The sequence below is a fragment of the Ensifer sp. Root127 genome (assembly GCF_001425225.1).
Lineage (GTDB): Bacteria > Pseudomonadota > Alphaproteobacteria > Rhizobiales > Rhizobiaceae > Ensifer > Ensifer canadensis.
Genome location: NZ_LMDX01000005.1, coordinates 1 through 115,343 on the forward strand (window position 1 = coordinate 1; position 115,343 = coordinate 115,343).

General features: G+C 62.4%; 89 protein-coding genes and 1 pseudogene (1 of these 90 running past the window's edge). 40 read left to right on the forward strand and 50 right to left on the reverse strand.

Translation table 11 applies throughout. The annotated features are described in order from the left end of the window. Positions 1-502 (forward strand): electron transfer flavoprotein subunit alpha/FixB family protein (locus ASD03_RS09255; protein WP_162250497.1); only part of this gene is annotated, 502 nt, incomplete at its 5' end. A gap of 34 nt (positions 503-536) precedes the next feature. Here the strand turns inward: ASD03_RS09255 and ASD03_RS09260 are convergent. The 3 genes from ASD03_RS09260 to ASD03_RS09270 all read right to left on the reverse strand — a co-directional run bounded on the left by ASD03_RS09260 (position 537) and on the right by ASD03_RS09270 (position 3,380). Beyond that, entirely contained in the window at positions 537-1,847 is a 1,311-nt protein-coding gene (locus tag ASD03_RS09260; RefSeq protein WP_025428321.1) for an MFS transporter, read from the reverse strand. Then, the gene (locus tag ASD03_RS09265) at positions 1,844-2,521 is read right to left on the reverse strand and encodes an FCD domain-containing protein (protein ID WP_025428322.1); all 678 of its coding nucleotides are present in this window, start codon (positions 2,519-2,521) and stop codon (positions 1,844-1,846) included. The genes ASD03_RS09260 and ASD03_RS09265 overlap by 4 nt, the downstream gene beginning before the upstream one ends. A 235-nt stretch (positions 2,522-2,756) precedes the next feature. Then, on the reverse strand, positions 2,757-3,380 hold the full coding sequence (locus tag ASD03_RS09270) for an XRE family transcriptional regulator (protein WP_025428323.1): 624 nt from the start codon (positions 3,378-3,380) through the stop codon (positions 2,757-2,759). A gap of 116 nt (positions 3,381-3,496) precedes the next feature. Between ASD03_RS09270 and ASD03_RS09275 the strand changes: the two genes are divergently transcribed. The 3 genes from ASD03_RS09275 (at position 3,497) to ASD03_RS09285 (ending at position 7,488) form a co-directional block, all read left to right on the forward strand. Next, entirely contained in the window at positions 3,497-4,660 is a 1,164-nt protein-coding gene (locus ASD03_RS09275) for an FAD-binding oxidoreductase (protein ID WP_244494615.1), read from the forward strand. Between the two features lie 90 nt (positions 4,661-4,750). After that, positions 4,751-6,349 (forward strand): ABC transporter substrate-binding protein, encoded by a 1,599-nt coding sequence (locus tag ASD03_RS09280; RefSeq protein ID WP_057212988.1) that lies wholly within the window; start codon positions 4,751-4,753, stop codon positions 6,347-6,349. 5 nt (positions 6,350-6,354) lie between these two features. Continuing rightward, positions 6,355-7,488, forward strand: coding sequence for a serine hydrolase domain-containing protein (locus tag ASD03_RS09285; protein WP_244494616.1), 1,134 nt, complete (start codon positions 6,355-6,357; stop codon positions 7,486-7,488). Positions 7,489-7,559: 71 nt separating this feature from the next. On the opposite strand, the gene ade is transcribed toward ASD03_RS09285, so the two are convergent. From ade to ASD03_RS09300, 3 genes are all read right to left on the reverse strand, one after another. Then, a complete protein-coding gene (gene ade, locus ASD03_RS09290) occupies positions 7,560-9,350 on the reverse strand; it encodes an adenine deaminase (protein ID WP_057212989.1) in 1,791 nt (596 codons plus the stop codon). A 72-nt stretch (positions 9,351-9,422) separates the two neighbouring features. Then, the gene (locus tag ASD03_RS09295) at positions 9,423-10,826 is read right to left on the reverse strand and encodes an NCS2 family permease (protein WP_082523592.1); all 1,404 of its coding nucleotides are present in this window, start codon (positions 10,824-10,826) and stop codon (positions 9,423-9,425) included. Positions 10,827-10,885: 59 nt separating this feature from the next. Continuing rightward, the gene (locus ASD03_RS09300) at positions 10,886-12,688 is read right to left on the reverse strand and encodes an adenine deaminase (RefSeq protein WP_057212992.1); all 1,803 of its coding nucleotides are present in this window, start codon (positions 12,686-12,688) and stop codon (positions 10,886-10,888) included. A 108-nt stretch (positions 12,689-12,796) separates the two neighbouring features. Between ASD03_RS09300 and ASD03_RS09305 the strand changes: the two genes are divergently transcribed. Further along, the gene (locus ASD03_RS09305) at positions 12,797-13,759 is read left to right on the forward strand and encodes a LysR family transcriptional regulator (protein ID WP_057212994.1); all 963 of its coding nucleotides are present in this window, start codon (positions 12,797-12,799) and stop codon (positions 13,757-13,759) included. 18 nt (positions 13,760-13,777) lie between these two features. Here ASD03_RS09305 and ASD03_RS09310 read toward each other — a convergent pair whose 3' ends face one another. The 3 genes from ASD03_RS09310 to ASD03_RS09320 form a co-directional block, all read right to left on the reverse strand. Next, complete coding sequence (locus ASD03_RS09310) at positions 13,778-14,128, reverse strand: DUF1801 domain-containing protein (RefSeq protein WP_025428331.1); 351 nt, start codon at positions 14,126-14,128, stop codon at positions 13,778-13,780. Between the two features lie 69 nt (positions 14,129-14,197). Further along, on the reverse strand, positions 14,198-15,553 hold the full coding sequence (locus ASD03_RS09315; RefSeq protein WP_025428332.1) for an ATP-binding protein: 1,356 nt from the start codon (positions 15,551-15,553) through the stop codon (positions 14,198-14,200). Then, a complete protein-coding gene (locus tag ASD03_RS09320) occupies positions 15,553-16,215 on the reverse strand; it encodes a response regulator transcription factor (protein ID WP_057207531.1) in 663 nt (220 codons plus the stop codon). The genes ASD03_RS09315 and ASD03_RS09320 overlap by 1 nt, the downstream gene beginning before the upstream one ends. Before the next feature lie 108 nt (positions 16,216-16,323). On the opposite strand from ASD03_RS09320, the gene ASD03_RS09325 reads away from it, so the two are divergent. Beyond that, positions 16,324-17,085, forward strand: a complete 762-nt coding sequence (locus ASD03_RS09325) for a L,D-transpeptidase (protein ID WP_038577748.1) — start codon at positions 16,324-16,326, stop codon at positions 17,083-17,085. Between the two features lie 114 nt (positions 17,086-17,199). Here the strand turns inward: ASD03_RS09325 and ASD03_RS09330 are convergent, their stop codons facing one another. Next, positions 17,200-18,150, reverse strand: a complete 951-nt coding sequence (locus tag ASD03_RS09330) for a DUF808 domain-containing protein (protein WP_057212996.1) — start codon at positions 18,148-18,150, stop codon at positions 17,200-17,202. A 219-nt stretch (positions 18,151-18,369) separates the two neighbouring features. On the opposite strand from ASD03_RS09330, the gene ASD03_RS09335 reads away from it, so the two are divergent. From ASD03_RS09335 to ASD03_RS09350, 4 genes are all read left to right on the forward strand, one after another. Next, complete coding sequence (locus tag ASD03_RS09335) at positions 18,370-18,978, forward strand: TetR family transcriptional regulator (RefSeq protein WP_057212998.1); 609 nt, start codon at positions 18,370-18,372, stop codon at positions 18,976-18,978. 109 nt (positions 18,979-19,087) lie between these two features. Further along, positions 19,088-20,197 (forward strand): efflux RND transporter periplasmic adaptor subunit, encoded by a 1,110-nt coding sequence (locus ASD03_RS09340; protein WP_057213000.1) that lies wholly within the window; start codon positions 19,088-19,090, stop codon positions 20,195-20,197. A gap of 26 nt (positions 20,198-20,223) precedes the next feature. After that, a complete protein-coding gene (locus ASD03_RS09345) occupies positions 20,224-23,376 on the forward strand; it encodes an efflux RND transporter permease subunit (RefSeq protein ID WP_057213064.1) in 3,153 nt (1,050 codons plus the stop codon). Between the two features lie 222 nt (positions 23,377-23,598). Beyond that, on the forward strand, positions 23,599-24,150 hold the full coding sequence (locus ASD03_RS09350; RefSeq protein ID WP_244494349.1) for a DUF922 domain-containing protein: 552 nt from the start codon (positions 23,599-23,601) through the stop codon (positions 24,148-24,150). 229 nt (positions 24,151-24,379) lie between these two features. Here ASD03_RS09350 and ASD03_RS09355 read toward each other — a convergent pair whose 3' ends face one another. From ASD03_RS09355 to ASD03_RS09370, 4 genes are all read right to left on the reverse strand, one after another. Beyond that, complete coding sequence (locus ASD03_RS09355; protein WP_025428340.1) at positions 24,380-25,042, reverse strand: response regulator transcription factor; 663 nt, start codon at positions 25,040-25,042, stop codon at positions 24,380-24,382. A 273-nt stretch (positions 25,043-25,315) separates the two neighbouring features. Continuing rightward, a complete protein-coding gene (locus tag ASD03_RS09360) occupies positions 25,316-25,984 on the reverse strand; it encodes a Crp/Fnr family transcriptional regulator (protein WP_025428341.1) in 669 nt (222 codons plus the stop codon). A gap of 270 nt (positions 25,985-26,254) precedes the next feature. Beyond that, positions 26,255-27,538, reverse strand: a complete 1,284-nt coding sequence (locus ASD03_RS09365) for a polysaccharide pyruvyl transferase family protein (RefSeq protein ID WP_057213003.1) — start codon at positions 27,536-27,538, stop codon at positions 26,255-26,257. Then, the gene (locus tag ASD03_RS09370) at positions 27,535-28,983 is read right to left on the reverse strand and encodes a hypothetical protein (RefSeq protein WP_244494617.1); all 1,449 of its coding nucleotides are present in this window, start codon (positions 28,981-28,983) and stop codon (positions 27,535-27,537) included. Before ASD03_RS09370 ends, ASD03_RS09365 begins: the two co-directional genes overlap by 4 nt. Before the next feature lie 138 nt (positions 28,984-29,121). Between ASD03_RS09370 and ASD03_RS09375 the strand changes: the two genes are divergently transcribed. The 5 genes from ASD03_RS09375 to ASD03_RS09395 all read left to right on the forward strand — a co-directional run bounded on the left by ASD03_RS09375 (position 29,122) and on the right by ASD03_RS09395 (position 44,768). Further along, positions 29,122-29,979, forward strand: coding sequence for a glycoside hydrolase family 16 protein (locus ASD03_RS09375; RefSeq protein WP_234907998.1), 858 nt, complete (start codon positions 29,122-29,124; stop codon positions 29,977-29,979). Positions 29,980-30,328: 349 nt separating this feature from the next. Beyond that, complete coding sequence (locus ASD03_RS09380) at positions 30,329-32,275, forward strand: non-ribosomal peptide synthetase (protein ID WP_057213005.1); 1,947 nt, start codon at positions 30,329-30,331, stop codon at positions 32,273-32,275. Then, the gene (locus ASD03_RS09385) at positions 32,272-40,350 is read left to right on the forward strand and encodes a hybrid non-ribosomal peptide synthetase/type I polyketide synthase (protein ID WP_057213008.1); all 8,079 of its coding nucleotides are present in this window, start codon (positions 32,272-32,274) and stop codon (positions 40,348-40,350) included. The genes ASD03_RS09380 and ASD03_RS09385 overlap by 4 nt, the downstream gene beginning before the upstream one ends. After that, on the forward strand, positions 40,347-43,157 hold the full coding sequence (locus ASD03_RS09390; RefSeq protein ID WP_057213010.1) for a condensation domain-containing protein: 2,811 nt from the start codon (positions 40,347-40,349) through the stop codon (positions 43,155-43,157). Before ASD03_RS09385 ends, ASD03_RS09390 begins: the two co-directional genes overlap by 4 nt. A gap of 24 nt (positions 43,158-43,181) precedes the next feature. Next, entirely contained in the window at positions 43,182-44,768 is a 1,587-nt protein-coding gene (locus tag ASD03_RS09395; RefSeq protein ID WP_057213012.1) for a hypothetical protein, read from the forward strand. Here ASD03_RS09395 and ASD03_RS09400 read toward each other — a convergent pair. Further along, positions 44,689-45,489: a 4'-phosphopantetheinyl transferase superfamily protein gene (locus tag ASD03_RS09400; protein ID WP_063978329.1), complete on the reverse strand. Its 801-nt coding sequence runs from the start codon at positions 45,487-45,489 to the stop codon at positions 44,689-44,691. The two genes, ASD03_RS09395 and ASD03_RS09400, sit on opposite strands and share 80 nt — an antisense overlap. Next, positions 45,479-46,660, reverse strand: coding sequence for a DegT/DnrJ/EryC1/StrS family aminotransferase (locus ASD03_RS09405; protein ID WP_057213014.1), 1,182 nt, complete (start codon positions 46,658-46,660; stop codon positions 45,479-45,481). Before ASD03_RS09405 ends, ASD03_RS09400 begins: the two co-directional genes overlap by 11 nt. Positions 46,661-46,935: 275 nt before the next feature. On the opposite strand from ASD03_RS09405, the gene ASD03_RS09410 reads away from it, so the two are divergent. Beyond that, positions 46,936-48,660, forward strand: coding sequence for a GMC family oxidoreductase (locus ASD03_RS09410; protein WP_057213016.1), 1,725 nt, complete (start codon positions 46,936-46,938; stop codon positions 48,658-48,660). Between the two features lie 32 nt (positions 48,661-48,692). On the opposite strand, the gene ASD03_RS09415 is transcribed toward ASD03_RS09410, so the two are convergent. The 7 genes from ASD03_RS09415 to ASD03_RS09445 form a co-directional block, all read right to left on the reverse strand. Next, entirely contained in the window at positions 48,693-49,514 is an 822-nt protein-coding gene (locus ASD03_RS09415) for a methyltransferase, TIGR04325 family (protein ID WP_244494347.1), read from the reverse strand. Between the two features lie 46 nt (positions 49,515-49,560). Continuing rightward, a complete protein-coding gene (locus ASD03_RS09420) occupies positions 49,561-51,081 on the reverse strand; it encodes an oligosaccharide flippase family protein (RefSeq protein ID WP_244494346.1) in 1,521 nt (506 codons plus the stop codon). 441 nt (positions 51,082-51,522) lie between these two features. Further along, positions 51,523-52,200 carry a sugar transferase gene (locus ASD03_RS09425; protein ID WP_057213020.1) on the reverse strand — a complete coding sequence of 226 codons (678 nt, stop codon included), beginning with the start codon at positions 52,198-52,200 and terminating at the stop codon, positions 51,523-51,525. 229 nt (positions 52,201-52,429) lie between these two features. Beyond that, positions 52,430-53,719 carry a glycosyltransferase family 4 protein gene (locus ASD03_RS09430; RefSeq protein WP_082555730.1) on the reverse strand — a complete coding sequence of 430 codons (1,290 nt, stop codon included), beginning with the start codon at positions 53,717-53,719 and terminating at the stop codon, positions 52,430-52,432. Between the two features lie 4 nt (positions 53,720-53,723). Beyond that, the gene (locus tag ASD03_RS09435) at positions 53,724-54,593 is read right to left on the reverse strand and encodes a glycosyltransferase (RefSeq protein WP_348523268.1); all 870 of its coding nucleotides are present in this window, start codon (positions 54,591-54,593) and stop codon (positions 53,724-53,726) included. Positions 54,594-54,640: 47 nt separating this feature from the next. Then, positions 54,641-56,914 carry an exopolysaccharide transport family protein gene (locus ASD03_RS09440; RefSeq protein WP_057213022.1) on the reverse strand — a complete coding sequence of 758 codons (2,274 nt, stop codon included), beginning with the start codon at positions 56,912-56,914 and terminating at the stop codon, positions 54,641-54,643. A 46-nt stretch (positions 56,915-56,960) separates the two neighbouring features. Then, positions 56,961-58,286, reverse strand: coding sequence for a polysaccharide biosynthesis/export family protein (locus tag ASD03_RS09445; protein ID WP_082555729.1), 1,326 nt, complete (start codon positions 58,284-58,286; stop codon positions 56,961-56,963). 330 nt (positions 58,287-58,616) lie between these two features. Between ASD03_RS09445 and ASD03_RS09450 the strand changes: the two genes are divergently transcribed. The 12 genes from ASD03_RS09450 (at position 58,617) to ASD03_RS09510 (ending at position 71,032) form a co-directional block, all read left to right on the forward strand. Next, positions 58,617-59,795: a glycosyltransferase gene (locus tag ASD03_RS09450; protein ID WP_082555728.1), complete on the forward strand. Its 1,179-nt coding sequence runs from the start codon at positions 58,617-58,619 to the stop codon at positions 59,793-59,795. Between the two features lie 70 nt (positions 59,796-59,865). Further along, entirely contained in the window at positions 59,866-60,078 is a 213-nt protein-coding gene (locus tag ASD03_RS09455) for a hypothetical protein (protein WP_057213024.1), read from the forward strand. A gap of 322 nt (positions 60,079-60,400) precedes the next feature. Continuing rightward, the gene (locus ASD03_RS09460; protein WP_057213026.1) at positions 60,401-60,928 is read left to right on the forward strand and encodes a DUF992 domain-containing protein; all 528 of its coding nucleotides are present in this window, start codon (positions 60,401-60,403) and stop codon (positions 60,926-60,928) included. Between the two features lie 377 nt (positions 60,929-61,305). Further along, positions 61,306-62,301, forward strand: coding sequence for an LLM class flavin-dependent oxidoreductase (locus tag ASD03_RS09465; RefSeq protein WP_057213029.1), 996 nt, complete (start codon positions 61,306-61,308; stop codon positions 62,299-62,301). Positions 62,302-62,324: 23 nt separating this feature from the next. Then, a complete protein-coding gene (locus ASD03_RS09470; RefSeq protein WP_057213032.1) occupies positions 62,325-63,674 on the forward strand; it encodes an LLM class flavin-dependent oxidoreductase in 1,350 nt (449 codons plus the stop codon). 19 nt (positions 63,675-63,693) lie between these two features. Then, on the forward strand, positions 63,694-64,881 hold the full coding sequence (locus tag ASD03_RS09475) for a M20 aminoacylase family protein (RefSeq protein ID WP_057213073.1): 1,188 nt from the start codon (positions 63,694-63,696) through the stop codon (positions 64,879-64,881). A 25-nt stretch (positions 64,882-64,906) separates the two neighbouring features. Beyond that, positions 64,907-65,458, forward strand: coding sequence for a GNAT family N-acetyltransferase (locus tag ASD03_RS09480; protein WP_057207543.1), 552 nt, complete (start codon positions 64,907-64,909; stop codon positions 65,456-65,458). A gap of 43 nt (positions 65,459-65,501) precedes the next feature. Then, positions 65,502-67,277: an amino acid ABC transporter permease/ATP-binding protein gene (locus ASD03_RS41080; protein ID WP_082555727.1), complete on the forward strand. Its 1,776-nt coding sequence runs from the start codon at positions 65,502-65,504 to the stop codon at positions 67,275-67,277. Positions 67,278-67,354: 77 nt separating this feature from the next. Continuing rightward, a complete protein-coding gene (locus ASD03_RS09495; protein WP_057213034.1) occupies positions 67,355-68,299 on the forward strand; it encodes an ABC transporter substrate-binding protein in 945 nt (314 codons plus the stop codon). A gap of 76 nt (positions 68,300-68,375) precedes the next feature. Beyond that, positions 68,376-69,314: an ABC transporter substrate-binding protein gene (locus tag ASD03_RS09500; RefSeq protein WP_057213038.1), complete on the forward strand. Its 939-nt coding sequence runs from the start codon at positions 68,376-68,378 to the stop codon at positions 69,312-69,314. Between the two features lie 11 nt (positions 69,315-69,325). Continuing rightward, on the forward strand, positions 69,326-70,387 hold the full coding sequence (locus ASD03_RS09505; RefSeq protein WP_057213042.1) for an LLM class flavin-dependent oxidoreductase: 1,062 nt from the start codon (positions 69,326-69,328) through the stop codon (positions 70,385-70,387). Between the two features lie 48 nt (positions 70,388-70,435). Continuing rightward, positions 70,436-71,032, forward strand: a complete 597-nt coding sequence (locus ASD03_RS09510) for a DsbA family protein (protein WP_057213045.1) — start codon at positions 70,436-70,438, stop codon at positions 71,030-71,032. On the opposite strand, the gene ASD03_RS41240 is transcribed toward ASD03_RS09510, so the two are convergent. After that, on the reverse strand, positions 71,029-71,496 hold the full coding sequence (locus ASD03_RS41240; RefSeq protein WP_156407918.1) for a hypothetical protein: 468 nt from the start codon (positions 71,494-71,496) through the stop codon (positions 71,029-71,031). The two genes, ASD03_RS09510 and ASD03_RS41240, sit on opposite strands and share 4 nt — an antisense overlap. On the opposite strand from ASD03_RS41240, the gene ASD03_RS09520 reads away from it, so the two are divergent. Continuing rightward, positions 71,489-72,091 (forward strand): nitroreductase family protein, encoded by a 603-nt coding sequence (locus tag ASD03_RS09520; protein WP_025428369.1) that lies wholly within the window; start codon positions 71,489-71,491, stop codon positions 72,089-72,091. The two genes, ASD03_RS41240 and ASD03_RS09520, sit on opposite strands and share 8 nt — an antisense overlap. An 83-nt stretch (positions 72,092-72,174) precedes the next feature. On the opposite strand, the gene ASD03_RS09525 is transcribed toward ASD03_RS09520, so the two are convergent. Both ASD03_RS09525 and ASD03_RS09530 read right to left on the reverse strand, forming a co-directional pair. Then, positions 72,175-73,914: a penicillin-binding protein 2 gene (locus ASD03_RS09525; protein WP_057213047.1), complete on the reverse strand. Its 1,740-nt coding sequence runs from the start codon at positions 73,912-73,914 to the stop codon at positions 72,175-72,177. A 1-nt stretch (position 73,915) separates the two neighbouring features. Then, positions 73,916-76,369, reverse strand: coding sequence for a penicillin-binding protein 1A (locus ASD03_RS09530; protein WP_057213049.1), 2,454 nt, complete (start codon positions 76,367-76,369; stop codon positions 73,916-73,918). 449 nt (positions 76,370-76,818) lie between these two features. On the opposite strand from ASD03_RS09530, the gene ASD03_RS09535 reads away from it, so the two are divergent. After that, complete coding sequence (locus ASD03_RS09535; RefSeq protein WP_057213051.1) at positions 76,819-77,736, forward strand: LysR family transcriptional regulator; 918 nt, start codon at positions 76,819-76,821, stop codon at positions 77,734-77,736. Positions 77,737-77,830: 94 nt separating this feature from the next. Here the strand turns inward: ASD03_RS09535 and ASD03_RS09540 are convergent, their stop codons facing one another. Then, positions 77,831-78,787 carry a polysaccharide deacetylase family protein gene (locus tag ASD03_RS09540; protein ID WP_057213053.1) on the reverse strand — a complete coding sequence of 319 codons (957 nt, stop codon included), beginning with the start codon at positions 78,785-78,787 and terminating at the stop codon, positions 77,831-77,833. Between the two features lie 329 nt (positions 78,788-79,116). On the opposite strand from ASD03_RS09540, the gene bla reads away from it, so the two are divergent. Next, positions 79,117-79,977 (forward strand): subclass B3 metallo-beta-lactamase, encoded by an 861-nt coding sequence (bla, locus tag ASD03_RS09545; protein WP_057213055.1) that lies wholly within the window; start codon positions 79,117-79,119, stop codon positions 79,975-79,977. Positions 79,978-80,030: 53 nt separating this feature from the next. Here bla and ASD03_RS09550 read toward each other — a convergent pair whose 3' ends face one another. Further along, positions 80,031-80,237, reverse strand: coding sequence for a hypothetical protein (locus ASD03_RS09550; protein WP_057207551.1), 207 nt, complete (start codon positions 80,235-80,237; stop codon positions 80,031-80,033). A 250-nt stretch (positions 80,238-80,487) separates the two neighbouring features. On the opposite strand from ASD03_RS09550, the gene ASD03_RS09555 reads away from it, so the two are divergent. From ASD03_RS09555 to ASD03_RS09565, 3 genes are all read left to right on the forward strand, one after another. Next, positions 80,488-81,372, forward strand: coding sequence for an AraC family transcriptional regulator (locus ASD03_RS09555; RefSeq protein ID WP_057213056.1), 885 nt, complete (start codon positions 80,488-80,490; stop codon positions 81,370-81,372). A gap of 179 nt (positions 81,373-81,551) precedes the next feature. After that, on the forward strand, positions 81,552-83,762 hold the full coding sequence (locus ASD03_RS09560; RefSeq protein ID WP_057213075.1) for a TonB-dependent siderophore receptor: 2,211 nt from the start codon (positions 81,552-81,554) through the stop codon (positions 83,760-83,762). Between the two features lie 134 nt (positions 83,763-83,896). After that, positions 83,897-85,681 carry a diguanylate cyclase gene (locus tag ASD03_RS09565; RefSeq protein ID WP_057213057.1) on the forward strand — a complete coding sequence of 595 codons (1,785 nt, stop codon included), beginning with the start codon at positions 83,897-83,899 and terminating at the stop codon, positions 85,679-85,681. Between the two features lie 183 nt (positions 85,682-85,864). On the opposite strand, the pseudogene ASD03_RS09570 reads toward ASD03_RS09565, so the two are convergent. Next, a pseudogene (locus tag ASD03_RS09570) lies at positions 85,865-86,134 on the reverse strand (glycerol-3-phosphate transcriptional regulator protein); the annotation flags it as partial. A 443-nt stretch (positions 86,135-86,577) separates the two neighbouring features. On the opposite strand from ASD03_RS09570, the gene ASD03_RS09575 reads away from it, so the two are divergent. Further along, on the forward strand, positions 86,578-88,392 hold the full coding sequence (locus ASD03_RS09575) for an ABC transporter ATP-binding protein (protein ID WP_025428386.1): 1,815 nt from the start codon (positions 86,578-86,580) through the stop codon (positions 88,390-88,392). Between the two features lie 126 nt (positions 88,393-88,518). Here ASD03_RS09575 and ASD03_RS09580 read toward each other — a convergent pair whose 3' ends face one another. The 4 genes from ASD03_RS09580 to ASD03_RS09595 all read right to left on the reverse strand — a co-directional run bounded on the left by ASD03_RS09580 (position 88,519) and on the right by ASD03_RS09595 (position 93,133). Continuing rightward, on the reverse strand, positions 88,519-89,727 hold the full coding sequence (locus ASD03_RS09580) for a TIGR03862 family flavoprotein (protein ID WP_057213058.1): 1,209 nt from the start codon (positions 89,725-89,727) through the stop codon (positions 88,519-88,521). Between the two features lie 82 nt (positions 89,728-89,809). Beyond that, a complete protein-coding gene (locus ASD03_RS09585; protein ID WP_057207556.1) occupies positions 89,810-90,883 on the reverse strand; it encodes an amino acid ABC transporter permease in 1,074 nt (357 codons plus the stop codon). Continuing rightward, on the reverse strand, positions 90,880-92,070 hold the full coding sequence (locus tag ASD03_RS09590) for an ABC transporter permease subunit (protein ID WP_057213059.1): 1,191 nt from the start codon (positions 92,068-92,070) through the stop codon (positions 90,880-90,882). The genes ASD03_RS09585 and ASD03_RS09590 overlap by 4 nt, the downstream gene beginning before the upstream one ends. A gap of 19 nt (positions 92,071-92,089) precedes the next feature. Further along, positions 92,090-93,133: an amino acid ABC transporter substrate-binding protein gene (locus ASD03_RS09595; protein ID WP_038577778.1), complete on the reverse strand. Its 1,044-nt coding sequence runs from the start codon at positions 93,131-93,133 to the stop codon at positions 92,090-92,092. Between the two features lie 413 nt (positions 93,134-93,546). Here ASD03_RS09595 and ASD03_RS09600 point away from each other — a divergent pair, with 413 nt between their 5' ends. The 3 genes from ASD03_RS09600 to ASD03_RS09610 all read left to right on the forward strand — a co-directional run bounded on the left by ASD03_RS09600 (position 93,547) and on the right by ASD03_RS09610 (position 96,693). Then, positions 93,547-94,566: a DUF930 domain-containing protein gene (locus ASD03_RS09600; protein ID WP_063963278.1), complete on the forward strand. Its 1,020-nt coding sequence runs from the start codon at positions 93,547-93,549 to the stop codon at positions 94,564-94,566. A gap of 179 nt (positions 94,567-94,745) precedes the next feature. Next, the gene (locus tag ASD03_RS09605; RefSeq protein ID WP_025428392.1) at positions 94,746-95,801 is read left to right on the forward strand and encodes a P1 family peptidase; all 1,056 of its coding nucleotides are present in this window, start codon (positions 94,746-94,748) and stop codon (positions 95,799-95,801) included. Between the two features lie 25 nt (positions 95,802-95,826). After that, entirely contained in the window at positions 95,827-96,693 is an 867-nt protein-coding gene (locus ASD03_RS09610; protein WP_025428393.1) for a D-amino-acid transaminase, read from the forward strand. A 77-nt stretch (positions 96,694-96,770) separates the two neighbouring features. Here ASD03_RS09610 and ASD03_RS09615 read toward each other — a convergent pair whose 3' ends face one another. The 7 genes from ASD03_RS09615 to ASD03_RS09645 all read right to left on the reverse strand — a co-directional run bounded on the left by ASD03_RS09615 (position 96,771) and on the right by ASD03_RS09645 (position 104,394). Further along, complete coding sequence (locus ASD03_RS09615; protein ID WP_025428394.1) at positions 96,771-97,673, reverse strand: LysR substrate-binding domain-containing protein; 903 nt, start codon at positions 97,671-97,673, stop codon at positions 96,771-96,773. A gap of 87 nt (positions 97,674-97,760) precedes the next feature. After that, positions 97,761-99,275 (reverse strand): serine hydrolase domain-containing protein, encoded by a 1,515-nt coding sequence (locus ASD03_RS09620; protein WP_025428395.1) that lies wholly within the window; start codon positions 99,273-99,275, stop codon positions 97,761-97,763. Positions 99,276-99,314: 39 nt separating this feature from the next. Then, on the reverse strand, positions 99,315-100,055 hold the full coding sequence (locus ASD03_RS09625; RefSeq protein WP_025428396.1) for an ABC transporter ATP-binding protein: 741 nt from the start codon (positions 100,053-100,055) through the stop codon (positions 99,315-99,317). Further along, positions 100,052-100,882: an ABC transporter ATP-binding protein gene (locus ASD03_RS09630; protein WP_025428397.1), complete on the reverse strand. Its 831-nt coding sequence runs from the start codon at positions 100,880-100,882 to the stop codon at positions 100,052-100,054. Before ASD03_RS09630 ends, ASD03_RS09625 begins: the two co-directional genes overlap by 4 nt. Before the next feature lie 4 nt (positions 100,883-100,886). After that, positions 100,887-101,789, reverse strand: a complete 903-nt coding sequence (nikC, locus tag ASD03_RS09635) for a nickel transporter permease (RefSeq protein ID WP_025428398.1) — start codon at positions 101,787-101,789, stop codon at positions 100,887-100,889. Next, positions 101,786-102,799 carry an ABC transporter permease gene (locus tag ASD03_RS09640; RefSeq protein WP_025428399.1) on the reverse strand — a complete coding sequence of 338 codons (1,014 nt, stop codon included), beginning with the start codon at positions 102,797-102,799 and terminating at the stop codon, positions 101,786-101,788. Before ASD03_RS09640 ends, nikC begins: the two co-directional genes overlap by 4 nt. Next, positions 102,796-104,394, reverse strand: a complete 1,599-nt coding sequence (locus ASD03_RS09645; protein WP_057207566.1) for an ABC transporter substrate-binding protein — start codon at positions 104,392-104,394, stop codon at positions 102,796-102,798. Before ASD03_RS09645 ends, ASD03_RS09640 begins: the two co-directional genes overlap by 4 nt. 287 nt (positions 104,395-104,681) lie before the next feature. Here ASD03_RS09645 and ASD03_RS09650 point away from each other — a divergent pair, with 287 nt between their 5' ends. Beyond that, positions 104,682-105,722: a dipeptidase gene (locus tag ASD03_RS09650; protein WP_025428401.1), complete on the forward strand. Its 1,041-nt coding sequence runs from the start codon at positions 104,682-104,684 to the stop codon at positions 105,720-105,722. A gap of 23 nt (positions 105,723-105,745) precedes the next feature. Here ASD03_RS09650 and ASD03_RS09655 read toward each other — a convergent pair whose 3' ends face one another. From ASD03_RS09655 to ASD03_RS09695, 9 genes are all read right to left on the reverse strand, one after another. Then, positions 105,746-106,807 (reverse strand): ABC transporter ATP-binding protein, encoded by a 1,062-nt coding sequence (locus ASD03_RS09655; protein WP_057213060.1) that lies wholly within the window; start codon positions 106,805-106,807, stop codon positions 105,746-105,748. Positions 106,808-106,827: 20 nt separating this feature from the next. Continuing rightward, entirely contained in the window at positions 106,828-107,649 is an 822-nt protein-coding gene (locus ASD03_RS09660) for a carbohydrate ABC transporter permease (protein ID WP_025428403.1), read from the reverse strand. Further along, positions 107,646-108,533: a sugar ABC transporter permease gene (locus ASD03_RS09665; protein ID WP_025428404.1), complete on the reverse strand. Its 888-nt coding sequence runs from the start codon at positions 108,531-108,533 to the stop codon at positions 107,646-107,648. Before ASD03_RS09665 ends, ASD03_RS09660 begins: the two co-directional genes overlap by 4 nt. Positions 108,534-108,670: 137 nt before the next feature. After that, on the reverse strand, positions 108,671-109,984 hold the full coding sequence (locus ASD03_RS09670) for an extracellular solute-binding protein (RefSeq protein WP_025428405.1): 1,314 nt from the start codon (positions 109,982-109,984) through the stop codon (positions 108,671-108,673). Between the two features lie 28 nt (positions 109,985-110,012). Then, positions 110,013-110,879: an ROK family protein gene (locus ASD03_RS40350; protein WP_244494618.1), complete on the reverse strand. Its 867-nt coding sequence runs from the start codon at positions 110,877-110,879 to the stop codon at positions 110,013-110,015. Then, positions 110,876-111,562: a putative N-acetylmannosamine-6-phosphate 2-epimerase gene (locus ASD03_RS40355; RefSeq protein ID WP_038577785.1), complete on the reverse strand. Its 687-nt coding sequence runs from the start codon at positions 111,560-111,562 to the stop codon at positions 110,876-110,878. Before ASD03_RS40355 ends, ASD03_RS40350 begins: the two co-directional genes overlap by 4 nt. Positions 111,563-111,735: 173 nt before the next feature. Continuing rightward, positions 111,736-112,482 carry a GntR family transcriptional regulator gene (locus ASD03_RS09685; RefSeq protein ID WP_025428406.1) on the reverse strand — a complete coding sequence of 249 codons (747 nt, stop codon included), beginning with the start codon at positions 112,480-112,482 and terminating at the stop codon, positions 111,736-111,738. Between the two features lie 129 nt (positions 112,483-112,611). Further along, a complete protein-coding gene (locus ASD03_RS09690) occupies positions 112,612-112,860 on the reverse strand; it encodes a DUF2798 domain-containing protein (protein WP_198956878.1) in 249 nt (82 codons plus the stop codon). Positions 112,861-112,885: 25 nt separating this feature from the next. Next, the gene (locus tag ASD03_RS09695) at positions 112,886-113,797 is read right to left on the reverse strand and encodes an NmrA/HSCARG family protein (RefSeq protein WP_057213061.1); all 912 of its coding nucleotides are present in this window, start codon (positions 113,795-113,797) and stop codon (positions 112,886-112,888) included. Between the two features lie 115 nt (positions 113,798-113,912). Between ASD03_RS09695 and ASD03_RS09700 the strand changes: the two genes are divergently transcribed. Then, positions 113,913-114,806, forward strand: a complete 894-nt coding sequence (locus tag ASD03_RS09700) for a LysR family transcriptional regulator (protein WP_025428408.1) — start codon at positions 113,913-113,915, stop codon at positions 114,804-114,806. A gap of 21 nt (positions 114,807-114,827) precedes the next feature. Here the strand turns inward: ASD03_RS09700 and ASD03_RS09705 are convergent, their stop codons facing one another. Continuing rightward, positions 114,828-115,343, reverse strand: partial view of a DMT family transporter gene (locus tag ASD03_RS09705; protein WP_025428409.1) — the 3' portion only. Its footprint extends 348 nt past the window's final position; only the last 516 of its 864 coding nucleotides appear in the window; its start codon lies off the right edge, out of view — the gene reads right to left on this strand; it ends in the stop codon at positions 114,828-114,830.

Sequence of the window (115,343 nt, forward strand, 5' to 3'; positions counted from 1 at the left end):
GGTCATCACCGTGCGCACCGCCTCGTTCGCCTCCGCTGCCGAAGGTGGCTCGGCTTCGCTCGAGACGATCGCGGCTGCGGCCAATCCGGGTCTGTCGAGCTTCGTTGCCGACGCGCTGTCGTCGTCGGATCGTCCGGAGCTGACCTCGGCCAAGATCATCATCTCGGGCGGCCGTGCACTCGGCTCGTCGGAAAAATTCAAGGAAGTGATCCTGCCGGTTGCCGACAAGCTCGGCGCTGCCGTCGGTGCATCGCGCGCGGCAGTCGACGCCGGTTATGCCCCGAACGACTGGCAGGTCGGCCAGACCGGCAAGGTGGTTGCCCCAGATCTCTACATTGCCTGCGGCATCTCCGGTGCGATCCAGCATCTGGCCGGCATGAAGGACTCGAAGGTCATCGTCGCCATCAACAAGGACGAGGAGGCGCCGATCTTCCAGGTTGCCGACTACGGCCTCGTCGCCGACCTGTTCGAAGCCCTGCCGGAGATGGAACGGGCATCCTGATGAGACTTCAGAGACGACGGCTGAACGTTGACGTTCAGCCGTCGATCCTGATCGTGCGTGCGCCGACATGCAGCGCCCGACCGGCGCCAAAACCCATGATCGCCGCGCCGAGGCCGAGCGTCACGAACAGGATCGCGGCTGCGTCGAAGCTGCCGGTCCAGTCGCGGATCAGGCCGACGAGCAACGGGCCGATGGCGGCGAGCACATAGCCGACGCCTTGTGCCATGCCCGAGAGATGGGCGGCGACATGGGAATCGGGCGAGCGCAAGACGATGAGCGTCATCGCTACAGCGATCAGCCCGCCCTGGCCGAAGCCCTGGAGAATGGCCCAGAAGATCACCGTCGACGGCGGCGCGAACAGAATGCCGAGGAGCGCGATCACTGCGGCTGCGATCAGCGCGACATTGATGCCACGCTGGTCCTTGCGCCTGATGGCAAAGGAGGGAACCAGCAGGCAGGTGACGACCTGGGTCATGATCGAGACCGAAACGATGACGCCTGCCGTTGCCGGGTCGAAGCCGCGCTCCCTGAGAATGGGGGCGAGCCAGCCGAAGATGCAGTAGGCCAGAGCCGACTGCAGCCCCATGAACAGCGTTACCTGCCAGGCCAGCCGGTCGCGCCAAAGGCCGACGACACGAAAGCCGGTGTGTCTGACCTGCGCCTTGCTGCCAAGCGCCTGCGGCATCCAGATCAACAGCACGATGAAGGCGGGAAGCGCCCAGATGGCGAGTGCACCGGACCACGAGCCGGTAACACCGTGTTCGAGCGGCAGGGTCAGGCCGGCGGCACCGGCCGCGCCGGCGCAGAGCGCCATTGTATAAAGCCCGGTCATGATCGCCGCCTTGTCGGCAAAGTCGCGCTTGACGAGGCCCGGGAGCAGCACGTTGCCGATGGCGATCGCCGCCCCGGCGGCGAATGTCGACAGGAAGAGCACCGGTACGGGGCCGAAACCGCGCAGCACTGTCCCGAGCGCGAGCAGAGCCAAGGCGCCAAGCAGGGTGCGTTCGGCACCGAAGCGCTGTGCCAGCTTTGGTGCCAGCGGCGCAAACAGGCCGAGGCAGAGCACCGGCAGCGTCGTCAGCAGGCTGGCGCCGGCAGTCGTTAAGCCGGTATCGCGCATCACCTCCGGCAGCAACACCGAGAGGCTGGAAAACAGCGGTCGCAGGTTGAAGGCGATCAGCACGAGGCTGGCGCCGAGGACGAAACGCGCCGCTCCCCGCGGCAACACCGGCGGCTGAGGCTCGGGTACGCTGTCGGCTTCGGCGTCGATGAGCTGGTCTTCGAGACCGTTGATGGCTGCGACCTGATGGGCCGAGGAATTGGGATCACGGAAAGTCTGGTTCATTGCGAAAGAAGCCTGTCGAGTTCGCGAAGCACCGGCGCCATGAAGGCGCGAACGGCGGACGCGGCGCGGTCCGGATCGCCGGTGGCGATCGCCGCGACGATCGCCGCATGGGCCTGTTCGTCGGGTTCCGGCACGTCGCCCTTCAGCGTCGAGTGAATGGTTTCGAGGATCGATGAGGTGAAGAAATCGTAGAGCCCGACGATGGCGCGGTTGCCGGAGGCTTCGACGATGGATTTGTGAAAGGCGATGTCGCGATGGCCGAAGGCCTCGTAGCCGCCATCGGCAACTGTGCCGCGAGCCTTCAGCAGCCGGGTCATGCGTTCGAGGTCGGCGGGTGTATGGCGGATCGCCGCAAGCCTTGCCGCCTCGACATCGAGGGCGGCGCGCGCCTCCCATTGGTCGCGCAGACCGGCGCGTTTGACACGGTCGAGCGCGCCTGCCGGATCGACCGTCGAGCGCACATAGGTGCCGGAGCCCTGGCGGGTGTCGAGCAGACCCTGCGAGACCAGCACACGCACGGCCTCGCGCACCGTGCCCCGGCTGACGGACAACAGCTCGGTCAATAGAGTTTCGTTCGGGATGCGGTCGCCGACGCCCCAGCGGCCGCTGACGATCTCGGCGCGCAGGCTTTCGGCCGCACTGTCGGCCAGATTGGTTCGATTGACGGGCTGCATGATAAACTCATCAAGTCATCAGATGACCTAACGAATACGTCTGAGTTTAGTCGCTGTCAATTGGTTGTGGTGGAATCGGGGCGACATCGGCCGAATGCGCGGCGACGCTGGTCGGTGGAGGGCTGTTGTCGGGCGACCGCGCATCTCCGCGAGGTGGGGCTGTCGCGTTCCATCGGGAGTCGACAGAACAAGCCGATAAAATACTTCCTTCGACTAAATCCTCGACGGAAGCCGATCAATGATCGGTGGTCTGGCCGTCGGTGATGCTGAGCAACGTCTTTTCCATATCCGGCTCGTCGCCGGAGCAGACGCACAGCATTTCCGCGTCGCCTTCGCCGACCGAGAGATAAGCGTGGCCCATCGTCGAGTCGATATAGACGCTTTCGCCGGCTTTCAGTCGCACCGGCGCATATTGATCCGTATGCAGCTCGATCTCGCCCTTGAGCACGATCAGGAATTCTTCGCCGGCATGAGGGGTCAGCGGACCGAACTCTGCAAGCGTGCGCGCGCGGGCATGGGCGAGGATCGGCACCATGCGTTTCCTCACCAGATCGGTTGCAAGGTAGTGGTAGTCGTAATTGCGGGTCAGCTGCCGCAGCGTCGTCGTGGCCGAGGTTACCGAGCGGCGCGTGCGGGCGGCGGGCTGCTTGCTGTCGCCACTGAGCAATTCGGTGACATGCACGCCGAGGCCGGCGCAGATCTGCAGCAGCTTGTCATAGGTCAGCGACATCTGGTCGTTCTCCACCTTGGACAAGGTCGAAACGGCAACGCCGGTCAGGTGGCTGACGTCCTGAAGGGTCCAGCCGTGATGTTTCCTCAGGTTCCGCAGGCAATCGCCGAGGTTTGGCTGTTCCGACATGGTTCTCTCCGGCAAACGAGATCTACCTAGCTAGTTCAACTCTGGCCGCCTCGCAACAAGCGCCAAGAATTTTCCGATACGCTAAATATTGACCGTATCGGAAAATGAATTTACCAATGGCTATGCGCTCAGGATCCTCTTCTCCCAAAGTGATTGTCATTGGCGGCGGTATCGCCGGCCTGTCGGTTGCGGCTGCCGTCCAAGAATGGGCATCGGTCGTCCTCATCGAGCGGGAGGCGCATCTCGGCTATCACGCAAGCGGCCGCTCGGCGGCGCTTTTTGCCGAGACCTACGGCAACACGGTGGTCAGAGCGCTCTCCATTGCCAGCCGGCCGGCCATCGTCGATGGCGGCTTTGCCGAGCATGTGCGCGGCGCCTTGCATTTCGGTGGGTGCGACGACGATGCGATGGTCGATGAACTGGCGCAGAAGTACCAGGCGCTCGTGCCCAGCGTCCGGCGGCTTTCGGCAGACGAAGTCAGCGTGCTTATTCCCGTCATTCGTGCCGATACCACGTGTGGCGGCGTCTACGAGCCCGGCGCTCTCGATATCGACACCGGCAAGATGGTCCATGCCGCGGCCGCCGCTCTGAAGGCGCTTGGCGGGACTGTCATTTCGGGCGAGGAAGTGCTGCAGATCTCCCGTATTTCCGGCCGCTTTCAAGTGGTGACTTCGGCCGGCTCCTACGAAGGCGATATGGTCGTCAACGCGGCGGGAGCCTGGGTCGATGTGATCGCCGAGCGGGCAGGGCTGGCGGGGCTCGGGTTCTCGCCCAAACGGCGCACCGCCTTCATGTTCGACCCGCCCGCGGGGCTCGACGCGCGAACATGGCCGCTCGCCGTCGATCTGCATGAGCGTTTCTACTTCAAGCCGGATGCCGGAAAGCTGATCGGCTCGCTGGCGGACGAAACGGATTCACCGCCCTGCGACGCCTACCCTGAAGATATCGACGTCGCCATCGCCGTCGACCGGATCGAGCAGGCAACCGAGCTTCGTATTGGCCGGCCGCAAAGGCCATGGGCCGGATTGCGCACCTTCTCGCCGGACCGCACGCCCGTCGTCGGCTTCGATCCGCGCCTGCCGGGCTTTTTCTGGCTCGGTGGCCAAGGCGGTTATGGCTTCCAGGTCTCGCTGACCCTGGCGCGGATCGCCTCGGCGCTGCTGCGCGATGCCGCGATGCCTGAGGATGTCGTCAAACTCGGCGTCGAGTTCGACGCGCTGGCACCCGTCCGATTTATGGCGGCGGCGCACACCCCGTCGCTTTCCCCGACCGGCCCATGACCGGACAGACCATCAAGATCGAAACGTCGTCGATGCGGTAAGGAGAACCCCGCGACGACGTCAACACAAAGGCAACCAGGAGCGTTTGCTATGAAATCCACACGTCTGATTCTGCGCACCGCGCTCGTCGCATCGACAATCCTGCTGGCTGGGCAGGCCTATGCGAAGACCCTCGTCTACTGCTCGGAAGCGAGCCCTGAGACCTTCAACCCGATGATCGGAACGGCGGATTCGACTATGGATGCCGCGGCCAAGCCGATTTTCAACCGGCTGGTGGAATTCAAGCCCGGGACGACGGAGGTCGGGCCGGCGCTTGCAGAGAGCTGGGACGTGTCCGAAGACGGCAAGGTCTACACCTTCCATCTGCGCCATGGCGTCAAGTTCCACAGCAACGCGCAATTCACCCCGACCCGCGAATTCAACGCCGACGACGTGCTCTACACCTTCGACCGTCAGCGCAACGCCGACAACCCGTACCACAAGCTGTCGAACGCCTCTTACGAATATTTCAGTGCGCTTGGGCTTGGGCCGTTGATCGAGAAGATCGAAAAGCTGGACGATCATACCGTGCGCTTCACACTGACGTCGGCAAACGTCACCTTCCTGCCCAGCATTGCGCTCGACTACCTCTCCATTCTCTCGCTGGAGCAGACCGAGAAGATGGTCGCAGCCGGCACCCCGGAGCTGATCGACCAGGCGCCCGTCGGCACCGGGCCGTTCATCCTTGAGGCCTATGCGCAGGACAGCCAGATTCGCTATGCGGCCAACAAGGACTATTGGAACGGTGCGCCGAAGATCGATACCCTCGTCTTTGCGATCACACCGGAGCCCACCGTGCGGGTCGCCCGGCTGAAGGCGAACGAGTGCCAGGTGGCGGCGCCACCACCGCCCGGAGCCGTCGCCGATCTCAAGAACGACCCCGAGGTGACGGTCTATAACCTCGAAGGCCAGAATATCGGCGTTCTCGGCTTCAACGTCGAACACAAGCCGCTCGGTGATGCGCGTATCCGCCTGGCGCTCGCCAAGGCCGTCAACCGGCAGGCGATCGTGGAAGCCGTGTATCAGGGTGCAGGCAGCGTTGCCGGCAGCGTGGTGCCGCCTGCACAGCTCGGTGCGGCCAAGGACGCGGGCATCGACTACGATCCGGAAGGCGCCAAGGCGCTTTTGAGGGAAGCAGGCCACGAGAGCGACATTTCGATCGCGCTCTGGGCGATGCCGGTTTCGCGCCCCTATAACCCGAACGCCCGCCGCATGGCGGAGATGATCCAGGCGGACTGGAACGCCATCGGCGTGAAAACCGAGATCGTCAGCTTCGAGTGGGCCGAGTATCTGACCCGCACCGCCAAGGGCGAGCATGACGCCTTCCTGCTCGGCGGCAGCAGCGACAACGGTGATCCGGATAATATGCTGAGCTATCTGCTTAGCTGCGACGGCGTGAAGGGCGGCTCCAACCGGGCGCGCTGGTGCAACGCCGACTTTGAAAAGTTGCTTCAGGATGCGCGCGTCGCCGCCGATCCCAAGGAACGGGCAGCGCTTTACGGCAAGGCGCAGGCCATCCTCAAGGCGGAAGTGCCTGTTGCGCCGATCGCCCATTCCGTCGTGTCGATCCCTGTGCGCAAGAGCGTGAAAAATTACGTTCTCGACGCCTTCGGCCGCCAGAACTTCGCCAACGTCGATATCGCGGAGTAAGCCGGATGGACGAGATGACAATGAGCGGCGGCGTCACGCTTGCCGATCTAAGCCGACTGCTTCAAGGCTACATCAACGATGGTGCCGTCGGCGCCTCCCTGGGCTTTTCACAGGGCGATGGCGAGACCGTCACCTTGACCTCGGGACTTTCCGACCGGGCGCGGGGGATACCGGTTTCGCCAACGCAACTGTTCAAGATCGGTAGCTGCACCAAGACGTTTACCGTTGCCGCCCTGATGAAGCTGGCGGAAAGCGGTGTGGTGGAGCTTGGCGCGCCGATCTCGCACTGGTTCCCGGACCTTCCCGGTGCCGCTGCCATTTCGGTGCGCCAACTCGTCAACCATCGCGGCGGGTTGCCGGAATTCGAGTACGACATACCGATGACCCCGGACCGCATCTGGACGCCGGCCGAACTCGTCGATCTCGCGTTTCGGGTCGGCACTCAGTCGGCGCCCGGCGGTCCGGCCGTCTACAACAACACCGGCTATGTGCTTGCCGGCATGTTGATCGAAGAGGTCACCGGAAAGTCGCTCGGCGATTATGTCCGCCATCAGGTGCTCGAACCGCTCGGGCTCGAAAACACCTGGTCGCCTTCGACCGAGAGCTTCCCGGAAGAGCGCATGGTGCGCGGCTACTACCACCGACCGCCACCGGCTGCGGATGCAGGGGCGGGCATCGCTGCCGGAGCCGAGATGTGGCGCATGGACGGCGTCCTGCCCTATTCCGACGCGCTGCAGGATTCATCGGATTCGTTTCCGTTCACGGCGGCCTATGGCTGCGGCGACATGGTCTCGACGCCCGGCGACATGATCGCCTTCATGCGGGCGCTGTTTGGCGGCAAGTTGCTGGCGGACGGAATGTTCCGGGAGATGAGCGAAAGCCGTGTCGCCGTTAGCTTTCCCGGTACGCGGATGCGCGAGACCGGGGCGGGGCTGTTCCAGAGCAGCTACGCGGATCGGCTCGTCTATGGCCACCAGGGCAGCATCCCCGGCTATGTTACCGTGATGCAGCACGAGCCGAAATCGGGTCTGACAATCGCCATGACCAGCAATGTGGGCTCGGGCTACCGGATGTCCTTTTACGCCAGCGGTCTGCATCAAGTGCTCGATCAGGCAATCGGCATCATCATGGACAGCTAAGCCCGCTGGCGATCACGTCTCGAAATCAGATCGACCGCCCGTTCGGGCGGTCGAGCGTTTTGACAGCATTGTTATGAAATGAGGACGTCGACCTTTTCGAAGGTCCGGACGTCGATCAGCCCCTTGTCGGAGATGCGCAGTTCGGGAATGACGACGAGCGCCAGCAGCGAATGCTGCATGTAGGCGTTGTTCAGCCGGCAGCCGCAGACGCGCATCGCTTCGACTAGTGCCGCGGCCTTGTCCGCCACGATCTCGGCACGCTGATCCGACATCAGCCCCGCGACCGGCAGTTCAACCAGTGCAAGCTCCTTGCCCTCCTTGATCACCACGATGCCGCCGCCGACCTCGTGCAGCCGGTTCGCGGCTTTCGCCATGTCGTCCTTGTTGGTGCCGACGACGATCATGTGGTGGCTGTCGTGGGCCACGGTGCTTGCAACCGCGCAATCGCTGTCATAGCCGAAGCCGGAGACGAAGGCATTGACGACGTCGCCGGTGCCGCGATGACGCTCCACCAGCGCGATCTGGCAGACGTCCTGGGCGCGATCCATCTCGATGATGCCGCCCGCCGCCGAAAGCTCGGCTTCAAGCGCACGCGTCGGCGCCTGGTTCTCGACGACGCCGATCACCCGGACCCGCGCGTGGGTCGCGGTGCTGTTAAGCCCGATGTCGAAATCTCCAGCCTTCAGTGTCTTGCCGAGATGCACGGTGTCGCGGGCGCTTGCCGGGTAGACGAAGGGCGGGATATCGCGCACCAAGGCGCCGGAATCTGCCAGCAGTTCGCCGCGGGCAAACACCATCTCGATCGGCAGGGCAGCAAGGTCCGACGTGATGATCAGGTCGGCCCGTCGTCCTGGTGCGATCGAGCCGAGTTCCCGCTCGACGCCGAAATGCTGGGCGGTGTTGAGCGTGGCCATCTGGATGGCGGTGATCGGCTTCAGCCCTTGGGCGATGGCGTGGCGAACCACCCGGTTCATGTGGCCGTCGTGGACCAGCGTGCCGGAGTGGCTGTCGTCGGTGCAGAGCAGGAAGTTGCGCGGATCGACGCCGGCTTCAGTGATCGCCTTGACCTGGGCGGCAACGTCGAACCAGGCTGAGCCGAGCCGCAACATCGCACGCATGCCCTGTCTGACGCGGGCAATCGCGTCCTCGACGGTCGTTCCTTCATGATCGTCGGCCGGGCCGCCAGCGGCGTAGGCGTGAAACTCCCGGCCGAGATGCGGCGAAGCATAGTGTCCGCCGACGGTCAGCCGCGCATCCTGGGTTGCCGCGATTTCTGCGACCATCTTGGGATCGTTAAAGGCGACACCAGGAAAGTTCATCATCTCGCCAAGCCCGATGATGTTCGGCCAGCTCAACGCTTCGGCCACGTCCGTGGCCGAGAGTTCAGCACCCGCCGTCTCGAGCCCGGGCGCGCTCGGCACGCAGCTCGGCACCTGCACGTAGACATTGATCGGCAGGCTTTGCGCCTCGTCGTTCATCAGCCGCACGCCGGCCAGGCCGAGCACGTTGGCGATCTCGTGCGGGTCGATGAACATCGTCGTCGTGCCGTGCGGGATGACGGCGCGCGCAAATTCGGTGACGGTGACGAGACCGCTTTCGACATGCATATGCGCGTCGCAGAGCCCCGGCACGAGATAACGCCCGGCAGCGTCGACGACCTTGGTGCCTTCACCGATCGTATGGCTGGCGTCTGCCCCGACATAGGCGAAGCGGCCGGCTTTGACCGCGATGTCGGTGTGCGGAATGATCTCGCCGGAATAGACGTTGACCCATTTGCCGTTGCGGATGACGAGGTCCGCCGGCGCACGGCCCATGGCGACGTCGACGAGCTCGGGTGCGGTCCTCGACCAGGATTGGAGCATGACAGTTTCCTTCAATGGAGACGATGTCGGCGCCCCCTTTGACGTCTGAGTAAAAAGGAGGCGCCGACAGGTTTACTGGGTCTGGGCGATGAGCGCTGCCGCCAAGAGGGCGACGAACCACATGACCGGTTTTACATCGCCCGCCCGCCCGCAGACCAGCTTGATCAGCACATAGGCAATGATTGCGAGCGACAGCCCGAGCGTGATCGAGAATGTCAGCGGGATCAGCACGATGGCAAGGAACGCCGGGATCGCTTCGTCGATGTCGGTCCAGCGGATCTTGCTCATCGGCTCGGACATGAAGAGGCCGGTGAGGATCAGAACGGGCGCGGTTGCCACGGCCGGAACGAGCGACAACAGCGGCGACAGGAACAGGAACGGCACGAACAGCAGGCCGGCGACAAGGGCGACAAGCCCGGTACGGCCGCCCTGCGCAATGCCAGCGCCCGATTCCAGATAGACGGTGGCGGGGCTGGTGCCGAGCGGTGCGGAGATCAGCGCAGCGACGGCGTCGACATGCATGGATTGCTTGATGTTGCGCGGCAATCCCTGCTCGTCCTTGAGGTCAGCCGCTTCGGCAAGGCCGAGGAAGGTCGAGAGTGCCTCGATGAAATTGGTGAACAGGAAGACGAAGATGAACGGCAGGTAGATCAGGCTCAAGGCGCCGACGAGGTCGATCTGGCCGATGAAGCTGAAATCCGGTGCCGCGGAAAAGCCGCTCCAATTGACCAGTGTATGCACATCAGGCGTATCCGGCGAAAACGCGCTGCCGTCGCCCCACCAGCGGCCGATCGGGATGGAGAGGATGGTGGTGAGGATCATGCCGGCCATCATCGCGCCGGGAACTTTGCGGACCACCAGCGCGACCGTCAGGATGAAGCCGGCAATGAAGGTGAGGGTTACGGGGTTGAACGTCGTCAGCCCGACGATCGTATCCGGATTGGCGATGATGAACTTGGCATTCTCGAAGCCGATCAGTGCGATGAACAGACCGATGCCGCAGGCGATGCCATAACGCAGGTCGACCGGGATCGCCTCGATGATCGTCTGGCGCAGGTTGAAGAAGGCCATGACGGTGAAGAGCACGCCGGCCCAGAAGACGCAGCCCAGCGCGATTTCCAGCGGTACCTTGGCGCCGACAACCATCGTATAGGCAAACAGCGCATTGATGCCCATGCCCGGCGCCACCAGGATCGGGCTTCGCGCATAGAGCCCCATGGCGCAGCTGCCGATGAAGCTGACGAGTACGGTCGCCGTTACGCCGGCCGAAAACGGAATGCCGGCGTGGGACAGGATCGAAGGGTTGACGACGATCACGTAGGAGGCGGCGAGAAAGGTGGTCAGCCCGGCGAGGATTTCGGTTCGAATGGTCGAGCCGAATTTGGAAATCTGGAAGTAGCGGTCAAGCAGGCTGGCGAGCCAGGAGGCTTGTGCCTGGCCTGACGCCGGCTCAACGCCCTTGGGTTGGTAGTTCATTTTGTTCCCCTTTTTTTGAAATGAGGAAGGGGCCGGCGATGCCGACCCCTTCCAAGGCTTTACTCTGCTGCTGCGGCGCGCGCTTCCTCGCCGCCGTTCCCGGCGAGCGGCGAGATCACCTTGAGCCGGACGCAATCGACGACCCCGAGATCGGTGATGGCATATTCCGGGATCGCGGTGATTTGAAGCACGAACATGTACATGAACGGCCATGGCAGGGTGCAGCCGAGCCCGCGCGCCGCATCGTCCAGTTCCTCCTCCAGCGCCGCCATTTCCGATGGTTCGATATCGGAGACGATGCCGCCGATCGGCAGATGCAGGAAGGAGACGACCTTGCCGTCCTTGACCACCACCTGGCCGCCATGGTTGGCGATCAGGTGGTTGATGGCGACCCGCATGTCTTCCGGGTCGGCGCCGATGCAGATGATGTTGTTGTCGTCGGGCGCGGTCGAACTGGCGATTGCGCCTTCGCGCAATCCGAAGCCGGAGGTGAAGGCGACGGGTCGGTTTTTCGTCTTGCCGTAGCGCTCGACCACGGTGACATATTGGATGTCCTTTGCCGGGTCGGCGAGCACGCATCCGTCCTTGACTGGCAGGGTGACATCGCGGCGGGTGCGCACGAAGATCTTTTCCGGCGTGACGGCGATCGCCATGGCAGCGGCGCTGCCGCCGGGGCCGTCATAACGCAGCTTCAGATCGTCGAGTTCGAGCGGCGCGACCTTCATCGAAGTCAATAGCGCGGCGCTGCGCGGCGGCGGCACCAGTTCGATGGCCATGCGGCCCTCACGCGCGACTTCCTCACCCTTGGCGATGACGGCATCGATCCTGAACTCGCGCAGGTCGTTGACGAGCAGGATGTCGGCGGCGCGACCCGGCGAGATTGAGCCGACCTTGTCGTCGATGCGAAGGGCATCGGCGCCGTTGATCGTTGCCATCTGGATCGCCGCCATCGGCGAGATTCCCATGGCGATCGCCATGCGCACCATATTGTCGAGATGGCCGCGCTTGAGAATGTCGCTGGCAACGACGTCATCGGTGCAGAAGCTGATGCGGCGCAAGGCCTTGACGCCCATTTCGGTGACGATGCGCAGATTGTCGGAGAGGAAGTGGGAGATCGAGGATTCGCGCACGACGACATGCATGCCGGCCCTGAGCTTTTCGAGCATTTCCTCCGGCGAATAGCTTTCGTGGTCGGCGCGCACGCCGGACTGCTGGTAGCCGTTGAGGCGCGCTCCGCGCGTCATCGGGCAGCAGCCGAGCACCGGGAGCCGGCTCTTTTCGGCAAGCTCGAGCGCCGCCAGCACGTCGGGGTCTTCCTCCTGGATGAACTCGCGCACGGTTTCCCAAATGCCGACGCATTCCGGCCAGTGATGGGTGGCCTGGTGATCGGCAGGACTGAAATAGTGCCCGACGGTCGAACGCGGCATGGTGTACGGCGTCTTGCAGGGCGCGCCCCAGAAGACCTTGAGTGGTGTCTGCTTGGCCTCGTCGAGGAATTCACGCGCCGCCGCCGGCCCGCCGACGACGATGATCTGGTCAAGCCCGGTGACGATCGACGTGGTGCCTAGCGGAACGACCGCCTTGGCGAAGCTCGTTAGCGACATCTTCGAGCATTCGACATGCAGATGGCCGTCGATCATGCCTGGCGCCAGGTATTTGCCGGTGGCGTCGACGATCTTCGTTTCCGGCCCGACATAGTCTGAGATGTCGCCGACGGCGATGATCCGCTCGCCGTAGATCGCGACATCGGCCTGGTAGATTTCTTCCGATACGACGTTGACGAGCCTGCCGCCGCGGATCGCCAAAGTGGCCTTGTTGCCGGTGCCCGAGGCTGCCCGGATGAATTCTCTGATATTGCTCACTGAAACCTCTCCCTTAGCGTCGCCGAATATTCCCAGTTTGGTTTCGTTTGTACAATGGGCCGAAATGGCGTATTTATCGGACATATCGTACAGGATTTTGGACGAAAAATGGATCTCTCGCTTCTCGACTGCTTCGTGAAAGTTGCCGATTCCCGTTCGATTTCAGCGGCTTCCCGCCTGCATCGGCTGCCGAAATCGACCCTCAGCCACAAGATCCGGCAGCTGGAGGACGAGTTCGGCATCGAACTCTTCGTGCGCGAGGGGCATCAGCTGCATGTGACCGACGCCGGAGCGGAGTTCCTGCGTTATGCCCGGCTCATCCAGTCGAATTGCGAGGATGCGGCAACGGCGATGGCCGAGATGCGGCAGGAGGTAGCGGGCACGCTGCGCGTCGGCTCGACCGGCGAATTCGGCACGACGATCACATCCGAACTGCTCTACGCATTTCGCCAGCAATATCCGCAGGTCAATCTCGACGTCGTTTTTCTGAGCTCGCGGCAACCGTTCTCCGAGGTCACCGAGCAGGCGCTCGACGGCATCTTTCACTGGGGCGAACCATCAGATGTCGACTACATCAGTCGCCGGCTCTCGGTCTCATCTTACGGTCTCTTTGCGAGCCCCGAATACATCGCCCGGCACGGCGCACCGCTTAAGCCCGACGACCTCGCCGGCCATCGCGGGCTCGTCTTTCGCCAGCAGACACGCCTGCAATCCTGGTATCTGACGCGCGACGGCGATGCCGAGATCGATCTGCTGCCGGCGGCAACCTGCACCACCAACGACTATTGGACGATCAAGTATTTCGCGGTTGCCGGCGAGGGCATCGCCTATCTGCCGGAATTCTTCGTGGAGACGGAGCGGCAAGCGGGATTGCTTCAGCCTGTTCTGGCCGAATGGAGTTCGCCGAAAACGGCGATCAACCTGATCTATTCGCGCCGGCGGCACGTGTCGAAGCGCTTCAGGGCCTTTGTCGAATTCTGCATCGACTTTTATCGCGACCGGGAGCGCACAGGCATTCCGCGCTACTACGTGGAGAAAGTCAGCATGCCGTCGAATCGTGCGATCCGCTGACGCGGCGTCCGCAATCGATCAGCCGGCGGCTCTCAAAGCCAAGTCAACATAGGCGGCCACATGCTTTGCCGCGATATCGGACACGCAATGCATCTTGATGTGGCGGCGCGCCTTGCCTTGACCCATCAGCACGCCATGCGCGTCCGGTAGCGCGGCGCCCTCGCTGAATTCCAGGGTGACATGGGCCGAATACGGAAATATGCCGCAGAACGGTCGCGCGGCGGAAAACAGCAGGCCGCCATATTTGATCTCTTCCGAAATGCCCGCCCCGGACGCCAATGCGATCTCGCGCAGCCGCGAAACAATCGCGAACTGTGTGTCGCCGCGGTCGCGAATATCGGCGAGGAAGGCTTCAATGCGCTTGTCCATAATGGCTCGCTTACGACTCGTTGCAGAATTCTGAACGCACCAATATCGCGCGACGTGCGCCGACTATGCTCACGCGATGAGGTGTTTGGGCAGGACGATCCTGGCGGACAATCCACCCCCGACCTTGTTTCGCAAAACCAACGCGGCGCCCGCGTGATCGAGCGCGAGTTCGGCGATGCTCAGGCCGAGGCCGCTGCCGATCGCGGCCTTGAAGCGTCCGCGGAAGAAACGCTCGGTGACGTGGGGCATTTCCTCCGGCGGAATGCCCGGGCCATCGTCATCGATCGCAATCGTGGTCGTTCCGTCGTCGCTTTCAAGCCAGCAGAGGATCGTTCCGCCGGCCGGCGAGTGATGGAGCGCATTTTCCATCAGATTGCGGGCGGCAAGTCGCAGCAGATCCGGATTGGTCCTGACCTGCAGCTTGCAAAGACTGGGGTCGACGACAACCGTCGCGGCACTGCCGGCATGGCCAAGCAGTTCGCTCCTGAGCGAAACCAGCATCTCGCCGGGATTGACCTCGGCCACAGTGCGCGCCGTTTCCGACGCTTCGACCGACGCGATGTCGAGCAACTGCCGGACGAGCCGTCCGGTGCGGTCAACACCAGCAACAATCTGGCCGAGAGCCTTTTCGCGGATTTCGGCATCGTTGCTCGCCAGCGCCACCTGGGCCTGGGTTTTCAGCCCGGCAAGCGGCGTTCTAAGTTCATGGGCGGCAAAGGCGATAAAATTCTGCTCGCGCTGACGTGCGCCGGCGACGCGGCCGAAGAGACCGTTCAATGCGCGAAGCACGGGACTGATCTCGCTCGGTGTTGCGGTCTCCTTGATCGGGTGCAGGTCCGAGGCGTCGCGGGCGGCAAGATCGCCCGCCAGTTTTCTGAGCGGTGCCAGACCACGCCCGACGCTCAGCCAGATCAGGGTCGCCAGCAGCGGTATGATCAGGAGGGCCGGAAAGAGCAGGCCTTTGACGACGTCGTTGACCAGCCTGTCGCGGATGCGCAGGTTGTCGCCGACGAGCACGCGCACGCCAAGCTCGGCATTCTCGACCGCGTAGACCCGCCAGGTTTCGCCATTGATCACCGTCTCGGAAAGGCCGGTCGCATGCGCCGACAGCGTCGTCTCCGGCGCGCTTTCCGACTTGCCGATCAGGGTGCCGTCCAGCGACCAGATCTGGCAAGAAAGCTGCCGGTCGTAATGCGGGTGCTCGAGCACCGGGATCTTTGCCTTCGTCTGCGCCGGCTTATCCGGGTCGATCTCCTGGTTGACCACAAGCGAGCTGACCATCTTCGCCGCCTCCATCAGTCGGGCGTCGAGCACCTGCTCGACCTCGGCGCGGGTGCTGAAGAAGATCCACAGGGTGGCCGAAAGCCACATGAGCCCGGTGGTGACGAGCAATATGAAAAAGAGGCGTGCGCGGATCGATCGCATCAGATGTTGCTGCCGAGCCGGTAGCCGATGCCCCTGACGGTTTCGATCAGGCCAGGGCCGAGCTTGTTGCGGAGGTGATGGATATGCACCTCGACCGCGTTGCTTTCGACCTCTTCCTGCCAGCCGTAAAGCTTGTCCTCCAGCGTCGCCTTCGAAAAGATCGCGCCCGGCTGCGACATCAGCGCATGCAGGATGGAATATTCCCGACGCGAGAGCCGGACCGGCGCGCCTGCCTTTTCCACCGATTGCCGGGCTGGATCGAGCCGGATCGTCGACCATTCGATGAAGGCGGTCGATCGACCGGCGGATCGGCGCGCGAGCGCGCGCAACCGTGCTGCCACCTCATCGAGGTCAAAGGGTTTACCGAGATAGTCGTCGGCGCCCATGTCCAGCCCGCTGACGCGATCGGCGACCGTGTCGCGGGCGGTCAAGAGCAGGACCGGCGTGTCGTTGCGTGCGTCGCGCAGTTTTTTCAGCACGTCCGCGCCGGAGCCGTCCGGCAGCATTAGATCGAGGACGACGGCGTCGAACTTGCCTGCGGCCAGCGCCGCGTCGGCGCTCTCCCGGGTGGCGACGGCATCGGTGGTAAAACCGGCGAGCGCCAAGCCGACCTTCAGCCCGTCGCGCAAAATGTCATCGTCTTCGACAATCAGTACCCGCACTTAGGTCTCCACGGATTAACCGACGGCGGTTGTTTAGCACCTCCCTTAAGGCAGCCTTAAGGTAGCGCATTCCTTTGGGCGTCATCGTAACAAGCCCCGAGTCGATGAATGTCCGATATAGATGAACTGAACCCGTTACCATCAGCCAGAACCTATTTGCGATCCGGCGGCTCGCTGACGCGCCGCAGCCTTTTCGTTGGCGCGACGGCCATCCTGCTTTCAGGTTGTGCAGCAACCGCGCGCCCGACACCGAAGCCGACGGTGGTCGAGATGACGCCGCCGCCCAAGGGCACCGTTCCGCCGATGTACTACGCGATGCCGGATGAGCAATTTCCCATTCCCGCGGTCGATGTCTCCCAGGTCGATCCGAAGTTCTGGCGCCAGGAAGTCGACTATCCGACACAGGAGCGGCCGGGCACGATCATCGTCGATACGCCGGCGAAACACCTCTACCACGTGTTGCCCGGCCAGCGCGCCATGCGCTATGGCATCGGTGTCGGCCGCGAGGGTTTTGCCTGGTCCGGGCGGGCGGTGGTCGCCTATAAACGGAAATGGCCGCGCTGGACGCCGCCCGACGAAATGGTGGCGCGGCAGCCGAGGCTCGAGCCCTACAGCATCAAGAACGGCGGCATGGGGCCGGGCCTGAAGAACCCTTTGGGCGCGCGGGCGCTCTATATCCATAAGGACGGCAAGGACACGCTCTACCGCATCCATGGCAGTCCCGAGGCACGGTCGATCGGCAAGGCCGTCTCGTCCGGGTGCATCCGCATGCTCAACCAGGATGTGGTCTATCTGCACGCTCAGGTCCGAGACGGTAGCCCGATCGTCGTCATTCCCGATCCGTCGAAGGCGCATCTCGCCACGAGCTGATCGCGGCTTGTCCGGTCGGTCAATATCGACCGATTAGGGAACATGCATGTCTCTGGCCCGGGCAGGGCCAGAGCGTGGCGGCGCCAATGATGCGAGGTCAGTGGCTCGCAGGTCTCAGTCGTCCCAGATCGGCGCGACGATGTTGCCCATGACGGCGATGGTTGCAGCGCCGACGACGATCGCCAGCAGGGCCTGCTGCGCCGACGTGGCAATCCAGCCGATCAGACCCGGGGCAACTGGGAGCGCGTGGACCACGGCTTCGGAGATGTCGTGGATGATGTGTTCCGGGCCGGCATATCCCATCTGGGCAAGGCCGTGGACGAGAATGCTGCCGCCGACCCAGAGCATCGCCGCAGTGCCGATGGCGGCGAGAACCTTCAGAAAGATCGGCATGCCGACGACCAGGCCGCGGCCGATGGCGCGTAGCGCCGATACGGAGGTCTTGGCCAGCGCGACGCCCGCATCGTCGGCTTTGACGATCAGGCCGACGACGCCATAGACGGCAAGCGTAATGGCGATGCCGACCGCGGCAAGCACCACGCCCTGCATATAGATGCTGGCATCGGCGACGGTTGAGAGCGTGAGCGCCATGATCTCGGCCGACAGGATGAAATCGGTGCGCACGGCGCCGGCGACCTTCTCGTTTTCAAGCGCGACGGGATCGGTCTTTTCTCCGAGCACGGCGGTTTCGTGCTCATGGGCCGCGTGCGGAAAGAAGACGCCATAAAGTTTCTCGGCGCCCTCGTAGCAGAGGTAGATGCCGCCCAGCATCAACAGCGGGGTGATCGCCCAGGGGGCGAAGTAGCCGAGCAGCAGTGCACCGGGCAACAGGAACAGGATCTTGTTCTTGAGCGAGCCGAGCGCAATGCGGCCGATGATCGGCAGTTCGCGTTCCGGTGTCAGCCCGACGACGTAGCGCGGCGTCACGGCTGCGTCGTCGATGACCACGCCTGCTGCTTTTGCGCCGGCCTTTGCAGTCTGTGCGGCGACGTCGTCAAGCGAGGCGGCCGCCATTTTGGCGATGGCGGCAACGTCGTCGAGCAGGGCGATGAGACCAGTAGCCATTGAACGCGAACCCTTTGCGCTGAAATTCCATGGGGCGGGTGCTCCAGGATTCGGCAGTAACCACCGCCGCGTGTCGAGTCAACGACATGCAAATTCTCTGGCGAGCGGACACCATAACGTGAGGCGAAAAGTGGCTCGTTTCGGTTGACGTCGGTCCGCTTTCGATTTACGACTGACGAAATATGAAAATCGTCAGTCGTAAATCGAAAGCGGACTTACATGGATGACAGCATCGACAGCCAGCTGGACGCGACGCGTCAGGAAAACGTCTCGCGGATCCTGGATGCGGCCGAGCGGCTGTTTCGGCATTTCGGCTATTCGAAGACCAATGTGGCCGACATCGCCCGCGATCTCGGCATGTCGCCCGCCAATATCTACCGCTTCTTTGCTTCGAAGGCGGAGATCCATCAGGCGATCTGCGGCCGCATGCTGGCTGCCAGCTATCAGCAGGCTCAGGACATCTGCCGGCAGTCGCTGAGCGCGACCGAGCGCTTGCGGCAATATATCCGCGCGCAGCATCAAATGACGGTGGAGGTCATGCTCGACGACCAGAAGGTGCACGAGATGGTCGTCATCGCGATGGAACGCGACTGGCACGTGATCGACAAGCACATCGATCGTCTGCACGCCCTTGTCGCCGATGTGATCCGCGAAGGCATTCTCGCGGGCGAATTCCCCGAACAGGACGCCGACGCGGCCTCCAGATGTTTCGGCGCCGCGACCGTGATCCTCTGCCACCCGCAGATGGTGGCTCAATGTCTCTCGAAGGAAAATCGGGCGACGCCGGATGAACTGATCGAATTTGCGATCAAGGCACTGAAAAACTGACCAGGCCGGGTAGCGGCCCCCGATGTGTACCGTGTGGCTGATGCCGCCGAGGAGTGCGGAAATGTCTATGCCCGTTCAAACCCGTAGCCGTTTCGCGTTGAGCGCAAGGATGGCTCTTCTTGCCGCGATGTCCCTGGTGCTGGCAGCCTGCTCGCAGGAGCAGGAGGAAGCCAAGCCGGTCGTGCGGCCGGTCAAGGTGGTCGAGATCAGCGATGCCGGACAAGCGCGGCAGATGAACTATTCCGGTGTCGTGCGTGCCCGAACGGAAATGAACCTCGGCTTTCGCGTCAACGGCAAGATCACCGAGCGCCTGGTGAATGTCGGCGACCGGGTGAAGTCCGGCGATCCGCTCGCCCGCATCGATGCGACGGACTATGATCTTTCAGTCAAGAGTGCGGCCGCGAACCTTGAGGCCGCCGAGCGCCAGGTCGAGACGACCGCATTGGTTCGCGCACGCGCCGAACAACTCTTTGCCCGGAAAGTCGCCTCCCAGGCGCAGCTCGACCAGGCAACACTCAGCCATAACCAGGCCGTGGCAACGCGCGATGCCGCAAGCTCGGCGCTGTCCCAGGCGAAGAACCAGGTGACCTATACCGAACTGGTCGCTGACCGTAGCGGCATCGTCGCGGCAATTGCTGCCGATGTCGGGCAGGTGGTCGGCTCCGGCACGCCTGTCGCCACCGTCGCCGTCGACGGCGAGAAGGAAGTGCTCATCGCCGTCCCGGAAGTCGATGTCGCCAATTTCAAACCGGGCATGGCGGTAAAGGCCGGCTTCTGGTCCGATCAGGGCCTGATCCTCGACGGCAAGGTGCGCGAGGTCGCGGGCAGTGCCGAACAGCCGTCGCGAACTTTTGCCGTGCGCGTCAGTCTGCCCAACGATCCGCGCATTCTGCTCGGCATGACCGCAACCATCCTGGCTTCGGCTGATGACGCCGAGCGCCACATGTCCGTGCCCTTGAGCGCTTTGGCTCAGAAGGACGGTGAAACAACGGTGTGGGTCGTCGACCGTGACAGCGAGACCGTGAAGAGCAGGACGATCACCGTTGCCGACTTTACCGGCGAGGGCGTGCGCGTGGTCGACGGGCTGAAGCGCGGCGATCTGGTCGTGGCCGCCGGCACGCAGTTCATGACCGAAGACCTGAAGGTTGCGATATCGGGCGATATCGCCCGCCAGTCCGCCGCGACCGACAAGACCGCAGCCGCCGAAATCGTGCGCTGAACCAACCCAACCGCGGAATGATGCCGATGTCCCTACCGTCAGAAGAAAAACGGCCTTTCAATCTGTCGCGCTGGGCGATCGCCCATCCCAGTATCGCGCGGTTCCTGTTCGGCCTGATCATCATCACCGGCGCGCTCGGTTTGATGCGGATGGGGCAGAAGGAAGATCCGGACTTCACCTTCCGCGTCATGGTCGTGCAGGCTTTCTGGCCGGGCGCCTCGATTCAGGAGATGGAGGATCAGGTCGTCAACAAGATCGAGCGCAAGCTGCAGGAAACCCCGCATCTCGATTTCGTGCGCTCCTATACCCGCGCCGGAAGCGCGATCATCACCCTGCAGGTCGAGGGTGACACGAATGCCCAGCAGGTGGCCGACGCGTTCTATCAGGTCCGCAAGAAAGTCGGTGATATCGCCAGTGAGCTGCCGGAAGGGCTGCACGGGCCCTATTTCAACGACGAGTTCGGCGACACCTTCATCACCCTGCATTCATTGAGCGGCGACGGTTACAGCTATCCCGAACTGAAGAAGTTCGCGATCCAGGCGCGCGACATGCTGCTGACGACACCCGGCGTCGAGAAGGCGGTGATCCTCGGCGATCAACCCGAAAAGATCTATATCGACGTTTCTTCCAAGGTGTTGGCTGCGCGCGGGCTGACGCTCAACGACCTCAGGAACACCATCGCCGGTCAGAACAATGTCGATCCCGCGGGTTCGGTCGATACCGGTTCGCGCTCCGTGCGCATTTCCGTCGAGGGCGGCCTCGACAAGGTCGAGGATCTGCGCAACCTCAGCCTGACGGCCGGTGGGCAGGTCACCCGCCTCGGCGATATCGCCACCGTCTCCTCGGGGCTGGAGGATCCCTATTCTCGCAAGTTCCGCTTCAACGGTCAGGACAGCGTGCAGATCGGCGTGGTGATGGCCAAGGGCTTCAAGGTGACCGATGTCGGTACGGCCGTCGAAGAGACCTATCAGCGTTTCGAGGCGGCATTGCCCTATGGCATGGTCGTCGATCAGATCTCCAACCAGCCGGAAGTGGTCACGGAAGCCGTCGGCGAATTCATGAAGGCGCTCGGCGAGGCGCTGGTGATTGTGCTTGTTGTCTCGTTCCTGTCGATCGGCTGGCGCTCCGGCCTGGTGATCGCCATCACCATTCCGCTGGTGCTGGCGGCGACCTTTGCCATCATGTACGAGCTTGGCATTGACCTGCAGCGCATCTCGCTCGGGGCGCTGATCATCGCTCTCGGGCTCCTGGTCGATGACGCGATGATTGTTGTCGAGATGATGGAGCGCAAGCTGGAGGAGGGGCTGGTCAAGGTCGAGGCAGCAAGCTTCGCCTATTCTTCGACGGCCTTCCCGATGCTAACGGGCACGCTGATTACCACCGCCGGCTTCATCCCGGTCGGTTTTGCCGCCTCGACGGCGGGCGAATATGTCCGCTCGCTGTTCTACGTCGTCGGCATCGCGCTGGTGGTCTCGTGGTTCGTCGCGGTCTACTTCACGCCCTGGCTCGGCAACATGATCCTGAAGCAGCGCCCCCATGCCGGCGGCCACCACGATGTCTTCGACACTCGTTTTTATCGGCGCCTGCGCTCGACGGTCTCCTGGGCGGTTCACCATCGCATCATCGTGCTGTCGATGACGCTTGTCGCCTTCTTCGTCAGCCTGTGGGCGTTCCAGTTCATTCCCAAGAACTTCTTCCCGCAATCCTCACGTCCGGAAATCCTCGTCGATCTCTGGCTGCCGGAAGGCACCAGCATCAAGGAAGTCGAGACCCAGGCGAAGGCGCTTGAAGCGCGGATGATCGACGATGCGGACAAACGCTTCATCGCGACCTATATCGGCGAGGGCGCGCCGCGCTTCTTCCTGCCGCTTGACCAGCAATTGCGGAATCCGAATTTCGCCCAGCTCCTCGTCATGGCCAATGACGAGCCGGCACGCGAACGGCTGATCGTCAAGCTGCGCAAGATCCTTGCCGAGGATTTCCCGTCGATCCGCTCCAAGGTCGATCGCCTCTTCCTCGGCCCGCCGACCGGCTGGCCGGTGCAGATGCGCGTCATGGGGCCGGACCGCCAGGAGGTGCGCCGCATCGCCGACCAGGTGAAGGCGAAGTTTGCCGAAAACCCGCAGCTCGGTGCCGTGCACGACGATTGGCTGGAGCCGGTGACGGCGATGAAGCTGGTCATCGACCAGGATCGCGCCCGTGCGCTCGGCGTCACCTCGCAGCGCGTCCGACAGATGCTGCAGGCCACCGTGTCCGGCGTGCCGCTCGACAACTTCCGCGATGGCGAGGAGACGGTCTCGATCGTTGCCCGTGAACCGGATGCCACCCGCGCGCTGCTCTCGTCGGTGGAGTCCGTCTATATTCCAACCGATTTCGGCAGCTTCGTTCCGCTCTCACAGGTGGCCAAGGTCGTGCCGGTGCTCGAGCAGGGCATCGAATGGCGCAGGGATCGCTTGCCGACGATTACCGTTCGCGGCACCTTGCCCGACGGCGTGCAGCCGAACGATGTGGCGTTGAAGATGTACGACGACATGCAGACGCTGCGCGACAGTCTTTCTCCCGGGTATAGCGTCAGCATCCAGGGCGGTGCGGAAGACGCGGCCGAAAGCCAGGGTTCAATCGCCGCCAAGGCGCCGATCATGCTGGCGGTCATCGTCGTGCTCTTGATGGTCCAGCTGCAGCATTTCGGCAAGGCGATGCTGGTTCTGGCAACCGGTCCGCTCGGCATAATCGGGGCGGCGGCGGCGCTGCTGATCAGCGGCGCCCCCTTCGGCTTCGTCGCCATCCTCGGGGTTATCGCGTTGCTCGGCATCATCATGCGCAACTCGATCATCCTGGTGGACCAGATCGATCAGGACATTGCCGCGGGCATGGATCGCTCCGAAGCTATCATCGGCTCGGCCGTGCGCAGGTTCCGTCCGATCACGCTGACGGCACTGACCGCGGTTCTGGCGCTGATCCCGATCTCGCGCGGCGTCTTCTGGGGGCCCTTGGCCTATGCGATGATGGGCGGCATCCTTGTCGCCACCGTTCTGACAATTCTGGTGCTGCCGGCCGGTTACGCGCTCTTCTTTGGCCGGGAGCCGAAGAAGCAGACATCAGAACCGGAATCCGCTGAAGCGGGCAAGGCCGAGCCTGCGGCGCCGATGATCTATCCGCCTGCGGTTGCTGCCGAGTAGCACTGACGGCGCCGCCATAGCAGCTACCAGCTCGGCGCCCCCGGAGCGCTCTATCGATTGAAGGCGGCCGCGCGATTGTGCGGCCGCCTTTCTCCATAAATCGATGCCGATCAAGAAATTATGCAGTAGGGTCGCCCGCGTTCAGGTGCCTTCCGGGGGATTCGGGTGAAGCGAAGCGTTTTCTTCTGCAGTACGATGGTTTGCGCATTTTCGTTGCCGTGCATGGCGCATGCGGAATGGCAGGCGGTGGAAAAGGTCCGCACCTATGCGATCTCGGGGCAGACCGGCGCCGAGCTTTATGCGTCGATCGGCGAGCGGGGGCCAAAGGTCGGCGGGCTGGTTCGGGCCATCGCTCACACGGACTTCAAGCTGACCTGGACCCGGAAATACGAGCCGCAAGGCAACGCCTGCACGCTCGTTTCGGCCAAGCCGAAGCTCATCATCACCTATACGCTGCCGAAGCCGTCGAAGCCGCTGCAGGGGGCCATGGTAGAGAACTGGGAAACCTTTTTCGCAGGCGTTCGCAAGCACGAGCTTGTTCACGGTGACTACATCAAGGATCTGGTGAAGGCGATCGAGACCACATCAGTCGGGCTCTCGGTAGACGCAGACCCCAACTGCCGCAAGATCAGGACTGAGCTGACGAAGCGGCTCGGCGAGCTGTCTGTTGCTCAACGCCAGAGAAGCCGGGACTTCGACCGCGTCGAACTCAGTGATGGCGGCAATATCCATCAACTCATTCTCAATCTCGTCAATGGTGCCGGAAGCCGTTGACCGAGGCTCACGGGCATGCGCCATTTCATGCGCCGCAACGGCATCCCCGACAATCTCTTGCCGGGGCGCATCTCGAAACTACACATGCCGCCCCATATCGGCGCCGGATGCCGGATATAGGAGACGAGTCAGCCGATCGCGAACCACGGTCAGCAGGCCGTGATCAAAAACACGCCTGCCGGAGCCTTCGTTATTCGCAACGTCTGCCGGTTCGTTTGCTATCGGCGGCTTACTTCATGAATTCTCTGATCTTGTAGGCGACCTCGGTGCGGTTGGTCGCGTTCAGCTTTTTCATGATGTTTCTGATGTGAACCTTCACGGTGCTTTCACACAGATCCATCTCATAGGCGATGATCTTGTTTGCCTTTCCACGGCGCAAGGCTTCGGCGACTTCGATTTCCCGAGGCGTGAACAGGCTGTCGGAGCAACGGGCGCCATTCACGACCGAATTTATTGCCTCTCTCATCGTCAGGATGCTGCTTGCCGGAACGAAGACGCCACCGGCGCGCGCCAGCGCAATCGCTTCGGCGGCGACATTGATGCCGACATTGCTTGGAATGTAGCCACGGGCACCGCATTCCAATGCCTTGAGAATTTGGCCGAGTTCATCCGTTTCGGCAACCACGATCACCGGGCTGTATTTGAACTTCTCAACCAGAGTTTCGATCTTTTCGCAGACGGCAAGGTCACCCACTTTGCCGCCGCCGACGATGAGAAGAACGGCGGAAGGGTCTGTCTGCAATTTGCGGCCGCGCCACTCGTCAAAGGATCCGACTGTGACGATCGTCAGCCCGGGGTCATAGCCCGTCAGGCTTTTCGACAGGCACTCCCGGTCGAGAGCACGAGGGTCGATGAGCAGGATGTAGTCGAGATCTTCCTCCTGATCGGTCATATCCGAACCCGCCAGACTTTGGGGAAGACGCTGTTCCAGTACGCTTGGGAGGGATGTCGGTCGCGTCGTGGAGGTTCTTGCAATTGTTGCTGTACGAATATCCATTGAATTTTCTCCTTTTTATTCTTATTTTGTTAGGTGTAAATATTCTAGATACAAGTATTGGTGTTGATATTCCCTCAGGGTCCTCTCGTATTTTCTTCTTATATTTTGGTAATCAGATCACATATATTGTCGGTGCGCATTAACACAGGTTAAAGCCCTCGCAATGAATCAACCGGAATTCGTGCTGAGATAGCCCGGATCGAAGTCCACCAATTCGGCCAGGCGTCTGCGATCGAGAAATTCGACGATGCCATTCCTGAACGACAACAATCCTTTCAACCTCATCTCCTTCAGAACGCGATTGATGTGCACGGTCGACAGGCCGACGGCGTCGCCGATGTCGGACTGCGTTAGCGGGCAATCGAAACCGTCAAATCCCAGCCTGTCGGGTCTACCGGCGCGGACTGCGAGCTCGAGCAAGAGATGCCCGGTACGCTCCAGTGCGTCGCGACGTGCGATGTTTGCCAGCCGCTCGGTCATCCTGACCTGGCGCTTGAGCATCTCGTGCACGAAGTTCTGCTGGATTCTCTGCGACAGATTGGGGCCGCCGGTGCCGGGAGGCACCGCGAACTCGTAGACGGCAACGTCGGAAAGCGCCTGGATTGTCTCCTGCGTCATTTCCGACGACAAGGTCCAGAGCATATCTCCGCGCAGCATGAAATCGATGACGATGCGGGTGCCATTTGCCAGAATCTTCCGGCTGACGCACCAGCCGGAGATGAAGAACAGGACGCACGATCGACCTTCGGGCTCGAACAGTATCGAGCCCGCCGGGAATACCCGTTTTCGCGCCACGGAGAGTTCGGACCTCTGCTGATCCGTGTCGAAACTCGACAATTCTCTAAACCGTGACGATCCTATAAATGCCCCAAGTTGCCCCACCATAAAGGCGCACTCTCTCTTCGGTCCATTCGATTGTACTTAAGTATATAGCAAACAACCGGTGGTTAGGAATATTACCCAAGAGGATTAGTAATGGCGGGAAATCACATCGATATGAGCTTAATCCGGCCGGGTGGGTACCGGTCCTAATTAGCTGAAGCATTTGGGTTTTGGACCACTAAGGTGCCGATAACCGCGCGATCAACACTGTGTGACCCGTTACGGTTAGAGACCGTGCGACAACGCATAGCCAGATAAGGCTCTGCCGCTTGGCACAACCACCGGCTGGATCGTCGGGCTTGCGCTGCGGTTTTGGTGCGCCTCCAGGCACTCTCGCAGCTGCGAGATGCCGTTGCGGGCTTGATTGAGTATCGAGGCATGGGCCGCGGGATCGATGCCTTTGCGGGCTGACTCTTCAAGCAAGGAGGCCACATCGCGAGCGGAGATGTCGGGTCCGTTGGCAAAATACTCCGGTCGGCCAACGAACTGGAAGAAGCCTTCGACTTTCGCATCCCAGCCGAGACCGACCTGCGGCACGCCGAGGGAATAGGCGGCGATGCAGGCGTGAAGGCGATGCGCCAGTATCACCTGCGTCGATGCGATGATGTGGATCAGTTCCTCGGGCGTTTTGGGACGAGGGGCGAGGTAGAGATCACCGCTGTCGATGTGATCGGCGAGACCGTCACCGCCGAGAATGCGCCGCGCAAAGGCCTGGTCTTCCTGGGCTCCATTGGTGAAGAGGCAAATCCGATATCCGGCATCGAGCATCAGGCCCAGCAGCTGGTGATAGTCGTCGGCATGCCGAAAAGGAGTTCCAGCCGAGCCATGGCTGGAATGTCGGCGCAGAATCAGCGGGTCAGTGACGCAGATGCCGATTGCTCGGTCATCTGCCTTCAGTGGCGCAAGCGCGTGGCACGCGACGATTTCCCGGACGAGCAGCCCGGGATCGGGCAGTATCCGGGCGTGCGGGCCGGCTGGAAAGTGGCCGAGCCAGTTGCGGCCGGCGATCGTGTCACGAACCGAAACGTGGACGACCTGGCTCTCATCGATCATGCCGAAAAGCTGCCTTGCCTGCGACGACCAGTCCCGGCTGGTGCCGACGGCATAGACCGCCAGCGGCTTGCCGCTGCGGTTGATACAATCGAGTGCTGCGCCGACTTTCAGCGGGAAGTTCAGGTCGTCGTCCTGAAACAGGTTTCCACCGCCGATGACGACCGCATCCGCGGCGTCGATCTCCTTTCGCCATTCGACTTGCAGTCGGCGGAGTGTCGGGCCAAGCACCTGTCTGACGACCAGCCGACGCGCGAATGACGGCAGCGCTTGAAGTACCTTCAGCAACAGCCGGCGGCGCCCGCCGCCGCCGGTACCGAAAGCCGTCCTGCCGGCGAGATCGATCGTCTTGACCTCCAGTCCCTTGGCTCCGCGCGCCAGCGCAGTCTCCAGGCACTGCGCCAGAATGCCGTCACCCAGGTTTTCGCTGTATTTGACGTTGAAGATGACAATTTTCATCGGGAGCCTCCCATGCGGCGCGGGCTTGTCGCACCGACCAGTCGCGGTCGTGGCGCTTCTGCCTCGGCGATTTGCCGGCATGTCAGCGCCGACGCGCTGCCGGCGAGAATGTAGAACATCAGGCCCAGATCATAGACGGTGCCCGATACGAGAGCGGTGCTGAGGGCCGCGATAAAGCCGGCCTTTGCCGCCCGAAGCGCGGCAAGGCTTTCCGCCCGCCGCCCGGCGTCTGGTGCCGCGCGAGCGCACAGAATGGCCGCGACGAAGACCCAGAAGATGGCGAGCCCAAGGACCCCGACATTCGAGAGCAGAACCAGTAGATAGCTGGAGGCGCGGGCGCTCCCCAGGCCGGCCCCCATGCCGGAGGTGTTGACGAACGCCTCATAGGCGGCGGCGTTCCACATCGCGCGCTCGCGGCCGGACTGGCTGTCGGCCTTTGACAGCAGCATCTCATCGAGAAAATCGTAAACAGTCGACACCACCTCCGGGAACAAGTTGACGACCGTGAGGATGACGAGCGGTACGACCAGGAAGAGGGCGGCGAGAAACACCGGACGTCCGGGCTTTCTCCGTTCGAAGACCGTCACAATCGAACGTATCCAGAGAAACGGGAAGACCACCGCCAACCCGAGCAGTGCCGTGGCAGAAGTCGAAAACACCAGGCCGGCAAGCGAGGCGATCGCCAGGAGGGCTGTCGCCCGTGAGCGCACCCGGTCGAGCCAGAGGCTCGCGGTCGCGGCAAACAGGATCAAGGTGTAGTCGGCAAAGGCCGACGCCTCGGGGAACGATCCGGAAATCCGTTTCAACCCACCTTTTTCCGCGGCGGTCAGAAGGGCGTAGTTGGCCGTCCGTACCACGCTCAGCAGATACTCGGTGCCGGAGAAATAAGTGAGGATGTCGACCGCGGCGAAGGCGAGGTTGACGGTGGCGGCAATGAGGATGGCGTGGACGAGGTGCGACGGCGCGGCCGTCCGGCGCAGATAGGCATGGCAGAATCCGAAACAGGCAAGTCCGCCGAGTGCATAGACGGCCTGCGTTATGTTGTTGGACGAAAACCGCAGCTGTGACAGCGATATGAAGCTTCTCGCACCGACAGATCGCTCGACCGTCATCACGTCGACGGCGCCCTGGAACAGGCGAGGCGACAGGATCGCCGTCAGCACGCCGAAAAGGGTGAGCACCATCAGCCAGAAGCCGGCACCGGCAGGCACGAAGGCCGCCAGCACCGGACCTTCGCCATAGGCCATCAGGACCCTGAGGCCGAAGAACAGCAGGAAAACATTTGGAACGAGGATGGATGCGCCGCCAAGTGCCGGAAGGCCGATGGCAGCGGCAGAGCCGAGAGCGGTTGAGACGACCATGAACGTCAACGCCCAGTGAATGGGCGCCATCAGCACGCCCAAACCCACAAGCACGGTAACGAAGCCGATCAGTTCAAAGCTCATGCCACCAGTTCCAGTTGCTGAAACGATCCTATCAAAGGGGGCATGTTGCGTATTTACGCCTCCGGCTAAGCCTTTCGCATAAAGCCGCGGCCTGAATCGGTAATGGACCCGCGGTAGCGCCCCGCGTTAGTTTGCACCATGACCCCATCTGTTCGCGAAGTTCGCCCGTATTGGGCACGCCGCCTGCCAGTTCGGCTTTTCGTCCGGCCTGTCGTCGGCTGCCTGTGGCTGATGATGCTTGTGTCGGCGACCCATGCCGATGGGTACACGGCCGGCGACACGGGCGACGAGCTTCCTGTCGACGACATGCCGCTGACCTTTGACGAGACCTTCGATGATCTGAGCGTGTCCGCCTGGGGGCCCGGCACCCGCTGGATCGCGCATACGCCGTGGTCGGGGGATTTTGGTGGCGCCCGCTTTGCCAACCCCGGTGAGCGCTCGCCGTTCAAGACTGAAAACGGCATTCTGAGGATCGAGGCCAAGCGCGACCCGGAAGGTGACTGGCAGTCAGGCCTGCTCGCCTCGGTGGACGCCAAGGGCAATGGCTTTGCCCAGCAATACGGCTATTTCGAAATGCGTGCGCGTTTGCCGGTCGGTCCGGGCGTATGGCCCGCATTCTGGCTGATCGGCAAGGACCGCTCGAAGTCGACGGCCGAGATAGACGTGATGGAATTCTACGGTGACAAGCCGGAAGGATACTCCTCTGTCATCCATGTCTGGCATCGCGATGACAAGGACGATTCCCAATTCAGTCGGATCGAGGTATTTCGCGACGCCGACCCCCAGGATTTTCATACCTATGGGGTGAAGATCGATTCCGAATTCATACGGATGTACTTTGACCGGAAACTCGTGTGGAAGGCCGAAACGCGGCCTGAGCACCGGCAGCCGATGTACGTGCTGCTCAACCTCGCGCTCGTGGAAAAAACCGCCGATCAGGCGCCGGATCCATCCCACATGTTCATCGATTATGTCAGGGCATACGACCTTCAATAGGCGCCCCTCGCCAGGTCGTTTTCACCGCGTTTGATCCGGCAAGGTCAGCGCTGCGGGTGGCCTCGAAAATTCCTGCGAAAACAAAAAGATGGAACACGATTCCGGCCGCCTATCGGGCGCCTCGTCCGTGCATAGCCGTGACTTCCATCCCCTTAAGGACTAAGCGGGCCTAACCCTTTTGATGGCGATGCGTCGGTGCGGCTATCCCAATGATCAGCTGTTCATTTTTCGCCACCATGGAATTCTGGCTGACGACGGCATTGCAGCAAAATTCGCGAGCTGCCCATTGCCGGGAGGGCGTTTGAGCCGTCCCGCCGGGCAGTGAGGCGAGAGGGACAGGAGGCGAACGATGGCTGAGTTCCGATTTTTCAGCGCAGTAGATTCGGCGGTGAAGTCCGGGCGCGTGACGGGCCGCTCGCAGGAAACCGTGCACTACGACCCGGAGCACTCGGTTCATGCCGTCGTTCACCGGCACGCCCAGGCGGCTCCGCAGGCGACGGCAATCGTCTTCGACGACCACTCGATCACCTACGGCGAACTTGACCTGATGTCCGATGCGCTTGCCGCCTATCTGATCGATGCGGGCGTCACGAAGGGCGATATCGTCTGCCTCTTCGTCCCGCGCTCCCTCGAAACGATCGTCGCCATGCTGGCCACCCTCAAGGCCGGCGCCGCCTATCTGCCGCTCGATACGACTTTTCCCGTCGATCATCTCGACTACGTCATCGGCGACTGCGAGCCCAAGGTGGTCTTCGTCGATACCCGCTCGCTTGCTACGATGCGCCTTGTGCCGAACGTCAAGGGCACGATCGCCGACCTTCACGCGATCGTCGCCGATCTCGCACAAACCGAGAGGAAGCCGTTCGAGCCGGTACCCTGCGAAGGCGGTGACATGGCCTACGTCATGTACACGTCGGGTTCGACCGGTCGACCCAAGGGCGTCTCCATTCCGCATCGTGGCATTACCCGGCTCGCGCTCGATCAGAACTATGTCGAGCTCGGAAGCGGTGACGTGATGCTGCACGCCGCAACAATCGCTTTCGATGCTTCCACGTTCGAGATTTGGACGACATTGACGAACGGTGGGACCATTGCCGGGTTGCGGGACGGAAATTTCTCGGTCGGCCGGCTTAGGGATGTCATCCGTGACAACGGCGTTACCGCCTCCTTGCTGACCACCGGCCTGTTCAACCTGCTCGCCGATTTCTCCTGCGGCGAACTGCCGACGTTGCGGCATATGATGTTCGGCGGCGAAGTCGCCTCTGCCGAGCACATCAAACGCTTTCAGAAGGCGCATCCGGACTGCCGACTGACAAACCTCTATGGGCCGACGGAAATCACTGTTCTGGCCACCGCCTTCGACATCCCCGCGGGGTTCGACGGCAAGGACGTGCCGATCGGCGGCGCCGTCAGCCATACCGGTATACTGATCGTCGACGAGGACCGTCGCCCGGTCGGGCGCGACATAGAGGGAGAGCTTGTCCTCACCGGCGAGGGCGTCGCCATCGGCTATTTCCGACGCCCCGAGCTGACGGCAGAACGGTTCATCACCATCCGCACCGAACAGGGAGACGTGCGCGGCTATCTGACAGGCGATCTCGCGGTGCTCAGCGACGACGGCATCCTGCTTTTCCGGGGCAGGCGTGACCGGCAGGTCAAGCTGAATGGCAAGCGCATCGAGCTTGACGAGATCGAGGCCGCCTTGCGTCGCGATCCGCGGCTCGCCGACGGTGTCGTCATCTGCCAGCATCTGGATCAGTCGCACAAGCGCATCGTTGGTTACCTGTGCCCACGTGAGGGCACCCGCGCAGACGACGCCGAGCTGATCCGCGACGTGATGGAGAGACTGCGCAACAGCCTGCCCGCCTACATGATCCCGGGTGCGGTGATCGTGCTTGACGAATTGCCATTGCATCAATCGGGCAAGGTCGACCGCGCCAGGCTTCCGCTGCCGGTGGATGCGTTGCCGGCCGAGAACGCGCCAGTCGCCAGTCGGACCGAGGCACTCTTGCAAGACCTCTGGCGCAACGTGCTCAGCCTGCAGGCCGTAGAGCTTGATCGCAATTTCTTCGATCTCGGCGGCACGTCGCTGCAGCTGATGCGGGTGCATGCGGCGCTGGAGGTCAACCTCAGTCGGTCGATCGATGTCGTTGCCCTGTTCAAGCACCCGACCATTCACGAGTTGGCCGGCTTCCTCGATGGAAAGTCGTCGGCCAGTGCCCGAGCGATGACGGCGGCCGAGCGTGCGGCGCTGCAAAAGAAGAACATCTCCCATTTCCGCAGGAGCGCTTCATGACCGTTTTCAACGATGCAGACGACGCCCGCGGTTCGGATCGCAATGACCAGGACGTGACAGGCATTGCGATCATCGGCATGTCCGGTCGGTTCCCGGGCGCCCCATCGGTCGAGGCACTGTGGGATCTGGTGTGCGAGGGGCGGCATGCATTCTCGAAACTGAGGCTGGACGAAATCGAGGATGCATTTACCGATGAGGAACGTGCTGCCGCCAATTACGTGCCAGCCCGGCCGCAGCTTTCTGATGTCGACATGTTCGACGCCGAGTTCTTCGGCATGTTCCCGCGGGAGGCGGCGGTCACCGATCCGCAGCATCGCGTCTTTCTCGAGGTCTGCTGGGAAGCACTCGAGCGGGCCGGATACGATCCTCACCGCTATCCCGGCCTGGTCGGCGTCTTCGCCGGAGCCTCGATGCCCACCTATCTCATCAACAATGTCCTGGGTGAGCGGGCGAAGGTCGAGGAGTTCACCTCCAACTACCAGATCGGCTGCTTCCAGCAGATCGTCGGTTCAGTGACGGACGTTCTAGCGACCCGCATCGCCTACAAATTTAACCTGCGCGGACCGGCGATCGCCATCCAGTCGGCCTGCTCCACGTCGCTGCTCGCCGTGTCGCAGGCCTGCCAGAACCTGCTGACCTACAGCTGCGACATGGCGCTTGCCGGTGGTGTATCGATCACGATCCCGCAACGGCGTGGCTATATCTATCAGGAGGGCGGCATGGTTTCGCCCGATGGTGTCTGCCGGCCGTTCGACGAACAGGCGGCTGGAACGGTTTTCGGCAGCGGCGCGGGCATCGTGCTGTTGAAGCGGTTGGAAGACGCGCTGAGGGATGGCGACAGGATCTTCGCGGTCATTCGCGGCTACGGCATCAACAACGACGGTTCGGACAAAATCGGGTTTACCGCGCCAAGCGTCGAGGGGCAGGCGGACGCGATTTCGTCTGCTCTGGCAAACGCGGCGGTCGATCCTTCGACGATCGGTTATGTCGAATGCCACGGCACCGCGACCCCGCTTGGTGACCCGATCGAGTTCGGCGGATTGCGCAGCGCCTTTGCCGAGGCAGGCGACAAGCGGCAGCTTTGTGCCCTGGGCTCGGTCAAGGGCAATGTCGGTCACCTCGATGCCGCTGCCGGCGTCAGCGGGCTGATCAAGACCGCGCTGGCGCTCTATCACGCCAAGATACCGGGAATGGCGAATTATCAGCGGCCGAACCCGCGCATCAATCTCGACGACAGTCCCTTCTATATTCCCGCCAGCACCACCGACTGGCCGGCCACCGAAGGTCCGCGCCGCGCCGGCGTCAGCTCGTTCGGCGTCGGCGGCACCAATGTGCATCTCGTGCTGGAGCAGGCGCCCGCGTCGCAGGGCAATGTCGACGACGTGGCGCGGGGGCCTCACATTCTGCCGCTGTCTGCCCGCAACGAGGCAGCACTTGCGGCCATGCGGGCGAACCTGCGCGATCACCTGCAGGCGAACCCTGCTTTGCCACTGTCGCAGGTCGCGCACACGCTGCAGACCGGTCGCCGCGCTTTCAGCCATCGCACCGCCATAGCTGCCAACGATATCGAGCAGGCGATTGAGCGCCTCGGCAGCGAGCGCGTAGCAAGTGCCGTTGCCACCGAAAGGCCGCCGATCGCCTTCATGTTCCCCGGCCAGGGCTCGCAATATGTCGGCATGGGCGCGGCACTCTACAGCCGCGAACCGGAATTCACCCGCTGGATCGACAGAGGCACGGAGCTGCTTCGGGCACCTTTAAAAACCGACCTGCGCGATTTCATCTGCCACAGCGGCACGGTGAGCCAGGCCATGGCCGACGAACAGCGCGAGACGCGCATCGCGCAGCCGTGCCTCTATCTCGTCGAATATGCGCTCGCGCGGTTATGGATGAGCCGCGGCTTGAAACCCGATGTCATGATCGGTCACAGCGTTGGCGAATTCGTCGCCGCGACGCTTGCCAACGTCATTTCCTTCGAGGACGGATTGCGGCTCGTGGCCGCGCGCGGCCGCTTGATGCAGTCGCAGCCCCAGGGCGCGATGGTTTCCGTGCGGGCGGATGTGCAGACAGTCTCAGCCTATCTTGGCGACGAGGTCGAAATCGCTGCGGTCAACGCCCCGAAACTCTGCGTGATCTCCGGAACCTTCGCTGCCGTCGATGCTGCGTGCGCTGCGATGGAGCGCGCCGGCATCGCCTTCAGCCGGCTTCACACCTCGCATGCGTTTCATTCCGCCATGATGGACGGCGTCACCGAAGCCCTGCGCGAAAAGACGGCAAAGGTCACCTACGGTACTGCCATAACGCCCTATATCTCCTGCGTCACCGGTGGATGGCAGACGGTTGAGCAAGGCATGTCGCCCGACTATTGGGCGAAGCACTGCCGCGCCGCCGTCCGGTTTTCCGACGGGTTGGCGACCCTTTGCGACGGGCGCAAGCCCGTCCTGCTGGAGGTCGGCCCCGGTCGCACCCTGTCGGTCTTTGCGGCCCAGACGCTCAGCCGCGATGCGGTCACTGCCGTCGTCCAGTCGTTACCGGAACATGACCGCGCGCATGCCGCCGGTGAAACGCTCGCCGAGGCCCACGGCAAGCTCTGGATGTCGGGCTGCGACCTCAACTGGCCGACGTCGTCCGCGAGCAAAACCCCGCTCATTCTGCCCACCTATCCGTTCCAGCGGCAGCGCCACTGGATTGACGCTCCTGCCTCCGCACGGCGCGGCGAAGGCCGGCCGGCATCGTCGGCCGAGCAGCTCCCTGCCGCCGAGCCATCTTCCACCGACACTCAAGCGCAACCGTTTGACGGGATCAAAATCATGAATGTTGCCACACCAGTTGCTGCTGCCAGCCGTATCCCTGCCTTGCAAACCTCCCTCATCACCCTGCTCAGCGACATGTCGGGGGAGGCGCTCGGACCGGGTGAAGCGGGTGCGACATTCTTGGAGCTCGGCTTTGACTCGCTCTTCATCGGCCAGTTCGCGCAAAGGATCGAGAAAGACTACAAGATCAAGCTCTCGTTCCGGGAGCTGCTGAGCAACATTCCCAGCATCCAGGATCTGGCCGCGCATCTCGACCGGCAGTTGCCGCCCGAGCCGCAGCCGGCCCCAGCAGCTACGGCAGCTGCCACGACGCCACTCGCAACGACCGCGGCGCCCGCCGTCGCGGCGCAGACGGCCCTGCCGCTTGCCGTTGCCCCCGTCACCACAGCCGCGACTGTTGCCGGCATCGAGTCCGTCCTCCAGTCGCAATTGCAGATGCTGCAGACGATCGTCACGCAGCAGTTGCAGGTGCTCCAGGCGACAGGTTCCGTCGCAGCCCCTTCCGCACCGTCGACCATTGTTGCGGCGGCGATCGCCCCTCCGATCGCGACGATTGAGCCGCAGCCGGTATCGAAGATTGAGGTCGATCGTGCAGGCGACGGTGAAATCGGCGCCGAGCGCATCAAGCTCTACCGTCCCGGCGCCAAGAGCCTTGCACACGAGATGACGCCGCAGAAGCAGGCGTTCGTCGCCGACCTGATCGCCACTTACGAGGCACGGAACGGGAAATCGAAGAGCTTCACCGGCCAGAACCGGAAGTGGCTCGCCGATCCGCGCACCGCTGCCGGCTTCCGCCAGGACTGGAAGGAGATGGTCTTCCCCGTCGTTTCCGATCGTTCGAAGGGATCGCGCATCTGGGACGTCGACGGCAATGAATATATCGATCTGGTCAACGGCATGGGTCAGACGGCCTTCGGTCACGCACCGGATTTCGTCGTCGAGGCGGTGAAGGCGCAGGCCGACGCCGGGTTTGCCATCGGCCCGCAGACGCCGCTTGCCGGCGAAGTCGCGGAACTGATCGCAGAGATGACCGGGCACGAACGCGTAACCTTCTGCAACACCGGCTCGGAAGCCGTCATGGCGGCCATGCGGGTGGCGCGCACGGTGACCGGCCGGGATCGGATCGTGATTTTCGGCAACGACTATCACGGGCAGTTCGACGAGGTGCTGGTCAAGGGCAAGAATCGGGCTGGTGCGCCGGTCGCGATACCGGTCGCCGCCGGTATCCCTGCCGCCTCCGTCGCCAACATGACGGTTCTTCGCTACGGCGATCCGGAAAGCCTTGAATGGATCAAGGCCAATGCCGGCGATATCGCCGCGGTGATCATCGAGCCGGTCCAAAGCCGTCATCCGGAATTACGGCCGGTCGAGTTCGTGCGCGAGCTGCGTGCTATTGCCACGAAATCCGAATTCGCGCTGGTTTTCGACGAGGTCGTCACCGGCTTCCGTGTCGATCCCGGTGGCATGCAGGCCGTCTGGGGCATCAAGGGCGACATGGCGACCTATGGCAAGGTCATCGGCGGCGGCATGCCGATCGGCGTGCTGGTGGGCGACAGCCGCTTCATGGATGCACTCGACGGCGGATGCTGGAATTATGGCGACGATAGCGTTCCGATGACCGCGCCGACCTTCTTTGCCGGGACCTTCGTGCGCCATCCGCTCGTGCTTGCGGCGGCGCGGGCCGTTCTTCAGCACATCAGGGGCGAGGGCGCCGCACTCTATGGCGCCGTCGCCGATCGCACGCAGGCTCTGGTCGCCGAGATCAATGCGGATCTCGCCCGGCGCGGTATCGCCAAGACCATCAACAGCTACAAGAGCTGGTTCTTTGCCGACTTCGGCAGCGACGATCCGCTGGGCTCGCTCCTCTATGCCAAGATGCGCATGCAGGGTATTCATATCCAGGACGGCTATCCCTGCTTCCTGACGACCGCCCACAGCGAGGCGGATTTCCAGGCGATCGCTGCCGCCTTCCGCACCAGTCTTGATGCGTTCCAATCGGTCGGCATCCTCGGCACGCAACGCCAGGCAGAGGATATCGCGCCAGAGCCTGCTGCTGTGGCAACTGGCCGACCTTCAACGGCGCCGCTGACGGAAGCGCAAAAGGAAATCTGGTTGGCCGCCCAGGTCGGCGATGAAGCCTCCTGCTCCTTCAACGAGTCCTTCACGATGGTTCTGGACGGGCCGCTGGATCGCGAACGCTTGGGCCGGGCGCTTGATGCCGTAGTCGCACGCCATGATGCGCTGCAGATCCGGTTCGGCCGGGCGGGGGATCATTTCGAGTTCATTCCCGATTTCGTGCTCGATGTCGCCGATATCGACCTTGCCGGCGAGAACGATGCCGAGGCGCTGTTGCAGCAATTGATCGACGAAGATGCGCGCACTCCCTTCGATCTTGCCGATGGGCCACTCGTTCGGGCTTCCATCGTCAGGATGACTCCCGACAGCCACCGCCTGGTCTTCACCGCACACCACATCATCTGCGATGGCTGGTCGATCAATGTGCTGATCGAAGAGCTTGCCGCGACCTATTCCGCCCTGATGCGCAACGCCGAGGCCGGGCTCACGACGCCGCTCTCCTTTGCCACCTACGCGACCGATCTTGCTCCCAATGCGGAGATATCGAACGCGACCGAACAATTCTGGCTCGACCAATACAAGGACGTCCCCGATCTGCCGGAAATGCCGCTGGACCGGCCGCGGTCGGATCGCCGCAGCTTTGCCGGCGGCACCGTCACCGGAAGCATCGAGGCGGAAACCTACAAAGCCCTGAAGAAGGCAGGTGCAAAGTCCGGCGCGACCTTGTTTTCGACGTTGCTGGCGGCGCTGCAAATCATGATCTCCCGCCTCTCCGGACAGGACGACATCGTCGTCGCCGTGCCTTCGGCCGGGCAGAGCCTGCTCGACGGCCAGACGCTCGTCGGCCATTGCGTCAACCTCCTGCCGCTTCGCCAGACGGTCTCGTCGGACAAGCGCTTCGACGAGCATCTCAAGGCGACGCAGCAGCTTGTGCTCGGTGCGTTCGAGCACCAGGATTACACCTACGGCACGCTCGTCCGTAAGCTCGGCGTCAAGCGTGACACGCACCGCTTGCCGCTGACCGAGATCCAGTTCAACCTCGAGCGGGTTCCTGACAATCTGGAGTTCGGCGGGCTGCAGACGAAGATCGCGTCGAACGCCAAGGCCTTCTCCAACTTCGATATGTTCTTCAACCTGACCGAAAGCCCCAACGGCGTTCGCATCGATGTCGACTACAATGCCGAGGTCTTCGAGCGCAGCACGATCGAGCGCTGGATCGGCCATTTCGCGACACTGGTTGCGGCGCTGGCAGCCGACATCACCCGGCCGATCCACGGTCTGCCGCTTCTGTCTGCGGCTGAACAGGCCTGGCTTGCCGAGGGCCTCAACGACACGGCCGCCGACTACGATCGCGATGCATTCGTCTTCTCGCTGTTTGCTCGCAGAGCTGCCGAGCATCCGACAGCGATCGCCGTCGAACTCGATGGCAAGACGATGACCTATGGCGAGCTCGAAGGGCGATCCAACCAGTTGGCTTGCCAAATCCAGAAGACCGTCCCGGAGCCGGGCCAGCGCATCGCCCTTTTCGCCGAACGGTCGCTTGAAATGGTGATCGCCCTGCTGGCGATCATGAAATCGGGACATGCCTATGTGCCGCTCGACCCTGCCCATCCTGAGACCCGCCTGTCGCAAACCCTTGAGGTTGCGCGCGTTGCCGGCATGATCTGCGATAGCGACCGGGCAGAGGGCCTGGCCGGCAAGGACGTCGCGATCATCCGCATCGATAGCGACGTCGATGCGACCGGCGCGGCAACTGCACTGCCGAAGGTCCCCACGGACGCGGCGACGCCGGCCTACATCATCTTCACGTCGGGATCGACCGGCGCACCGAAGGGGGTCGAAGTCTCCCATCGCGCCCTGGTCAACTTCCTCACGTCGATGGCGCGGGAGCCGGGACTTGACGATCGCGATACGATCGTCGCGGTGACGACGATCTCCTTCGACATTGCCGGCCTTGAACTCTACCTGCCGCTGATCACAGGTGCGAAGGTGGTGCTTGCCGGCCGGCACACGGTGCGCGACGGTTTTGCTCTGGTGCGGCTCGTCGAAAGCTGCGGTGCGACCGTGCTCCAGGCGACGCCGACACTCTGGCAGATGCTGGTCGAAGCCGGCCTCAGCCGCTCGAACCTCAAGATGCTGTGCGGCGGCGAGCCGCTTCCCAAGGCGCTCGCTTCTTCATTGCTCGGCCTCGGAGGCGAGCTGTGGAACATGTACGGCCCGACCGAGACGACGATCTGGTCGTCGGTGCAACGGATCGAGGATGGCGAAAAGCCGATCACCATCGGCCATCCCATCGCCAACACGCAGCTCCTCATCCTCGACAAGGCCAACCGCGTTGCCGCCATCGGGGTCACGGGTGAACTGCATATCGGCGGCGAGGGCCTTGCCAACGGCTACTTCGCGCGCCCTGATCTGACCGAGAAGGCCTTCGCCGATATCGACATCGGCACGGGAACGGTTCAGCGTCTTTACAAGACCGGCGACGTCGGTCGGCGGCTCGCGGATGGTTCGCTACAATTGCTCGGCCGGCGCGACCAGCAGATCAAGCTGCGCGGTTTCCGCATCGAGCTTGGCGATATCGAGGCTGCGATTTCCAGCGCCGCCGGCGTTCGCCAATGCGCCGTCGTCGCCGCCCCGAACAGCAATGGCGACAAGCAGCTGGTGTGCTATGTCATCCCGGAAGACCTGAGCAGCAAACCCTCGGCATCCGCGCTTGCCGCCCATGCGGAGGCCAACCTGCCGGCGCATATGGTCCCCGGTTTCTGGGTGCTTGAGGAGGCTCTCCCCCAGACGGCCAACGGCAAGCTCGACCGCAAGACGCTCGAACAGCGTGGTTTGCCGCAACGCGAGACCACGGCCATCAGGGTGCCGCCGCGCACCGCCATGGAAACGCAGCTTTGCGAGATCTGGCGCGAGGTTCTGAACGCGCAGGAGATCGGCGTCGAGGACAACCTCTACGCGCTCGGCGCGGATTCGCTGATCATCTTCCGCATCGCCGCCCGCATGCTCGACAGCGGTCTGCGCCTGGAGGCCAAACATCTGATGATGCATCCCTCCATCGCAGAACTCGCCACCTTTGCCGAGACACGCGACGACATCGATCCGAACGGCACCCAGCCGCAGGTCCCTTCGCTGAGAGATTTCCGCAATGGCGCGCGGCGCCGGTTTGAGCAGGTATCAAGAGTATGAAAGAGACAAGCAACACTGCACCTGTCGCCGAACCCACCGTGATTGCGGAGTTCCCCTGTTCCCAGACCCAGTTGCGCTGCTGGATCCTCGACCAGCTGAAGCCAGGCAATCCGGCGCTCAACGTCGCAGTCCGATGGGAGATCCGCGGCGCATTCCGATCCTCGACGTTGGAGGCCGCCTTTCGTACAGTCATCCAGCGTCATGAGGCCCTTCGCACCCGGTTCGTCGAAGTCGGCGGTAGGCCCTGCCAGCAGGTGGTCGACCAAGTCGACTTCAGGATGTCGGTCATCGACCTGCGAAACGTACCTGCCGATCAGCGCGATCAGCGTATCCTCTCGATCGGTGAGGAGACCGCGCGCGCGCCGTTCGACCTCAGCAGTCCCTACCTCTTCCGCGTTTCGCTGCTGATGGTAGAGAACGAGCGGGGCTTTCTACTGATCACCGCCCACCAGAGCTGCTTTGATGGCTGGTCGATCCGCGTGCTTGGCCGCGAGGTCGGCGAGATCGCGGCGGCGCTTGATGCCGGCCGGCAGCCGGCTGTTCCGGACCTGCCGTTGCAATACGGCGATTTCTCGCTGTGGCAGCAGGAGTATCTGAACAGCTACGGTTTCGAGACCGAGAAGTCATTCTGGCGCGAACAGCTGACCGGAGCGTCCTATTTCGAAGTTATTCCCGACACGCCGCGCGGACCGGTCAAGACCAGCCGCGGCAATATCCTGTCCGTCAACAACCCGAGCGAATTCAGCGAGCGGATCGACGCCGCCGCCCGCGCACATAGGGTCTCGCTCTACAGTTTCGGGGCTGCCGTCGTCAGCGCGTTGCTGCATCGCTATACCGGACACGACACCGTCATGTTCGGCTCACAGGTCGCCGGGCGCGACGAGACGGACCTGGAGAACCTCATAGGGGTCTTCATCAACAATGTTGTTCTGCGGTTCGACATGGCCGGTGACATTTCCTTTGCCGAGCATGTGCGTCTAGCAACCGCAACGGTGACGGCTGCCCTCAACCATCACAGAATGCCGTTCAACAAACTGGTCGAACTGGTCAATCCGGTTCGCGATCCCTCGCGCAACCCGCTGATCTCGGTCAACTTCAACCTGCAGAAGGCATTCCTGGAAGACCATCAGTATGGAGGCTTCGAGCTGATCAGCGCGCCGTCGCAATCGCCTGGTGTTATCTACGATCTGAGCTTCATCATGATCGGCAGGCCGAGCGGATGGCGCATGTCGATCGAATACAATGCCGACCTGTTTGAAAAGAGCACGATCGAATCTCTTCTGCGGCTTTGGCAGGAGGCCTATGAAGCGGCGCTGGAACGGCCCTCGGCGCCGCTTTCCTCACTGGTCATCCCTCCGAGGGAGATCAAGACGCAGCGAGTGGAGACGGGGCGGGCAACGGCGATCGAATTGATGCTTGCCGCCCATCCATCGGTCGGTTCGGCCGTGGTGCTGGTCGAAGACGATGGCAAGCGCGTGCATGCTTTCGTCACCCCGGCGCCGACGACCACCGAACCGCTCGATCGCCTCCCAGAGCATCTGATGGACTATCTCGGGCGGCAACTTTCGCAATCCGCCATGCCTGGTGGTATCAGCGTGCTTCTCAATTTTCCGCGCGATGCCAGCGGCACCATCGACCGAACCGCATTGCGGATACCGGCGCCGCCGACCACCCTTGCCAAGGCTGTGGCCGATCGCGTTGAGCCAACAGCTGTTCCGGCACCAGTACCCGTATCGGCGGCCCTGATCGACCAGACTAAGGCGCTTGCAGCGATCTGGGCAGAGGTGCTCGGCGTCCCAACGGTCGCGGCCGGCGATAACTTCTTCGCGCTCGGCGGCCACTCGCTGCTGGCATTGCGCATGCTCTCCGGCGCCAGATCGAAGCTTGGGGCCAAGGCTGACCTAGAGCTGCTCTTCAAGCAGCCGACATTCGGGGGCTTTGCCACTGCGCTGTTTGGCGAAGCGCAGGTAAGCGGCACCGATCTGGAACCCGCAAGCGCCAATCCCTGGAGCGTCGGGGCCTGCGGGCGGACCGATGCGCCCTATACGCTCTACACGCTCAATCATCCGTTCCTCTACTACCGGCTTGCGACCGATCTTGGCGGTGCCGTCTCGGTCTATAACGCCAACATGTTCCATGCGGACCTCACCGGCGATCTCGCCTCCATGTCGCTTGAAGAGATCGCTGGGCATGCCGTCGACAGCATGGGCGCAGATATTCTGAAAGGCCCGGTCGGCGTGATGGGGCTCTGCGTCAATGGCGTGCTGGCGGTCGAAATTGCCCGCCAGCTGCGCGAGCGCGGCGCTGATCTTCGCTTCACGGCCGTCATCGATGCCTGGGCACCGGGCTATGTCAAGTCGCAGCCCCGGCTCCGGCGCCTTCGCTGGAACAGCGAGCGCCGCGTGAAGCGCGTCGGCTACTTCACCCGCAAGCTCTTTTCCGGCCGCATCAGCTTCGTCGACTATCTCAGGGAGTTCAACTTCACGCTTGCCCTGCTCAAGCACCTGGGTCTGCGGGCCGGGACCTATTCTCAGGAAGAAGCCGTCAATGCCGATGTTACCGATCTGCTGGTCGATGCGGCCCGCCGCTATCGTCCGCCATCAACGAATGAGAAGTCGGTGCTTTTGTTCCGCAGTGAAGCCACTCATCGCCGCGCGCGCAAGCTGCTGTTCGGCTGGGGTGGTGCAATCGCTGCAGACAGCGAGGTCTTCGACCTCGAAGGCTGGCACGAGGATAGCCTCAACAGCAACAGCATTCAGGCCCTGGCGACCATCGTCATCAACAGGTTCCGCTCCGACGAGCGCTGAACACGACGTGCGAAGGCAACATCCATGCGTGTCACAAGCCTACCATTGCGCATCGGCGTCCTGGTCGAACAGGACGAGCATTTCGAGAATTGGCAACTGATGGTCTTTGATCGAATCGTGGCCGATCCGCGATACGCCCTGACCGCCTTGCTCGTTCATCCGGCACCCTATGGGGTCGGTAGGAGCTCCGTCTTTTTCAAGCTCGCTCATCGGCTCGAGCAGGCAGCGTTCGGCCGCCAGGCTGCATATAACCCGTGCAACTTCGATGCGCACAAACAGCGCATCGTGCCATTGGCATCGGCGCAGCCTGGGGCCGTCCAGGCGCAGGTGGCAGAGCTCGGTCTCGATCTGGTGATCCGCATGACGCCGAGCGGCCTGCCCGACGACGCCGTGCGCGAGCTGCCCTATGGCGAATGGGCGCTCTCCTTTTCCGATCAGAAGTCGGGGGCGGGCGAATGGTTCAGCTATCTCGAAGTGGCCAGCGGCGCGCCGGCCGTGGACCTTTCGCTCTACGTTCGGCTCGGCGTTTCCGCTTCGTCGGTTGCCATCGCCTCGTCCTCCTTCAACATCAAGTTCAGCGCGGTCAGGAACATCAACTTCGTCAAGGAGCGCGCCGCCACCCTGCTGCTGCGCGAACTCTCGCGACTGGCCGATACCGGGGAGCTTATCACCACGCCTCTGCCGGCGCGCCGGCAATCCGCGCCGCCGTCGATTGACGAGTTGGGCCGGTATCTCGGCATCCTCAGCGGCCAGCTCGTCGCGCGCGCGAAAAAGGCCGTGCAGCACAAGGCCGGCACGGGCTCGGCCGTCTGGACGCTCTTTACCGGCAGCGGCCGCATCGACGATTTCGAGCCGGGTATTTCGGTCGAAATCCCACCGACGTCGACGGACATCAAGGCGGATCCGTTTCTGCTTCAGCATGAAGGCGAGTGCTACCTGTTCTACGAGGCCTATGCCGATGGCGACCGCAAGGCGCATATCGCGGTCGGCCGCTTTGATGGCGATCGGCTTGAGCCGGTGGGTGTCGCGCTGAACTGCGACTACCACCTGTCCTACCCGTTCGTCTTCCGCGACGGCGACGACATCTTCATGATGCCAGAGACGCATCAATCCAGGCGCATCGAGATCTGGCGCTGCGTTGAGTTTCCGCTGAAGTGGGAGCTGCATGCGACCGCGCTCAATGGCATGTCTGCCGCCGACAGCGTGCTGACGCGCCATGACGGGCGGTGGTGGCTGTTTACGAACCTCTCCGAGTTCCACGCCTATGAGGATCACTGCAGCGAGCTTCACATCTTTGAAGTCGATGGGCCGGGGCTGGCGCGCATCACGCCGCACAAGCGCAATCCGGTGGTGCTCGGCAGCACGTTTGCCCGCAACGCTGGCCGGATCTTTGCGCGCGAGGGCCGTGTCTTCCGCCCATCGCAGCACAATGCCCATGGCATTTACGGCTATGGGCTGAACATCATGGAAATCGAGCAATTGGACCTGGAGAACTACCGGGAGCGGTGCATCAGAACCATCAAGCCCGATTTCAAACCGGGATTGCTCGGCTGCCACCATTTTGACGCTGCCGGGGATCGGTATGTGCTGGATGCGCGACTGACGCTTTGAGCGCCAGGACATCGTGATCGCTATAGCGAAGATGGACGGCATTGCCGAGGGTGAGCGCTGCCAGGGTGCCGGCGAAACCAGGCGGGCTCGCGAGGTCGAAGAGGCTCCAGTTCAGCGGCGCATCTCTGTCACCATCAAGGGATTCGAGCCTTGGACGGGAGGCTGCGTCGACGGTGACGTCGAATGAGTCCAGCGGCAGCGACAGCCCGGCGCCATGAGCCTTCACGAAAGCCTCCTTGCGCGTCCAGCAGCGATAGAACGCGTTGAGATAGTCGTCGCCGGCAAACGCCCCGAGAGCCGCGCACTCGCGCTTCGAAAAGAAATGTCCGGCAATATCCTCTTTCAGCGGCTTGATCGCTTCGATGTCGATGCCAACGGGATAATGGTCGGAAACCGCCAGCATCGCCACATCTGCGCTGTGGCTGAGATTGAAATGCAGCAACTCCGACGCGCCGGCGATGCGCGGCTTGCCGAAGACGTTGTAGGTCAGACCGATGCGGTGCGGCGGCAGGTGGAGGTAGTGGCCGAGCACGAGGCGCAAGCCGGCGCGGCCGGCTATGAAGCGTTGGCGATGGTCCTGATAGACCAAACGTGAGGCTCGCGCCTTTTCCTCGCCGCTCAGCATTGGGAACAGGCGGTCAATTTCGCACGCGGCCGGGTCAAGGTTCCAGCGCCAGATGTCGATGAAGTTGGGACCGATCCGGTCCAGGCTAGGTCGCATAGACGAGGCTCCCCTTCGAAGCGGGTCGATGGCGCAGCATGCGTCGGGCGAAATAGGTCATGAGCGGCAAGGGATAGTTCTCGCCGAGCCCGATGCGGCATGTCCTTTTGAGGATGTCGAGCGACCGCGGGCACATATCCGGCGTGTACTCGATCTTGCGGGATCCCCAGGCGTAGGGGTTCATCTTCGGATTTGCCGTGCGCTGTTCCAGTACCGGCAGCCAGTTGCTGTAGACGTGCCGGCTGGAATCATAGAGCCGGTAGACCCCGCGCTTGTTTTCAGCGGCGAACGCCCGCGCCTCTTCGGCCGTGTCGAAGATGACGTGCAGGCCGGCGGCATGGTCGCGGTCGTTGTGCGGGCCGATGCGCATGGCGTCGCTGGCCGACAGGATCTCTGCGATCGCATCGTAGCGACGGCGCAAGCGGCGGATCATTGGATCCAGCTTCTTCAACTGCACGTTCAGCATGGCGCCCTGGATCTGGCTGGCCTTCAGATTGATGCCGAGCATGGGCGGCTCATTTGCATTGTCGAGGTGGCCGCGAAAGAGCGCGCCGATGTCGTGATACATGCGCGCCCTGGCAAAAAGCCGGTCGTCGTTGGTGACCACGGCCCCGCCTTCGCCAATATTGATGTTCTTGAACTGGTTGAAGCTGAAGGCGCCGGCATCGCCGATAGTGCCCACCCGCACCCCCTTGTAGGTCAACCCTACGGCCTGACACGCATCCTCGATGACGACGAGCCCGTGCTGGCGGGCGATCTGCATGATACTGTCCATGTCGCACACCATGTTGGCCATGTGCACGGGAACGATGGCGCGCGTATAGGGCGTAATCTTTCGCAGGATATCTGCCGGGTCCATCGTCAAGGTCTCGTCGATATCGACAATGATGGGGATGGCACCGACGGCCAGTGCTGCACCGGCAGTGGCGATCCAGGTATAGGCGGGCACAAGCACCTCGTCGCCCGGACCGATGCCGGCGGCGGCCAGAGCCGCGATCAATGCGCCCGTGCCGCTGCTGACGGTCAGCACATGGCCTGTACCGAATTTGGCCGCGAAATCCGCTTCGAAACGTGTGAGTGGCCCGCTGCCGTCGCTGCTGAAGCGGGCCAGCTTGCCCGAGGCAAACACGGGGCCAAGTGCCAGCCATTCTCTGATACCTACACGCGCCATACCATCATCTCCGCTCCTTGCCGGCTCGCCGCACTCGCCGACCATCGGCGTCCAGGGATAAGGACAAATCGCCTGCAGGGTACCGGCCCCAAAAATCAAGCCTAGTCGCGTCGCGACATCGTTTCAAAATGGACTTCCGGCCAGCGCCTGAACAAAGTGTGCAGGCTCCAGCTAGCCGAAATCAGTAGATGCCCTACTCCCCTATGCATATTGGGAGATTTCGGCGCGATGGCGCTGGTGCTACGACCGGTGTGTAGTAAGCGGGAGTTCTTTTCATGCCGATCCGTGACCTCCGATCAGCCCCCTCTGGCACTGAGTTTCGCCCGGATGTGGCGATCATTGGCGGCGGTCCCGTCGGGTTGACGATAGCCCGGGAACTGGCCACCAGCCGCTGCCGAGTGCTGATCATCGAAAGCGGCGGCGCCGACTTCGAGGCCGCCCAGCAGACGCTGAATGCCGTCGTGAATGTCGGCGAGCCCGTTGTCCGAGACGGCGTCGAAAGCCTTGGCCGGGGTTACAACGGCAGCCTCGAATGGTTGAATGACATACCCCCCTTCGAGCTGCGCAACCGGGTGCTCGGTGGCAGTACGCATACATGGATCGGCAAATGCGCAAGCTTCGACGAAATCGACCTCGAGCGACGGCCCTGGCTGCCGGTGTCCGGTTGGCCGATGACGCGCGAAAGCCTCGGGCCGGTACTCGATCGCGCGGCGCTCCTGCTCAATCTCGGACCCAATCTCTATGACGAGAGACTCTTTGGTCGGCTCCATGCGCCGCCGGACGAACTCGGCTTTGACCGCGATCTGCTTCGTCCCTTCTTCTGGCAGTTCAGTCACGAACGCGATCGGCGCGGCGAACCCATGCGGTTTGCCAATGTGGCTGCCGAGCTGGTGACGCCGAACATCGACATCCTGACGCATGCCACCGTCACGGCGATCCATCTCGATCAGGGCGGCAGGCGTGTCGCGTCGCTCGATCTACAGAGCCTTGACGGAGCTTTCGCAAGTGTGCGGCCGGAGACTGTCGTTCTGTGTACGGGCGGCATCGAGAACGCCCGCCTGCTGCTGGCTTCGACATCGGTGATGCCGGGCGGTGTCGGCAACGGCAGAGGTGTCGTCGGGCGCTACCTCGCCGATCACCCGCGCTCGTCGCTCCTCCGCTTCGACCGGCAGGATATTGACGCCGTGGCACGGCACTTCAACTTCTACGGCCTGTGGGATCAAGGCGCGACCCGGTTCTATCTCCATGGTCTGCGCCTCAGCCCGGACGTCCAGAGGCGCGAAGAGCTGGTCAACTGCGCGGCCTACCCTGTGCAGATCCATTCGGCTCGTGATCCATGGGCGGCGCTGAAGCGACTGATGCGGGGCGACCGCACGCGACTTGCGAGCGATCTTGCTGTTGTCGCGCGGTCGCCTGCCTTCCTGGCAGCAGGTACCTTCCGCCGGAAGGTGCAAAAGCGGGGAATGATGCACCGGTCCGACGAGCTACGCTTCGATGTCATGGTCGAGCAGAAGCTCGACGCGGAGAGCCGCGTCACCCTGTCTGATCAGCGGGACCGGTTCGGCGTACCGATGCCGTGTGTCGCTTGGAAAATCGGCTCCACGGAGGTGCAGAGCGTCAAGCGGCTTGCACGGGCACTGGTCTCCGAATTCGTGCGCAATGGCCTTCCACAGCCGCGCCTGGTCGACTGGATAGCCGAGAATGACGATGGCAAGGCTGCGTTCACCGACATGGCGCATCCGTCCTGCACGACGCGCATGGGGAGCGATCCGGCCACCAGTGTAGTCGATGCGAATTCCATGGTGCATGGAGTGGACGGGCTCTTTGTCGCCGGCAGCTCGATCTTTCCGACGCCCGGCCACGCCAATCCGACCTTGATGACGCTTGGCCTGGCGATGCGTCTTGCCGATCATCTGAAGATGCGGCTGGAAAGACGCCCGGCAGCGACGGCGACGTCTCGTGCGGTTGCGGAGGAAACGGTCGCCGTACCGGGAATTTGATGCCTATCCCTTCGCCTATGGGCCCTTGGTCGTCATTGCAGGCGGAAATAGAAACCGGCGCTTTCGCTCGGCCCCAGCTCGGGATGTGTTTCGATCACATGTGAGAGCGACGGGATGGACCAGCGGTCGACGAGGCGGTAGCCGAGTCTCTCGATGTCACTGCGGAACACCTCTTCGTTCCGCATCTGGTAAGGCACGATGGCCGTGCCGATGCGCTCCAGCGTTACAACGGCGCCGCCTTTTCTCAGCGCCACCTTGTTGAGCAGGAGGTGGCGGGGCAGGGTGGGCATCCGTCCCAGAAGGTCTGACAGCTGGACATCGAGATATTGCAGCAATCCCGAGCCGAGGAACAACGGCACAGGGCCGGCATCGGCGATGCGATCGACGAAATGCAGATTGTCGAGCTTATCCTGTTCGGCCCGGCGCCGGCCCGCCTGCACGATCGCAGGCAAGTCGTAGACAACCCATCGGAAGGATCCTTCGAGCGAGAGAAGGTCGTGGAACGCCCGGTATTTGGTGCCCATGTGGCCGCCGGCATCGACGAGGCCGTCGATCTCGCCCATGACCTGCCGCATCCAGAAAAGCACCGGGTAATCCCAGGGCGCGATCTCGCACATCTTCTCGAAGGCAACCTGCGCGATTTCCTCATGGTCATAGCCGGCAAGCCCGTTGGAGCGGGCGGCAGCGATTGCGTCTTCGAACGACGCGTAGGCGCCGGTGAAACGCTGTGGAAACGGCGAGAGATATCGCAGCCGTCCACCGGCCGCCTTCAGCGGGGTCAGGGAGCGGTTGAGGCTACGCATTGCGCTGCGCAGAAGCGGGTAGGCGGTGTTCCTGATATCGCTGGTCAGCACGATGCGTCTCCCCTGGTTGCCGCGCCTGCGTTGTCCTGTGTGCTTCTTATCCATGGCGGCCGAACGCGAAGAGCGGCCGCAAGGCATCGCTCCATCGCTGCAGCACGGCGAGTGCTGCGACATAAATCGCCGCACCGGCAACCACCTGCAGCGCGATCGTCGACATCTGCTTCAGCGACGACGCTTCGGCTATCCGGCCGAACAGAAAGACGGCGGCGGCCATGGCGCAGACGGCGATTGCCACCAGGCCGCAGTCGCGAAGGACGCGGTTCCAGGCAAGTTCGCCCTCGCGCGATTGCAGGCGCATGGATATGTTGAACGAAAACACCGCGGCGACGCACTGTCCCAGCGCCGTAGCAACCGCGCCGAACGGGGTCAGGAGAATGACCAGGCCGACGGAGATCGCCCCATTCAACATGACGGCCCGCGGCATCCTGTGAATGTTGCCGCTCAGCGAAAGCAGCGGCTCGGTGACGTAGCCCGGGATCAGAAGCGTCTGTTTCGCGGCGAGTATTGCAACAAGGATCGCCGCCGGTGCCCACTTCTCACCCAGAACGACGTCGATCAATTCTGCCGAGATCAGCGCGAGACCGAGATAGATCGGCGTCGAGATCGCCATCAGCACGGTCATGAAGGTGGTGGCAGTCGTCCCGATCGCGGCCCGGTCGACATTGCCCTTGTCCTTGCCCGCCGCGCGGCCGAAGAGGATCCAGGCAAGCATCCGGGCGGGTTCACCCATAAGCTCGGAGAATGCGGCGACGATCCGCTCCGCTGCCCGGTAGTATCCCGCTTCGGCCAGGCCGAGGAAGCTGCCCACCACCAGCGTGCCGGCGTAGGAGCGAAAGAACACCACAAGCCGGTTGGCGACGATATGGCGCGAGAATTCCAACACCTGCATGGCGTAAGCGCGGCGCAAGCGCAGACGCGGCAGCCATCGCACCAAGATCATCGAGGCGACCAGGATCGTCAGCTGTTGCGCCAACCGTCCGCAGATGAGAGCAACAATGTTCCACCCCAAGGAAAGCCCGCCGATCGCCACGAGCAGCCCGATGATCTCGGCCGCGATCCTAATGATAGATTGGCCGCGCAACCGGCCATGCGAGATGAGAATGCCGTCGTAAACCGTCGACAGCGATGCTGGCAGGTACCAGGAGCTGAAAAGGGCGACCAGCAGCGCGTTCCAACCGTGACCCAGCATGAACATGGTTGCGGCGGTACACAGGCCCAGGATCGTGGCGATAAGCCCTGATAGCATCGACAGGGTCGCCAGCTGATCGATATCAGTCTTATCGGCGCCGCCTTTCATGATGAATTCGCCCCATCCGCCTTCGGCGACAACAAGAACGAAGATGGCGAAGGACGAGGCGAACGCAAAGAAGCCGAATTCGGCCGCCGCCAGAACATGTGCCGCGACGATGAAAATCGACAATTGGGCGGCCTGCGAGATGACCTTGGCGCACAGGGCGGCAAAGCCGTCGCCAATCAGGTGCGGCAGGCGCAAGGCGCGGGAGAAATCTGGCAGCAGCCGTCGCAATGGGAGGATTGCCGTCTCGATCCAGCGGGCCATCATTGCACCACGACTGAGAGGAAGCGGCGCTGACGGAAGGATGATAACGGGTCGGGCTCAACCGCTCGTGCCGAGCGTTGCGTAGCGACTTTCGCGAAATTGCCCCGATTTGCTGAAAATTCGCAAGGCCTAAGGTATGGTGTCCGTTGTCGCCATGATTCGGGTATAGCCCGTTCTGTGCGGAAGAATGGGCGATGGCGTGAACGGTGGCGCCCGCAGTTCGCCTGAATTCCGTGGCTGGTTGCGGCCAGGGAAAGAGCGGCGACGCAGGCGGGAAAGGGGAGCTCGCAGCAGATGTTGAGACGGATGTCGTTGGACAAAGAGGGCGCCATGACCAATCGGCCTGCATGGAACACGACGCTGGCCATTCGCTGGTTAGTGGTCATGCTGTGCCTTGTCTTTTGGGCGGCCGTGATTTTTTTCATCTGGTGAACGTCCCCGTCAGGTCTCGTTTGTTGCAAAGAGGACGACGCCCACCGTTTTTACGATGATCACCATGTCGAGATAGATCGACCGAGACTGGTAGTACTCGATGTCGAATTGGACGCGCTCGTCATAGGTCGTGTCCGGCCGTCTTTTGACTTGCCACATGCCGGTGATGCCGGGCTTCAGCCCCGTGTAGTAATGCAGGTTCGGACCGTATTTCTCGGTTTCTTCAGGTGAAATTGGTCGAGGGCCGACAAGGCTCATATCGCCACGCAGCACGTTATAGAACTGCGGCAGTTCGTCGAGACAGGTCATCCGCAGGATCTTGCCGAGCCAATGGACACGCGGGTCGCCGACGAGTTTGCGGTTCTCCATCCACTCCCTGTTTCGCGCGGGGTCGGAGGCCAGCAGTTCCGCAAGCCGCTCCGCCGCATCGAGGCGCATGGATCTGAACTTGAGACACTCGAACATCTCCCCCTGCGCACCGACACGGGCCTGTCGGAAAAGGATAGGGCGTCCGTCGACAATCATGAGCGCGATTGCAATCAGCGCCAGGGCAGGCGCAAGGAAGATCAGCGCCAGGATGGAGACGGTCACGTCGATCAGACGCTTGGATCTGCTAGCGCGCCGTGCTGCGATGGTTCCGCGCGCGGTATGCCCTTGTCGTCCAGCGCCATCAGAAACGGACAGCATATCTCTCACCCCTCCAAACACCGTTCGCCCTTAACAGGCTGCCAGCGGGCGCATTGATTTACAATCGACCCTGATGGGCAGGGCCTAGTCCAATGGAGGTACGCGACGGACAGGATTGCGCCGCCAGGCGGTCGGCGGTCTAATCGAGAGCAAGCCGAATGCCTCCGGGTTTTGCCGGGTTGCCGTAACTCCTGTCGCCCAGTTGCTCCCGGTGACGATTGACGCCGTTTCATGGAGCATCTCCACTGCGTAGATCACAGACAGCGCTGTCGATCGTCGTGATCGCGCTCCGCGCCGAATGGTGCAGTACGCGACGGTAGAGGTCGATTAACTCATCCGCCCAGGTTTCCGGCGAATGCGCCAGCCCGCCGGCCTCCTTGAAGCAGTTCGCGCTCATCCTCTGCACCAATGCGTCATCGGCGGCGACGGATCGTATAGCGGCGGCGAGATCCTCGACATTGGCGATGCGGAATTTGACGCCGCATCCCAAGGCCTCAATCTCGTCCGCGAGCAATGCAGCGTCGGGCAGGATGACCGGTATGCCGCTCGAAACGGCTTCGAGAGCCGCCAGCCCGAACGGTTCGGGCACGCGCGACGAGACCACGACTGCACGTGCGCTGCGAATGATGTCCCGCATCTCGTCCTTCGACTTCCATCCGTGAACGGTTGCCTCGGGGTAGGTCTTCTCGATCATGGTGCGACCTGAGCCATCGCCGATGAAGTGAAGCGGGACCTTTGCAAGGCTCGCTGCCTTGGCTGCATCCTCGAACCCTTTTTCGGGTTCCAGCCGGCCGACGAACACGAAGTTGCGGTTGGTCCAGGGCTGGAGCCCGGGGCCGATGAAGGGAAGCACCGGATTGCGGATTGTTTCGATCCGGGTGCCGTTCATGCCGGCGCGTTCGAAATAGGACCGCATCTTCTCGTGCACGACGATGATGTTCGCGGCCATTCGCTTGGTCGGGAAAAGATGCTCGCGCAGCATGTGCCGCGCCGAGCGCCAGGCCTTCTCGTGCAGTCCGCGCTTGTCGCATTGTGTCGTCAGGCAACGGCCCGACATCGGTTTGAGGTCGCAGACACGCTGGGTCTGGAAATTGACGAAGCCGCCATTGGGGCAGGCGAGGAAGTAATCGTGAGCGTGTAGAATGACGCGATCGCGCACCGGTGCCAGTGCCCGAAAGATCGCCGGCGACAGGATCTTCGACCAGCCATGAACATGGTAGATCGTCGATGACGTATCGCGGCTGGTGATCAACGAACTCAGGGCCTCGTAGACGGGCGGAGCGTAAAGGCCGAGCCGGAATGCGTCGCTCCGCCGCCGCTCAAGGAGGGGAACAGCGTCGAGATTGATCGTATCGGCGGCCGGCCGGTCGACGGGGGCGCCGTCCCCGGCAAAGAACGTCACCGATAGGCCGCGCTGTTGGAGCAACTCGGCCGAGAGTATGGCGAGGTTCGTGGCGCCACCGACCCTGGTGGAGCGGTCGTTGATGACGACGACACGGTCGGGCGGCAGGACCATCATGGCGCTACTCGAGCCTTTCCACGTTCTGCGGCGCGAGCCGGCCGGTCAGCAGATCCAGGAAAGCGCGGACATTGCCGCGCAGGCGGCCTTTTCGATCGATCCACGGCTCCGGGTTCCAGACCCTGACCGAGTTCGCGATCAGGTTTCGCGCCATCTGGACGGTGGCGTGGCGGATGCTCATTGTATGCTTGCGCATGAGGTAAATGGGGTTGGCGATCTGTGAGTAGCCGAACTTGATGCCAGAGGTGCGGGCTTTCTTCGTTCCGAGGTGGACGCCCAGCAGTTTGCTCGAACGAACGACACGACCATGCTTGGCAACCAGCCGGCTAAAGTCGACGTCTTCGAGCCAACCATAGAGCGGTAGATTTTCGTCAAAGCGTAACCCGCCGCGTCGGATGGCGTCAGTCCTCACCGCCATGTTGCAGCCGTAAGCGCTGTAAATCGGTGCGAAGGTCTCCGGCAGATCCGGCCAAGGCAATCCTGCCTCTATCATCTCAAGCCCATCATCGATTGCGATACCTGGGCCGATGATGCCATCGGCGATGACAGTGCCCGTGCACATGGCGACGTCAGGTTTGCCGACGAACAGCTCCAACAATTCGCTCAAATACGACGGCGCCATCAGGAAATCGTCGTCAAGGAACAGAATGATGTCAGCATTCACCGCCGCCAGTATCCGGTTGCGTTGGCGGCACAGACCACGTTCGGACAGGATCACGGTGACAGGGCAGGCGAGCATGTCCGTGCAACTCGGATCCATATCCTCCGGAGACGAAAGACAGACGTAAATCTCGTCTGGCTGCCGGGTCTGTCGGGCGATCAGGGGCAGGACGGCGGAGAGAATGTCCCTTCGCCCGCAGCTCGGTATGCCGATGGCAACCGTTGCCGGACGAACTTCGGTGGGATCGCCCGTTGCCGGCATCATCTTCTGAACTTGCGCCATTGTTTTCGGTCCCAGCGGATGTTGGTACGGCGAGGGCCGTCGCTTCTGTTTGAAATGACGCCGAGCAAAGCGACGCGTGATTTGCCGAATGTCGCCAAGGCTTCGCCCAAGCGTTCGACGGTCATCTTGTCGGACTGTCCAAGAACCACGACGATGCCGTCGAGGTAAGTACAGATCACACGCGTATCGGCCGAATCCTCGAAGCCCGACATGTCGACGATGATCACCTTGTAGCGCTGTCTCAGTAGCTCGAGCTCCGATTTCAGCGCCGGCAGGTGACCGTAGCGCTGATGCGCGACGGCGGCCTTGCGTGTCTGGTCGACAGTCAGAACCGGTACGCAGCGAACGGCCTTGCCGTCGAATTCGTCGACGTGCTGCGGCGCTTCGCTTGATCTGCGCCTGGAGTATTGGCCGGCAATGCCCAGGATCCGCAGGCTCTCCATGCCGAAGCCCGCACCATCCTCGGTGGTGACGCGGCTGAGCCGCGAGCCGACGAAATCCGCATCGACGAGCAGGACCGAGGTCCCTTCGTTCATGTAGAGCTGGGCGAGGTTGGCGGCGATCGTGGTCTTGCCCTCGCCGGGTCCGACCGAGGTCACGCCGATCACCGCCGTCGCATTGGCAGGGAAGGCGGAATCGACCGAGTTCTTGACGCCGCGCAGGGCCTCGGAGAAGCGCGAATAGGGCATGTCCAGGACCGATCTAAGCGGCAGCATGGTGGAGGCGATCGGAGGCTGATGGGGACGTGGGCTGCTTCTGAACATCGGCACGTGGCCGAGCGACGTTATCCCGAGCTCGGCGCGAAGGCGCTCGCTGGAGCTGACGCGCCGGTCGAGACCGTCGCGCAGCACCGACAGCATCAACCCGGTTGCCAATCCGAACATCAGCGAAAACGGCATGATCGTCGAAGGTTTCGGCCAGGTCTTGCCCAGCGGCGCCGTTGCCGCCGTCACGATGCGTGCCTTGCCGAGGGGGAAGGATTGCTTTTGCAAAGCGCCGATGAGCTGCTGTAGAATGCCCTCGTACATGCTGCGGTAGGTGGTCGCGCGGCTTTCCATCTCGGAGAGTTCGACGCGGGCGACGTTTTTGCCGGCACCCGCCGCGGTAAGGCTGGCAAGCTCGCTTTCCAGCAGCTTTTCCCGGGTCTTGGCGATGTCCACATTCGACTTGTAGAACTGTTCGATGCGCAGGAATTCGTTGCGAAGAGAGGCATCCAGCCGCGCAATATCTGCCTCGGCGGCGACAATGGCGGGATTTCCGCTGTCGTATCGGGTCTTGAGATTGTCGAGCTTGGCGGATGCCAGGCGCATTTCTTCGTTGAGCTTCTGGATCTGCGGGTTGTCGAGACTGTCGTTGACGGTCGCGACCAGCGTATCTTTCGACATGAGCTGTTGCAGCGTCATCAGCTTGGCCGATTCCGCTGCGGTCGCGGCGCGTGCCGCCAGCATCTGGCTGCTGAGTTCGGAAAGCTGTTGCTGATCGAGCGTCGACGCGGTGCCCACCGTTGTGATGTCGTTCTTGGCGCGGAACTCCTCCACGGTCATGGCGGCTGCGCGGGCCTGCGCGCCGACTTCGATAAGGCGACTTTCCAGCCACTTGGCGCCGCTTCTCGCGGCGTCCGATCTCTCGTTCATGCCCGTGCGGATATAGGCTCCAGCAATGGCGTTGGCGGTCTTGGCCGCCTTTCGCGGGTCCGTGGAAGAGTAGCCGATCTCAAGCACGTAGGATTGGCCGACGCGCCGCACGGTTACGCGCGAGAGAAAGGCGGCCATCGTGCGCCGCATCAGATACTCGTCGTCGACCTTATCATCGTCGGAATTCTTGGCCCCCGACGAGAGCAGCGAGCCGATCATGCCGCGGATCGAGACGCCGCCGCCGACAATTTCCGGATCATTGGTCAAGTCGAGTTGTTCGATCACGGCGCGGGCAATCGCCTCGGATTTGACGATTTCGACTTCGCTGGCGATTTCGGCTGCTTCGATGATGATCGTTCCGGTCGAGGCATCCTGTGAGGCGATGCGACCCTGCTCGGGATCGATCACCAGGCGGACGGTCGCGGTAAAGGTCGGTGCCGTGTTGAGTATGTAGAATGCGCCGAGCGCCAGCCCGATCACGCCACAGATCCCGATGCGAATGAGGTGCCGCCGCAGGAAGTCGGAAACATCGCGGAAGGATATGCTCTCCTGGCCAGATGAACGCTTGGCCTCGAAGTTCTCATCCAGCACGATTTTTGAGATGTCATGCACGACCATTGGTGTTCCCCATGAAATACGCTGCGCCACAGTTGATCTGTCGTTGCTATTGGGACTGCTCGATGCCCACCGATGTCAGAAGCTTGTTATCCAGCGCTGCCGTCAGCGCCGAGCGCACGTCGAGCACGTCGCCCGGAACCAGCAATGTTGCTTCCGTAACTCTCACGGCCGGGTCGGTGCCGCCGCCGTGTGTTATCCAGTACTCCAGCGGCTCCAGGTCCATTGCCTTCCTGTCGGCGAAACGGGAAAGCGAAGCGCCGTTGATCTGCAGCAGTTGCAGCGTCGTGCTGCGCTTGAGCTTCAGATCTTCGATCGCGGCTTCCGTCGTCTGCAGGTCGCGGCCGGCTTCGGTTCGGCGCTGACCCTGCAAGGTCACGGCATCGCGTTCGGTTTCGCTGAGTTTCTGCTTGGCGCGCATGGCGGCCACCTGGAGGTCGAGCTTGTCGCTTTGCAGTTCTGCGACGATCCGCTCGAGCGACGTCTGCCGCGACTTCGTCACCGTCTGGTCGTTCACCAGCTTCGATATGCCTTTGAGCTCGTCCTGCGCGATCTCGATCTGACGCTGCTGGACGGCCGTTTTTTCATCGAGCACATCGATTTCGTTCTTGAGCAGCGTGCCGAGCTCGGCAAGGGAATCGAGCTGGCGGCGCATGGCTTCGATCCGGGCATCGAAGAGCGTGCTCTCGTCGCGTACGATCTGCTGGATGGCGGCGCTATCGGCGGCCTTGAGCGCCTGGGGAAACTCGATCTTGGGGCCGTCGGTGAACTCGGCCCTCAGCCGCGCCCGACGGGCGGCGAGTTGCATCATCTCAAGTTCCATCCGGTTCAACTCGCCGGTGTAGCGGATCTGCTCCATGTCGGAGTAGCCGCCGGCAGGGTTCGTACGGCGTTCGCGCCCGCCCGCCATGGCCACCGCCTGCATCACAGTCATGCCCGGGCGGAATTCCAGCTCGCTCGGCCGGTCCACCAGACCCGTGACATAGATCATCGGGTAGCGGACAACTTCGACGGATGTCTCCGGCGCCTTGCTGAGGCCGGTGCGCTCCTTCAGGAGGTCGGCGATCGTGGCCGCCAGTTCTGCGGGTGTCCGATCCTTGGCCTTCACTTCGCCGACCAGCGGAACCGAGATCGTGCCAGCGGGGGATACGACATATTCTCCGTTGAGCGCGGTCCATTCCTTGTATTCCCCGGTCGCCGCGACCCATTCGACGATCGCGACCTTGACCCTTGTCTGGGGTTGCAAACGGAACACGGGCTCGGCATGGGCCTGATGGATGGGAGCAAGAGTGCTCAGGCCGATCGCCAGGTACAGGGTCGAGACACGGCCAAGCGACGACAGGCGATGCAGAATACGGTGATCGGCATGGGGCATGGGGCCTCGCTGATGTTCCAGCGCGCCACGGTACCGGACAGCTCGGCTTGGTGTGGCGCGTCGGATTGATTGTCGGCCCAAAACGTTCGAGGTAAATTCCCTGCGGTCTAATCGTGGGTAATCCCTTTAGGGGAATATCCCTAAACTGGCGGCACCATCGGATAGGATTGCCTCGGCCTATGGCTAAACCCGGGTCGTCCGCCACCGGCCGCTAAACCTTTCGGGTATGACGATCGTTCCTTCGGATGCACCCCCGGACCGATCTTGGCTCTGTGCACGCGCACCTTGTGTGTCCCATGCTGCGGCAGGATCGTTTCAGAGGGGAGCACTATGCGCGTCGCAATCGTTCATTATTGGCTGGTATCGATGCGCGGCGGGGAGAAGGTGATTGAATCGCTTTGCGACCTCTATCCCGAGGCCGACATCTTCACCCTGGTTTATGATCCGGGCCGCGTGTCCGACAAGATCAAGAAGCACAAGGTCACCTCGTCATTCCTACAGCGCATTCCGGGAGCGATCGGGCACTATCAGTCGCTGCTGCCACTGATGCCTTTTGCGCTCGAGAGCCTCGATCTCAGCGGCTACGACCTGATCATTTCGAGTGAGTCGGGGCCGGCGAAGGGGATCATCCCGCCGCCACATGCAGCACACATCTGCTACTGCCATTCTCCCATGCGCTATCTCTGGGATCACTACCATGCCTATCGGTCGAGCGCGGGCCTGTTGTCACGGATGATGATGCCGGTGCTGGCGCCGATGCTGCGCAGTTGGGACGTCAATACCAGCATGCGGGTGGATCGGTTTGTCGCCAATTCCCATCATGTTGCGGCACGCATCGGCAAATACTACCGACGTCCGGCCACGGTCGTCTATCCGCCTGTGAGCACAGAGGACTTCGCACCCTCGACGCAGATCGAGGATTTCTATCTTTGTGCGGGGCAGATCGTCCCCTACAAGCGAATCGATCTCGCGGTCGAGGCGTTCACGAAGATGGGCAAGAACCTGGTCGTGATCGGCGACGGCAAGGAACAGGACATCGTCAGGCTGAAGCGCATGGCCGGTCCCACCGTCACCTTCCTCGGGCGCGCGCCTTTTGCAGTGCTGAAGGAAAAGCTCTCGCGCTGCCGCGCTCTTGTCTTTCCCGGAGAGGAAGACTTCGGCATCGTGCCTGTCGAGGCCATGGCGAGCGGCCGTCCGGTCATCGCCTTTGGCGCCGGGGGGGCGCTTGAAACCGTCGTGCCCAATCTGACGGGCATGCTTTTCGAGCAGCAGAGTGTCGACGCGCTGATCAAGGCGATCTACGCTTTCGAGGCGCGCGAAGATACCTTCCGGCCCGACGTCATCAGGACACACACTGCCCAGTTCAGCGTCAGGAAATTCAAGTCCGGCATGCAGGCGGTGATCGATGACGAGCTTCGTCAGCGCCGCGCGCTGCCGTTCGGCGACGGAAAACTGGCGATCGGCGGGTTTCAAATGCGCGACGCGGAAAGCGCGACGCCGCTGCATTGAGGGCGGTCGATGTTCAAACGGGAATTGCCGGCGCGCCACCTTGGCTTGCCGTCGGCCGGAAGAGGTGGACATGCGTTTTCTTGTTCGTCGGCTGGAGGCTTTCAATCGGGATGAGCTGCCCGCTTGGCGTGGTGCTCAATCGCGCCCGAGACAGGCGCTGCTATTCGTGCCGCGCATCCTCGAATTCCTCGTGATGTATGCCGTCGGTGTGCTTGCCCTTGCGGCAATCCTCGTTCTGATGACGGTTGGGTGGCTGACGGGGCTTGACCGCAAGGCAGGCTGACGGATGGGCGGTTGAAGCGACGCTCCCGGTGGCGGCACCTTCTGCAGATCTGTCTCGCTATGCGGCTTTCGAGCCACACTGGTCCGACGCTATCGCCATCCTATGTCCATATTGGCGCAACTGCCCTTCGGCAGGTGTCCGCAGGCGATTGGTGTTCTCCATCAGCAACAGTCCGCCGCAAACTTGCATCCGGGTGCTCGCGCCCGGAGCGGTGCCTTCGAAATGTCCGATCGGCGTTCAACGGTGACGTCTCTGTCGCTCGATTCGTTTTCCAAAAAGACCGAGTGCTGTTGATCAATAACGACCCGAAAAGGAGCGAACTATGAAAAAGAGTCTTGCGATGGCGCTTGCTGCTGCAACCCTGGCGTCTGCCGGTGCGTGGGCTGTCAATGCCGCCGACCTGCCGACCTACAAGGAGACCTACCGGGAGCCGGACGCGCGCGGTGGCGTCAAGATCGGTTACCTCGACTGCAACATTGCCGGCGGTGCCGGCTATGTCCTGGGTTCGGCCAAGGAAGTCCAATGCGTCTTCCGTCCGACCGTCGGCGCGGAGGCTTCCGACCACTATGCCGGTGCGATCCGCAAGCTCGGCGTCGATGTCGGCTTCACCACCCGCAGCCGGCTGATCTGGGCGGTGTTCGCGCCGACCGCCGGCTATCACAAGGGCGCGTTGAGCGGCATCTACCAGGGTGCGACCGCCGAAGCGACGCTCGGTGCAGGCGTCGGGGCCAACATTCTCATCGGCGGTACGGCCGGTGCCATTCACCTGCAGACGGTCAGTGTGACGGGTCAACTCGGCCTCAACGTTGCCGCGACCGGCACGTCGATGACGCTCACTTCGGTGAACTGATCTGCGAGCGGCGCGCGGCTCTGCTGCGCGCCGGTGCTTCTCCATCCTTTTTCGCCGCCTCCACACCTCAGGGTCGCCGCGCTGCCTCAGTCGAAGCTGGCGTCGAGCAATCCTGTCGCCGGACCACGCCTCGGCGTTATTCCCGCAAGGCTGACTGCAGCCCATCTCCTGCACTTCCGGTCGAACGGCTGGCTTCCAGCGCCGACCACATGTGGCGCACCCTGTCTTCAGCGAGATTCCAGGCTGCAAGCTTTGGGCGGGTTTTTCTCTCATCCCGCCCCGAAATAGAAATGCATTTCTTATAATGCATATTGTCTATGTGTTTTATAGATTAAAGGCGACCAGCAAGGGCGCCGAGACAATCTGGAACACTTGGCATGTCCTATCTTCTCAGTCTTCTCGACAAGAGCCCGATCGATCCGGGAACCACCGCAACTGACGCGCTGCAGGTAACCGCCAGGCTGGCGGCGAAAGCGGAAGAGTGGGGCTATCACCGCTTCTGGCTGGCCGAGCATCACAACATGACAGGGCTGGCAAGCTCGGCGCCCGAAACGCTGATTGCCTATCTCCTGGCGCGCACATCCAAGATCCGCATCGGCTCCGGCGGCGTCATGCTGCAGCATTACAGCGCCTACAAGGTCGCCGAAACGTTCAACCTCCTGGCATCACTTGCCCCCGGACGGGTCGATCTCGGTGTCGGCAAGGCGCCGGGTGGCTTTCCTCTCTCAACACGGGCGCTACAGATCGGCATCGATCCCGAGCGCAAGCCGGGTTTTGCCGAACAGCTGAGCGATCTCAACCACTATCTTGCGCCCGGAAAATCCGAAGACGGAGCGTTGCTGGCAACGCCCTTGCCCGTCCATGCGCCTGAAAGGTTCCTGCTTGGGGCCAGTGTCGAGAGTGCGGAACTTGCCGCTGCAAAAGGCTGGCAACTGGTGTTTGCCGCGCATCTCAATGGTGATCCGGACAACATCGAGCGAACGGTTGCGGCTTACGAGCGCGCAACGGGCGGTGGTCGGCCGATTTTGGCAGTCGCGGCGCTGGCAGCGGAAAGCGAGGAGCGCGCCCGCGAGCGCGTCGCCGGCCTTCGTATATTCAAGGTTTTCCTCGGCAACGGCCAAAGCGTCAATGTCGGCAGTGAGGAACAGGCGGCCGAATTCGCGCGCCAGGCGGGCGTCAGCGACTACCGCGTCGAGGAAAAGAGCCCGAGCGTGCTGCACGGAACGCCGCGGCAGGTCCGCCAGGAGCTTGATGCGCTTCACCGCCGCTACGGCGTCAAGGAATTCGTGATCGACACGCCAGCCCTTCCTGCGGCCGAACGCTTCGCATCGATCGAACTCATCGCCAGAGAGCGGCTTTCGCTCGTCGCCTGAACATCCGCACAAGGATCTCGTCCATGCCCCAGAAAAATGTCACCTTCGGTATCATGCTGCAGGGCCCCGGCGGCCACATGAATGCCTGGAAGCATCCGAGCGGTCCCGCCGACGCTAGCGTCAACTTCGGATTCTTCGTCGACACGGCGCGCAAGGCGGAAGCCGCCGGTATCGCTTTCGCCTTCGTCGCCGACGGCCTCTATATCAACGAACAGTCGATCCCGCATTTTCTCAACCGCTTCGAGCCGCTGACCATTCTGTCTGCGCTTGCCGCATCGACCTCGAAGATCGGGCTCGTCGGTACCGTTTCGACCTCCTACAGCGACCCCTTCACCATCGCCCGCCAGTTCGCTTCGCTCGACCTGATCAGCGGCGGGCGGGCCGGATGGAACGCGGTGACCTCGCCGTTGGAGGGCTCCGGCCGCAACTATGGGCGCGAGCATCCGGAACATGAGCTGCGCTACGAGATCGCCGACGAGTATCTGGATGCGACCAAGGGCCTCTGGGACTCCTGGGACGACGATGCCTTTGTCCGTGACCGTCAGGCTGGCGTCTATGTCGACAAGGCCAAGATGCGCCGTCTGAACCACAAAGGCCGTTTCTTCCGCATCGAAGGGCCGCTCAACATCAGCCGGTCGCGCCAGGGACAGCCGGTGATCTTCCAGGCAGGGGCTTCCGATTCAGGTATCCGTCTTGCCGGCAAACATGCCGATGCCGTCTTCACCAATGGCGGCCCGATCGACGATGCTCAAGCCTTCTACAAGCAGATCAAGCAGAGTGCGATTGCTCAAGGCCGAAGGGCGGCCGATATCGGCCTCTTCCCCGGCATCGCGCCGATCGTCGGCTCGACGGCCGCGGCGGCGGAGACCAAGTATCAGGCAATCCGCGCGCTGGTCACGGTCGAGGAGGCGCTCCTCTATCTCGGCCGGTTCTTCGATCACCATGATTTCAGTGCCTATCCCCTGGACGAACCGTTCCCCGACATCGGCGATATCGGCAAGAACAGCTTTCGCGCGACGACCGACCGCATCAAGAAGACGGCGCGCGAGACCGGCCAGACTCTTCGCGAGATCGCGCTTGATGTTGCGACGCCGCGGACCGCCTTCATCGGCACCGCAGACCACATCGCCGACGAGATCATCCGTTGGGTCGATGGCGACGCTGCAGACGGTTTCATCCTCGGCTTCCCGGTCATTGCCGAAGGCCTGCAGGATTTCGCCGCCCACGTGCTGCCGATTCTTGAAGAGCGCGGCTATTTCGACCCGCATCTGAAGGGCGAGACGCTGCGTGATCATCTGGGGCTGCCCTACAGGGAGAGCCGCTATGCGGCGGCGGCGGAAGAGATCGAGCAGGGAAGGGCCGTCGGCGCTTGAGGCGTCGACGGAGCCGCCGATGAACATGATCGTCAAGGACACACAGGCGGGGGACGCGGTCGAGCGAGGCATCGGCGCCTATCTCGATGAGATCGTCGCGCTACGCCACGATCTCCACCGCCATCCGGAACTTGCGTTTCACGAACACCGCACCAGCGAAATCGTCGTCAGTCGGCTCTCTTCCTGGGGCTACGAGGTGGCAACGGGAATTGGCGGAACCGGTGTCGTCGCCACCTTGAGCCGGGGTGAAGGCCAACGCAGCATCGGCATCCGTGCCGACATGGACGCCTTGCCGATCGAGGAGGCAACGGGTCTTGCCCATGCCAGCGTCCATCGCGGCGTCATGCATGCCTGCGGGCACGATGGCCACACGGCAATCCTGCTTGCCGCCGGACGCTATCTGGCGGAAGCAGGCCGCTTCGACGGCACCGTGCGGCTGATCTTCCAGCCGGCCGAAGAGATCGGCGCCGGCGCGCGCAAGATGCTGTCCGAAGGGCTGTTCGAACGGTTTCCCGTCGACGCCGTCTTCGGCCTGCACAACTGGCCGGGCGTTCCAACAGGGCAATTCGGCTTCGTTGCCGGTGCCGCCATGGCTTCGGTCGACCAGTGCAACATCACGATCGTCGGCAAGGGTGGCCATGGGGCGGAACCGCAGCTGACCGTCGATCCGGTGCTAGCGACCGCGTCGCTGATCACCGCCCTGCAGAGCGTGGTTTCGCGCAATGTCGACCCGCAGGAGATGGCGGTGGTTACCGTCGGCTCGATCCATGGCGGTTCGGCATCCAACGTCATTCCTGAAAGCGTGGCGCTGAAGCTGACCATGCGGGCCTTCAACGAGGCGACCCGCGCACTGCTCGGCGAGCGGGTACCTGCACTGGCGTGCGCTCAGGCCGAAAGCTTCGACGCCACCGCGGAGGTGGATTATCGCCGCGGCTTCCCGGCTCTGATCAATCACCGCGCCGAGACGGAGCTTGCCCGCAGTGTCGCACTAGAAGCCTTCGGCCCCGGCCAGATCGTGAGCAACTTCAAGCCGCGCACGGCAAGCGAAGACTTCGCCTTCATGCTGGAGGAGAAGGCCGGCAGCTATCTCTTCGTCGGCAATGGCGACAGCGCGTCGCTCCATAGCGCCAACTACGACTTCAACGACGCAATCATCGCGCCTGCCGCCCGCTATTGGGTGCGGCTGGTCGAAACCTTCCTCGCATGATGACGACAACGGGATTGGCGAAACCATGAGCGATACGTTTCTCTACACCACCCCCCTCGACCCGCGTGCCAAGCCGCTGATCGACGAACTGATCATCGAATATGACAGCCGTTACGGCAACTACTTCAGCGACGAGGGTGCTGCGGCAGAACTCAACCGCTATCCACCTGATGCCTTCGCGCCGCCGCATGGCAATTTCGTGCTGCTGATCCGCAACGGCGAGACGATCGGCGGCGGTGCGTTCAAGCACTACGACGACCGCACCGCGGAGTTCAAACGCATCTGGACGCGCTCCGACCTGCGCCGCCAGGGATTGGCGCGCAGGGTTCTGCTCGAACTCGAAGCGCAAGCAGCAAGGCAAGGCTATTCCCGCATTTATCTGACCACCGGCTTCCGGCAGCCGGAGGCAGTGGGTCTCTATCTCGTCAATGGCTACACGGCGCTGTTCGACGTCGCTGCCGATCCGGAGGTCTACAAGACGCTGCCGTTCGAGAAGGACATCACCCATCTCGTCGCGTCGCTCGCGCTTCTCGGAGAGCCGCGCCCATCGCATCCGCAGGCAGTGAGCCACCCGTAACGCCGGCGTCCAACGGGCGCCAACCATCCAGAGAGGATGCATCATGGCCATTTTGACCGATTATGCCGGCGTTGCCGGAACCGGGCGAGCAAGCGAACCCAATCCGGGCTACGCGCATTATCGCATCGTGCCGGCCCGCCATCCTGGCAGGGCGCTCGGCACCCTGTTTGCTGCGCTCGTCATAACCGGCGTGCTTTATTCGGTGCTGACCAATCCTCGCTGGGGCTGGCCGGTCTTTGCCGAATGGTTCTTTGCAGAACCGGTGCTTGCGGGCCTTGGGCGGACGCTGCTCCTGACGGCACTTGCGACCGTTTCAGGCTCGCTACTTGGAACGGCTCTGGCGCTCGCCCGGGTGTCGAAGTCGCCGCTGCTCGGTGGCCTGTCCTTCGGTTACATCTGGCTGCTGCGCTCCATTCCGCTGATCGTGCTGCTGCTCGTGCTCAACAATCTCGGCTATCTCTACGAGACGATCTCGGTTGGGATTCCTTTCACCGACACGACGCTCTTCAACTACCCGACGACCCAGCTGCTGACGCCGTTTGCAGCAGCCTTTCTCGGTCTGACGCTCAATCAGTCGGCCTTCTTTGCCGAGATCGTGCGTGGCGGCATTCTCTCCGTCGATCACGGGCAACACGAGGCCGCGGCTGCACTCGGTCTTCCCCGTCATCGCCAGGCATTCCGTATCGTGCTGCCACAGGCGATGCGCTCGATCCTGCCGACCGGCTTCAACGAGATCATCGGGCTCGCAAAGAGCACATCAATGGTCTACGTGCTGGCGCTGCCGGAGCTCTTCTACACCGTTCAGGTCATCTATCGCCGCAATCTCGAAGTCATTCCGCTCCTGATGGTGGCCACCGTCTGGTACCTGGTGATCATGACCGGGCTGTCGATCGCCCAGCACTATATCGAACGCCATTTCTCCAAGGGGGCCGTTCGCAATCCGGTGCCGCTGCCGTTCCAGGCCTTCTTCTCGCGGTTTCGGCGTCCGCTGGCCGAGGTTGCGAGCAGTGGTGCCATCGCCCGCAAGACCGGTTTTCATGACGCGACTGCATTCCGCGCCGGCGGTGCCGTCCGCATCCATGGCATCTCGAAGAGTTTCGGTCCGCTGAAAGTGCTAGATGACGTCGAGCTGAGCTTGCCTGCCGGCAGCGTCACGGCGATCCTCGGGCCATCGGGTTCGGGTAAGTCGACTTTGCTGCGCGCCATCAATCATCTGGAGCGGGTCGATGACGGCTTCATCTCGATCGACGGCGATCTCGTCGGCTACAGCCAGAAGGGCAACACGCTCTATGAACTGAAGGAGAAGGATATTTTGAAGCGCCGCGCCGACATCGGCATGGTGTTCCAGAATTTCAATCTCTTCCCGCATCTGACGGTGCTGGAAAACCTCATCGAGGCACCGTTGCAGGTGCGCGGCCTCAAGCGCGACGACGCTGTTCGGTTGGCGCAGGAACTGCTGGCGCGGGTCGGCCTCAGCGACAAGATCAACGCCTATCCCCGGCAGCTCTCGGGCGGCCAGCAGCAGCGCGTGGCGATCGCACGGGCTCTGGCCCTTAAGCCGAAGGTTTTCCTGTTCGACGAACCGACCTCGGCACTCGATCCGGAACTGGTCGGCGAAGTGCTTGATGTCATCAAGGAACTGGCCCGCACCGGCACGACGCTTGTGATCGTCACGCACGAGATCGGGTTTGCCCGCGAGGTTGCCGACACCGTCGTCTTCATCGAGGCGGGACGCATCCTGGAGGCCGGGCCGCCGTCCCGCATCTTCACCACCGCGGAACATCCGCGCACCCGCGAATTCCTCGCCAAGGTTCTCTGAAAATTCCAGGCGTGCATGGGCACGCTGGATCGTGCCGACACAATCTGCAACCCAAAGATGAAATGGAGTTTAAGTACATGGCATTTTTCGATAGAGCAAAACTGCTTTTGGCAGGAGTGGTCGCCGCAGCGACGCTCGGTACGGCTTCGGTTCAGGCGCAGGAGAAGTTCGATCTCAGCCCGGATACGTCCAACCGGGTGCGGGCCGAGCGGAACGAAGCGGCCATCAAGGCGATCGCGCCCGACTTCAAGTTCGTAAATCCCGGCAAGTTCACCGTTGCCGTCAATCCGTGGGATCCGCCGATCGCGACCTATGCATCGGACTCCAAAACGGTCGTCGGCGCCGATCCCGATCTCGCCTCGCTGGTGGCCGATTCTCTCGGTCTCGAGCTGGATCTCGTCGCGGTCGCCTGGGCTGATTGGCCGCTCGGCGTCGCCTCGGGCAAATATGATGCGGTGATCAGCAACGTGACCGTGACCGAAGAGCGCAAGGAGAAGTTCGATTTCTCTACCTATAGGCGCGACGTGCTCGGCTTCTTCGTCAAGTCCGATAGCCCGATCAATTCGATCAAGGAGCCGAAGGATGTGGCGGGCCTGAAGGTAATCACCGGCGCCGGCACCAACCAGGAAAAGATCATCCTGGAATGGGACAGGCAGAATGTCGCCGCCGGGCTGAAGCCGATCGAGGTGCAATATTATGACGACCGTGCGGCTGGCGATCTGGCGTTGCAGTCCGGCCGCGCCGATGTCGAATTCAATCCCAATGCGACGCGCGCCTATGCCGCCTCGATCCGCAACGACACCAAGGTCGTCGGCATCGCCAGCGGCGGCTGGCCGCTGACGGCCGAGATCGCAGTGACGACCCGCAAGGGTGGTGGCCTTGCCGACGCGATCACCCTTGCCATCAACGACCTGATCAAGAACGGCAAATACGGCGAAGTGCTGAAGCGCTGGAGCCTGACCGACGAGGCGGTGGACGCGTCGCAGACCAACCCACCGGGCCTGCCGAAGAGCGGCTCCTGATCATTGCCTGTTGCGGGTCGGCGCCTGCTTTTGTCGCCGGCCCGTTCGTTCAACATCCCTTCCGGAGACGACAGAAATGCTTGGTCTAGCTGCATTACGCCCCTCGTTCATCACCGCATTTGCGACGGCACTTTTCCACCTTGCCCCGGCGCTGGCCGCCGACGGTTTCGATTTCAGTCCTGAACAACCGGGGCGCATCCGTGCCGAACGAAACGAGGCGGCGATTGCGGCGATACCGCCAAGCTTCAAATTCGTCACCCCCGGCAAATTCACCGTCGCCGTCAGCCCCGGCGGGCCGCCGCTTGCGACCTATGCGACCGACGCAAAGACCGTGATCGGCGCGGATCCGGACTATGCTTTGGCCGTCGCCGATAGTCTGGGGTTGACGCTGGAGCTCATGCCGATTGCCTGGATCGATTGGCCGCTCGGCCTGACCTCGGGCAAATACGATGCGGTGATCTCCAATGTCGGCGTGACGGAGCAACGCAAGGAGAAGTTCGACTTTTCGAGCTACCGTCAGGGATTGCATGGCTTCTTCGTCAAGGCCGACAGCGCAGTCACATCGATCAAGGAACCGAAGGATGCCGCCGGCCTGAGGATCATCGTTGGCGCCGGGACAAACCAGGAGCGCATTCTTCTCAAATGGAACGACGAGAACGTCTCCGTCGGGCTGAAGCCGCTCGAGCTGCAATATTATGACGACGAGGCGACGAGCCTTGTCGCATTGGCTGCAGGCCGCGCCGACGTGATCGTCCAGCCGCATGCGCAGCTCGTCTTCATCGCCGCCCGCGACCGGAACATCAAGCGCGTTGGCACCTTGAGCGCCGGTTGGCCGGAGCGATCCGACGTGGCGATCACCACCCGCAAGAACAGTGGCCTAGCCAATGCCCTGACCGCCGCCACCAACGGCCTCATCGACAATGGCACCTATGCCAAAATTCTCGATCGCTGGCATCTGGCGGAAGAAGCGCTGCCGAAATCGGAAACCAATCCTCCCGGCCTGCCGAAATCCTGAGGCGCGCAACGATGACAGAGCATAAGATCTCGATCGGTCACATTGGCTTTCTCACGCCAGGAAACTATGCGAGCGACGATCCCTTGGCGGGGCTGGAGCAGACGCTGCGCCTGCTCGAGTATGGCGAGAGGCTCGGCTTCGCCAGCGCCTGGGTGCGGCAGCGCCACCTGGAGCCCGGCATCTCGTCGGCCGCCGCCTTTCTGGCGGCGGCGACCCAGAGAACCGATCGCATTCAGCTCGGCACGGCAGTGATCCCGATCGGCTACGAGAACCCCTATCGGCTGGCCGAGGACCTTTCGACCGTTGACGTTCTGTCGCGGGGTCGCCTGAATGTCGGCCTGAGTGCGGGCCGCCCGCCACATGTGGATTTGATTGGCCCGCTCGCCTTTGATGGAGACTGGTCCGCCTACGATTTCTCCCATCAGCGCGTTCTTCGCTTCGCCGACAATCTGCGTGGAGCGTTTCTCGGCGACGAGCATACCGTCATAAAGACGCCTTTCGGCCCGCAGCGCCCGCGGCTGCAACCCCATGCCAAGGGGCTTGTCGACAGGCTGTGGTACGGTGGCGGATCCTTGCGCTCCGCCCGCTGGGCCGGTGAGAATGGCTTCAATCTCCTGATCGGCAACGTCACGACAGGCGAGCAGACCAACGACTTTTTCGAGGCGCAGGCACGCCAGCTCGAAACCTATCGGCAGGCTGGGGGCGCAGAGAAACGCGTCGCGCTCGGGCGCGTCATCGTGCCGCTCGATGGCGCCGATGCCAGCACCCGGCGCCGCTATCTCGACTACGCCGCCAGCCGGCATGAGCGCACGCTGACACCGCAGGGCGAGCGGCGCACGATGTTTGCCCGCGATCTCGTCGGTACGTCCGAGCAGATCCTCGAACGGCTGCTGGCCGATCCGATCCTCCCGCATGTGCGCGAACTCAGGCTCGAACTGCCCTACGAATTCGAACACGACGAGTATCGCCAGATCCTCGATGATGTCTTTACGCGCATCGCACCGGAGCTTGGTTGGTCGCCGACGAAGGGCGAGGCCGCTCGAACGCTGTCAGCGAACCCGGCGGCGGCTTAGGCCGCTGCCTACAATCCCAGATCCAAAACCCATGAGGCAGATCTGACAGTGACAAAAAGCATCGACTACTTCTTCTCGATCGGCTCGCCCTGGTCGTTCATCGGGCTTGAAGCCTTTGCTGCTCTCGCACGCCGGCACGAAGCGGCAATCACGCCCTACATGGCCACGGTGGTCGAGGAAAACGGCGGCATCTTCTCGCGCAATCGGCCGCAGGCGCGACGAGCGTACGGCACGCGCGACCTGAAGCGCTGGAGCCATGTGCGGGGCAGGGAACTTCTGCTCGACGGCCGTCCGCCGCTCGCCGATCCCACGCCTGCGTCACGGATGGTGATTGCCACCTATCTCGACGGCAAGGACTGGTTCGCCTTGACGGAGATTTTGCAGGAAGCCTTCTGGGTCCGAGCCGAGGACATCGGCCGGTCAGAGGTGCGCGAGGCAGTAGCAACGCGCGCAGGCTTCGATGGCAGTGCCTTGCTTGCGCGGGAAAGTGCCGCAGACGTTGTCGAGAAATGGGCGTCCGATCGGGAGCATACTCTCAAGAGCGGCGTCTTCGGGTTCCCGACGTTCGCCTATGACGGCGAGATTTATTGGGGCCAGGACAATCTGCCGTTTCTGGAGCAACACCTGCAAGGCGAGCGGCCTTAGGCATCGGCGGGCGCGGAGATCGAGCGCTCGCGGCACGCCGTCGGATCACTTTTCCAAGCCTGGTACGATCTTTGGGTCGAGGTTCCTTTAATCCACTGTTTAACTCGATAATTTTCAGGATGCTTGAAGCCGAGCAGTCGAATGAAACCTTTTCCGTTGTTTGCGCATTTCCTAGACAACGATGGCTTTTGATGAGGTGTGCCATGAGTGTCCTGCGGCAATATGAACGCCTGAGCGCGATCCGAGATGTCCTGCAAGGCAAGCTTGAGCTTTACGAAGCGCGGGATTGTTTCGGGATCGATGATTTCGAAGACGGAACAACGAACGAACTTCGAGACCGCATCGCAGAGCTTTCGGACGAGATTTCCAATCTCAACCGTCGGCGCGAACGGTACGAAACCTGGTGATTTCGATTGCGGCTGAAGGCTGAAACCAACGCCACGACACAGGAAAGCCATGACCATCGAAATCAATTCGCGTATCGCCGGCCACCCGATCAACCCGCTCTTTCTCGAGCGTTGGTCGCCGCGCGCCTATGCCGGAGCGGAGATCTCCGAAGCCGAGCTGTTCGGCATCCTGGAGGCGGCGCGCTGGGCGCCGTCGGCCTATAACGCCCAGCCCTGGCATTTCATCTATGCCCGCAGAGGCACCGAGCATTGGGACAAACTGTTCGGCATTCTCAACGCATTCAATCAAAGCTGGGCCAAGGAGGCTTCCGCACTGATCTTCGTGCTGTCGAAAACGTCGCTGCTGCCTCCTGGCGCCAGCGAGGAAGTGCCTTCCTATACGCACTCGTTTGACACGGGGGCCGCATGGGGTGCGCTCGCGCTGCAGGCCGCCTATTCCGGTTGGCAGGCGCACGGTATGGCCGGCCTCGACTACGACAGGGCGCGGACCGAGCTTGGCGTGCCGTCCGATTACCGCGTTGAAGCCGCCGTGGCGATCGGCAGGATCGGCGACAAGGCGCAATTGCCCGAGGGGTTGCGGGAGCGCGAAGTGCCGAGCCCGCGGAAACCCCTGACGGAGATCGTGTCCGAGGGTCGTTTCGAGCGGTCTTGAACGCATTGCTCCGATGACTTTGCCGAGGGCGGGTCTCGCCCTCGGCCGCAATTCGGCTGACAGGTCACAATTGCCGTCTTACCTCAAAGTGGCTCTTCAATGGGTGTGTCATGGCCGGACGCGCCGTGCAGGGTCGCGCCTGAAAACAGCTCGGAACCATAGGCCTGCTGCGCAACGATCGACGGAAAGCTCACGTCCCGGACGTCGAAGGACGGCATCAGGCTCATCATCGGAAGGATGCGCTCGAACACAGCACCGCCGAGCGGGGCGGCATTCCAGCCGGAGGTGCGGAAGCCATAGGTTTCCGGCAACCCTTTGGGCTCGTCCAGAATGGTCAGGAGCAGATAGCGCGGATCGTCGGCCGGAACGACACCCATGAAGGACGTGAGATTGAGATCCTTGGCATAGCGTCCAGCGACGACCTTTTCGGCCGTGCCGGTCTTGCCGCCGATGAAATAACCTTTGACTTCGGCCTTTCGCGCCGATCCGGTTCTGGCATTGAGGCGGAGCAGAAAACGCATGGCCTCGCCGGTTTCCGGCTTGATGAGGTCGGCGGCCAGCACCCGCTCTTCGACATCAGAGCCTTTGATCAATGTCGGCCTGATCAGGCGCCCGCCGTTGACGAGGGCCGCAACCGCAATGCTCGCCTGCAGCGGCGTCACGGCAATGCCGTGGCCGTAGGATGCGGTTGCCGTATCGATCTCGCGCCAGGAGCGCGGCAGTTGCGGATGCGCGCTCTCCGGCAACTCGGTCGTCAGTCGCGACATCTGTCCGAAACGAGAGAGAAAGGCGCGGAAGTTCTCAGGGCCGAGCGCGATGGCCATCTTGGCCATCGCGATGTTGGAGGAATGGATGAAGGCTTCCGGCAGGCTGAGCGGCCGGTATTTCCCGCGATAATCGCGGATGCGGAACCGGCCGAAGGCCAGCGGCCTGCTGGCATCGATGACGGAGCGGATGTTGAACTGCCCTGAATCGAGCGCCATGGCCGTCGTCAGGGCCTTGAAGGTGGAGCCCATCTCGAAGGTGGCGGCGGCAATGCGGTTGATACGATCAGGCTTCAGCGCATCGGCGGGGGTGTTGGGGTCGAAATCCGGCGCGGAGGCAAGCGCCAGCACTTCACCATTGGTGATATCGAGCACCAATCCGGCACCGGCCTTTGCCCCGAATTTCTCGATCGCCTTGGCAAGCTCGATCTGCAGGGCGTGCTGGATGCGGATATCGAGTGTCAGCGTGACCGGCTGCAGGTTTTGGTTGGAGAGATCCATGCCGGTCTGGCGCAACACGTCCAGGCCCTGGCTCTCGATCCATTTTTCGATGCCGGCGATGCCGATATTGTCGATATCGACGGTGCCGAGCACGTGGGCGGCAAGCGAACCATTGGGGTAGACACGCCGCTTTTCCCGCTGGAAGCCGACGGCCGGAATGCCCGCGTCCCAGAGCGCCTGCTCCTCAGCCGGTGTCACCTGACGCTTGATCCAGGCGAAGGGCGCCTTGCTTTTCAGCCGCTGGTGCAGTTCGCGGGCATCGAGATCGGGGAAGATGGCCGTCAGTTTCTCCACCGCCTCGTCGACGTCGACGAGGAAGCGGGGCTCGGCATAGACGCCGGAGCTCGGCACATCGATCGCCAGCAGATTGCCGTTGCGATCCAGGATCGAAGGGCGACCGACCGAGGGGCGCTTCGGCACATAGCCGGTGGTCTCGATTTCGGCCGTGCCGAGCTGGATCAGTCGTATGAGCATCGTCAGGAAGACGACGATAAACACGGCGATCAGAAAGAGGATGCGCTTGCGGCGATCCGCGCGCGATTGAAGCCGTTGCACCATATCAGTAGAGCCCGCCGGTATTGCTGAGCAGCTTCTGCCGCAATTCAGGTGTTAGGCCCTGGTCGGCGCCGCCAGCTGGCAGCTCGGCCATCTCCTTGTCGTCGATGACGGTGCAGCCGCCGTCGCAGGGGCCGGTTCCCGGTTTGAAGGCTTCGACGATCGCGCCAGGCGTTCCTTGCTCAACCGCTCGCCCCGTCTTTCTGTCGACTGTCTGGAAGGACATGCCGGGCGGCGGATGAAAATCGGCCGCCGGTTTTCCCTGAAGTGCCACCTTCATGAAGTCGATGAAGATCGGTGCGGCGAGACCGCCACCGGTTTCGCCGTAACCCATCGGCTTCGGCGTGTCGTAGCCGAGGAAGACGCCGGTGACGATATTGGGGGTGAAACCCACGAACCAGACGTCCTTCTCGTCGTTGGTCGTTCCGGTCTTGCCGGCGATCGGGACACCCAGCGTGGCGACATTTCTGGCGGTGCCTCTTTCCACTACGCCACGCATCATCGAAGTGATCTGATAGGCCGTCATCGGGTCGAGCACATAGTCCCTGATGTCGACGAGATCAGGCTCTTCCTGGTTTTCCCAGGCAAGCGCATTGCAGTCCGCGCACTGGCGGCTGTCTTGCCGGTAGATCGTCCGGCCATATCGATCCTGAATACGGTCGATCATCGACGGGGTTATGGCCTTGCCGCCATTGGCGATGACGGCATAGGCGGAAACGAGCCGCAGCAACGTCGTTTCGCCGGCGCCCAGCGCCATCGGTAGGTAGGTGCGAAGCTCGTCGTAAATGCCGAAGCGCTTGCCGTAGTCGGCGACAAGGTCCATGCCCAGATGGCGAGCAAGGCGCACGGTCATCAGGTTGCGGCTGTTTTCCAGCCCCGTTCGCAGGGTCGAAGGACCGCTGAAGCGCCCATCATAGTTTTTCGGCCGCCATGTCTTGCCGGTGCCATCAGGGATGGCGATCGGCGCGTCCATGACGAGCGTGGTCGGCGCATAGCCGGTATCGAGTGCCGCGGCGTAGACGAACGGCTTGAACGACGAGCCGGGCTGGCGGTAGGCCTGGGTCGCGCGATTGAATTCGGATTGCGCGTAGGAAAAGCCGCCGGCGACCGCGAGCACCCGACCAGTGTTCGGGTCCATCGAGACCAGCGCTCCCTGCACCTGCGGCGGCTGGCGCAGGACATAGCCAGTCTCCTGCTTTTCGACATAGACGACGTCGCCCGGCTGCAACACGCCGTTGAGGGATGAGGCACAACGACGCTTGCCTTCGGCGAGCCGGCACAGAGCCCAGGCTGTGTCATCGCGGTCGATCATGGCCGTGTCTGCGGCCGCCGTCGCCGTTTCTGGTCCTGACGGTCTGAGACCGAGTTCGACCTTGTCGTTGCTTGCGGAGAGGACGACGGCGAGCTGCCATTCCGGAACGTCCGAGAGCGGCTGACGTTTGGCGAGCGCCTGCTGCCACCCTTCAAGCGAAGGCAGGCGGGTGATCGGCCCCCGGTACCCCTTTGCCTGGTCGTAGCCAACCAGTCCCTTTCGCAACGCCCGCATGGCCGCTTGCTGCAGCCGCGGATCGAGTGTCGTGCGAACCGAGAGCCCGGCAGTGTAAAGCGCTGCCTCGCCATAGCGGGTGCCCAACTGGCGGCGCACCTCCTCGGTGAAGTAGTCCGCCTTGTCGGCGGATGTCTCCAGTCGTTTCGGCTTGATGCTGAGGGGCGAGGCGGTGGCTGCGGCTGCAACCTCTCTGTCGATGACGCCGTTGCGGCGCATCTGCTCTATGACCCAGTCGCGCCGGGTGACGGCTCGGTCAGGATGGCGATACGGGTCATAATTGTTCGGCGCTTTTGGTAAGGCGGCGAGATAGGCCGCTTCGGCCACCGTCAGTTGATCGACCGGCTTGTCGAAATAGGTAAGCGCTGCCTGCGCGATGCCATAGGCGCCGAGACCGAGATAGATGTCGTTGAGATAAAGTTCCAGGATCCGGTCCTTGGAATAGGTTTGGTCGATGCGGATCGAAAGGATCGCTTCGCGCAGCTTGCGCTCGACCGTTCGATCGGAGGACAGGAGAAAATTCTTGGCGATCTGCTGCGTGATCGTCGATCCGCCAATCATGCGCCGACCCGAGCCGTAGTTGGCGACATTCGACCAGAGCGCGGTGGCAAGACTCGTCAGGTCGATGCCCGGATGAAGGTAGAAGTTCTTGTCTTCGGCCGAAAGGAAAGCCTGCTTGACCCGGGCGGGAATGGCGCCGATCGGCAGGAACAGACGGCGTTCCCGGGCATATTGCGCAATCATGGCGCCGTCGCCGGCGTAAAGCCGGGTCGTGACCGCCGGCTCCCAGTTCGCCAGCGCCCGATGATCCGGCAGGTCTCGCGTCAGGGCCGCGGCGCAGAATGCCAGCCCGACGCCGAGAAGCGTTGCCAGATTGATCAGGGTTGCGAGCAGGTTTGCAATGAACTTCATGGCGGATGTCGGGGCTTTCGAATTTCGAAGGACATGGCTTCGCCATCCGATCCAAGGGAGCGGCTGACGCGCATCAGTTTGTGGCGTGAAGGCGGTGCGGGGCGGCGGATCGGGCCTAGAAGCCCGATGTTTCGCCTATCCCGTCGCGGCCGGTTCGTCGCCTCAGTTTCACCACCAAGGGCTGTGACATGCCGCCTTGGTCCGCTGCTGCGGCCGGAGCGGATCTGACGGTGCGAAACGTGTTGGGCGCGTGCCTATGGGGCGTTCAGTTGAGACGACACATGGTTGGGTCCTCCACGGGGAAGTATGTCTGAGGGGCCGGATCCTCGATATGTTGGCAGTCTCGTCCTGGCGAAACAGGGTGCCGACGTGAGTTCACCGTAAAGAGGTTGCACCGCAGCGGCAAACCACGTTTATTTGCAGGACCCATTAGCTGAATTAGGGCATCCATGGTCAGGCCATATCTCCCCCTCAATGCGCTGCGGGCCTTTGAGGCGTCCGCGCGACATCTGAGTTTTACCCGCGCGGCGATCGAACTGTGCGTGACGCAGGCGGCGGTCAGCCACCAGGTGAAGCTGCTGGAAAGCCGTCTCAACGTGACGCTGTTCAAGCGGCTGCCGCGCGGTTTGATGATCACCGCCGAGGGCGAGGCGTTGCTGCCGGTACTCCAGGATTCCTTCGATCGCATGGCCGATATGCTCGAACGGTTCGAGGGCGGCCATCTGCGGGAGGTGCTGATGATCGGCGCAGTCGGCACCTTTGCCGTCGGCTGGCTGCTGCCACGCCTTGCGGATTTTCAGGAAAAATATCCCTTCATCGATGTCCGGTTGTCGACGAACAACAATCGTGTCGACATGGCCGCCGAGGGGCTCGACTACGCCATTCGCTTCGGCAGCGGTTCCTGGCACAACATCGAGGCGACGCGGCTGTTCGAGGCGCCGCTTTCGGTGCTGTGCGTTCCTGAGATTGCCGATACGCTGCGCCGTCCCGCCGATCTTCTGAGCCAGACGCTGCTCAGGTCCTATCGGGCGGACGAATGGGTGAACTGGTTTGCCGCTGCTGGCATCACCTATCCGGCGCCGCTGCTCAAGGGCGTCGTCTTCGATTCGTCGCTCGCCATGATGGAGGCAGCCGCCCAGGGCATCGGTGTTGCGCTTGCGCCGCCTTTGATGTTTTCCCGACTGCTGTCGAACGGCACAGTGCGGCAGCCCTTCGACGTCTATACCTCGATGGGGAGCTACTGGCTGACGCGGCTGCGGTCCCGCGCGCCGACACTGGCGATGTCCGCCTTCCACGATTGGCTGATGGCGGCGAAGGAGGATAGCGCCGCCCGATTGCATGAGCCGGCGGCGAGCAACTCGGCATAGGCTGCAATGCGTTGGCGGGGGAGTGCCGTCAGCGAAAGGGGATCTGCTGGGAGCAACTCGATACTGAAGGTCAACCTGCGACCGGTGTGCCGAGCTATTCGCCGTAGCTGACGATCCATTCCGGCGGCTCTCGTTCCAGGCTGCCGTCAACGCGCACGTTCCTGTCCTTCGCCCAGCGGTAACCCCACATCGGACCGAATTTCGTCGCGTAGGACAGCGGTCGCCGATAGGCGGCGTCGGCCTGCGCCTTTTCGAGCGTTGTGAAACTGTAGCCGCTCTCTTCGAACAGCGACAGGATCCCCTTCATCGCGTCGGCATTCAGCCGGTTGACATGCAAGAGCATGATTGCCGGCGGCTCGTAGCCAAGGACCTGCTCGTTGAGACCGGCGTAATAGGCGATCTGCTGTTGGGTGTGCATCAGATAGGCCGTCCTGATGCGGTGGGCGGCTTCCGTGTCGTTTTCGGCAAGCGCGCGCTCATAGGCGCGGTCGAAGACGTAATCGGAGGTATCGATGGTCGAGGCGGCGATCGTGTAGTCAAGCTTCGCCGCAAGCGCCGCGATCGCCTTCTGCTTTTCCGTTGTGTCGCCGGTGTGATTGTAGGGAAACCGTAGGAAACGCAGCTGCTTGCCCGCCGCCTTTAGCGTTCGCCTCGTCGTCTTCTCGCCATCGACGATCTCGCGCTCGATGCCGGCGATGTCGAGCGTGTTGGTGTCCGCGTGCGAGAAGGTATGGTTGCCGAGCGTCAGCCGCGGGCCGGTCCAATCCTTCAGGATATCTTTCGCAAACGGACCGATCGCGCGAACCTTGCTTTCCACGACAAAGCCGATAGCCGGCGCCTTGTGATCCCTGAGGGCGGCAAGAATGCGGGCATTCGCATCCTGGATGCTTTGAGGCGAAGGTTGATCTGTTCCGTCGGTGCCGGCATTGGCGTGGGGAAGATCATCGAATGTGATGGCGACGGATTTCTCCCGGGCGGTGCCGCTGGTTTCGGCATGGGCGTCGACCAGGAAGAAAACAAGCGCGAGCCAAGGCGTGAAGGCAAGCAGCATGAGGCGCCCGATCGCGCGGGCCCTTCGAACGCCTAGCCCTAACACTGCGTGCCGCAGGCGCCATGAAGCCTGGTTTCCATCATCATCGTCCCTCTTCTGCTAATCGAAATGAGATCGACCCTCGTACGCAAGGGTTGCATGAGCATTGCGTGGTCGGGATTTTCGGGCCAAGTGCCTGTGGCTGCTGGCCCCGACTGTCCAGGTTCATCGAAATGCAAATTATTCTAATGGCTGCCGCAAATTATCGTCGTTTGCCGACCCCGCCACGGCTCCTTAGGCAGGACGCGTCCGAGGTTCATGGAAACCAAATTCGAGATGCGGAGGCTTGTATGAGAAAGATGATGCGACGCGCGCTGGCGACGGTGGTCGCCACGGTATGCCTGGCGAGTGCGGCAATGGCTGATAACGCCGAATGGTCGCAGCCGACAAAGCCATTCCGCGTCGTCGGCAACATCTATTACGTCGGGACCAAGGGGCTGGCGGCCTACCTCATGACCTCAGGCACGCAGGCCATTCTGCTCGACGGCACGTTGAAGAGCACCGCATCCCTTGTCGAGGACAATATCGCAGCACTCGGTTTCAAACGCTCCGACATCAAGATCATCGTCACGAGCCATGCGCATTACGATCATGTCGCTGGCGTTGCACAAATCAAGCGTGACAGCGGCGCCAAGCTCTATGCGATCGCGGCGGATCGCTGGGCACTGGAAAACGGCCTGCATGATGGTGAGACCACCTATAAGCGTGGAACCTTTCCGGCGGTGAAGGTCGATCATGTGCTTGACGACGGCGAAGTCGTGACGCTCGGAGACGTCAGCATGAAGGCGACGCTGACGCCCGGCCACACGCCGGGCTGCACCACCTGGTCAACGTCGGTGAGCGAGGCCGGGCGTGCGCTCAAGGTGGTCTTTCCCTGCAGCGTCACCGTCGCCGGCAACAAGCTCTTCGGCAACAAGCGCTATCCCGGGATCGTTGCCGACTTCGAGACCAGCTTCGACCGGCTGGGAGGCATGACGGCGGATGTGGTCCTGCCCGCTCATCCCGATATCGCCGACATTATCGGCCGCGCCGCGCGGCGGGATGCGGGCGAGGAAGATGCCTTCGTCGATCCGGCCTTGCTGGGCCAAATCGTCGAAAAGTCCCGTGCCGCCTTCAAGAAAGAGCTTGCACGGCAGAAGGCGAAAAAATGAGAGAAGGGCCGCGCTTGGCGTGGCCCTTTGCACATTGCGAACGAATCGGGCTCTTACTCGGCCATGAGACCGTCGAACACTTCGATCATGGCGTCGCTGATGGCCTTACCGAGTGCTGCTGCAGCAGCGGTCAGCGCCGTATCGTCCATGTCGCGTGCCGCCATGGCGAAAGACGCGCCTTCAGTCACGACGATTTCCTGTGCGCGCTGGATTGCCCAGAGGGCAAATTCGCTGCGGTCTGCGATTTCGACGGTGTCCATCGTAAGCTCCTGATCTGTTTGAGTGCAGCCTTATAGCCCTATCGGCCCTGCTGGGGATTGTCCGTGTGATCCTTTGGTGTGGAATCTCGAAAAAAATCATGCCACGCCGCAGTCTTTCACCCTCAGATCCGCTTGGTGCTGTTCTCTCCAAAAGCAATCGCCGGGGACTTCCGTTGCGGCTTAAAGATGAGTATTGGAGGAAGGAATAAAGTAGCCAAGACAGACCTTCCCGAAGACGGGCAACGCGATAATGACGTTTCAGCCGCGGATGCAGAACAAGATTGCCGGTTTCAAGATCCAGGGCGAGTTGCATCGCCGGGAATGGAACGGGATCATTGCCGACGTGTGGGATGTGGAATGCGACCCCCATGCCGGCGGCTACTACGTCTCGGATGATCCGCGGATGTTCATCGTTCTCGATGCGCGGGGTGGGAGCAGCTGCAACGTCAAGCTTTCCTCGCAGGCAAACGGCGCCGTCCAGAACTATCGGCAACAGGCGATCTCCTACATCCCCGCCGGCATGGAGATCTGGGCGGATGTGGTTGATGTCAAATACATCCGCCATCTCGATCTGCACTTCAACATCGACATCCTTAGCCGACGGCTGATGGAGGATCTCGACGCCGGCCAATGCGCCGTGCCACGGCTGATGTTCCACGACGAGCGGTTTCTCCAACTCGCCCAACTGATCGCTGCCGAATGCCTCAATCCGCAGCCACTACACGATCTCTACGGCGACGGGCTGACGCTGGCGCTGTTCATCGACCTGATGAAGCTCAATCGCAGCAGCGCACGCAAGCGCAGCCAGCTCGCGTCATGGCAGTTGCGTCGGGCGGTGGAATACATCGAGGAAAACAGCCTTCGCAACATCCGGCTCGAGGAACTGGCTGGTCTCGCCGGGCTTTCGCAGTCCCATTTCAGCCACGCCTTCAAGGCATCGACAGGCGTGGCGCCGCACCAGTGGCAGACTAACGCGCGCATCGAGCGGGCCAAGCATCTGCTTTTAAAGAATGAAGCGTCGCTGACCGCGATCGCTGCCGAAACCGGTTTTTCGGATCAGGCACATTTCACCCGCGTCTTCCGCAAGGCAGTCGGAACGACGCCGGCTCTTTGGAAAAGAAGCCGTCTCGCCTGAGCAAATGCCTTCAGCCTTGAACAGTTGCCCGCACACATTTGCCCAAGAGCGTTCAACTTTCAGGGTTCGAAACAAGCCCCGTCCTAATAGTTGAGATAAACGGTCATCTTATCAGCAGTCAGAAAGTCGGGCCGCACGTCGTGGGGATGGCGGGTCCGGCATCAAAGGGCGACGATACGATGCAGCGTGATGGTGAAAGTGTGCGTTTGAGAAAATTCCTTGCGAGTGGCGTTGCCGGTATCGCCTTGCTCGTGTCGACGGCGGCGGTCGCCCAGGACGGTATCGCCACGAAACTCGAAAAGATCGAGGTGCAGGCACAGGGCTTACGCGACGAGGCCACCGGCCCCGTTGACGGTTACGTCGCCAAGGCGACGACGACGGGCTCGAAGTCGGCCACGCCGATCAGCGAAATTCCCCAATCCGTCTCCGTCATCGGTCGCGATGAGCTCGACGACCGCGGCGTGGTCAACAAGGTCGATGAGGCCCTGCGCTACACGCCGGGTGTGACGACGGAGCCTTTCGGCACCGATGCGGATACGGATTGGTACTACATCCGCGGTTTCGACGCGACGCAGACCGGCGTGTTCCTCGATGGTCTGACGCTTTTCAGCTTTGGTTTCGGCGGTTTTCAAATCGACCCCTTCATGCTCGAGCGGGTCGAAGTGCTGAAGGGGCCCGCCTCGGCGCTCTACGGCGGCGCCAACGCAGGCGGTATCGTCAGCCTGATCAGCAAGCGGCCATTCGATGAACCGCTCTATTATACCGAGATCGGCATCAACAACTTTGGCAATGCCTTCACCGGCTTCGATGTCAACGACAAGCTGACGGACGATGGCACCATCCGGTATCGCGTCACCGGCAAGATGTCGGGCGGCGATACCTACACCGATTTCTCCAACGATCTGCGCGGCTTCGTCCTGCCGCAGATCACCTACGCGCCTGATGATGCGACAAGCCTGACGGTCTACGGTGTTCTACAGGGCCTCGACCAGGTGCACGTCGGCAACGGCTTCCTGCCTTATGTCGGCACGGTCGTCGATGCACCCTTCGGTAAGATCGACCGCGATGCATTTTATGGTGAGCCGGATCTGGATACGGGCACCTATGTCCAGCAGATGATCGGCTATGAATTCACGCACGAGTTTGAAGGCGGTTGGCAGTTTAGCCAGAACCTGCGGTACGGCCATCTCTACAAGCATGAGAACGGCCCATATACCTTCGGTTACTACGATCCGAGCCTGCCCTTCCCGTCGTCGACAGTGCCGGCCACCCCCGACAATCTCCTTTATCGTCTGGGGTTTGAGGCGACATCGAAGGTCGATACCTTCGCCGTCGACAACCGTGTCGAAGGAGAATTCGAAACCGGGGCACTGGATCATACGCTGCTCGTTGGCCTGGACTACAAGTACTACCGGCTGGACCATGTGCAGGCTTCGTCGGCCGCTACACCCATCAGCGCAACGGATCCGATCTATGGTGCGCCGCAGCCCGCAAACGCCACCTATATCAATCAGGTGGTTACGCAGCAGCAGCTGGGCGTTTATGCGCAGGATCAGATCAGGTTCGGTCAGGGCTGGCTCGTCACGCTCAATGGTCGCTACGATTACGTGGACACCAACACCAAAAACGGCCCGACCTTCTGGGCTCCGACGCAAAATAACGCCTTCAGCTACAACGAAGGCGCTTTCAGCGGCCGCGCTGGCCTTGCCTATGAGTTCGACAATGGCCTGACCCCATATGTCAGCGTCGCGACCTTCTTCAACCCGATCGTCGCGGTGACAGCAACAGGCAATACCAAGCCGCAGGAAGGTGAACAGTTCGAAGTCGGGGTCAAATACGAGCCGACGTTATTCGACGGCGTGTTGACGGCATCACTCTATCAGTTGACCAAGCGCAATGCTCTCGTGACCGACCCGTTGACGAGCATTTCCACCCAGACGGGTGAGGTGCGTTCCCGCGGCATCGAGTTTGAGGGCAAGGCCAATATCAACGAAGATTGGAAGCTGATCGCCGGTCTTGATTTCATGGATCTCGAGGTGACCGAAGACGCGAACACGGCGTTGGTGGGAAAGACGCCGTACCTTGTTCCCAACGCTCAGGCGTCGCTGTGGCTCGACTATACCGTGCCTTCAGGAGCGCTCGAGGGGGTCAGCCTTGGCGCCGGCGTCAGATACCAGGGGGAATCCTGGGCGGATGCGGAGAACACGCGCAAAGTGCCCTCGGCCGCATTGGTCGATGCGGCAATTCGCTACGAGAAGGACGATTGGGCGGCATCGCTCAACGTCTCCAATCTCTTCGACAAGGAATATGTGAAGGGGTGCCAGGGGCTTTCGGTGTGCGGCTACGGCGAAAGCCGCACGCTGACCCTGAAGCTCAGCAAGAAATGGTAACGACGGCATCACCGCTTTAGTTTGTATGTAAACGACGTCGGGACCGGCGGCAGCCGGTCTCGTCCGTACCCAGGGCGAAGACGCCATCAACCAGGAGAACATCCGTTCTCCGAACGGCTTCATCGGATCATCCCATGAGAATCAATGCGATTACAAACTGGGCCTACGGGGTCACGGTCCTTTTGACCGGACTTTCCGGTGTAGCGTTCATCCTGTCGACGAACAGCGCGATCGAGGAGCGGCAGGCGGCCGAGCAGCATCTTGTGCTCGACACGCTTGGCGAAGATCTTGCGCTCGGCGCTGAGGAACGGAGCGATGCTGCCCGTCTGTACGTGATGCGCGGCGACCTGCGCCATCTCGAACGCTTCCATGGCAGGGAAGAGGAAGAGCGCGCTCACGAGGCGGCGATCAAGAACGTGCGGGAGGTTGGGGCGTCACCGGCCGAGTTGGCGGCACTTCAGGAGGTCGAGCGCGAGGTAGAGGCCCTCGACAAGATCGAGGTTTCGGCGATCGCCGCCTACCAGGAGGGCGACCAGGCAAAAGCGCAACAAATGCTCTTCGGTCCGGAGCACGACCGTCTGCAGACGGCGTTGCTTGAAACGGTGGTCCGCTTCCGCGAACTGACCAAGGCCAGAACCGGCGCGGCACTGGAGCAGGCAAAGGAGCGAAGCGACTGGTTCGCCATCGCCGCCAAGACGATGCTCGCCATGACTGCGGCGCTCTTCCTCGGGGTCCTTTATTTCGTGCTCAAGCGGCGCGTGGCCATGCCGCTGGTGCGCATGACGGGCATCGTGACGCGGCTTGCCAAGCAGGATTACGACGTGGAAGTTCCGCTCGACCGCCGCCGCGACGAGATCGGCGAGATGAACGAGGCGATCCATATCTTTCGCACCAACGGGCTGGAGCGGGACCGGCTCGATGCAGAGCGCCGACTGGATCAGCAGACCAAGGACCTCATCCTGCAAATGATGCATCGGCTGCAGGCGTGCCAGATCCAGGAAGAACTGGCCGAGGTCGTAGCCCGGTTCGCACCGCAGATCTTCCCCAACCTTGCCGGTCATCTCTATGTGCTGAACGATAACCGCACGTCGCTGACGCGTGTCGGCACCTGGCTCGACCCGCAACATTCGGCCGATACTTTCCCTTCCAGTGCCTGCTGGGGGCTTCGCCGCGGCCGGCCGCATGTCAGCAATGGCGGGCAGGGCGATATTGCCTGCCAGCATCTGGACGAGAGCGATGTCGCTGGACTGTGCGTGCCGCTGACCGCTCAGGGCGATACGATCGGTCTGCTCTATTTCGAGGAACGCTCGCCCGAGCAGCCGGCCGTCGAGACGTCGCGGCTTTATCTCGAGCTGATCGCGGAAAATATCGGCCTGGCTGTGGCCAACCTACAGCTGCGAGAAAAACTGACCAACCTGGCGGTCCGCGACGCATTGACGGGGCTGCTCAACCGGCGCTGCCTCGACGAAGCCCTGAACAAGCAATTGCGGGAGCGGGCCGGACGGCCGCTCGTCTGCCTCATGATCGACATTGATCACTTCAAACGCTTCAACGACGAGTTCGGCCACGACGCCGGCGATGTGGTGATGCAGTATGTTGCCCAGATCATGCTTGACGCGGCCGGCGAGCTGGGCGCGACCTACCGTTTCGGTGGCGAGGAGTTCACGATGCTGCTGCCTGAAATGAGCGAGGCGGCGGGCTTCGAATTCGCCGAGCGCCTGCGCGACAAGATCGGCACGACACCGCTTTCTCATCGCGGCCGTATCCTCGGCTCCGTGTCCGTGTCGATCGGTATTGCCTCGTCGCCACGCGAAGGCACGGTCGCGACGCTTCTGACACGGGCCGATGCCGCCTTGCTCGACGCCAAGGCGCGGGGGCGGAATATGACGGTTTGCTCGTCGGGCTTGGTTGTTACCTAAAACACGTTGTGAAGGAGCGCATTCCGCCGGCAACCAGGGTCCCCCCGTGCCGGCCACCGCGGGCGTTGTGCGATAAGGCGGTAGAGCCGTTTCCTATTTAGACGGAATCGAACAAGCGCTCTATCTCTTTGTTTTTACGCATTTCCTGACGGAAAACCGCTTCGCACTTTTCCTGGAAATACTCTAGTGGTGAATGCTCACGCCGTGTTTTTGCAGCAGTGCGACAATGCCCTCGTTTGGCAGGCTGTCGGTGACGAGCGCATCGACGTCGGCGAGCGAGGCAAGGCGCACGAGCGCGCGCCTGGAAAATTTGCTGCTGTCGACGGCAAGGATGATGCGTTCGGCCTGCTTCATTGCGGCGGAGACGGCGGCGACCTCAGCGTGATCGTCGTCGCCGATGTCGCCATCCTGGTCGATGCCGCTGACCGAGATGACGGCGATGTCGAACTTGAATTCCGGATGTAGTCGGCCGTCTGATCCCGCCATCGGCCGACGGTTTACTCTGCTACGAAGACCGTGTCGCCGTAAACCCCGGGGCGTCTTGTACACTGTTGCAAGCAAGCCGCACCGGTTGCACTTTGGCGCATGGCTAGATTTCCTCGCTTGGCGGTTGCGGGCGATTCGCCTATAAGTCGATCTCCGGCAACAGATCAGGGAGGTTTCAGATGCCAGCTTATTCTTTCTCCCTACGGGGCGGCGTACAGTTCTGAACGAGACGCTGGGGGGCTTCGGGCTCTTTAGCAGTTGCAAGTCAGGACCTTTCTCGCTGACTTTGGTCTTCCCTCGATGCGGAAGCTACCAATCCATTGATGCCGATCGGAAAACAGTTTCCCTTTCTCGGCATGTTTCATTGACCTGAATTTTGAGGCCAATGCTCCAGGCATTGGGCAATCGTTATGGCTTTTACTCGTTTCGCCTTGCGCGGCGGTGCGTTCCGCAGCGTTCTCGGTTTCACCTGGGTTCATTGGAAGCGCCAGCCGCTTCGCCTTGCCTTCATCCTCGGTGCCGTCCTGTTTTCGACGCTCGCGGATGTCCTGACGCCGCTTTACTCCGGTCGGCTGGTCGACGCGGTCGTGACCGGTGCTGCCTCCGACCAGGTGGCCTGGGACGCGGCCCTTGCGGCATTCTGGACGATGATGGCGCTGTCGCTCGGTGCCATCATTTTCCGGCATGTCACCTTCATGGGTGTCGTCGACCTGACGCTCAAGATGATGTCCGACATTGCCTCGGCGGCCTTCTTCCGCATCCAGCGCTTCTCGTCCGACTGGCATGCCAACAGCTTTGCCGGCTCGACGGTCCGCAAGGTGACGCGCGGCATGTGGGCGCTGGACCTGTTGAACGACACGCTGCTGATCGCGTTGTTTCCGTCGATCATCATGCTGGTCGGCTCGACCGCTTTGATGGCGTGGTACTGGCCGATGATGGGTGTCATCATCGGCGTGGGCTCGCTTGTCTTCATCGCTGCGACGGTCACGTTGTCGCTCGGCTACGTCGCGCCGATGGCACGCCTGGCCAACAGCTGGGATACCAAGCTCGGCGGTTCGCTTGCCGATGCCGTCAGCTGCAACAACGTTGTCAAAGGCTTCGGGGCCGAAAAGCGCGAGGATGCGCGGCTGGTCAAGGTGCTGGCCAAATGGCGGGACCGCACGGGCCGGACCTGGGTCCGCGGAACGGTGAACGGTACGACGCAGGGTGCCCTGCTGCTCGTACTTAGGGCGGCGGTCATCGGCTTTGCACTGTTTCTCTGGTCGCGCGGGCAGGCAACAGCCGGTGATATAACCTTCGTGTTGACCTCCTTCTTCATCCTGCAGGGCTACCTGCGTGAAGTGGGCATGCACATCCGCAACCTGCAGCGGTCCGTCAACGATATGGAAGAGCTGGTCGACATCCACGCCCAGCCGCTCGGTATCGAAGACAAGGCCGAAGCAAAGCCGATCCGCATCACCGACGGTCGCATCGAATTCAACGATGTGACCTTCCACTACGGCGCCCATCGCAAGCCGCTCTATGATCGGTTCTCGGTGACGATCCCGGCGGGCGAGCGTGTCGGCCTTGTTGGACATTCCGGCTCGGGCAAGACGACCTTCGTCAAGCTGATCCAGCGCCTGCATGACCTGAAGTCCGGCCAGATTCGGATCGACGGTCAGGATATCGCCGGCGTTGCCCAGGCTTCGTTGCGCCAGCAGATCGCGATCGTCCAGCAGGAACCGATCCTGTTCCACCGCTCGCTTGCGGAGAACATCGCCTATGCCCGGCCGACGGCCACGCAAGCGGAGATCGAAAAAGCCGCAAGGCTTGCGAGCGCTCACGACTTCATCACGGGCCTGCCGAAAGGCTACGGCACGCTGGTGGGCGAACGCGGGGTCAAGCTGTCGGGCGGCGAACGCCAGCGCATCGCCATCGCCCGGGCCTTCCTGGCGGATGCACCGATCCTCATTCTGGACGAGGCGACGTCGAGCCTCGATTCGGAATCGGAAGTGCTGATCCAGCAGGCGATGGAGCGATTGATGCTGGGTCGCACCACCCTGGTGATCGCGCACCGGCTGTCGACCGTACGCGCGCTCGATCGGTTGCTGGTGTTCAGCCACGGCCGCATCGCCGAGGAGGGCACGCACGAGGCACTCATCCGCCTCGACGGCGGCATCTACCGCGGCTTGTTCGAGCGGCAGGCGCTGGAACTGACCAAGGGCCTGGTCCTCAACGACAGCTAAGGCCGGGCGCAAGCCGCAAATGCCGAAATGCAAGGACGCCGGTACCTGAGTGTGCCGGCGTCTTGCGTTTCTTTATCTGTTATCCCGCGTCGTCAGTGATACCGCTTTGCGGGGGGCGACGCTTGCCTACCGTCGCAGCCATGCGTCGATGCCGTGTGCCGCAGCACGACCCGTGGCGAAACAGGCGGTCAGCAGATACCCGCCGGTCGGCGCTTCCCAATCGATCATCTCGCCGGCAACGAAAATCCCCGGCAGCGCGGTGAGCATGTAGGCGTCATCCATGGCGCTCCAACGCACGCCGCCCGCCGATGAAATCGCCTCGGCAATGGGACGGGGACGAAGGACGGCAATCGGCAGCGACTTGATGCGTTCGGCAAGCGCGTTCGGATCGGTGCGTGTGGCCTCGGGAACAATTTCGCGCAGCAAGGCCGATTTGACGCCCTCCAGGCCCGCACCTTTGCGCAGGCGATTGGAGAAGCTCATCTTGCCGTCTTGGCGCGCCAAGTCCTTGGCCAGGCGTTCGACCGTTCGTCCCGGAGCAAGATCGATTGACAATGCCGCAGAGCGCTGCATCTCCAGACGGTCGCGCAAATGCGCCGCATGGGCATAGACGAGGCTGCCCTCAATACCGTGACGGGTGATGACGGATTCGCCGGGGATCGTGCCTGCCTCTGAAGTCGCCGTCACCGATTTCAGCGCTTCGCCGGCAAAGCGCTCACGGAACGCATCGCTCCAGTCGACATCGAAGCCACAATTGGCTGGGCGGAAGTCGGTGACATCGACGCCGGCGTCTTTCAGAGCCGTCGCCCATCCGGCGTCCGACCCGAGGCGCGGGTAGCTTGCCCCGCCGAGTGCGAGAAGCGTGGCATCGCTGTGGACGGTCTTATGCCCATCCGGCGTGTCGAAGGTCAGTGTCTGACCGGCAAAGCCAGTCCATCGGTGCCGCGTCAGGATCCGCACGCCCTGCGCCTCAAGCCTCTTGATCCAGGCGCGCAGCAGCGGTGAGGCCTTCATCGCCTTCGGAAATACCCGGCCGGACGAGCCGACGAAGGTTTCGGTCCCGAGACCTTCCGCCCAAACGCGCACGTCCGCGGGCGTGAAAGCGTCGAGTGCCGGGCGCAACTGTTGCGACGCGGCGCCGAAGCGATCGGCAAAGCGCTCGAAATCCTCGGAATGGGTGATATTGAGGCCGGACTTGCCGGCAAGCAGAAACTTGCGCGCAACGGTCGGCATGCTGTCGTAGACCGTCACCGAATGGTTCTGCATAGACAGGATCTCTGCCGCCATCAGCCCGCTCGGCCCGCCGCCGATGATCGCGATTTCGCTTCGTTTCATGTGCCCGTCCGGCGTCCGATTCCGTTACGGGGACTCTTGGCCCGTCACGGCGCCTCGCGCAAGGCGGGGCGAAGGGCGCGCTTCAATGCCTGCTCGCGGCGTTCAGACGTTTCTCGAGCCAGATGCTGTAGCGCGAGCCGGCAAAGCAGATGATGAAATAGACCGCGGCGGCGAAGACATAGGCTTCGGTATAGAAGCCGAGCCAGGTCGGATCCGTGGCCGAGGTCCTTGCCGCATTCAGGAGGTCGTAGATGCCGATCACCGCCAAAAGCGACGTGTTGAGCACGATGCCGATCGAAAGATTGACGATCGCCGGGATGACGGCGCGCAGCGCCTGGGGAAGGACGACGAGGCGGATCGTCTGGACATAGCCCAGACCAAGGGAAAGTGCTGCCTCCCGCTGGCCCCACGGCACCACCTGTAGGCCGGCACGGATGACTTCGGCGAGATAGGCCGAGAAGAACAGCGTTACGCCGATCTGTGCGCGCAACAACTTGTCGATGGCGGCCCCGCTCGGCAGGGCGAGCGGAACGATCAGCATGGCGACATAGAGCACTGCGATCATCGGCACGCCGCGCAGCGTCTCGATAAAGGTGATCGCTAGCGTCCGGACGATCCCCATGCTCGATTGTCGGGCAAGAGCCAGCAGGAGCGCGATCGGGAATGCGAAGGCGAGGCCAGCGATCGAGACGACCAGCGTGATCGGCAGCCCGCCCCAATTGTTGGTCGACACCACTGGTGGCGTCAACGTTCCCGCCATCAAAAGCCAGCTCAAGACGAGTGCGGCGATCCAGAGCGGCACAAGCCGGAAACTCCAGAACCGCGGCAGGGCGGATAACACCAGCAGGGCGAGCACGGTTATAACCACAAGGGCAGGGCGCCATTGCAGCACGGGCGGAAAGAACGCGAAGAGGATGAAACGCAGCTTGGCGCCGATGAAAGCCCAGCAGGCGCCGACCCCGTCAACCGCACAATCTGTCGCGGTTCCCGTCCATACCGCATCGAAAATTGCCCAACGGAGGAAAGGTTGGAGAAACCAGACAAAGACGCCGAGGGTAGCGAGCGTGATGAGGCTGTTACCCCAACCGCCGAAGAGGCCGCTTCGCCAGCGATGCCAGTCCGGCGCAACAGGTGGTGGCAGTTCGATATGGCTCATCGCCGTGTCTCCCCGCGAAGGACGATGCGGCTGTTGTAGAAGTTCATCAGTGCCGACACCGAGAGGCTCAGGGTGAGATAGACGGCGGCGATGATGCAGATCGCTTCCAGCGCCTGGCCGGTGGTGTTGGCGGTGGTGTTGGCGACGCTGACGATATCGGGATAGCCGATCGCCACCGCGAGGCTGGAATTCTTGGTGAGGTCGAGAAAGCTTGAGATCATCAACGGCGTGATGACACGCAACGCCTGCGGCAAGACGACGAGACGCATGATCTGCGCCGGCTTCAGGCCCAGCGCACGCGCCGCTTCCCATTGGCCCGATTTTACCGACTGGATGCCGCTCCGCACGATTTCGGAGATCGAGGCGGACGCGTTGACGACCAAGCCGATCAAGAGCGCGAAGAATTCCGGCGTCAGCGACAGGCCGCCCTTGATATTGAAGCCGCCCTTGGCTGGCAGATCGATGGTGGCAGCGAGGCCGAAAGAGGTGAGCGCGAGCGTGCAGACGACCAGCGAACCGAACACGGTCATGGTTGCCTTCCGCATATAGAAGGTCGCACCTGTCAGCAGGCGCCGGGCGAGCGACAGCGACGCGTAAGCCGTCAACAGGATGGCCGGCAGCCAGATCGCCCAGGAGAGGCCGTGTAGCGAAATGGACGGGACATAGACACCGCGATTGCTGAGATAGACGCTTTCCAGGAAGAGATAGGCGCCGCGCGGCGGCGGTAGCGCATGGATGATCGCGCTCCAGAGGAAGAGCTGCAGCAGCAGCGGCGTGTTGCGCAGCAGTTCGACATAGGCATGAACGAAGGTTGCCAGCAACAGGTTACCCGACAGCCGGGCGATGCCAAGGGCAACGCCAAGAAACGTGGCGAGCACACAGCCGACGACGGCGACCTTGACGGTGTTGGCTAGGCCCGCCGCAAGCGCGCGGGCGTAGGTGTCTCCCGCCGAATAGGGAAGCACGGTTTCGCCGATTTCGAAATTCGCCTGATGGAAGAGAAAGCCGAAACCCGGAGTGAGGCCCATGCGTTGCATGCTGTCGACGGTGTTGGAGCCGAAGAGCGCAAAGATCCCCAGCACGCCGATAAACAGGACGATCTGTTGAAAGGGCGAGGGGCCGAGCCAGGTGCGCAACCGCGAGGGAAGTCCGGGCCCTAGCGGGCCCGGTTGAAGAGTGGATGTCATCGCAGATACCGGCAAAGGCTCAACGGAACGGCGGCGAATAGAGTAGGCCGCCGGCGGTCCAGGGCTGGTTGTAGCCGCGATCGAAATTGAGCGGCGTGCCCTTGCCGACGTTGCGGTCGAAGATCTCGCCGTAGTTTCCGACCGCCTTGACGATGTTATAGGCGAACTTCGGGTCAAGCCCGATGGCTTCGCCGAGCGACGGATCAACGCCGAGGAAGCGCTTGATGCCCGGATCTTCGCTCGTAAGGAAACTGTCGACATTCTTCTGGGTGATGCCGAACTCTTCCGCCTGGATCGTGGCGTAGACGGTCCAGTTGACGATCTCCAGCCACTGGTCGTCGCCGGCGCGAATGGCCGGTGCGAGTGGTTCCTTCGACAGGCGCTCTGGCAGAAGGACATAGTCGTCCGGCTTGGAAAGCTGCGTGCGCTTGGCGGCAAGGTCGGTCGCATCCTGGGTCAGCGCATCGACGCGACCGGAATCGAGTGCCTTCAGGAATTCGCCGGTCTCTTCGATCGTCACAGGCGTAAAGGTCTTGCCGGTCTTGCGGAAGAAATCGGCGATGTTGAGTTCGCCGGTCGTGCCGCTCTGGACCCCGATCGTCGCTCCGTCGAGCTCCTCGCCCTTGCCGACACCAAGATCCTTGCGCACCAGCAGGCCCTGGCCGTCATAGAAGACCACCGGGCCGAAATGGAAGCCGAGCTTGAACGCTCTGGTCACTGTCTGGGTCACGCCGGAGAGCAGGATGTCGAATTCGCCCGATTGCAGGGCGGGGAGGCGCTGCTGCGGCGAGGAGTTGGTGAACTCGACTTTCTCGGTGTCGTTGAAGACGGTGACTGCGAGCGCGCGACCGAAATCGACGAAGAAACCCTGCCAGCGGCCGCTGCTATCCGGCGTGAAGAAGCCGGGCGTGGTGCCGACGCCCACCTTGATGAGCCCGCGTGCCTTGATCTTGTCGAGGGTCTCGCCCGCAAGGGCGGAGGAGGCGATCAGGGCTGCCGTCAGGGCCGCCGTGGCTGTAAATGCCTTTGTGAAAAATCTGCTGCCGATAGAATTTCGCTGCATGAAGAGGCTCCTGGCCATGGTGTTCGTCCGTCGCGCCGCCCGACAAATCCCGGGCCGCGACTGCCTTTATGTTTTAAATCTATAGAAAATATAGAATAGAGATGATTATGCGGAATATCTGCCATTTCGGGAAGAAATTTCTCGCCTTTCAGTGTCGGTGAAATGATTTCGATAGTTGCTGGGCCTTAACCTCGCAAAGACATTCGCACTGACTGGCTGTGTGCTCAGCTCATGATGGCCCCGCGCATTTTCTTCGGGTGACGGATGATTTTTCGTTCACCGCTGTGCGCATCTTGACCGGGCCAGGCTACGACCGGTCAAGTCTCCGGTTTGTGTGTGCTTTATTGCGGCCACTTGTTGAGATGTGCCGAAGCACCTAGCTTCCGCCCATGTGGTCCATTATCTCGTAAGCGATGCAGCTGTTTTCAGAAAAATGGTGGGAGAAGATCAGATGGGGCACGCCGACCTCGGTGGCTCTGCACCTGCTTGTCATCGCTCTGCTGCTGATCCAACTGCCGAAGGAAACGCCCAAACCGCAGGGCGAGCAGAGCATCAACGTCGAACTCGTCTCTCCACCGCAGCCCAAGCAGCAAGAGAAGCCCAAGCAGGAGGCTCAGCCGAAGAAGGAACAGCCGAAGCCACAACCGGCTCCCTCTCGTCAGCAGCCACAGGCCTTCGAGTCGGCTGCGGCCAAGATCAAGCAGGAGGCTAAAGCTGCTCAGCTTCCGCCCACTGCGAAGGCCGAGAAGAAGGATGTGGTGAACCAGCCGAAGAAGGCAGAGGCGGCCGACGCCGCCACGAAGAAGGTGGAGAAAGAGGAGGCGCAGGCGCAGAAGCAACCGGAGACGGAAAAGCCGACACCGCAGCAGCTTGCCGTCCTGTCGACCCCTGCCAACGGCGATAATAGTGCTGCTGAGAAGAAGCCGGCTGCCGAGGCGGATGCCGAGAAGGCGGTGTCCAAAGCCGATTCGGTGCCGGTGCGCAAACCTGCCGACGACAAGGAGAAAAGTGACGAGACGGAAGGCGAGGCCGAAGCGACGGCGAAGTTGCCGTCCGACCGGTTTGTCAAGGCCGAGGAGCTTTTTTCGGCGAAGTCGATCGCCGATCCGCGCGTTAAGCAGGCGATGGGCCAACTTCCGGTCAAGAAGCGTATCCTCCAACTCTGCAACATCGAAGCCCTGGAGCAGATCCGCCATCAGCGGCCGGAGGACTTTCCTGATATACTCGTGCCCTTCGGGCCATCTGGCGGGTTCATCGGCAAGGAGCAGATCGACGCAAGCGGCGGCGCCTATCGCAGCAAGGGCAATTGGTACGACGTCGACTTCAAATGCAAGGTCGATCTCGAGACGGTCGAGGTCACATCTTTCAGCTTCGCCATCGGCAACATCGTTCCGAAAACGGCTTGGAAGAGCCGCCGTCTGCCGCCCAACTGAGCCGATCTTCGAGCCGCCCGTGCTCTGCAACGCGAGACGTCCGGTCGTCTTGCGGACTTCTCATAGAACTATTCCATTTTTGCGATGCCGTTTTGTCGCAGGGCAGAGTAGCTTCCAGCCAAATAGGGCGACGGTCGTTTGCGGCGGATCGCCACTTGGCAAAATGGGGAAAAGGCTACATGTCGGCAAACACGCGCCAAAGGCTTCGCGACCTCGGATTCCGCCCAGGCGTATATGAAACCGGCTCGTTGAACGCGATTACCGACGTTGCCGGTGTAGCCGTTGGCCACGCGACTGTGGTCGAGGGCGACAGGATCCGCACGGGCGCGACTGCTATCCTTCCCCACCAGGGCAATCTGTTTCAGGACAAGGTGCCGGCGGCGCTGGCGGTCCTGAACGGCTTCGGCAAATTCGTAGGTTCGACCCAGATCGCCGAGTTGGGCGAGCTCGAAACGCCAGTTGTTCTGACCAATACGCTCGCAACCGGGCGGGCGATCGAGGCGATCAACCGTTTTACGCTGGCCCAGCCGGGCAACGAAAAGGTTGTGTCGCTCAACGCCGTCGTCGGAGAGACCAATGACTCCAGACTGAACGATATCCGCGCCGGCCGCCCGACGATCGATGAGATCGGCAAGGCAATTGCCGCGGCGGCGCCCGGTCCGGTCGAAGAGGGCGCCATCGGCGCCGGCACCGGCACGGTGGCCTTCGGTCTCAAGGGCGGGATCGGCACCAGTTCGCGCCGCGTCAAGGCGGCAGGCGAAACCTTCACAGTCGGCGTGCTGGTGCAGTCCAATTATGGCGGCCGGCTGCTGATTTGCGGGCATCCCTATGATGCGCCGTCGGGACATGATCGCGACGGCTCAATCGTCATCGTCGTCGCCACCGACGCGCCGTTGTCGGCGCGCAGCCTCGAACGGCTGGCCGAGCGCGCCTTTGGCGGCCTCTCCCGCACCGGTGCCGCCCTCAGCAATGGATCCGGCGACTATGCGCTGGCATTCTCCACCGCGGAAGCTGTCCGCCGGACGCGCGAGCGGCGCACAGCGATCTCCAGCTACCCCGACCTGCCGAACGACCTGATCTCGCCGCTGTTCGAAGCGACGATCGAGGCGACAGAAGAGGCGATCCTCAATTCGCTGGTCACGGCGCAATCCACAAGCGGTTTCAATGCGGCCACCGGCAAGGTGAGTTCGGTTGAGGCGATTTCGCTCGTCCGCCTCGCAGCCCTCAAAGCCTAATTCTCTTCCCTCAGACGGAGTTACCATGTCCAACCCGACCGGCCGTATCGTTTATCTGAACGGCGAGTTCGTTTCCGAGCACGCGGCGCATCTTTCGGTCTTCGACCGCGGTTTCCTGTTCGGCGACGGGATCTATGAAGTGACCGCCGTGCTCGAAGGCAAGCTTATCGACAGCGCGCTGCATATGGCGCGGCTCGAACGCTCCGCCCGCGAGATCGACGTGCCGCTTCCGGTCCCCGTTTCCGAGATCGTCGAGATCGAGCGCCGGTTGGTGCGCGAGAACAACCTCGTCGAGGGCGTGGTCTATCTGCAACTCACGCGCGGCGCCGAGGATCGCAACTTCCTGTTTTCAGGAGAGATCAAGCCGACGCTGCTGCTCTTCACCCAGGTCAAGACGCTCGAGCACGTCGCAGCGGTAGACAACGGTGTTTCCGTCAAATCGGTCGCCGACCAGCGCTGGGCGCGACGCGATATCAAGAGCGTATGTCTCTTGCCGCAGGTGATGGCGAAGCGCATCGCCAAGGCCGAAGGCTGCGACGAAGCCTGGATGATCGAGGACGGGTTGGTGACCGAAGGTGCGTCCTCCACCGCCTATATCGTTACCGACGACGGCAGGATCGTTACCCGCGGCAACAGCAGTGCGACGTTGCCCGGCTGCACGCGCCTTGCCGCGCTGGAACTGGCGCGCGAGCAGGGGCTTACGATCGAGGAGCGGCCGTTTTCGCTCGATGAGGCGCTGGGCGCCCGCGAGGCATGCCTGACGAGCGCGTCGAACTTCGTCGTCTCCGTGACGCGCATCGACGGAAAGCCTGTCGGCGACGGCGTGCCCGGACCGATGGTCAAGCGGCTGCGTGAACTCTATCTGGAAAATGCCCGCCGTACGGCGATCTAGCGGCCGATTAGCGGGAGGGGCAGTCGATGGGACAGGAGTGCGAAGCGAATCCTGACCGGAACCGCTTCATACCTTCCTCAAAGGGCAGCCGCTTCTTGCGACTGCCAGATACGGCCGACGACGGGGCGCCGGTTGTCCTTGGCGCGATAGAGCCGGATTTCGACGCTGATATCCCAACGGGGATCGGCGGCGCGCACCAGCGTGCCGGACGAAAGCTCTGCGGTCATCAGGCTTTCCGGCACCCAGGCAATGCCCCAGCCGGCCTGCGCCATCGCTTTCAGGCCGACGGACATGCTGCCCTCATGCACGCGCTGAAAGGGCGGCAGGTCGGCGCCGACCAGCTCTCCCAGCAATTGCCCGAAGAATGACGACTTCTCGTAGCTGATATGAGGGAAGGGCTTTGCACCGCCCTCCAGCAGGTGCGCGGCCGCTCCGGTTTCGATAGGCGCCGAAACCGGGATGATCTTTTCATGGCCGAGCAAGCGGTGTTCGAACGCCTGCGGGTCCAGGAGCAGCGGCACCTGGGTGTGGGCATAGGTCAGGAGGAAGTCGCACGAGCCATCGACCAGTGAGTTGAGGTTCTCCTCCATGCTGCCGGAGTCAGGGCGAAGCCGCGAGAAGACCGGGCCGGCCTTCCTGTTGATGCGGTTCATCCAGTCGGGAAAGAAGGTGAAGGAGAGCGTGTGGAGCGCGGTCACCTTGATCGTCTTGGCGTCCGAGCCCTCTTCCTTCTGCAGGTTGCGCCTGGATTGATAGAGGTGCTGAAGGGTCTCCTGCGCCACCGGAACGAATTTCAGGCCCGCCTCGGTCAACCGAGAGGGGTAGGTGGCGCGGTCGACAAGGCTCGCGCCGACCCAGGCTTCGAGCTGCTTGATCCGGCGGCTGAAGGCGGATTGGGTGACGTGCCGTTCGTCGGCCGCCTTCGAGAAATTGAGCGTGCTCGCCAGTGCCAGAAAGTCTTCGAGCCACTTGATTTCCAACGCATGCACTCCTGAAGAACGTCATTTCCCGCCTTGCAGCGGGAACCTGACCCCTTTTAGGCACAGTTCGACAGGCTTCAAGAAAAATCAGGGCCGACGGCGGTATTCCATCATCCGCGCGCGGTTGAGCACCAGTTCCACCCGGTTATCGTCGAGGGCATGCAGGCAGACACGCTTCGTCCAGGGGCCGTCATGCAGCGTGAACAGGAAGCGACCGTTGCCGAGCGCCGTCAGCGGCATGACGTTGCGCACCGGGCCAACACCCATAACCACCGCCCCGTCGCGGATCTCGAACTCTGCCCCTTCAGGGGACTGCCACGCTCCGGAGAGAGACGCCGGCACAACGTGCTGGCCGGCGACGGGCAGGAACCGCCGCGCCGCATGGCCCGCCTCGCCGACAAGCGCCGATCCCTCCAGCCGCAGCCGCATCGGCGACGAGGCCGAGCGCGAGGAAACCCACCCGTCGCCGTCGTCGTAAAGCGTGTCGTCGGCATCGAGATAGGTGCAGACGCTGCCCTTGATCTCCAGCCACCAGGGACCTTGTTCGGTGATATAGAGGCCGTCGGGAATGCCGGCTGCCGGTGTTGGCAGCGGCAAGCCGGTCAGCGCCGCCATGCTTTCGAGCGCGATCTTGTTGCCGTTGGTGTCCTCACGGTTGGAGACGACGACGAAGCCCGAGCGGCTTTCGGGGTCGAGCAGGAAGTAAGTCTTGTAGCCGGGGTGTGAGCCGCCGTGGCCGACGAAGCTACGTTCACCGAGCGTCGACGAGCGCAGGCCAAGGCTGTAGCCGCTCGGCCGTCCGTCCGCCAGGAAACGGGTCGTCTGCAACCTTTCCAGCAAACCTTCGTAACGACCGTGCCCGCCCATCAATGCCTGCAACCAGGCAGTGAGCGCATTGGCGCTTCCTGTCAGGCTGCCGGAAGCGGAGATATGCAGGCCGGCGGCGGAAAGCTGCCAGCGCTCGCCAGAGTGCCAATAACCAGGCACCAGGCTCGCGACCGGATCGTTCCAGACGTCGGGCGCCTTGAAGGTGACGCCGAGCGGTCCGGCAACGTCGTTCTGGATGAAGTCGTCGAAGGCAAAGCCCTTGCGCTCCAGCGCGGCCTCGACGAGGCGATAACCGGTGTTGGAGTAGGAGACCTCGCTGCCGGCATCGAAATTCAGCCGCCGCAGACGCGCCAGAAACGCCAGAAGCGGTGCGGCCTGTGTGTCCGTGTAGACGGAGAGGCCGAGCAGGGACAGGCATTCGCGCGTATCCGGCAGGCCGCCGCTCATATCCAGCGCCTGGCCGACCGTCACGTCGGCAAGCGGCGAGACGAGTTCGGGCAGATGGTGCCCAAGCCGGTCGTCGAGCTTGATGATGTCGTCATGGCCAAGCACCATGGCACAGAAGAAATGCTTGGTGACCGAGGCATAGCGAACGACGCTTTCGGCCGAGAATGGCGCAAACGTTGCCAGGCTTTCGACGCCGCGCGCATGCGAAAAGCGGATGCCGCTATCGTCGAAACCGACGATGGCGCCGCCCGGTTCGTTCTCCGCCCACTGCTTGGCGAATCCTTCGGCTGTGGCGGATGCGGCGTGCCAATCGAAATGTGCCGGCATGTTTTCTTCCATTGTCCTAGTTGTCACCAAGGGGCGAAGTCAGGCCGGTTCTTCCAGCCCGACGCTCAGCATACGCAACTCCGTCGTATGGGCATGGTGTGTCTTGCCCGCTCGAAGGTCCTGCGCGCTCAGTTGCTCCACCATTTCGCCGTTCAGCATGACGCCGACCTGACCGCAGAGGTGGGCGATCACCGCCAGGTTGTGGCTGACGAGAATGTAGGTGAGATTTCGCGCTTCGCGAAGATCGGACAATAGGTTGAGGATCTCAGCCTGCACCGAAACGTCGAGCGCACTCGTCGGCTCGTCGAGCAGCAACACCTGCGGATCGGCAATCAGCGCCCGGGCGATCGCCACCCGCTGACGCTGGCCGCCGGACAGCTGGTGCGGAAACCGGAAGCGGGCCGCCTGCGGCAGCGCCACGTCGGACAGCGCCTGAACGATCCGCTTGTCGATATTGTCCATGCCGTGCACGAGCGGCAATTCGCTGAGAATGCGATCGATTGTCTGGCGTGGATGCAGCGAGCCATAAGGATCCTGGAACACCATCTGCACCCGGCGGAAGAAGGCGGGTGGGCGCTTCAGTGCCGCCGCTTCACCGCCAAAGGCGATGCGACCGGCCCAGCTTTCATTGAGCCCGGCCATCGCCCTGAGGATCGTGGATTTGCCCGAGCCACTTTCGCCGACGATGCCGAAGCTGTCGCCCTTCTTCACCGAAAACGAGACACCTTTGACGACTTCGCGGTCGCCGAATCTTATGCGGAGATTTTCAACGTCGATCATGCGGTGAGCCACGATGCATCGCGGTTGAGAACAGGCAACCGGTCCCTGGGATGCGTGAGGGAAGGCATGCAGTTGAGAAGCCCCTTGGTATAGGGGTGGCGGGCGTTCAGCAGCTCGGACGCCTTCAGCTCTTCCATCACGCGGCCGGAATACATCACCGCGACGCGGTCGCAGAAATGCGACACGAGCGGCAGGTCGTGGCTGATGAGAATGAGGCCCATGTTGCGCTCCGACACCAGCTCCTCGATCAGCCGCAGGATTTCTGCCTGCACGGTCGCATCGAGCGCGCTCGTCGGTTCGTCGGCAATCAGCAGCTCCGGATCGGGTGCCAGCATCATCGCGATCATCACCCGCTGGCCCATGCCGCCCGAGACTTCGTGCGGGTAGGCGGCGGCGACTTCGCGCGGATTGCGGATTTTAACCTGGTCGAGGAGATGGATCGCCGCCTCGAGCGCTTGCCTCTTGCTGCCGCCCTTGTGGGCACGCCAGGCTTCCGCCACCTGTCGGCCGATGTTCATCACCGGGTTGAGCGAATATTTCGGATCCTGCAGGATGAAGCCCGCCCGCTTGCCACGGATCTGGCGCATCTGCTTTTCCGAGGCAGAGAGCAAATCGATGCCGTCGAAGGAGAGCCGGTCGGCTGATATGGCGGCATTGGAGGGCAGCAGCTTCATCAGCGCCCGTGCCGTCAGGCTCTTGCCCGAGCCGCTCTCGCCGACGATGCCGAGTTTCTCTGCGCCGAGTGAAAGCGAGATGCCGCGCACCGCCTCGAAGCGCGAGGAGCGGTTCTCGAAGGCGATGCGGAGGTTCTTGATATCAACCAGCATGGTCTCAGTCCCCCTTCGGATCGAGCACGTCGCGCAATCCGTCGCCGAGAAAGTTGAAGGCGAGCGACACGAGGAAGATCGCGATGCCGGGAACGGTGGCGACCCACCACTGGTCGAAGATGAATCGCTTGGCGGTGGCAATCATCGCGCCCCACTCCGGTGACGGCGGCTGCGCGCCCATGCCGAGGAAGCCGAGGCTTGCAGCGGTGATGATGATCGAGCTCATGTCGAGCGTGATGCGCACGATCAGGCTCGGCACGCAGAGCGGCGCTGCATGGCGCATGATGATGCGCCATGGCGATGCACCGGTCAGCCGGCAGGCGGCGATGAAATCGCTGCGGCGCACGGTCATGGTTTCGGCGCGGGCGAGACGCGCATAGGGCGGCCAGGCTGTGAGCGCGATGGCGAGGATGGCGCTTTCGACGCCCGGCTTCAGCGCCGCGACGAAGGCAAGCGCGAGAATGAGCCTCGGGAAGGCGAGAAACACGTCGGTGACCCGCATCAGCACCGTATCGACGATGCCGCCGAAATAACCGGCAATGCAGCCGACAGCGAGCCCGATCGGCGCCACCAGAACGACCACGGAAACCACCATGCCGAGCGTCACGCGACCGCCGAAGAGGATGCGCGAGAAGATGTCGCGGCCGAGTTCGTCGGTGCCGAGCCAATGGGCAGCACTTGGGGCGGCAAGCCGGTTGGCCAGGTTCTGGATCGCCGGATCGTGCGGCGCCAGTACCGGCGCAAACACGGCAAGCAGCGAAAAGACGAGGATGATCGTCAGCCCGATCATCGCCAGCGGGTTGGACCTGAGCTTCAGCCAGATTCGATAGCGATGACCCCAGGAGGCCTGGGTGCGGGAGGCGGGCGTTTCATCCAGCGCCCAGTTTCGAAAGGTCGTAAGCATCATCGGACGCGGGGATCCAGTACACGATAGAGAAGGTCGGCGATGAGGTTGAGGCCGACATAGATGAGGCCGATCAAAAGGGTCGCTCCGACCACGGGGTTCATGTCGGCGTTCATCAGCGACACCGTCAGGTATTGGCCGAGGCCCGGCCAGCTGAACACGGTTTCGGTAACGACGGCGCCTTCGAGAAGTCCGGCATAGGTCAGCGCCAAGACTGTCACCAGTTGCACGGCTACCGTCGGGAAGGCGTGGCTCCAGATGACGGTCGATGCGGAGAGACCCTTGGCGCGCGCGGTGATGACGAACTCGCCCTTCAGCGCATCGACCATGAAGGCTCGGGTCATGCGGGTGATGTAGGCCATGCTGAAATAGGCGAGAATGCAGACCGGCTGCGCCATGTGCGCCACGGCGTCACGGAAAGCATCCCAGTCGCCGGCGATCAGTGTATCGATCGTCAACAGGCCGGTGACCGGATCGATCATGCCGTCGAAGATCACGTCCTGGCGGCCGGGTCCCGGTGCCACGCCAAGCGTCGCGTAGAAGATCAACAGCGAGATCAGCGACAGCATGAACACCGGAACGGAATGACCGGCGAGGCAGACGACGCGGATCGCCTGATCGACGAACTTGCCCTGCCGGACGGCCGCCCAGACGCCGAGCGGAATGCCGATTGCCGCCGACAGCAGCAGCGCCGCCGTCGCCAGCTCCAGCGTAGCCGGGAAGAACCGGGCGATATCGGTCGCAACCGGGTTGCGTGTCAGGATCGACATGCCGAGATCACCGTGCAGCAATTGCCAGAGATAACGGAAGAACTGCACGATCAGCGGCTGGTCGAGCCCCATTTCGATGCGCGCGCGGGTGATCACCGCCTCGGAGGCGTTGTCGCCGACCGCGGCAATCACCGGGTCGACGGGCATGACGCGGCCGATCATGAAGGTGACGATCGTCAGGCCGAGCAGCGTCAGGAAGACGCTGCTCAACGTGGCGGAAAAGCTTCGGATACGCTTGTTCAAGCCTTGGACGCCTCTGCATAGGAATGGGAGTCCGACAGCGTGCCGAGCCGGATGCCGGCAACAGACTTGCGGCAGGCGGCCGTGGTCGTCGTCTGCAGCATGAAGATGAAGGGGCTGTGCTCCATATGGGCGCGCTGCAGCTCCTCGTAGAGCGCGATGCGCTTTGCCGGATCCTGCTCGTCGCGGGCGGCCTCGGCCTTCTTTGCCATCTCGGCGTCCTGCCAGGATGAGCGCCACAGGAAGGGGCGCGACTTGGCATCATCCGAATTGTCGGGGTTGATGTTGAAGACGTCGGCATTGGCGTGCGGGTCGAAGTAGTCCGATCCCCAGGCCGAGAGCGCCATCTGGTGCTCACGGGCGCGCATCTTGGTCAGCACCTGGCGGTTCTCGGCCGCCTGGAGCTGCACGCGGATGCCGATTTCGGCAAGGTTTGCCTGGATCGCCTGCGCCAGATCCGGATAGGGCTGTGCCGAATAATGATCCATCACGATGTCGAAACCGCCTTCGAGGCCCGCCTCGGCCATCAGCGCCTTGGCCCTGGCCACATCCTTCGTAAACGGCGTATCGTTGACGACGCCCGGATAGCCCTCGGGCAGGAAGCTCTGGTGGATCTTGTGGGTGAGGGGCACGATGTTTTCCTGCATGCCCTTGTAGTCAAGTGCGTGCTTGATCGCCTGCCAGACCTCAGGCTTTGCGAGGTTTGCCTGCTTCTGGTTGAGCGAGATCAGCACGAGCGAGGCGACGCCCTTGCGAACCAGCGTGTAGTTCTCGTCGCCCTGCAGGGTGCGCAGCTGTTCGGAGCTGAGGTTGCGGGCGATGTCGGCGTCGCCCTTCTGCAGCATCAGCAGCTGCGACGACGGGTCGGCAACGTGGCGTAGGATGATGCGCTTGATATTGCCCTTGTAGGGGCCGTTCGGATTGACCGTCAGCGCGACGCTCTCGCTCGGCTTCCAGGACTGCAGCGCGAACTCGCCCGAACCGGCGGTGTTCTTCTGCAGCCAGGCGTTGCCGAGGTCGCCGTCGACTTCGTTTTCGAGCGCGGCCTTCTTCTCGACGATGCTGCCGACATTGGCCGAGAGGCAGTAGAGCAGGAAGGAGAGCGATGCCGGCTCCTCGAGCGTCAGGCGTAGGGTCGAAGCATCGACGGCGACGATGCGCTCTTCGACATTCTCCGGCGTGAAGCCGAACTGGGCGATGATGAAGGCCGGGCCTTTGTTCATCTTGATGGCGCGCTGCAGCGAGAAGGCCGCATCTTCTGACGTAACCGGCGCGCCGCTGGCAAAGGTTGCGCCTGCGCGAAGCTTGAAGGTGAAGACCTTGCTGTCGGCATCGGTTTCCCAGGATTCAGCCAGGATCGGGTCGACCTTGTTGGCATCATCAAGGTTGGGATGAACGAGCTTCTGGTAGATATTGCCGCAGATTTCGCTGCCGACTGCCTCGAAGCTCTCATGCGGATCGAGGCTGGTCATGTTGTCGAGCTGCTGAGCGACAACCAGAATGTCCTTCGGCGTTTCGGCGAAGGCCGGAACCAGGCTGACATAGGACAGAAACGGCACGGCAGCGCCGCCGATCAACAGGTTGCGTCTGGAAATCATCGGAAATATCCCCTTCTCGGACTTAACGTCATGCGAACGGCCGTCGTGAGGTTTTCGCAGTTCACCTCACCGCCAACCGTGTTCCCTTGTTAGTGGCCGGATTAAGCACAACATGGCTTGGTGCTACCAATTCCGATTTCGGCAGGGCCTATGCATGGTTTGCATTTGCGCCGATGGACGGCTTTCCCCTAGGGCTGTCAGATGATTATGTTCGCGCGCGACGGCCAGTTTGAGTCGTGCGCAGTCGGCCGCCGTGGGCGGCAAACAAGTTGAAAGGCGGTCCCCAATTGGCAACACAGGCGAAAATTCCGGTCTTCGATGGACATAACGATGTGTTGTCCCGCTTGTGGCACTCGCAGCAGGCAGACGCCGAGGCCCGCTTCGTTGACGGCGGCGGCAGCGGTCATATCGATCTCGTCAAGGCGGAAAAAGGTGGGCTCGCCGGTGGTCTTTGCGCTGTCTATGTCGCGTCGCCCAGCATGCAGAAGGATGCCAATGGCGATTTCGCAACGCCGGATCAGCAGGATGCGCTGAAGAGCACGCTCGGCATGGCAAGCCTGCTCATGCGGCTTGAGCGGCGAGCGAGCGGCCGTCTGAAGATCTGCCGGTCGGCAGCCGATATCCGCCAGGCCATCGCCGACGGTGTGTTCGCCTCGGTGCTCCACGTCGAAGGTGTCGAAGCCTTCGCCGCCGATCTCGATGCGCTTTACGTGCTGCACGCCGCCGGCCTGCGCACGCTCGGGCCTGTCTGGAGCCGGCCGAACATCTTTGCCTATGGTGTGCCGTTCCGTTTCCCGTCGTCGCCGGATATCGGTCCCGGCCTGACGGAAAGCGGCAAGGATCTGATCCGGGCGTGCAACGAGCTCAGGGTCATGGTCGACCTGTCGCACATGAACGAGCAGGGATTCTGGGACATTGCCGCTCTGTCCAATGCGCCGCTGGTCGCCTCGCATTCCAACGTGCATGCGCTTTGCCCGCACAGCCGCAACCTCACGGATCGCCAACTCGACGCCATCAAGGATACCAGCGGCCTTGCCGGCATCAATTTCGGCGTGTTGTTCTTGCGGTCTGATGGCATCAAGAACCCGGACACCAGCCTCGAGCTTTTGGCCGATCACATCGACTACATCGCCAACCGCATCGGCATCGATCATGTCGCGCTCGGCTCCGACTTTGACGGCACCACGATCCCCGCGGCGATGCGCGACGCGGCCGACCTGCAGCAACTGGTCGACGTGCTCCGCAAGCGAGGTTACGACGAGGCGACGCTCGCCAAGGTTTGCCACGGCAACTGGATCCGGGTGCTGGAAACGACCTGGGGCGCGTAAGATAGGGCGCGCAGCGAGCCTTATCAGTTCGCTGCGATTGCTGCTCCTGCCTCGTCGAACAGCGACGATCTCGCCGCATCAATACTGATGCCCACGGTCTCGCCGATGCGATAGGGCGTATCGGCGGGGGCGCTGACGTTGATCAACCCGAGTTTGCCGGCGCGCACGAAGACGCTGGTGTTGCCGCCAAGATATTCGCTGACCTCGACGGTGCCCCGGCAATGGCCGCTTTCGGGCGAAACCAGAGACAGATGTTCGGGCCGGGCGCCCAGATGCGCTGGCGCTGCAGCGTCGGATACTCGCAGCTGAATGCTGCCTTCGCCGGATAGGTCGAGCCCGCTAGCGCCGGGCTGGCAGGCCAGAAGGTTCATCTTCGGACTGCCGATGAACTGGGCGACAAACAGATTGGCGGGCGTCTGGTAGAGCGCCTGCGGGCTGCCCTGCTGCATGATGCGTCCGTCCTTCATCACCACGATCCTGTCGGCAAGTGTCATCGCCTCCACCTGATCGTGGGTGACGTAGATCATCGTCGCGCCGAGGGTGCGGTGCAGCTTGGCGATTTCGAGCCGCATGTCGACGCGTAGCGCCGCATCGAGATTGGAGAGCGGCTCGTCGAAGAGGAAACCGACGGGTTCGCGAACGATCGCTCGGCCGATCGCGACGCGCTGGCGCTGGCCGCCGGACAATTCCTTCGGGTAACGCTCGAGCAGGTGGGTGAGCTTCAAGGTCTCGGCGGCCGCCTCGACCTTGGCCTTGATCCGCCCAGTGGGCAGCTTTGCCAGCTTGAGGCCGAACCCCATGTTGCGGCGGACCGTCATGTGCGGGTAGAGCGCGTAGGACTGGAACACCATAGCGAGCTTGCGCTCGACCGGGGAGGCCGCAGTCACGTCGCGGCCGTCGATGAAGAGCTGGCCGGAGGTGGTCTCCTCCAGCCCGGCGATCATGCGCAGCAGTGTGGACTTACCGCAGCCGGAAGGGCCGACGATGACGACGAATTCGCCGTCGGCGATGTCGAGGTCGAGTTCGCGGATGATCTCCAGGTTGCCGTATTGCTTGCCGGCCTTTTTAAGTGAAATCGTAGCCATGGTTGTCTCCGAAATAAAGGTCAGCCCTTGACCGCGCCTGCTGTCATCGAGCCGCTGATCTGGCGATACATGATGAGGCCGAGCAGGACCGGGGGAAGCGCGCCGACGATCATCACGGCAGACGCCACGCCCCATTGCACGCCGCCGCCGCTGGCGGCGAAGAAGAACGAGGCGCCGACGGTGATTGGTACGGCCTTGGACGTCGTCAGCATCAGGCCGAACAGGAACTCGTTCCAGGCGGTGATGAAGCCGAAGATCAGGCTGGTGACGATGGCAGGGCGGCAGACAGGGGCGATCACCTTGAAGAGGATCTGCGTCCGGCTGGCGCCATCCATGAGCGCGGCCTCGTCGAGCTCGGCCGGCAGGTCACGGATGGCGTTGACGAGGATAACGAGCGCCAGCGGCAGGTTGACGATGGTCAGGATCAGCCCGAGGCCGAGACGGGTGTCGAGCAGCGCCAGCCACTGGAACATCATATAGAGCGGGATCGCGAAGATGATGAGCGGAACGGCGCGCAGGTTGACGATGAACGGCAGCAGCGTCCGCTCGCCGAGCCGGCCGCGGGCAATCGCGTAAGCCGCGGGAAGGGCGAGCGCCACCGCCAGCAACGTGCCGATCAAGGCGACCGAGAGGCTGTTGAACAGATAGAGGAAGATGTTCAACCGGTCCGTCACCTGGAAGACCGCGAGATAGTTGTCGAGCGTTGGCGACTGCACCCAAAGGCCGGGATTGGTCGACAGCTCTCTGGTGCTCTTGAACGAGGTCGAAAGGGTCACCAGGATCGGAAAGTTCATGGCGAATGCGGCGATCGCAAATACCAGCCAGCGAAGTGCTGTCATCATCGGGCCGCTCCCTTCCGCCGGCTGGCAATGAAATTGAGGCCGTAGAGGACGGCAAAGGAGACGACGAACAGGATCACCGAGGCGGCGACCGCCTTGCCGATGGCACCCTGCTTGAAGAACGCCTCGTAGATGTAGATCGACAGCGATGCCGTCGAGCCGCCGGGGCCGCTGCCGGTCAGGACATAGACGTTGTCGAAGACGCGGAAGCCGTCGATGAAACGGATGAGCAAGGCCACGACGATCGTCGGCAGCATCAAGGGCAATTCGATGTACCAGAGCCGATGATGACTCTTGGCGCCGTCCATGGCCGAAGCTTCGGCGATCTCGGAGGGGATCGCCTGGTAGGCCATGTAGAACAGCAGCAGCGCGAACGGCGTCCACTGCAGCGTCTCGACGACCACGAGCGTCCAGAAGGCTGAGCCGGGGCCGAGAAACGACAGGCTCGCGCCGAAATAGGTCCAGAGATAATAGGGCACGGGGCCGACGAACTCGTGTAGGACGAGCCGATACATCAGGCCGACCAGCGCCGGCGCTACCATCAGCGGCAGCATCAGGATCGCCATCAGCCAGCTGCGCCGCTCGATCAGCGGCGACAGGAATATGGCGAGGAAAAGCCCGAGTGTGCATTCGAGTGCGGCCGTCAGAAGACCAAAGCGGAACGAGAACCAGCTTGCCTGCCAGAAGGCGCTATCGCTCCACACGGCGGCGAAATTCTTGAAGCCGGACAATTCGGGCTGGCGCAACGTCTCGAACGAGACGTCGGAGACCGAATAGATCAGGTTGACGATCGCGGGAAAGCCGAGAAAGACAAGGAGGAACAGCACCACGGGCGTGGCGAGTAACCTGAATTCCTGGACAAGGGGGCGTTGCGAGGCTTTCGTCATCGGACCGATCTGTGTCTACCTGTCTTAGGGTGTCGGCGGCTCACGGAGAGACAGTTCCCGGCGGGCGCCTGTCACTCCTTAACTACCGGTCTTGCCGAAGGGCACCGGCGACAGTCACCCGCCGCCGGTGCTTTCGCTTATTTCAGCAGTTCGGCCATGCCCTTTTCGGTATTGGCGAGCGCATCGTCGATCGATTGCTGGCCGGACCAGTAACCGGTGAACTCCTTGGCCTGCAGTTCATAGACCGACAGCGCCTTGGCCGAGGTGCCGCCGTTCATGACATAACCGTACTTGCCGGCGAATTCGCCGAGCTTGACCAGATCCGGCCGTGCTTCCGCGACTTCGGCGACCACCTCGGGTGTCAACGCCGGTGCGCCGTTGTTCCTGGCATAGATCAGCGCCGCTTCTTTCGAAGACAGCCATTTCAGGAACAGGGCCGCCCCTTCCTTGTTCTCGGCGTTCTTGTTGAGACCGAAGCCGAGGCCGTGGATATGGGTGAAGCGCCCTTCCGGACCGGCGGGAGGGGCTACGGTATCGGTGACCTCGGCCACAGTGGGTGACTTTTCCTTACTGGTCAGATCGCCGGCGGCGGCGTTCCATTGCAGCATGGCCGCCACCTGACCGGAAGCAAAGGCCGCGTTCGCTTCCGCAAACTCGTAGGAGAGCGAGTCGCGCGGGGTTGCGCCGTTGTCGTAGAGCAGCTTGTAGATTTCCAGGCCCTTGCGATAGGCGTCGGAATTGACGGTGATCTTGCCGCTGTCGTCCATCCAGTTGGCGCCGTAGGCACGCGGCACCGACTGCCAGATCATGATGTTGAACAGCAGGTTCTTGAGCTGCAGCACGGTGCCGTAGCGCGTCGGGCTGTCCGGATTGACGGCTTGCGTGAAGTAAAGCGCCGTTGCGGCATAGTCGTCCCAGGTCCATTCGTCCGGAGCCTTCGGCTCCAGCTTCTTGCCCAGGTATTTCTCCGAGATCTCCGCATATTTCGCCTTTGCCGCATCGTCCTTCATCAGGGCGTCGATGAGGTCCTTGCGGAAGTACATGAAATGCAGCGACAGGTCGGTCGGCACGCCGTACTGCTTGCCTTCATACTGCATCGTCGAAAGCACCGAGTCGCCATAGACGGCCTTGGCCTCTTCAGACAGTACGACCGGCTCCATGAACGGCGCGTAGCGGCCGATCGAGTAGGTGGCGAGCAGGTTGAGGTCGAATGCCTTGGAGCCGGCGGCAAGGTCGGCCTGCAGCTTGTCCCAGAAGCCCTCACGGTTGAAGAACAGCAGCTCGACCTTGTCCTTGTCGGCAACGTCGGGCTTTGCGTTGTAGGTGTCAGCGGCGGCGCGCAGCGCCACTTCCTCCGGGCCGCCGGGCCAGCCGAGCACGGTGACTTCTGCCAGTGTCGGGCTTGCCAGAAGGCCGGCGATACTGGCTGCGAGCAGCGCTCCTCGTTTCATGGTCGCAAGTGTCATCTTTGGTTCTCCCTCAAAGTTGTTGTTGACGCTCTGCAAGATCTGCGATTCCGACCACGCCAGCGTTCTCCCCGAGTTCGGCGGCGTGGATCGATGGCTTGAGGCGCGGCGGAAGGTCGCCCAGCGCGCGCTCGATGGATGTCAGGTAGCCCGGCGCCAGCCCAATGCCGCCGCCGATGACGATGCGCTTCGGATCGAGCGCGAGTTGAATATTGCGGCACAGCAAAGCCGTTTGGCGTGCCGAGGCCTCGACGATCCGGCGCGCCCACTCCTGCCCGGCGTCGGCCGCTGCAAAGACCTCGCGGGCGGTGGCATCCTTTTGATGGACGCTGGCCTCCCCGGCTATCCAATGGCCGGAAACCTGGTCTTCGAGCGTATGGTGCGTCGCCTCATCAAGGCGGAACTGGCCAAAGTGCCCGGCAAGGCCCCCGAGCAGACGGCCGTTGACGACGATGCCGCCACCAATGCCTGTTGAAACCGTGAGGAAAACCATGTCCTCGCGCCGGCCGGCGCCGAAGCTGAACTCGCCCCAGGCCGCCGCCTGGGCGTCGTTGGCGGCAAGGACGGGCGAGCCCGAAAGTGCCGCGACCACGTCGGTCAGCGGGAAGCGATCGGGGATATCGAGCGTGTTGCGGTTGAGCGCCGACCAATGGCCATCGTCGACGATGCCGGTAACGGCGACGCCGACCTTGTCGTAGCGACCGTTCCACATGGTGATGGCGTCGAACAAAGCCTGCAGCCATTCGGCCGGATCGCCGCCGCGGGGTGTCGCCATCTTGTGCGTTTCGAGAACGGTCCGGTCGCGCACCAGCGCCGCCAGCATCTTCGTGCCGCCAAGGTCGATGGAGAGGGTGGCCTGCGCCTGCGCCATCACATTCATGCCCCGCTCGATGCCAGGGTTTCGTCGAGCGCTGTGCGGAACCAGGAGGTCACGTGTTCCGGCCGGGTAATGGCGGAGCCGACAACGACGGTGAAGGCGCCGACCCGCAGCGCTTGCGACGCCTGTTCCGGGGTGCGGACGCAGCCTTCCGCAACGACGAAGGGTGTGAGCCTGCGCATGGCGGCAATGAGCGCGAAGTCCGGTTCGGTCGGCTCCACCGGTCCGGTGTAGCCGGCGAGTGTCGAGCCGACGATTTCGGCGCCTTCGCGCAAGGCCTGCGCCGCGTCGCTGCTGACAGAGCAATCGGCCATGGCGATCTTTCCTGTTGCCTGGATGCGCTCGATCAGGCGCCTGGTCTCGACCGGGCGCGTCCGTTGCGTGGCGTCATAGGCGATGATATCCGCGCCCGCCGCGGCCAATGCATCTACATCCTCGATCAGCGGCGTGATGCGAACAGGCGAGGTCGTCAGGTCGCGCTTGACGAGGCCGATGATCGGCCGGTCGGTCGCCTGGCGAACGGCGCGGACGTAGTCGGCAGATTCGATCCGGAGCGCCGCCGCACCGCCATTAAGCGCCGCCAAGGCGAAGCCGACGACCATCGCCGCGTTGTCCATGACGCCGCCTTTGACCGGCTGGCAGGAAACGATCAGTCCGTTCTTCAGGCTTTGGATCTCGAATGTCACGCCGGCTCCTCTGGCGCGGGTAACGACCTTTGGCGATATCAGCCGCTCCCCGCACGCATTTGCTACTCGGCCGCATCATGGCTTTGAGGCTGTGTCAGCCCGTACCGTTGCGACCCGATCAGGCCATTACGGTAACAGGGCAAGACCAGATTGCAACAGGAAGTAAACTGGTATTATCGCATCAATTCGATGACGAAGTCGTAGACGTCGCCGCGATATTTGGTCTGGGTAAACTCGACGATCTGGCCGTCGGCGAGGAAGCAGCGGCGCTCCATGATCAAAAGGCTGGTGCCTTCGGGTGTCGCGAGCAGGCGGCGTTCTTCCTCGCTCGCCGGCTTTGCCTGCATGCGCTGCAGCGCCCGGACGGGAAGGGCGCCATGGGCGGCCAGATACTCGTAGAGCGAGGCGCCGATCGCCTCAGGCTGCGGCACGAAACGGGCGGGGAGTGCCGCGGTCTCGATGGCAATCGGGGTGTTGTCGGCGGTGCGCAGCCGCCGCAGGCGAACGATCTTTTCGCTGACGGGAATGCCGAGCGCCATCATCTCTGCCGGCGACGGGCGGCTGATCTCCCGCGAAATCCAGACGCATCCGGGTTCGAGCCCGCGCGACCGCATATCCTCCGAAAAGCTTGTCATCGTCGCCAGCGATTTTTCGACACGCGAAGAGACGACGGTCTTTGCGCCCTGGCGCCGATCCAATAGCCCTTCGGCGACCAGGCCCTCAATGGCTTTTCTCACTGTCACGCGCGATATCGCCAGACCCTCGCTCAGGTCCCGCTCGCTCGGAATGACTGCACCATGCCGTATGACGGAGGCGCCGATCGCCGCCTTGATCGCTTCGCCGAGCCGGCGGTAGAGCGGCTCGCCGCTCTCGCCGGACATGGTCTGCAACAGAAAATCGAGAGTTGCTTGATCGCTCATGGAGACACCTGCTTGAGATGCCTCCTTATGCAATATTTTTGCCCGGTGTTAAACTGGTATTGTACTGGGGGCCGAATTTTACGGCTTTTACCAAGCCGGTGCACGGCTCGACCGTTTATCAAGCCAGACTCAACGTCTGGCCTGCGGTGCCTGCACGATCGCCGCGACGATGAGGCGTACCAGTGGCAGCACGAGCAGCAGGCTTGGAAACGCCACCAGCCACGAAATGCCCCAGGCCTTCATCCACAGGGAGAACAGATCGGCTCTGAAGCCGGCATTGGCCGTGGTCGAGACGGCCGAGACGAGGCAGGACATCAGCACCGACAGCACCAGTGGCATGGCGACGGCGTTATAGCGCGGAGGAAGTTTCTTCGGCATTTGGGTCATGCTCCGGTTTCAAGGTTCAGGCGTGGGGCTGAAGGCGGGGATTGGCGCCGGCCGCCAGCTCTTCGATGAAGGACTGCAGGCTCCGGGGTTCCCGCCCAAGAGCGGCCCTGAGCGACAGGCTGTTGCCGCCAAGGCCGACGGCTGCGTAGTGCTCATAAACCTTGGCGAGCAGGCTTAGCTGGTGCTCGGTGTATTTTGCCCGCGCCGGAGCGGCCCATTCGTGGAAGCCGATCTCACCGGCCGCGATCGGCCGGCCAAGCGCCTTTGCCATCATCTCGGCGATCTCTTCCCTGTTGTGGCGACCATCGGCGCAGAGCTCGAGGCTGGCGTAGGCGAGCCGGTCCTCGGTCAGCGCGATCGCCGCCACCTCGGCGACGTCACGATAGTCGACGCGTGCCACACGCGCGGTCTTCGGAAAGGGTTCGGAAAAGACGCCCTGTTCGACGACGGTCGGCCAGGCTGAGCGGATGTTCTGCATGAAGTTTGCCGGGTGCAGGATGGTGTATTCGAGATTGGACGAATAGAGCGCATCCTCGACCGGTATCTTGGCAGCATGGTTCTTCAGCCGCGTGTTCGTCGGCTGAATGACCGAGGAGAAGAGGAACTTCCTCACGCCCGCACGGACCGACGCGTCGACCATCGCGATGCCCATCGCCGTTTCGTCCGGCGCGAAAGCCGGTCCGAGATGAAAGACGCCGTCGACGCCCTGCAGTGCGATGTCGAGGCTGTCGCGATCTCTAAGGTCGCCGACCGCAACCTGTCGGGCGCCAAGTGATTGCGCCAGGCCGATATTGGACTGATCCCTGATCAGGGCGCGCAAGACGGCGCCGCGGCGGACCAGTTCGGGCATGACAAGCCCGGCAAACCGGCCGGTTGCCCCGACGACAAGTATCCTATTTCCGGTCGCTTTCTTGCCTCTCGCTGTCATGCGATTTCGCCTTCCTGTGCTCGTCACTTCAATGTGAACGCAGATTATCGTTCGGCAAAAATTTGGACAATCATCCAAAAATGTGATTTATTCTCTACAAAAGCGGGATAATGGAATGAGCCGTATCGAAGACCTGGAAGTGTTCGTCGCCGTGGTGGAACTCGGCAGCCTGACGGCGGCGGCCAGCCGTCTTGCGCGGCCGTTGCAAACCGTCAGCCGTGCGCTTGCCGCTCTTGAAGACGATATTGGCGTGGAACTCATCCACCGCACGACGCGCCGCTCGACGCCGAGCGAGGCTGGCGAAATCTTCTATCGCCGGATCAAACCTGCCGTCGATGAAATCCGCGAAGCCAGGCTTGAGGCGGCACAGCGACGGATGGAGCCTTCAGGCGTGCTGCGGATCGGCGCGCCAGCGCTGTTTGCCCCGCGCTTCCTGATGCCGATCGTCGCCGAGTACATGCGGAAACATCGAAAGGTCGAGGTCGAACTCGACCTTTCCGATGCGTTCGTCGACCTCGCAGACGGCGGGCTCGACATGGTGGTGCGGATTGGAGACCTTGCTGACTCCGGTCTGATGGGAAAGCGATTGGGCGCGCTGCGCCGTGTGGTTTTCGGCACGCCGTCCTATTTCGCCGACCATGGCCGGCCGATGCATCCAAATGAACTCAAGCAGCACAATTGTGTCGTTCGTTCAGGTGGCGACCGGCCCGGCGCGTGGATGTTCTCGATCGACGGCAAGCCGCGTGAGGTCAAAGTAGCCGGCCCGTTGCGGGTAAACGCCATGACGGCAATCTATGCCGCCGTCTGCGAGGGGCTCGGTCTTGGCTACTCTCCGCTCTGGCAGATCGAGCACTTGATCGCCGAGGGTCGGGTCGAGATTGTACTTCAAGAGTTCGAGCCTGCGCCCGTTCCGATCCACGTGCTGTGGCGCGAGGGCAGGGTGCCGACGGCAAAGGTCCGGACATTTATCGACCTCCTCAGCAAACGGCTCAAACTCGATCATCTCTGACGGAGGCTGCGCACCTGCCGTCTACTTCGCGAACTTCTTTGCGCCAGCTACGCACAGCACGATGGCGCCGGTGACAGCCAGCATAGCCCAGCTAACCGGCTCGTGGAGAAGCGCTGCAGCAAGCGTGAGGCCGAAGAACGGTTGAAGCAGCTGCAACTGTCCGACGCCGGCGACGCCGCCAAGCGCGAGTCCGCGATACCAGAAGACGAAGCCGATCAGCATGCTGAAGACCGAGACATAGGCAAGCCCGGTCCAGGCCGCGCCATTCACCATCTCGAAGGACGGCGGGTTCGTGAAGAGGCCGATACCGATCATGACCGGCAGCGACAGTACCAGCGCCCAGCAGATCACTTGCCAGCCGCCGAGCTTGCGCGACAGGCTTGCTCCCTCGGCATAACCAAGACCGCAGACGATGATTGCGGCAAGCATCAGGAGGTCGCCGACCGGCGAGGCCGAAAAGCCCTGCGTGAGCGCGAAACCGGCAACCAGTGCACTGCCGAGGCAGGAAAACAGCCAGAAGGCCGGATGCGGTCGCTC

Coding starts and splice junctions, on each gene's coding strand:
- ASD03_RS09425 (WP_057213020.1), bottom strand. CDS start 52,200: ATGCTGTCCGTTTCTGATGGCGCTGGACGACAAGGGCATACCGCGCGC.
- ASD03_RS09575 (WP_025428386.1), top strand. CDS start 86,578: ATGGCTTTTACTCGTTTCGCCTTGCGCGGCGGTGCGTTCCGCAGCGTT.
- ASD03_RS09565 (WP_057213057.1), top strand. CDS start 83,897: ATGAGAATCAATGCGATTACAAACTGGGCCTACGGGGTCACGGTCCTT.
- ASD03_RS09370 (WP_244494617.1), bottom strand. CDS start 28,983: ATGAGCTTTGAACTGATCGGCTTCGTTACCGTGCTTGTGGGTTTGGGC.
- ASD03_RS09555 (WP_057213056.1), top strand. CDS start 80,488: ATGACGTTTCAGCCGCGGATGCAGAACAAGATTGCCGGTTTCAAGATC.
- ASD03_RS09310 (WP_025428331.1), bottom strand. CDS start 14,128: ATGGACAAGCGCATTGAAGCCTTCCTCGCCGATATTCGCGACCGCGGC.
- ASD03_RS09335 (WP_057212998.1), top strand. CDS start 18,370: ATGGATGACAGCATCGACAGCCAGCTGGACGCGACGCGTCAGGAAAAC.
- ASD03_RS09605 (WP_025428392.1), top strand. CDS start 94,746: ATGTCGGCAAACACGCGCCAAAGGCTTCGCGACCTCGGATTCCGCCCA.
- ASD03_RS09530 (WP_057213049.1), bottom strand. CDS start 76,369: ATGAAGTTCATTGCAAACCTGCTCGCAACCCTGATCAATCTGGCAACG.
- ASD03_RS09405 (WP_057213014.1), bottom strand. CDS start 46,660: ATGGCGCGTGTAGGTATCAGAGAATGGCTGGCACTTGGCCCCGTGTTT.
- ASD03_RS09440 (WP_057213022.1), bottom strand. CDS start 56,914: ATGGTCGTGCATGACATCTCAAAAATCGTGCTGGATGAGAACTTCGAG.
- ASD03_RS09645 (WP_057207566.1), bottom strand. CDS start 104,394: ATGATTTCCAGACGCAACCTGTTGATCGGCGGCGCTGCCGTGCCGTTT.
- ASD03_RS09685 (WP_025428406.1), bottom strand. CDS start 112,482: ATGAGCGATCAAGCAACTCTCGATTTTCTGTTGCAGACCATGTCCGGC.
- ASD03_RS09620 (WP_025428395.1), bottom strand. CDS start 99,275: ATGCCGGCACATTTCGATTGGCACGCCGCATCCGCCACAGCCGAAGGA.
- ASD03_RS09670 (WP_025428405.1), bottom strand. CDS start 109,984: ATGAAACGAGGAGCGCTGCTCGCAGCCAGTATCGCCGGCCTTCTGGCA.
- ASD03_RS09395 (WP_057213012.1), top strand. CDS start 43,182: ATGCGTGTCACAAGCCTACCATTGCGCATCGGCGTCCTGGTCGAACAG.
- ASD03_RS09285 (WP_244494616.1), top strand. CDS start 6,355: ATGGACGAGATGACAATGAGCGGCGGCGTCACGCTTGCCGATCTAAGC.
- ASD03_RS09660 (WP_025428403.1), bottom strand. CDS start 107,649: ATGATGACAGCACTTCGCTGGCTGGTATTTGCGATCGCCGCATTCGCC.
- ASD03_RS09585 (WP_057207556.1), bottom strand. CDS start 90,883: ATGAGCCATATCGAACTGCCACCACCTGTTGCGCCGGACTGGCATCGC.
- ASD03_RS09380 (WP_057213005.1), top strand. CDS start 30,329: ATGGCTGAGTTCCGATTTTTCAGCGCAGTAGATTCGGCGGTGAAGTCC.
- ASD03_RS09400 (WP_063978329.1), bottom strand. CDS start 45,489: ATGCGACCTAGCCTGGACCGGATCGGTCCCAACTTCATCGACATCTGG.
- ASD03_RS09420 (WP_244494346.1), bottom strand. CDS start 51,081: ATGGCCCGCTGGATCGAGACGGCAATCCTCCCATTGCGACGGCTGCTG.
- ASD03_RS09475 (WP_057213073.1), top strand. CDS start 63,694: ATGAACATGATCGTCAAGGACACACAGGCGGGGGACGCGGTCGAGCGA.
- ASD03_RS09590 (WP_057213059.1), bottom strand. CDS start 92,070: ATGACATCCACTCTTCAACCGGGCCCGCTAGGGCCCGGACTTCCCTCG.
- ASD03_RS09445 (WP_082555729.1), bottom strand. CDS start 58,286: ATGCCCCATGCCGATCACCGTATTCTGCATCGCCTGTCGTCGCTTGGC.
- ASD03_RS09410 (WP_057213016.1), top strand. CDS start 46,936: ATGCCGATCCGTGACCTCCGATCAGCCCCCTCTGGCACTGAGTTTCGC.
- ASD03_RS09450 (WP_082555728.1), top strand. CDS start 58,617: ATGCGCGTCGCAATCGTTCATTATTGGCTGGTATCGATGCGCGGCGGG.
- ASD03_RS09480 (WP_057207543.1), top strand. CDS start 64,907: ATGAGCGATACGTTTCTCTACACCACCCCCCTCGACCCGCGTGCCAAG.
- bla (WP_057213055.1), top strand. CDS start 79,117: ATGAGAAAGATGATGCGACGCGCGCTGGCGACGGTGGTCGCCACGGTA.
- ASD03_RS09295 (WP_082523592.1), bottom strand. CDS start 10,826: ATGAACTACCAACCCAAGGGCGTTGAGCCGGCGTCAGGCCAGGCACAA.
- ASD03_RS09495 (WP_057213034.1), top strand. CDS start 67,355: ATGGCATTTTTCGATAGAGCAAAACTGCTTTTGGCAGGAGTGGTCGCC.
- nikC (WP_025428398.1), bottom strand. CDS start 101,789: ATGATGCTTACGACCTTTCGAAACTGGGCGCTGGATGAAACGCCCGCC.
- ASD03_RS41240 (WP_156407918.1), bottom strand. CDS start 71,496: ATGGTCATGGCTTTCCTGTGTCGTGGCGTTGGTTTCAGCCTTCAGCCG.
- ASD03_RS09625 (WP_025428396.1), bottom strand. CDS start 100,055: ATGATCGACGTTGAAAATCTCCGCATAAGATTCGGCGACCGCGAAGTC.
- ASD03_RS09665 (WP_025428404.1), bottom strand. CDS start 108,533: ATGACGAAAGCCTCGCAACGCCCCCTTGTCCAGGAATTCAGGTTACTC.
- ASD03_RS09265 (WP_025428322.1), bottom strand. CDS start 2,521: ATGCAGCCCGTCAATCGAACCAATCTGGCCGACAGTGCGGCCGAAAGC.
- ASD03_RS09595 (WP_038577778.1), bottom strand. CDS start 93,133: ATGCAGCGAAATTCTATCGGCAGCAGATTTTTCACAAAGGCATTTACA.
- ASD03_RS09270 (WP_025428323.1), bottom strand. CDS start 3,380: ATGTCGGAACAGCCAAACCTCGGCGATTGCCTGCGGAACCTGAGGAAA.
- ASD03_RS41080 (WP_082555727.1), top strand. CDS start 65,502: ATGGCCATTTTGACCGATTATGCCGGCGTTGCCGGAACCGGGCGAGCA.
- ASD03_RS09655 (WP_057213060.1), bottom strand. CDS start 106,807: ATGGCTACGATTTCACTTAAAAAGGCCGGCAAGCAATACGGCAACCTG.
- ASD03_RS09470 (WP_057213032.1), top strand. CDS start 62,325: ATGCCCCAGAAAAATGTCACCTTCGGTATCATGCTGCAGGGCCCCGGC.
- ASD03_RS09525 (WP_057213047.1), bottom strand. CDS start 73,914: ATGGTGCAACGGCTTCAATCGCGCGCGGATCGCCGCAAGCGCATCCTC.
- ASD03_RS09280 (WP_057212988.1), top strand. CDS start 4,751: ATGAAATCCACACGTCTGATTCTGCGCACCGCGCTCGTCGCATCGACA.
- ASD03_RS09550 (WP_057207551.1), bottom strand. CDS start 80,237: ATGGACACCGTCGAAATCGCAGACCGCAGCGAATTTGCCCTCTGGGCA.
- ASD03_RS09520 (WP_025428369.1), top strand. CDS start 71,489: ATGACCATCGAAATCAATTCGCGTATCGCCGGCCACCCGATCAACCCG.
- ASD03_RS09460 (WP_057213026.1), top strand. CDS start 60,401: ATGAAAAAGAGTCTTGCGATGGCGCTTGCTGCTGCAACCCTGGCGTCT.
- ASD03_RS09455 (WP_057213024.1), top strand. CDS start 59,866: ATGCGTTTTCTTGTTCGTCGGCTGGAGGCTTTCAATCGGGATGAGCTG.
- ASD03_RS09505 (WP_057213042.1), top strand. CDS start 69,326: ATGACAGAGCATAAGATCTCGATCGGTCACATTGGCTTTCTCACGCCA.
- ASD03_RS09535 (WP_057213051.1), top strand. CDS start 76,819: ATGGTCAGGCCATATCTCCCCCTCAATGCGCTGCGGGCCTTTGAGGCG.
- ASD03_RS09315 (WP_025428332.1), bottom strand. CDS start 15,553: ATGCGATCGATCCGCGCACGCCTCTTTTTCATATTGCTCGTCACCACC.
- ASD03_RS09355 (WP_025428340.1), bottom strand. CDS start 25,042: ATGACCGATCAGGAGGAAGATCTCGACTACATCCTGCTCATCGACCCT.
- ASD03_RS09610 (WP_025428393.1), top strand. CDS start 95,827: ATGTCCAACCCGACCGGCCGTATCGTTTATCTGAACGGCGAGTTCGTT.
- ASD03_RS09390 (WP_057213010.1), top strand. CDS start 40,347: ATGAAAGAGACAAGCAACACTGCACCTGTCGCCGAACCCACCGTGATT.
- ASD03_RS09345 (WP_057213064.1), top strand. CDS start 20,224: ATGTCCCTACCGTCAGAAGAAAAACGGCCTTTCAATCTGTCGCGCTGG.
- ASD03_RS09700 (WP_025428408.1), top strand. CDS start 113,913: ATGAGCCGTATCGAAGACCTGGAAGTGTTCGTCGCCGTGGTGGAACTC.
- ade (WP_057212989.1), bottom strand. CDS start 9,350: ATGCTCCAATCCTGGTCGAGGACCGCACCCGAGCTCGTCGACGTCGCC.
- ASD03_RS09500 (WP_057213038.1), top strand. CDS start 68,376: ATGCTTGGTCTAGCTGCATTACGCCCCTCGTTCATCACCGCATTTGCG.
- ASD03_RS09600 (WP_063963278.1), top strand. CDS start 93,547: ATGCAGCTGTTTTCAGAAAAATGGTGGGAGAAGATCAGATGGGGCACG.
- ASD03_RS09330 (WP_057212996.1), bottom strand. CDS start 18,150: ATGGCTACTGGTCTCATCGCCCTGCTCGACGACGTTGCCGCCATCGCC.
- ASD03_RS09305 (WP_057212994.1), top strand. CDS start 12,797: ATGGATCTCTCGCTTCTCGACTGCTTCGTGAAAGTTGCCGATTCCCGT.
- ASD03_RS09350 (WP_244494349.1), top strand. CDS start 23,599: ATGGCGCATGCGGAATGGCAGGCGGTGGAAAAGGTCCGCACCTATGCG.
- ASD03_RS09630 (WP_025428397.1), bottom strand. CDS start 100,882: ATGCTGGTTGATATCAAGAACCTCCGCATCGCCTTCGAGAACCGCTCC.
- ASD03_RS40350 (WP_244494618.1), bottom strand. CDS start 110,879: ATGAATGTGATGGCGCAGGCGCAGGCCACCCTCTCCATCGACCTTGGC.
- ASD03_RS09325 (WP_038577748.1), top strand. CDS start 16,324: ATGTCCGATATAGATGAACTGAACCCGTTACCATCAGCCAGAACCTAT.
- ASD03_RS09275 (WP_244494615.1), top strand. CDS start 3,497: ATGGCTATGCGCTCAGGATCCTCTTCTCCCAAAGTGATTGTCATTGGC.
- ASD03_RS09340 (WP_057213000.1), top strand. CDS start 19,088: ATGGCTCTTCTTGCCGCGATGTCCCTGGTGCTGGCAGCCTGCTCGCAG.
- ASD03_RS09465 (WP_057213029.1), top strand. CDS start 61,306: ATGTCCTATCTTCTCAGTCTTCTCGACAAGAGCCCGATCGATCCGGGA.
- ASD03_RS09385 (WP_057213008.1), top strand. CDS start 32,272: ATGACCGTTTTCAACGATGCAGACGACGCCCGCGGTTCGGATCGCAAT.
- ASD03_RS09560 (WP_057213075.1), top strand. CDS start 81,552: ATGCAGCGTGATGGTGAAAGTGTGCGTTTGAGAAAATTCCTTGCGAGT.
- ASD03_RS09580 (WP_057213058.1), bottom strand. CDS start 89,727: ATGAAACGAAGCGAAATCGCGATCATCGGCGGCGGGCCGAGCGGGCTG.
- ASD03_RS09365 (WP_057213003.1), bottom strand. CDS start 27,538: ATGAAAATTGTCATCTTCAACGTCAAATACAGCGAAAACCTGGGTGAC.
- ASD03_RS09260 (WP_025428321.1), bottom strand. CDS start 1,847: ATGAACCAGACTTTCCGTGATCCCAATTCCTCGGCCCATCAGGTCGCA.
- ASD03_RS09690 (WP_198956878.1), bottom strand. CDS start 112,860: ATGCCGAAGAAACTTCCTCCGCGCTATAACGCCGTCGCCATGCCACTG.
- ASD03_RS09695 (WP_057213061.1), bottom strand. CDS start 113,797: ATGACAGCGAGAGGCAAGAAAGCGACCGGAAATAGGATACTTGTCGTC.
- ASD03_RS09430 (WP_082555730.1), bottom strand. CDS start 53,719: ATGATGGTCCTGCCGCCCGACCGTGTCGTCGTCATCAACGACCGCTCC.
- ASD03_RS09540 (WP_057213053.1), bottom strand. CDS start 78,787: ATGCTGCTTGCCTTCACGCCTTGGCTCGCGCTTGTTTTCTTCCTGGTC.
- ASD03_RS09375 (WP_234907998.1), top strand. CDS start 29,122: ATGACCCCATCTGTTCGCGAAGTTCGCCCGTATTGGGCACGCCGCCTG.